Source organism: Streptomyces caniscabiei, assembly GCF_014930365.1.
Taxonomy (GTDB): Bacteria; Actinomycetota; Actinomycetes; order Streptomycetales; family Streptomycetaceae; genus Streptomyces; species Streptomyces caniscabiei.
Map to the genome: position 1 here is coordinate 173,015 of NZ_JABXWI010000003.1, position 115,343 is coordinate 288,357.

Below are 115,343 nucleotides of genomic sequence, written 5' to 3' on the forward strand. Positions count from 1 at the left end.
CAGGCCGTCCGTACGGGTCGACTGCAGAAGCCAGTTGGGCGGGCCGAGGGGACGCAGCTCGTCCTCCTGTTCCACCGGTCCCGGCTCCTCCGTCGCCGTCCACACCTCGTGGTCGGGCGGCAGGAGCAGGCCGAGGAAGCCCTTGCTGGCCCAGTACGGGGAGGCGGGGCCCGAATAGCCTTGCAGGACGTCGGGGTCCGGGCCGTGCCAGCCCAGCGACAGCAGGCCCCGGTCGTCGACCGCGCCCCGGTCGAGGAAGTACTTCAGCGCGCCCGAGGCCAGCCGCCGCGTCTGCCCCGGCGACAGCGGCGTACGGCCGGTGAGGGCGCCGAGCCAGAGCGGGACGGTCGTCGCGAAGCGGTAGGTGAGGGAGCGGCCCTGGTGGAGGGGGGCGCCGTCGCCGCCGAACAGGCGGGCGTAGTCGTCGAGATGGGTGGCGAGGCGGTCGCCGTAACGGGCGAGGAGGTGGTCGTCCTTCGCGAGCCAGGCGTGCAGCACCGGGTAGAGGTGCATGGCCCAGCCGTTGTAGTAGTCGAACTTGCGGCCGTCGCCGTCGGTGTACCAGCCGTCGCCGAGGTACCACTGCTCGATCCGGTCGAGGCGCTGCTCGACGACACGGCGGGACAGCTCCGGTTCGTACCCGATCTCTTCGAGGAAGCCGCCGACGGTCACCGGGAACAGCTCCCAGTTGCAGGGCCACGGTTCGGCGGTGAGCGCGTCGCCGAGCCAGGCCGCCGCGCGCTGTCGGACGCCGTCGTCGAGGCGGTCCCAGAGTTCCTTGCGGGTCACGCGCAGTGCGAAGGCGATGGAGGCGGCCTCGACGAGGGGCTGGCTACGGTCCTCGATGCGCGGCCAGACGCCGGACACGCCGGCGGCCAGGCCGTCGGCGTAGCGGGCCAGCGCGGTCTCGTCCCGGCGGAACGCGGCGAGCAGGAGGGTGCGGGCGTATCCCTCCAGACCGTCGGAGAGCCGGCCGGACCAGCTGGAGCGGTCGCCGGGCAGGTGGTAGAGGGCCCCGTCGGCCGTGGCGTACGGCTCCACGGCGGTCAGCAGGGAGTCGGCCGCGGACTCCCAGTGGGCGCGGGTGTAGCCGGTGTATGGGCTGAGGGTGCGGTCGTCCTGGGGCTGGGTGTGCATGGCGCTGCGCTTTCTGACCGGGGGGAGGAGAGAGGGAGAGGGCGGCTGGGGTGAGTTGTCGGGTGCGGGTCCGGTGGGGCTTCTCGCGCAGTTCCCCGCGCCCCTAAAAGACCAGGCCCCTGCGGGCCTGAAAGCCCACGGCCCTGCGGGCCTGAAGGGCGACGGGGCTGCGGGCCTGAAAGGCGACGGGGCTGCGGGGTGAAAAGCACGGGGCGCAGCCCCTGCTTTTCAGGGGCGCGGGGAACTGCGCGAGAAGCCCCACCGACCCGCACCCGACAACACACCTCCCGTTCCGGCAAAACCTGAGGCGCCCCGGTTCCGGTCGGGGCGCCCCAGGCGTCTATCCCACCCTGGTCTTCCCCTCCGGCACCAGCCCCAGGGCGACGAGTCCGTCACGGACGAGCCCGGCGTAGACCGTCGCCCCGTGCACGGACGTATGGGTGTTGTCGCGCTTCTCGTTGTACAGGTACAGCGCCTTGGACCCCTCCGTCCCCAGCGACTCCACCAGCGCCTTCGTCCCGGCGGTGAGGTCGATCAGCGGCACGTCCCCCGCCGCCGCGACCTCACGCGTGACCGCCGGGTGGTCCACGCCCAGCCCGTTCACCAGCAGGGCCGTGCCGTTGTTGAGCGTGCCGTCGGAGTTGAACCAGCGGCGGACGATCGGGGTGACCAGGACGGGCCGGCCGCCCTTCTCGCGGACACCCGCGACCAGCGTCTCCAGGTTGGCCCGGTACGTGGCCTCGTCGGTCTGCTTGTCGTTGTGGGCCAGCTGGATCAGCACCAGGTCGCCCCGGCGGATCTGCGGCTGGACGGTGGCCCACAGCCGGGAGTCGGCCAGGTAGGACACCGTGCTCTCGCCGGAGTCGGCGTAGTTGGCGACCGAGACGCCCTTGCGGAGGTACTGCGGGAGCTGCTGGCCCCAGCCGGAGTAGGGGTCGCCGGGCTGGTCGCAGACCGTGGAGTCACCGACGAGGAAGATCTGGCGGGCCCGCTTCGCGGGGGTCACCCGGATGTCGGCCAGCGCGGGCGCGGAACCGCCGACGGCCAGGTCGAGGCCGGGGGTGCCGGCCGGGCCGGTCGGCTCGCCCTCGGGGGTGCGGACGTTCACGGTGAAGCTGCGGAGGACGGTGTCCCCGGCCTCCGTGGCCGTCTCGGCGAGCAGCGTGCGGCGCGTCTCGCCGGTGATCTTCGTGCTCGCCGCGTCCTGCCCGCCGAGGCGGACCGTGACGTCGTACGTGCCGTCCGGGACGTCGAAGTGGCAGGCGTTCGCGGCGCAGTTCTCCAGGCCCAGCGCGGGGCGGCCCCGGTGCGCCTCGGCCGGCGCGGCCGCCAGGACGGTGCCCAGGGTCGCGGCCGCCGTCAGTGCGGCGACGGTGAAACGTCTCATTGCGGCTCCTCACAGGGGTGACATGACCCGGCGGCTGGACGGTACATCGTTTGGCAAGCGCTTTCTAGATGTCGGCCCACTTTCACAAGATTGTCAACTTCCTCCTCGCGAAAGCCCTTTCGCGAAAACGATTCAACTGTCACTCTTCCGAATCACCCGCACTCCCCCCACGCACCTCCGAGGAGGCACCCCCATGTCCGGATCCCCCGACCGCCCGACGCTCGGCCGACGCGGCTTCGTCGTCGGCACCGCCGCCACCGCCACCGCCGCCGCGCTCGCCGGGCCGCTGGCCGGCACCGCCCGCGCCGCGACCTTCGGCTACACCGACGACGGCACCAACTACGTGATCGACACCGGCGCGAACCTGGTGTTCAAGGTCAGGAAGAGCAACGGCGACCTGTCGTCGCTGGTCTACCGGGGCGTGGAGTACCAGGGTTACGGCGGCATGAACTCGCACATCGAGTCCGGCCTCGGCACCTCCACCGTCACCATCAGGCAGTCCGGCTCGACGATCCTCGTCTCCGTCGCCTACGGCACGATCAGGCACTACTACGCGGCCCGCAGCGGCGAGAACAACGTCTACCTGTGGACCAACAAGGCCGACACCTCGGTCTCCGCGACCCGCTTCATCGTGCGGGTGAAGGCGGGCCTGTTCCTCAACGACCAGCCCGACTCCTACACCTACGCGCCCACGACCATCGAAGCCTCGGACGTGTTCAGCAAGTCCGACGGCCAGACCCGCTCGAAGCACTTCTCCAGACTCCGCGTCATGGACTACGACTACGTGGGCTGGTCGGCGAACGGCGTCGGTCTGTGGGTGGTCCGCAGCAACCACGAGAAGGCCTCCGGCGGCCCCTTCTACCGCTCCCTGCTGCGCCACCAGAGCGCGGACGGCGGCGGCCTCTACGAGATCCTGTACTACGGCCAGAACCAGACCGAGGAGCAGCGGTTCGGCCTCCAGGGCCCGTACGTCATCGCCTTCACGGACGGCGGGGCGCCCTCCTCCTCGCTGTTCCCGGGCACCCTGACCACCCCGTGGGCGGACTCGCTGGGCCTGTCCGGGTACGTCTCCGCGAGCGGCCGGGGCCGGGTGGCGGGTGTCGGCATCACCGGGCGGAACACGGCGTACGCGTACACGGTGGGGCTCGCCAACTCGGCAGCGCAGTACTGGGGTTCGGCACGGGCGTCGGACGGCTTCTTCTCCGTCTCCGGGGTGCTCCCGGGGACGTACACCCTCACGGTCTTCAAGGGCGAGCTGGCGGTGTACACGACCTCGGTGACGGTCTCGGCGGGCGGGGCGACGACGCTGAACTCGATCGCGATCCCGTCCACCAACGACCCGTCGAACGCGTCCACGATCTGGCGGATCAACGACTGGAACGGCACGCCGAGCGGGTTCAAGAACGCCGACCTGATGACGTACGCGCATCCGTCGGACACCCGGGCGGCCGCCTGGACCGGCAACGTGGTGATCGGCAGCGGGACCGAGACCTCGGCCTTCCCCTGCTACCTCTGGAAGGACGTGAACAGCGGTCTCCTCGTCTACTTCCGGCTGACCGCCGCGCAGGCCGCAGCCGCCCACACCCTGCGCATCGGGGTGACGACGGCCTACGCCAACGGCCGGCCGCAGGTCGTCGTGAACGACACCTGGACCTCGGCCATCCCCTCCCCGCCCACCCAGCCGAACACGCGGTCCCTGACCAACGGGTCCTACCGGGGCAACAACCACACGTTCACCTACAGCGTCCCGGCGTCCGCCTGGCTGGCGGACACGAGTCAGTACAACGTGCTGAAGATCAACGTGGTGAGCGGTTCGGGGACGACCTCCTACCTCAGTGCGGGGACGGCGATCGACGCGATCGACCTGCTGAGCTGATTGACCGTCATGTTCCGCGCGTCCACTGCTGGTTGGTGCCGCTGTTGCACGTGTACGTGATGATCGCGGCACCGTCGGCGGTGGACGCGCCGTTGACGTCCAGGCATTCGCCGGACGCGCGGGACTTGACGTTCACGTAGGAGCCGGTGGTGGTGAGCGAGAACTGCTGGGCGGTGTTGGAGGAGTTGCAGTTCTCCTGGGTGACCGTGTTGGCGTTCTCCTGGACGCACAGGGAGCTGTGCCGGGTCATCAGCTGGTAGTAGCCGCTGCCGACGGACTTGAACCAGTACTTCTGGTTGTTGCCGCCGTTGCAGGCGTACTGCTTGATCTGGGCTCCCGCCCACTGCGACTGGCTGGTGACGTCGGCGCACTTGGACGAGTGGCGGGCGATCAGCGTGTTGTACGTGGCGCCGGCGCCGCTGATCGTGCCGGTGGCCGTGTCGATCGTGACCTCCGGGGTCCAGGACATGGACATCGTGGTGGAGGTCGGGAAGGTCAGCGGCAGCCAGACGTAGCGGGAGTCGTTGACCGTGCCGCCGATGGAGTTGCCCCAGCGGTCGCCCATGTACAGGTAGGAGGTCGTCGACGTGCCCTGCACCGGCAGGACGTAGGCGGTCTGCGAACCGAAGGTCGTGGAGTCGCCGACGTTGGCCATGGCGGTCCAGGGGCCCGCGATGTTGGTGGCGGTGGCGTACTGCTGCTGGTTGGGGTTCCAGCCCGTGGCGCCCGAGGTCAGCATGAAGTAGACGTTGCCCCGCTTGAACAGGGCCGGGGCCTCGCGGTGGCCGCCGTGCCAGGGGTCGGCGACGAGGGCGGCGACGCCCGTGTAGTCGGCGGTGAGGCGGTAGATCTGGAGGTCGTAGTTCTCGCGGGCCGCCGAGATCATGTAGCCGGTTCCGTCGCTGTCCACGAACGTGGTGATGTCACGGGACATGTGCTGGCCCAGCGGGCGGAAGCTGCCCCGCCAGGTGTAGTTCCCGTCGACGGTGTCGGAGACGGCGACGGCCGCGCGGGCCTCGCTGTAGTCGACGCCGTTCTCCTTGTGCATCCACATCACGAACTTGCCGGTGGCCGCGTTGTACATGACCTTCGGGCGCTCGATGTTGGCGGTCGCCAGCTCCGGGTCGGTGGCCTCGGTCAGGACGTGGTTGCGGAACTCCCAGTTCTTCAGGTCCGTGGAGCGGTAGGCCGAGACGTACCGGAAGGTGTTGTCGGCGTTGCGGTTCTCGCCGAACCAGTAGTAGTAGGTGCCGACCTTGATGACGCCGCCGCCGTGGGCGTGCAGGGGGTTGCCGCCGCTGTCGGTGAACTGGGTGCCGTTGGTGATGGTCTGCGGCGCCGCCTGCGCGGGGCCGGCCGTGACGAGGGCGCCTGCCAGCGCCAGACAGAGCGCGAGGAGTGTCGCGTACGCACGTCTCATCTCAGCTCTCCTTACCGGGCGTTCGGGGTGGGCGAGTCGGCGACGGGGACGCCGAAGTCGGGGGTGCCGTCTGGCTTCCAGCCCAGGCGCTGGATCCGGGTGTGACGGTTGGGGTCGTTGAGCGGGTCGCCGACGATGTCCTTGTACTGCCGGGCGTGGTAGACGAGGACGTCGGTGCAACCGTCCTCGGCGACGGTGAAGCTGTTGTGGCCCGGCCCGTACTGCTTGGTGGTGTCGTTGCTGGTGAAGACCGGTGTCGGGGACTTCGACCAGTTGGCCGGGTCCATGAGGTCCGCGTCCGCGTCGATCGTCAGCAGACCCATGCAGTAGTTGAAGTCGGTGGCGCTCGCCGAGTACGTCATGAAGAGGCGGCCATTGCGTTTGATGACCGACGGGCCCTCGTTGACCTTGAAGCCGATGACCTCCCAGTCCAACTCCGGTGTGGTGAGCCGCACCTGAGGTCCCGTCAGGGTCAGCGGGTCGGCCATCCTCGAGAGCCAGACCGCGGTGTTGTTGTTCATCCCGGGCTCGTGCTGCGCCCACGCGAGATAGCGGGAGCCCCGGTGGGTGAAGGTGGTGGCGTCCAGGGAGAAGGTCTCCCAGGCCGTCTTCAGCTGCCCGCGCTCGACCCAGGTGCCCTTGAACGGGTCCCGGTGGGAGTTCTCCAGGACCCAGATGCGGATCGCCCAGATGTCCTCGGCGGGCGCGGAGGCGAAGTAGATGTACCACTTGCCGTCGATGCGGTGGATCTCGGGCGCCCAGATGTGCGCGCCCATCGCGCCCGTGGCGTGCTTGCGCCAGATCACGGACTCGGCGGCCGTCGACAGCCCGCGCAGCGTGCGGGACCTGCGCAGGATGATCCGGTCGTACTCGGGCGCGGTCGCCGTGAAGTAGTAGAAGCCGTCGGTGTGCCGGTTGATGTGCGGGTCGGCGCGGTTGCGGACCAGCGGGTTGACGAAGGGCGGCCGGGAACCGGCCGCGTGGGCGGCGGTCGCGGGCATCGCCGTGAGGGCGCCGGCGGCCAGGGCGCCCTTCAGGAGCAGTCGGCGGTTCGGGGGTTCGGGAACGGTGTGGTCGCGGCCCATGTGGCTGTGGCTTCCTCTCGGAGGGGGGAACAAAAGGAAACAGAAATGTTCGACATATCGCACAAGATCTTTCATTCCGAACGCCGAAAAGGTAAAGGCGTGTTACGGGGAGGTCAACGGGTTGGGCGAGACGAACACGGGCTCACAGGAACGGAACCGGGGTCCGGATCGGAGGTCGGCACGAGATTTCTGTTATCGGCGCGCACCCGGACCGTCTCCCATGACGTGCGCACCCCCCTCCACAAGACAGCGTCGGCCGCCGGAGCCCTGGCGGTCACCGCCCTGATGCTCGGCGCCCCGACCGCGACCGCCGCCGGCCCCCGCGATGTCACCGCCGACGTCCTCGCCGGACGGAACGTCATCCTCACCGGGGACACGGTGGTGACCGTGCCGTCCGGAAAGACCACGTACGACGGTGTGTTCAGCGGCACCGGCACCCTCACCGTGCGCGGCACCGGCACGCTGGTCCTCACCAAGGACAGCGACTTCACCCTGCCCAAGTCCCGGCAGCGGCAGAGCGTGCGGATCCTCGGCGGGAACCACCCCTACGTCACCGTCACCCGCCCGGACCCGCCCGCCGTGACCGTCGCCGAGGGCGCCACCCTCCAGTACGGCGACAGCGGCTCGACCGGGGTGATCGGCCACTACCCGTACGGCACCCCGGCGTTCCGGCTCAACCAGAACAACATCCGGGTCGACGGCACCCTGCGGCTCGCGCTGAAGAACGTCCAGTACAACCTGGGCACCATCAGCGGCTCCGGCCTGGTCACCCAGCCGAGGTTCCTGTGGGCCACCTGGGACCTGTCGGGCACCCACCCCTTCAGCGGCGTCATCGACAACGGCACCCAGGTCAACGCCGGGCGCCCGGAGTTCGCGACCTCGCTGCCGAACGCGCGCAAGGTCCTCAACCAGGGCACCTGGACCGTGGACACCCCGCTGGGCCAGACCGTCACCCAGGGCATGGACTTCTACCAGCGCGAGTACGGCAGCGACATCAACGTCCAGTCGCGGCCGGGCAGCAAGGTGATCCTCACCGGCCAGTACAGCTGGTCCGACCGGGGCGGCGACACCAACCCCTCGCTGAGCGACCCCGCCCTGAACTGGACGCCCGCGCACAAGAACGTCAACAAGCGCGGCACCAACATCAAGGGCGCGAACGTCCAGTGGGGCGACGGGACGACGAACAAGATCTTCATGCCGGGCACGGCCGAGACGGTCTATATCAACCTGCTGGCGGCCCGCTCCCGTTCCCTGCTCACCTTCGACTACAACGGGCCCGTCACCCTGGGCGCCCCCATCGGCGGCGGCCGCTTCCACGACACGCTCTCCGCGCCCGGCGCCGGGGACGTCGTCATCGCGGGGACCAAGGGCAACGACGTCACCTTCGCCGCCGTGCAGTACTACGACGGCTCGACGACGGTCGAGAAGGGCGCGGTGCTGCGGCTGGGCAGCGGCAGGGCCGGGGGCGACGGCGGGCTCTACACCAAGGGCGACCTGTCCAAGGTGGTCAACGACGGTTCGCTCATCGTGCGCAACGTCTCGAAGCCGGTGACGCTGGCGCGGATCGGCGGCAGCGGCTCGCTCACGCAGTCGGGCAGGGCCACCACGACCCTGACGGGCACGGCGGTGACCTACACCGGGGCGACCAACGTCACCAAGGGCACGCTGGCACTGCGCTCGGGGGCGACCCTCGCCCACAGCAGGACCGTCCGGCTCACCACCCCCGGCGCGAAGCTCGACGTGGGCGCCGCCGGGCTGAAGGTGACCAGGTCGCTGTCCGGCAGGGGCACGGTCCGGGGCGCGGTGACCAACGCGGGTGTGGTCGTCGCCGGCCTCACCGTGACCGGCGGCTACACCCAGACAGCCCGGGGTCAACTGGTGCTGCGGGAGCGGCCGTTGAAGGTCAGCGGGGCGGTGCGGCTGGCCGGTGGGCTGGACTTCGCGGCCCTGGCCGACGTCGGCGGACCCGGCGAGACGATCACCGTGATCGACCATCGCGGCAAGGGCGCGACCACCGGGAGGTTCACCGGGCTCCGGGAGGGCGCCAGGGTGAAGCTGGCCGACACCACGTACCGGATCGGGTACAAGGGCGGCGACGGCAACGACGTCGTCCTCACCCGGGCGAAGGGCGGCCCGTCGCCGTCCGTGAAGGCCGCCGCGGGCCCCGCCTCCGGTCCCGGCGCGCAGGACCCCCGTACCCAGAACGCGAGCGCCTCCGCCGACAGCGGCCTCGGCTGGTGGCCGTACGCACTCGCCCTCGGCGGCCTCACCGGGCTGCTGGTGCCGGTCACCAGACGCCGCAGGAACCGCCGCCGCGGCGGCGGCCGGCACGCGGCCACGGGCTGAGCCGGGCGTCGCGCGGGGTGGAACACCGGCGGGCGGGCGGTCGCTGTACGGGGGTCAGCGGCCGTCCGCCCGCCGGGCGGCGAGCCTAGGCCGTGGCGCCGTCCGCCTCGACCTCGGGCTCCTCCTGCCGTCCCCGCAGCCACACGTACACCGGGATGCCCGCGAAGAGGAACAGTGCGCCCTGGTAGACGGCCGCGTAGCCGGCGCCGGCGATCAGCCAGAAGGAGAAGGCGAAGGAGAGGGCGGCGACGATCAGGTCGCGGACCAGGCCGGCGGGGCGGACCCGCTCCCGGGTGCCGCGGGCCAGCCAGTACAGCTGGGCGGCGGCGGACAGCAGGTAGGGGACGCAGCCGGTGAACGTGGTGATGAGGACGAGGACACGGAACGCGGTGTCCGGGTCGTCCGCGTAGTTGACGGCGATGAGGAGCGTGCCGAGGACGGCGGTGGCGAGGACACCGAAGGAGGGGACGCCGCCCTTGCCGATCCGGGCGAACGGCTTCGGGAAGAGGCCGTCGCGGGCGGCGGCGTACGGCATCTGGGCGCTGAGCAGGACCCAGCCGTTGAGGCAGCCGACGATCGAGGCCACCGCGACCAGCGCGATCACCGTGCCGCCCCAGCTGCCGCCGGCCATCGAGTTCACCGCGTCGGCGAAGGGGGCCCCGGACTCGACGAGTTGCTTGTGCGGGACGAGGCCGAACACGGCGACCGTGCCGAGGATGTAGACCACTGCGGAGGCGAGGGTGCCGAGGACGCTGGCGCGGCCCACGTTCCGCTCGGGGTCCTTGACCTCGCCCGCGCTGACGGCGGCCGACTCGACGCCCAGGAAGCTGTAGAGCAGGAGCGCAGCCGCGGCGGCGACCGCGCCCGGGGCGCTCTCGCCGGAGGCGTTGAACGGGCCGAAGTTGTCCGTGTCGATGAAGAACAGGCCGACGGTCGCGACCAGCAGCAGGGGCACGAACTTCAGCACGGTGGAGACGATCTGGACGGCGCCCACGTAGCGGGTGCCCGCGAAGTTCGCTGCGGCGGGCAGCCACAGCGCGGCCAGGGCCACCAGCGCCAGGGCGACCTTGCTGTCGCCCAGGGGTATCAGCACGTCGACATAGCCGACGACACCGACGGCGAGCGCGGCGATGCTGACCCAGCACATCGTCCAGTACGACCAGGCCGACAGAAAGCCCGCGAAGGGCCCGAAGGCGTCGCGCGGGTAGACGTAGAGGCCACCGGTGACCGGGCTGCGCCGGGCCAGCTTGCCGAAGAGCAGGGCGAGCAGGACGGCGGCCACGGAGAGGATGACGAAGGCGAGCAGGCTGACCGTGCCGTAGGGGGCGACGGCAGCGGGGAGGGTGAAGATGCCACCGCCGATGATGTTGCCCATGACGAGGGCGGTGGCCGCGGCGAGCCCGAACTTGCGACCCGGGGCGGCCCTGCCGGCGGGCGAGGTCGGTTCGGGCTCGGTGGCCTCGGGGGTGCTGATCGTGGTCATGGCGGTTCCCGGGGGATGGGGCGGGGTGGGGACGGGGAGGGCGTGATCGTACCGCCGAGGTCCACATGGTGGTCAATCTGTTCATGTACTGGACACACTCGGGTGGGCACGCCCCTCGCTCGACTACCGTCGTCGGCATGACCAGCAACGCACCCGGCAGCCTTCCCCACGTCCCCGGCCCCCGCGTCGGCCCCTTCGCGGCGGCCCTCGCCGCCGATGTCCTCGTCCTCGACGGCGGCATGTCCAACCAGTTGGAGTCGGCCGGGCACGACCTGAGCGACGAGCTGTGGTCGGCGCGGCTGCTCGCGGAGCAGCCGGAGGCGATCACCGAGGCCCATCTCGCCTACTACGAGGCGGGCGCGAGCGTGGCGATCACCTCCAGCTACCAGGCCACCTTCGAGGGCTTCGCGAAGCGTGGCATCGGGCGCGAGCGGGCGGCCGAACTCATGTCGCTGAGCGTCGGGTTGGCCGTGGACGCGGCGGTCGAGGCCACGGCGCGGGGCGTCACGCGCCCGCTGCTGAGCGCCGCCTCGGTAGGCCCGTACGGGGCGATGCTGGCGGACGGCTCCGAGTACCGGGGCCGGTACGGGCTGAGCGGGGCCGAGCTGGAGCGGTTCCACCGGCCGCGCCTGGAGGCACTGGCCGCCGCCCGCCCCGATGTCCTCGCGCTGGAGACGATCCCCGACACCGACGAGGCCGAGGCGCTGCTGCGGGCGGTCCGGGGCCTGGAGGTGCCCGCCTGGCTGTCGTACACGATCGCCTGTGACCGCACCCGCGCCGGGCAGCCGCTGGAGGAGGCCTTCGCGCTCGCCGCCGACGCCGAGGAGGTCGTCGCGGTGGGCGTGAACTGCTGCTCCCCCGACGACGTGGACGGCGCGATCGAGACGGCCGTCCGGGTCACCGGCAAGCCCGTCGTGGTGTACCCGAACAGCGGGGAGACCTGGGACGCGTCGGCGCGGGCCTGGACCGGGCGGTCGACGTTCACCACCGAGCAGGTCGAGGGGTGGCGGGCGGCCGGGGCCCGGCTGATCGGCGGGTGCTGCCGGGTGGGCCCGGAGGCGATCGCGGCCATCGCCAAGTCCCTGGCCTGACGGACCCGGGGCGCCGGCCGGCCGCCCGCTGCTAGCCTCCCTCCGGGGAAACCGGTTACCGAGGGGGTGCCGTGTGGCTGGGTGGGGTGCAGCATGACGAGGAAGAACGCGGACGACGGCCGCAGCACGATCCGGGACGTCGCCGCGCGGGCCGGTGTCTCGGCGGCCACGGTGTCGCGGGTGCTCGGCGGGGTCTACCCCGTGAGCGCGGCGACCCGCACCCAGGTGCTGCGTGCCGTCCGCGAACTGGACTACGTCGCCGACGCCCGCGCCAAGGCGATCGCCGGGGCCGGCACCCCCACCCTCGGCTTCGTCCTGGACGACATCACCGGCCCCTCGTTCGCGCTGATGGCGCACGGTGTGGAGCGCGAGGCGACCCGGCTCGGCCATCTCTGTCTGGTGTGCAGCACCGACGGGGACGCGGGCCACGAGGCGGACTTCATCGAGACGATGCGGGCGCAGCGGGCCGCCGCCGTCATCCTGGTCGGCGGCGGCGCGGACACCGCCGAGTACCGGTCGCGCACCGCGCGGATCGCCGACGGGCTGGCGGCCGCCGGGTCCCGGCTCGTGCTCTGCGGACGGCCGCCGCTGGACCCGGGAGCGCCGGTCACTGTCATCGAGTACGACAACGAGGGTGGCGCGTACGCCCTGTGCGCGCACGTCCTGTCCCAGGGGCACCGGCGGATCCTGTTCCTCGGAGGGAAGCCGGAGCACACGACCGCGCAGGGGCGTGAGCGTGGCTATCTGGCGGCCCATCGGGCGCGGGGTGTGGAGACGGATCCCGCGCTGCGGCTGACCGGGGACTTCACCCGGGACTCCGGGTACCGGTCGATGCGGCGGGCGCTGGAGGAGGGGCTCGACTTCACGGCGGTGATGGCGTCGACCGACATGGTCGCGGCGGGCGCGCTGACCGCACTGCGCGAGGCGGGGGTGTCGGTGCCCGGGGACGTGTCCCTCGTCGGCTACGACGACATCCCGTTCGCGCGTGATCTGTGTCCGCCGCTCACGACGGTGCGGGTGCCGTACGAGGAGCTGGGGCGGCTGGCGGTGCGGACGGCGTTGGAGCGGGGGCGCTCCGCTGGGGACGAGCACCTGTTGCTGGGGACGCATGTGGTGGTGCGTGCATCGGTGGGGGTGGTGGGCGGGGTCGTGTCTCCCGGGTGAGGTGGTTTGCCGGGTGCGGGTGCGTGGGGGCTGATCGCGCAGTTCCCCGCGCCCCTGGAGGGGCGCGGGGTGCGGGGACTTGGTGTCTACTTCGCGTCGTTGTCGTACTTCGCGGTGGCCCAGAAGTAGCCGAGGGCCGTGAGGCCCACGCACCAGGCGACGGCGAGCCAGCCGTTGTGGCCGATCTCGGTGCCGAGGAGGAGGCCGCGCAGGGTCTCGATCGCGGGGGTGAAGGGCTGGTACTCGGCGATGGGCCGGAACCAGCCCGGCATGGTGTCGGCCGGGATGAAGGCGCTGGAGATGAGGGGCAGGAGGATCAGCGGCTGGGCGCTGTTGGCGGCGGCCTCGGCGTTCGGGCTGACCAGGCCCATGCCGACCGCGATCCAGGTGAGCGCCAGGGAGAACAGGGCGAGCAGGCCGAGCGCAGCCAGCCACTCCAGGGCGGTGGCGTCGACGGAGCGGAACCCGATGGCGACGCCCACGGCGCCGACGAGCACCACGCTGGCGACGCAGCTCAGCACGCTGCCGGCGACATGCCCGACGAGGACGGAGCTGCGGTGGATCGCCATCGTGCGGAAGCGGGCGATGATGCCCTCGTTCATGTCGGTGGCGACCGAGACCGCGGTCCCGACGACGGTGCCGCCGATGGTCATCATCAGGATGCCCGGGACGATGTAGGCGATGTAGTCGGAGCGGTCGCTGCCGCCGATGCCCGCGCTCATCACGTCGCCGAAGATGTAGACGAAGAGCAGCAGCAGCATGATCGGGGTCAGCAGCAGGTTGAGGGTGAGGGAGGGATAGCGGCGCGCGTGCAGGAGGTTGCGGCGCAGCATCGTGGAGGAGTCGCGGACGGCGAGGGCGAGGGAGCTCGGGCGGGCGGTGGCCTGGGGGGCGCTCATCGGACGGTCTCCTCGGACTGGTTCGGCTGGGCGGGGACGTCGGTGCCGGTCAGGGCGAAGAACACGTCGTCGAGGTCGGGGGTGTGCACGGTGAGTTCGTCGGCCTCGATGCCGGCGGTGTCCAACCGGTCGAGGACGGCGCGCAGTTCGCGCTGGGTGCCGCCGCTGGGAATCTGCAGGGCGAGGGCCTCGTCGTCCCGGGTGACCTCGCGCAGCGCGGAGGCGGCGGAGCGGTAGGCGCCCGGGTCGGTGAAGCGGAGGCGGACGTGCCCGCCGGGTATCTGCCGCTTCAGTTCGTCGGCGGTGCCCTCGGCGGCGATCTTTCCGTTGTTCAGGACCGCGATGCGGTCGGCGAGTTCGTCGGCCTCCTCCAGGTACTGGGTGGTGAGGAAGACGGTGACGCCGTCGGAGACCAGTTCACGGATGATCTGCCACATGTTGTGGCGGCTGCGCGGGTCGAGGCCGGTGGTCGGCTCGTCGAGGAAGATGATGCGCGGGTCGCCGACCAGGGTCATGGCGATGTCGAGCCGGCGCTTCATGCCGCCCGAGTAGGTGGAGGCGGGCTTCCCGGCGGCCTCGGTGAGGTCGAAGCGCTCCAGCAGTTCGGCGGCGACCCGCCGCCCCTCCCTCCTGGGCAGGTGGTGCAGGTCCGCCATGAGGAGCATGTTCTCCTCGCCCGTGATCAGCCCGTCGACGGCCGAGAACTGCCCGGTGACACCGATCGCGGCGCGGACCGCCTGCGGGTCGGCGGCGAGGTCGTGGCCGCCGACCCGGATCCCGCCGGACCCGGGGCCGGGCGGCACGAGAGTGGAGAGGATCTTGACGGCGGTGGTCTTGCCGGCCCCGTTCGGGCCGAGCAGGGAGAAGATCGTCCCCTCGGGGACGGTCAGGTCGATGCCGTCGAGCACGACCTTGTCTCCGTAGGACTTGCGCAGTCCGTTCGCCGCGATGGCCGGGCTGGTCATGGTGGGAGTGCTCCTTCGGGCTGCTGGGCGGAGGTCGTGGGTCAGAGGCTGCGGGCGGTGATGTCGCCGTAGCCGGTGGTGGCGTGGATGTCGAGCCGGGCGTCGGCGTCCCCGGTGTTCCTGAGCGAGTTGTGGATCCGGCCGTGGGAGGTGCCGGCGTCCAGGGAGGCCGAGGCGTCGGCGGCGGCGCCGACGGAGATCTCGCCGTACCCGGTGTGCAGGGTGACGGTGCCGCGGACGGCCTCGGTGATGCGCAGGTCGCCCTTGCCGCTGGTGATCTCGGCGGGGCCGCCCAGGCGTCCGACCAGCGCGTCGCCGGCCAGGAGGTTCAGCCGGGCGCCGGCCACCTCGTCGAGCTTGACCAGGCCGTGCGCGCCGTCGATGGCCACGTCGCCCAGCCGTCCGACGCCGCGGAACTCGGCGGCGGCCGCCTTGGCCTCGACATGGGAGCCGGCGGGCAGCTGGACGGTCACCTCCAGGCTGCCGGAGGGGCCGAGGATCTCGCTCTTCGCCACCGGGGCCTGGATCCGCAGGACGCCGTCGCTGTAGTCGACCGTGGTCCGCTCGGCGGCCCGGACGTCCCGGCCCTTGGCGGCGTCGGCGGGCCGGACCTCGACGGTGGTGTCGGCCCGGTCGGCGGCGATGAGCCGCACGCGCCCGGCGGGGATGTCCAGGACGGTGGAGATCGGGGCGGGGGTGTCGAACTTCTGCATGGTGTGTCTCCTTCGGCTCTTCGTTCGGCGTTTCGTTTCCGACAACGGAAAAGCTACGTTGCGTTCGAGGATCGAGCAACATAGTCGTTGCGAAGAAATGCAGAAAACGCAGGTGAGAGCAAGGAAATCATTGCAACAGGTAGAGAAGTAACGCAACAGCTTCAGTGCGTTGCGTTGCAATGGATTGGGTGCGAACGCTATGGTGGGCGCTCCACCGAGCACGAAGGAGAACAGCGATGCCGGGAGGCAGGCTCACTCAGCAGGAACGCCACCAGATCGCGCTGGGGCTGGCCGACGGCCTCGCCTACGCGGAGATCGCCCGACGCCTGGAACGCCCGACCTCGACGATCACGCGCGAGGTGATGCGCAACGGCGGCCCCACCTCCTACCGCGCCGACCTGGCCCACCGCGCCACCGAACGCCGCGCCCACCGGAGCCGCGGGACCACGCCCCGGGCGGCCCAGGCCCCCGAGCAGGCCCACGGCCGGGACGCCGAGGCCGTACGCGAGTACGAGGAGACGTTCACCAACGTCATGATCGCCTCGGGCATGCCCGCGATGATGGCCCGGGTGATGGCCTGCCTCACCCTCACCGACAGCGGCAGTCTCACCGCCTCCGAACTGGCCCAGCGGCTCCAGGTGAGCCCGGCGTCCGTCTCGAAGGCGATCACCTACCTCGACGGCCAGGGCATGGTCCGCCGGGAGCAGGGCGAACGCCGCCGGGAGCGCTACGTCGTCGACGACGACGTCTGGTACCGGTCGATGATCGCCAGCGCCCGGGCCATCGCCCAGGTCGTCGAGATCGCCCGCCAGGGCGTCGGCGTCCTCGGCACCGGCACCCCCGCCGCCGCCCGCCTGGAGAACGTCGCCCGCTTCCTGGACTTCGTCGGCGAGAACACCGCCCGCGCCGCCGAGCAGGCCCGCGCGGTCCTGCACACCAAGCCGCCGACGCCCGCGGACGGCACCGCCGGACCCGACGCGGACCAGGAGTAGGCAGGCACCGGCGGCCCGGCCTCACGGACTCCGGCGGAAGCGGCGCAGGGCCGGGAGCGGGCCTCCGCCCGAGGTGACGAAGGTGCCGGCGCCCTGGACCCGGCGCGGTCGCCGCGCGTCCGCCTCCCACAGGGCGAGTTCGGGGTCGTAGGGGCCGAGGACGACGCGCTCGGCGTCCGGGGAGTCGAAGACGCGGACCGGATGGGTGCGGTCCCAGGCCGGCCAGCCGGGCGTGCCCTCCGTCACGAAGCCGACCCAGGCGGTGTGCAGGGCGGTGGCCAGGTCGCGCGGGGCGTGCTCGCCGGCGAGCTTGGCGGAGGCGGGGGTGTGGCCGGTGTCGAAGACGAAGCCGAGTTCCAGGGCGTGGCAGGCGCCGAGGGCGGGGACGCCGGAGGACCAGGCGAACTCGTAGACGTAGGACCTGGCCTGGTCGAGGCGGGCGTCCGCCACCCGGTGCAGCGGGACCCGCAGGAGGTGGTCGGTGACGAGTCGACCGACCAGGTCGGCGGTGCCCTTGTCCGGGTGCAGGTCGCGGTAGGCGCGCGGGACCTCGGGGCCGCAGTGGCAGCGGGCCCGGGCACCGGCCAGCGCGACCGTGCCGAGGCGGTCGACGCGTTCCTGGAGGCCGCCGGGGACGAGCCAGAGCCGGTGCTCGTCGCGGGTCCAGCCCATCAGCAGGTCGGTCCCCGGGGCCGCGCCGTGCTCGGTGAGCGCCTGGAGCGGGTCGGTGGGCAGCAGGTCGCCGTCGACGACGATGCCGAAGGCGGGACCGCCGAGCACCGGGCTGCTGAGACGGCCGACCTCGGCCTGCGCCTCGGCGAGCGCGGAGCGGTCCACGGCGGCGAAGGCCGCGGCGGTCGCCGGTACCTTGAGCCGGTTCGCCATCCGGCGGACCATCCGGCGCACCTTGTCCCGGTCCAGGGCCTCCGGCGGCCCGCTCTGCAGCACGGCACGGCGGAACAGCCCCCGGGCGCGGGGCATCGCCAGCAGCGCGCCGACGCTGATGGCGCCGGCCGACTGACCGGCCAGGGTCACCCGGTCCGGATCACCGCCGAACGCCTCGATCGACTCCCGCACCCACTCCAGCGCGGCCAGCTGGTCACGCAGCCCCAGGTTGGCCGGGGCGTCCGGGAAGAGGCCGTAACCCTCCACGCCCAGGCGGTAGTTGAGGGAGACCAGCACCACCCCGTCCCGGGCGAAGGCGGCACCGTCGTAGACGGGGACCGCCGACGAGCCCCGGGTGAGGGCGCCGCCGTGGATCCAGACCAGGACCGGCAGCCGGGCCCCGTGACCCGGCTCCGGCGTCCACACGTTCAGGTTGAGGCAGTCGTCGCCCGGGACGACGGGGTCCGACAGGTAGCGGGCGAACGCCTCCGAGTACGGCGGCTTCGGAGACGTCGGACCGAAGGCGACGGCGTCCCGCACCCCCGGCCAGGGCTCGGGCGGGGCGGGCGGGCGGAACCGGCGGGGACCGAAGGGCGGGGCCGCGTACGGGACGCCCCGGAACACCGCGATCCGCGTCCCGTCGCCGTCCACGGCCTCGTAGCCGCCGCGTACGTCGCCGTACGGCGTCCTGACCACGGGACCTCGCCGGTCTGCCGTCATCGCGCACCAGCTCCTCACGCCGCCCGCTCGTGAACCGTCGTCCACCTCAGAGCACCACATCCCCGCGCGGTATTCCGGTCGTGCCGGGTCCCGAGCGGCCGTTCGGGCGACGACGGCCGCTCGGGGGCGGTGGCTACTTGGCGTACATCAGGGTGCCGAAGCCCAGCTGGTCGTAGCCGCCGCTGTTGGGGCCGTAGTCGCCGCCGCCTCCTTCAGGGCGGACGCTCTCCGCCATCCGCGTGATGTACGGGACGGACAGGCCCCGGCGCCGTGCGTAGTGGTAGTGCAGGAGGTCCCACACGGGGCGGACCTGGCCCCGGCCGCTGGAGGAGATCACGGTGTGGGTCTGCTGGGCGCAGTTCTGCCCGGTGCCCCAGGTGTAGGCGGTGAAGGGCACGTCCTCGCCCAGGTTGTACTTGGCGACGTACTGGGCGGCCTTCATGAACCGGTTGTTGTCGTAGCCGTAGAGGTCCTCGCCCTGGGACCAGGCCATCTCGCAGAAGGCACCCATCTGGCCCATGCCCATCATGGTGTGCCCCTGGTCGCGGCCGGACTCCTGCCACTGGGCGAGGCCCTGGCTGTCGTACAGGAACGGCACGGCCTTGCGGATCGCGCCGTTGCCCGCGCCGTTCTTGAAGTAGTTCACGGCCTGGTCGTACTTGGCGCCGTCGTCGCACAGGATCCCGATCGCGAGGATCGAGTTCATGGTGCACAGGTCCCAGTTGGACCAGTAGTTGGTGATGCAGGCGTCGTTGTGGTTGTTCAGGAACTGGTTGTTGAGCGGATAGAAGACGTTGAGCATCATCGTCTTGAACCGGTTCAGGTCGAACCCGGCGTAGCCGCGCATCAGTTCGGCGGCGTTCGCGAACTGGTAGCCGTAGATCCCGGCGGCCAGGAACCGGTCCGCGTTGCCGGTGACGGTGGTGAGCTTCGACGACCAGGCGTTGAGGATGCGGACGGCCGTGTCGCCGTGGGCGGTGGTGCCGGCGATCTTCCAGCGCAGCGCGTTCTGGTAGGCGGCGTGGATGTCGTTGTAGAGGATGCCGTAGTTCTCGCCCGTTCCACCACGGATGATCGTGGCCTGCGGGTTGGGCGTCCAGGTGCTCGCGGAGTGGGAGTTGGCGGTCAGCCGGTTCCAGCCGGACAGCCACGGGTCGTCGCCGGCGGCCACGCGCACCTTGGCGCGATTGAGTTCGCCGTAGACGTGCAGCATGCCGGGGTGGGTGAAGGTGGCCGGGGCCGCCTCCGCCGTCGTGGTGACGGAGGAGGCGGCACCCAGCGCGAGGGCGGCGGTGAGTCCGCCGGCGGTCCGCAGCAGACCTCTGCGGCTCAACTCGCCCTCGGGAGCGAGCCCTTCGGGGCTCGTGTGGGGGGAAGTGCGGCTCATTGCTTGTCTCCATTCCATGGAGGAGCCCCGCGGACCCCGAGGGCCCGCAGGGCTCTAGAGGGGGGTGATGCTCACCTCGCTGAATCGCGCGGTGACGTGGGCCAGCGGGTCGCGGGAGCAGACCACCAGGCCCACGTGGTAGGGGGCGTCACCGAAGCCGGGGATCTCTCCGTCGGCGAGGGGGGTGAAGGTGACACCTCCGTCTGTGGACACCGCCGCGGAGAACGCGGTCCCGACGCGTCTCAGCCGCAGCAGGCAGGGGGCGGTGACCGGGGCACCGCCCGTGAACGCCGACCGTCCGGCCACGGTCGTCCGGAGCATCAGCTGGGCACTCGTCCCGCCGCTGACGATCGCCCCGGCCGCCTGGTCGAACGGCGACAGCGACTTGGCCATCAACAGCCCGACCCGGTCGGCCGCCGCGCCGGTGCGGGAGACCAGCCGGGCGGTGATCTCGCAGTCGCCGGTGACCGGCCGCCGCGTGAACTGCCCCGTCATGCCCTGGTTGTTGACGGACAGGTCGACACCCGCGCCCCGTACGACGAAGGTCCCGTCCTCCTCGTACGCCGTACTGCCGGGGGTACGGACCGCGACCACGCCCAGGGTCCCGACGGCGCGCTCGTCGAGGACGACGTCGCCGAGATCGCCGTACGACCAGGGTGCCGGGGGCGGTGTGCCGACGGTCAGGATGAGGGTGCCGGACGCCTCGCCCGCCGCGTTGCCCGCGGTGGTGGTGACGGTGAACTCGCCGGTCCGGGTGGGGGTTCCGGAGATCAGACCCGTGCGTCCGTCGACGCGCAGGCCCGCGGGGAGTCCGCTCGCGCCGAAGCGCACGGGAGCGTGCGAGGCACGGATCAGGTACTGGAAGGGGGCACCCTGGTTGGCGAACGCCTGCGCGGCGGAGGTGAGTCGCGGCGTGGTGGGGGACGGCATGCGTGCGGCGACCGGCTCCGAGCGGGGGCCGTGTCCGCCCTCGTTGCTCTTCGTGACGACGTAGTGGTACGTCGTGCCGGGGGTGCCGGTGGCGTCCGTGTACCGGAGGCGGGCGCCGAAGCCGACCGGGGCGACGCCGGTCGCGATCGTCCGGTAGGTGCCGTCGGCGCGAGTGGCGCGCCGCACCCGGTAGCGGGCGGAGAGGTCGGGATCGGTCCAGGTCAGCTCGACCGCGTCGGCCCCGGCGCCGGCCCTGAGGTCGGTGGCCCGTCGGGCGGGGCGGGGCACCGACCAGACCTCTCCCCCGGTGGCGGACACCACGGTGACGTTGTCGAAGGCGCCGGTGCCGGTGTCGGCGTACTCCTCGTCGACGCCCAGACAGGACGTGAGGACCAGTCCGGCGTGCACGGTCCGCCCCAGGTCGACCTCGGAGCTGCCGACCTCGGTCCACCGGACGCCGTCCGGCGAGATCGCCCCGGTGCAGCGGCGGCCCTTACGGGTCACCCGCACCCAGTACGGCGCCCGTAGCCGGTAGCCGTCGCCCGCGCCCTCGACGTACGGGGCCTCCAGGGGGGGTCGCCGACTCCGGGAGCGCGCCCAGGCCGGAGATCGGGAACGCGGCGGCGGTGGTGATCGCCTGCTGCTGGGTGGGCGGCACGGGGGTGCTGCCGGTCGCCGAGACGGCGGCCCCGGCCGCCTTCCGGACGCTCCACACCCCGCTCCAGGTGTGCAGCGGCAGCCCCTGGACCAGCATCGAGGCGTGCGCGGCGTCCGGGTCGAGGGCGTCGCGGAGGGTGACGCCGATCTTGGAGTACTGGGAGCTGAGCGGCCACACGATCCGGGCGGTGACCGTGCCGTCGCCCCGCAGCGGCAGATGGGCCAGGTGGTACGTGTCCGCCGTGCCGCTCGCCCGGAGCACGAACCGCTCGCCGTCGAACAGGGCCGCACCCGCGATCCGCACCGTCCCCAGGTCCCGGGCGTCCCACGGCCCGGGCAGGCCCGCAGAAGCGATCACTTGGCTCGAACTTCCGCTGCTGCCCTGGGAGTTGGTGGCGGCGACGGTGTAGTGGTACGTCCGCCCCCGGCGCACCTCCCGGTCGGTGTACGCCGGCTCGTCGAGGCCGGTGGCGACCTCCTCGTACGGGCCCTCGGGGCGGGTGGACCGCCGGACGGTGTACCCGGTGGCCCAGGCCGACGGCAGCCACGCCACGGTCACGGACCCGGTTTCGCCCACCGCCGTGACCCCGGCCGGGGGCTCCGGTACGGGTGTCGACGCGGGAGCGGTGGCCCCGGCGTAGGCGAAGGTGCCGAAGCTCGGGAGGTCGTCGTTGGTGCCCTCGACGACGCGGGCGCCCCCGGTGCCCCGGAAGACCGCCGCCTTCGTCGCGGGGGCGTCGAGGCCGCGCACCCCGGCGTAGTGGGCGAGGTACATCTCGTAGACCGGCGGGAGGGTGCCGCGGCCGACGGCGGAGACGGTCTTCTTGATGTACTTGCCGGTGCGGTCCAGGTCCGGGGTGAAGGGGACGTCGCCGCCGAGGTTGTAGCGGGCGGCGTACTCGGCGTTCGCGAGGAGCCGGTCGCCGTCGAAGCCCCACAGGTCCACGCCCTGGTTCCAGGCCACCTGCGCCGCGTCGCCCATCAGGCCGACCGCGAGCTGCTCGTGCCCCTGGTCGCGGCCGGACTCCTGGCCCTGGCCGGTGGCCGTGACGATGCGGCCGGGGACGCTGCCGTTGCCGGCGCCCGCCGCGGCGAACCGCAGGGCGTCCTCGAAGAGGGCGGGCTCCTCGCAGAACACGCCGATGGCCAGGACGGTCTGAATGGCCGTCAGGTCCCAGTTGCCATTGGCGTAGAGCATGTAGCCGGAGACCGCCGGGTACCAGACGTCGAGGAACGACCGCTCGCAGCGGGCGATGTCCGCCTCCGCCCAGCCGTCGTACCCGGTGTGCCGCAGCAGTTCGGCGGCGTTGACGAACTTGAAGGCCTGAAGACCGGCGCCGAGCGGGCCGTCGGCGCCCGTGATCATGGTGAGGGAGGCGGACCAGGCGTCGAGGATGTCCCGCGCCTTGTCGGCGTGGGCCCGCTCGCCCGTCACGCACCACATCAGCGCGTTCTGGTAGGCGGCTGCGGAGTCGGCGACGGCCTGGCTCATGAAGTTGGTGGGGCCGCGCCCCCAGGAGGTGATCTGGCCCGTGTTCTGCGCGGTATACGTGGCCTTGGACCGGGCGTGGGCCGCGAGGACGGTGAAGCCGTCGTGGATCGGCGTCTCCTTCGCGGCGACCGCGCTCCGCAGCCGGTCCAGATCGGCCGCGCTGTGCAGGAGGCCGGGGTGGCTGAAGGTACGGGTCGCCCCGGTGGAGCGCGCCCACCCGGCGGAGGCCGGGGCGGCGGAGGCGGAGGCGGCGGCCGTCAGGATTCCGGTGCCGGCCGCGGCCGTGAGGCCGGCCGCGCCGAGGAACGACCGTCTGCTGAGGGGATGCACGGATGTCTCTCCTGGTCCTACGGGTGCCGCACGGTGAGCTGGAGGGACTGGGTTGCCGTACCGGCGCTGTTGGTGGCCGAGACGGTGACCGTGCAGGAGCCGGGGCGGGACGGCACACCGGAGATCAGGCCCGTCCGGGTGTCGAACGACAGGCCCCTCGGCAGGCCCTCGGCGGCGAAGGACGTGGGCAGCCCGCTCGCCGTGACGAGGTGGTTCAGGACCCGCTTGGCGGTGGCGGTGACCTCGCCCGCGCTGGTGATCTCCGGCGCGGTGGTGGCGGCCGGGGTGCCGGCGTCCAGGAAGCGGAGGTTCTGGACGTGCTCGTTGGCGAACATCGGCACCATGTCGGTGGTCAGGTACCAGCCGGGCTTCTTCATCTTGTCGTGGACGACCGTGCCGTTGACCGTCAGGTTCTGGAAGGTCAGGTTCTTGATCGGGCGGTCCGCGTCGTACCCGGTCAGGATCGCCATGGAGGCGTGGGTGCCGTCGTAGGTCAGGTCGCGCACGTACACGTCCTCGATGCCGCGTCCCGGGGAGGCGTTGTACCGGTTGGCCATCACCCGCATGTTGAGCAACTGGCCCCAGGTGAAGTCCTCCACACGGACGTCCTGGATGCGGACGTTCCGGATGAGGTTGCTGTCGCCGGGGTTGAGGGCGAAGCAGCCCTGGTAGAGGACCTGCGGCTCGCGGTGCTGGAGCACGTCGATGTCGCTGAAGACGATGTTCTCGATGGTCTCGGGCTTCTCGGGGTTGCCGTGGGTGCCGATGTTGACCGGGTGGGCGACATCGGCCCACAGGGTGGAGTTCCGGACGGTGATGTTGCGGCAGTCGCCGTAGTAGTCCCAGCGGTGGGCGTAGATGGCTATGCAGTCGTCGCTGTTGCGCATGAAGACGCCCTCGATCAGCACGTCCTCACTGCTGAACACGTCGATGCCGTCGCCCCACTGGCCGAAGCTGTAGGAGTGCAGGTTGCGGACGGTGACCTGCTGCGACTGGCCGATGGTGCAGGAGTAGCCGGTCTTCGGGTTGAGGGCGAGGATGCCGTCGATCTCGATGTTCCTGGAGAAGGCGACCAGTGTGGCGGCGTCGGAGTCGTAGATGATGCCCCGGCCGAGCAGCCGCGCGTTCTCCACGTGGCTGAACTCCACGCGGGCCTTGAGGACCGCGCCGCCCGCCAGGTACACGGTCTTGCCGCTGGGCACCTTGACGACGTTGTCGGGGACGGTGTGGATGCCGGGGCCGAAGTAGATGACGTCCGGGTCGTCCTCCTCGGGCCGCCACTTCTCGACCGGGTTGGCGTGCAGCTGGAGGTTGTCGTAGAGGTCGAAGACGGCTCCGTCGGCGTCGCCGAGTTCGACGGAGAGGTTGCGCGGCTCGGTGAGGCTGAAGGTGACCGTGTCCCCGCTCACCTCGTGGGCGATGTCGTACGACAGGGGGCGGATCCGTGCGGAGGGGATGGCGCCCTTCGAGGAGGTCACCTGGACCTCCACGGTGCCGCGGAAGTCGAGGCCGGCCACCGAGGAACTGCGGACGACGCCCGCGCCGGTCTTCTCGTTGATGGTCTTGGTGCGCGCCCGGACCACGGGCACCGGCTGCCAATCACCGCCCGGTGTACGGGCCTTGACGGAGAAGCTGGTGTTCAGAGGCAGACCGGTCGGGACGGGGTGCACCACCAGCTTGTCGGCTCTCTCCTCCTCGGCCGCGTTCGCGGTGCCCGGCGTGGCCGCGAGCAGGGTGTACGCGGCGGCCGCGGCGCCGGCGGTCTGGAGGAGGGTGCGCCGGGAGAGACCCGGGCCCTGGGTGTCGGTCATGAGCAACGTCCTTGTGTACGAGGGGAGTCAGGGGAATCGGTGGGCGACCGGCGTGGCGGGGGCGGGACTCACTTGAGTCCGGAGGTGGACATCCCGGCGACGAAGCCGCGTTGGGCGACGAGGAAGATCAGCAGGATCGGGACGACGTACATCACCGAGGCGGCGGCCTGGAGGTGGGTGACGGGGGTCCCGGCGGAGGTGACGTAGGTGGACATCACGGCGACCGCGAGGGTGGAACGGTCCGTGGACAGCAGGAGCTGGGGTGCGATGTAGTCGCCCCAGGTCCAGGTGAAGGCGATCACGAAGCTCGCGGAGAGCACCGGCCAGGACTGCGGCAGGAAGATCCGCCAGAAGATGGTGGCGTAGCCGCAGCCGTCGACGATCGCGGCCTCCTCCAGCTCTCGGGGCAGCCCGGCGAAGAACTGCCGGAAGAGGAAGACGAGATACGGCGCCGCCGCGAGGCCCCACAGCACCCAGGGCCAGTAGGTGTCGACCATGCCGAGCCTGGCGAAGATCAGATAGGTCGGCAGCAGGGTGATCATCTGGGGCAGCATCATCGAGCCGAGCAGCACGCCGAACAGCGTCTTCTTCCCGGGTGCGTCCAGCCGGGCGAAGCCGTAGCCGACCCAGGCCGAACTCAGGGTGACCAGGGTGGCGTAGAGGAAGGCGATGATCAGGGAGTTGCGGGCGTAGCCGAGGAAGTCGATCAGCTGGAACGCGTCGGCGAAGTTGTGCCACTGGAAGTCCCCGGGCAGCCAGTGCACCGGCGCCGCGGCCGTCTCGGCGGAGGTCTTCAGCCCGGTGAGCACCAGCCAGCCGAAGGGCCCGAGGAACAGGCCGGTGACGACGACGAGCACGGTGTAGACAACGAGCCGGCCGGTACGCAGCCGTACGCGGTTCGCGGGGGCGGCGACGGCGGTGTCGCTCGTGACGGTCACTTCTTCGCCTCCGGGTCGACGTTGTAGAACACCACGCCCGACGTGAACCGGAAGAGGAGACCGGTGACGACGAGGATCAGGACGAAGAGCACCCACAGCAGCGCGGAGGCGTAGCCGTAGCGGCCGAGCGCGAAGTACTCGGCGAACACATGCATCATGTACATGTAGTTGGACTGCGGGATCGCGGTGACGCCGCCCGTGGTGGGCTCGGCCGCCAGCAGCAGCGGCATCACGGTCTGGACCGAGGCGATCACCCCGGTCACCGTCTGGAACAGCAGCACCGGCGACAGCAGCGGCACCGTGACGCTGCGGAACGTCCGCCAGGCGCTCGCCCCGTCGATCCGGGCCGCCTCGTGCAGTTCGCGGGGCACGTCCTGGAGTCCGGCCAGCGAGATGATCATGACGTTGCCGGCGGTCCACAGCACCGTCATCAGCAGCACATAGCGGGCGTACGGATCCGCGAGCCAGCCGAGGGCGTCGATGCCGAAGACGTTCAGCACCCCGTTGGCGGCGCCGGAGTTCTGGTCGAACAGCGTCTTGAAGGCGAGCCCTGCGCCCACCGGCGGTACGACGGCCGGCAGATAGAGCAGGGTGCGGAACAGGCCCCGGGCCCGGAGCGGCCGGTTGATCAGCACGGCGAGCCCGAGTCCGGCGCCGATCGACAGCGGCACCGAGGTCAGCGCGAACAGCCCGGCGCGGCCGAGGGAGTCCCAGGTCACCGGATCGGCCAGCAGCTCACGGTAGTTGGCGAGCCCGACGAACCGCCAGTGCGGCGAGATCCCGTCGTAGGTGGTGAGGCTCAGCCACAGCGCGTACACCATCGGCACGATCGTGAGCAGCAGGAAGCCGATGATCCAGGGCGAGGCGAACAGGTAGAACGCCCAGTGCCTGCGGGTGGACATGGAGGTGGGCGGGCGGATCCCGGCCCGGCCGGCCGGCCGGGTGGCGGCGGGCGGTGCCGTCCGGACCCCGGTCGTCCCGCGCCGCACCGCGGCGGTCGTGCGCTCGGCCGTCATCCGACCTGCTCCTTCCCGCGGTCGAGCTGTTCGTTGATGGTGGAGTTGAGGCGCCCGGCGAGGGTGTCGACGGAGATCTCGCCCTTCATCGCCGCCGGGGCCACCTGGTTGAAGAGGGCCTTGAAGCCCTCCGCCGTGATGTAGGGGGTGAAGGAGATCACCGAGAAGTGCTCCAGCTCTGCCTCCTGGGCCGCCAGCACCCGTTGCTGGTACGCGTGTTGGGCCGGCATCAGCGGCCGCAGGGACTTCAGGCTCGGGATGCCCCAGCCGCCGCCCGCACGGGCCTCGGCCGGGGCCTCGCCGAAGAACCACTCGAAGACCCGCCATGCGGCGTCCTTGTTCCGCGCCTTCCTCGGCATCCAGAACCCGGTGCCGCCCTGGCAGGGGCTGACCCGGGCGCCGCCCGCGAAGACCGGGGCGGGGGCCAGCCGGGACGCCTTCGCCAGCTTCTCGTCGGTGTTGATCATTCCGCCGAGCCAGTAGCCGCTGTTGGTCATGGCCATGCGGCCCGCCTGATAGGTGGGCCCGTCCCAGGCGTTGGGGTCGGGCTGGATCGCGCTCGGGCCCACCCTGGTCCGGCAGTAGTCGATGTACCAGCCCAGCGCCTTGCGGGCCTCCGGGGTGGTGAAGTCGATCCGGGCGAGGTCGTCGTGGAAGAGACGGCCGCCGGCGGCCGCCGTCAGGGTCGCGAGGTTGGTGGCCTCGTACAGGCCGTTGTAGCTGCCGCCGAAGACCAGGGTCCGGCCGTTCCGCCGCCGGGTGAGCCGCTCGGCGCGCTCCAGCCACTCCTCGTACGTGACCGGCTCGGTCGCGTGCGGATACGCGATGCCCGCCTCGTCGAAGTGCCCGGTGTTGTACCAGTACATGGAGTCCTGGGAGAAGTCCTTCACCATGCCGTAGCGCGGGCCCTTCCCCTGGGTGCGGCCGTCGTAGCGCCACAGGTCGTTGACCGGGTCGAGGTCGTCGGCCCTCAGCACGGAGCTGCCGGCGAAGTACGGGTCCAGCTCCTCGGCCACGTCACGCGCCGCGTAGTACGGCGTGTCCACGGCGCCCACGCCACGCACCAGATCCGGCGGGTTTCCGCTGGTCAGCATCGCGATCAGCTTGGTGATGTCGTACTTCACCGTGACGATGCGGATGCCGAGGTCACGCCGCGCCTGCCGGATCAGCTCCGGGGAGATGTCCTCGGCCTTCACCATCAGCGTGACGGTCTCGCCCGAGCCGCCGGAACCGCCGGCCACGGGGAGCGCACAGCCGTTCAGGGCCGCCCCGCCGGCCGTGGCACCGGCCGCCGAGAGGGCGAGGAACCGACGGCGGCTCAGGGGGCCACCGGCACGGGTACGCATGGACACCTCACCTTCACGAGCGGGAACCATCTCTTGAGGACAACCGGTTTCTATCGGTCGACGGGGCAGAGCTTGTTCCTGACCGCAAACCGCGTCAAGAGGCTCGACCAGTTTTCGAAAACTCCGCGTAACCCCCGGGACATGGCCGAATGCCGCCCCGATCGACAGCGACCCCCGTGCGACCAGGGCGGATCCGCCGGACCGACGGTGGTTTCCTGTCGCCATGCGGGATCGGCCTCCTGTCGGCAGACCGTCGCCTTCCGGGAACCGGTTGCCCTGCCGCCCGGAGCTCTGATCCACTTCCGGAGCACGCTCCTCGCGGCCGGTTCAGCATCCGACCCGAAGGAGTAATCGATTACGCCGGAAGGGCACCTCGACGGCCACTTCCGGCACCACAGGCACCTCACGCCCGTCGAGAAACCGCCGAGATCATCCAGCGACCCACCCCGCACCCCACGCCGCACCCCCACGACCAGCACAGACGCAGCCGGTCTCAGGTGACCTCCGGAGCACGACACCCGATCAGGACGATTGACCGGCCGTCGGACCCGGATCTACGGTAGAAGACGTTTTCTGAAACTGTTTCCCGCAGCAGTCCCTGCGTCCACCCCCTGCTCTCCAGGAGAGTCATGCCCAGCGCCCACTCGACGCGAGCCGTGTTCGCCATGGATCCGGTGCATCTGCCCCTGCTCTTCCCGCCGCCGCTCATGGCACGGCTGCGGGAGGTGGTCGAGATCGATCCCGAGGTCGTGGTGCGGGACTTCACCGATCCGGCGGCCGCCTCCGCACTGGCCGGCGCCGAGGTGCTGATCACCGGCTGGGGCTGTCCGCACCTCGACGCGGAGGTGCTGGCGGCGGCGCCCCGGCTGCGCGGCGTCCTGCACGCCGCCGGCTCGGTCCGCGCGCTGGTCGGCGAAGCCCTCTGGCAGCACGGGGTCACCGTCTCCAGCGCGGTGGCCGGCAACGCGCTGCCGGTCGCCGAGTACACCCTGGCGATGATCCTGCTGGCCGGAAAGGACGCCTTCGACCAGCGTGAACGCTTCCGGCAGACCCACACCTACCCCTCCCCCGCCGAGACCGCCGCCATCGGCAACGTCGGCCGCCGGGTCGGGGTCATCGGGGCCTCGCGCGTCGGCCGCCGCCTCCTGGAACTGCTGAGGCCGTTCGACTTCGCCGTCTCGCTGTACGACCCGTACGTCGACACGGCCGGGGCCGCCGCGCTGGGTGCCCAGCCCATGGCCCTCGACGATCTGCTGCGGACCAGCGACATCGTCAGCCTGCACGCCCCCGACATCCCCGAGACCTACCGCATGCTCGACCGCGGCAGACTGGCGCTCATCCGGGACGGCGGTGTCCTCATCAACACCTCCCGGGGCGCCCTCGTCGACCCCGAGGCGCTCACCGACGAGCTGCTCTCCGGCCGGCTCAGCGCGATCCTGGACGTGACCGAACCCGAGCCGCTGCCGGTCGGCTCCCCGCTCTACCACCTCCCCAACGTCTTCCTCACCCCGCACATCGCCGGCTCCCTCGGCAACGAGCTGGAGCGGCTCGGCCGGACGGTCGTCGAGGAGCTGGAGCGCCTCGCCTCGGGACTGCCGCCGGCCCACGAGGTACACCACACGGACCTGGCCCGCGTCGCCTGACCGGGCCCCCGAGCACGGGGTCGTACGGCAGCCCGTGGGGCCGCCGGGGACGGGGAGCGACCGCCCCACGCCCCCTCCCGATGCGTAAACGTTTTCGCGTATCCGTCCCAGGTGATGCCCTCCCCCACCGCGGCCGAACGCCAGGTCGGTGCGTCCCTGACCTGCACACTCACCGTCACCCGACGGCCACCGGACGACAGCTTCCGGCAACCCCGCCGACCATTCGGCGTAATAATTTGCCGTCGCGGTCTTGCGTGAGCCGAGCAGGCGACCTACGTTTCACAGCAACCGTTTACTACACGTTCCGCAGGGGTCCCGAGACCCGAGCTGACGGTCCGCCTCGCTCGTAGTCGCCCCACCGAGCCGCCCCTCGCTCCCCCACTTCCGCGATCGTCTACGTCTCGAAGGATGACCGTTCGATGAACTCCAGCAGCCCCCGGAGAAGGTTCGCCCGCATCGCCGTCGCGAGTGTGGCGCTGACAGGCCTGCTCGCCGCGTGCGGCGGTTCGGACTCGGGCGACGACGGTTCCTCCGGCGCCACCGGCCCGGTCACGCTCCCCTTCTGGGGCTGGGCCAACGGCCAGGAGGCCCTCGTCAAGTCGTTCAACGCCGCCCACAAGGACGTCCAGCTCAAGTACACCAAGGTCACCGACCAGTTGACCATGCAGAAGCAGCTCAGCAACGCGGTCAAGGCGGGCAACGCCCCCTGTCTGGTGCAGAACACCGCCGAGTACGTGACGACCTGGGTGTCGCAGGGCGCGCTCGCCGACATCACCGAGTACGTCGGGTCGAGCGCGGACAAGTTCAACGCCGGCGCGTGGGCCGGTGTCCAGGTGCAGGGCAAGGTCTACGGCGTGCCCACCAGTTCGGCGCCGGCCTTCACGATCTACCGCACCGACGTGTTCAAGAAGTACGGGCTGAAGGCGCCTGCCACCTGGGACGACTTCATAGCGGCCGGCAAGGTCCTGAAGAAGCACGGCATCCACATCACCAACTACGCCGGTGAGGACCCGAGCACCCTGGAGGTGCTGGCCATGCAGGCCGGCGCCCACTGGTACGCGATCGACGGCGACTCCTGGAAGGTCAACTTCCAGGACGAGGGCAGCCTGAAGGCGGCCGACGTGATCCAGCAGATCATCGACGGCGGCCTCAACTCCAAGCTCTCGTTCGCCGACTACGCGGCCGTGCAGCGCAACTACGACAAGGGCGGCACGGTCACCCGGCAGATCTCCACCTGGCAGATGGCCGGCATGGTGCAGAACTTCACCGACTCCTTCGGCGAGTGGGCGCTCTCGCCGTGGCCGACGTATAAGGGGGAGGCCGCCAAGACTCCGGCCGGCACCAACCAGAGCGGTGGCATGAACCTGGTCACCGAGCAGTGCGAGCACAAGAAGCAGGCGGCCGAGGCGGCACTGTGGCTGTCCACGGACCCCGGCGCGGTGAAGTCGATGGCGAGCCCGGAGACCGGTAGCGGTGTGATGCCGGGTCTGGCCGACAGCGACTCGTTCGTGGCGGAGGCGATCTCCGAGAAGCTGCTCGGCGACAACTACGAACCGGCCGAGAAGATCGTCACGGACAGCCTGGGCACCGTGACCACCGACTGGGTCTACGGCCCCAACTGGACCGCCATGTTCACCGAGTTGCAGAGCGAGTGGGGCAAGGTCGTCAGCAAGGAGCAGAAGGTCACCGACCTGCTCGCCCACATGCAGGAGTGGACGGTCAAGGACCTGAAGTCACGCGGCATCAACGTCAAGGGCTGAGGCATCCTTCGATGATTCGCTCCCAGCGCTGGAAGGGTGCCGCGTTCACGGTGCCCTTCCAGCTCGGATTCGTCTTCCTCTATCTGCTGCCCATCGCGTACGCGGTCTACGAGTCGCTGTTCCAGGAGAAGCGGTCCGGGCTGGGCCTCGGTGGCGCGACCCGGGAGTTCACCGGGCTCGACAACTACCAACTGGGGCTGTCGGACTCGGCGTTCATGGGCTCGATCCTGCGCGTGGTGCTCTTCGCCTGTGTGCAGATCCCGTTCATGCTGCTGGTCAGCCTGGTCCTGGCGCTGTTCCTGGACGCGCTCACCGCGAAGGCCGCGAACCGGTTCCGGATCGTGCTGCTGGTGCCGTACATGATCCCCGGCGTGGTCGCGGCGATCGTGTGGATCAATCTGTACAGCCCCGCCGTGGGCCCGCTGACCCCGATGGGCGACTTCCTCGGGTTCGACTGGAACTTCTTCGCGCCCTCCATGGTGTGGCCGTCCATCGGCAATCTGCTCACCTGGCACGGCATCGGCTACAACATGGTGATCATCTACTCGGCGCTCCAGGGAGTGCCCCGCGAGCTGTTCGAGGCGGCCCGGCTCGACGGTGCCTCCGAGATCCGGATCGCGCTGAGCGTCAAGATCCCGTTCGTACGGGCCGCGTTGGTCCTGACCGGTCTGCTGTCGATCATCCAGATGCTCCAGCTCTTCAACGAGCCGGCGCTGTTCCGGAACATCACCCCCGAGACCGTCGACGGCAGCTTCACCCCCATCATGATCATCTACAACCAGGCGTTCAACGCGGGCAACTACCAGTACGCCGCCGCCCTGTCGGTGCTCCTCGCCCTGATCCTCGGCGCCGCCTCCCTCGTCTTCTACCGGCTGACCTCGAAGGAGGTCGACTGATGGCCACGACCACCACCGACTCCCCCAGCAGCACGCCGACGAAGTCGGCCGCGTCAGGGAAGTCCGGCGTGCCTCCCGTACGGCGGATCGCCGGCCCCGACCCCGCCGCACGCGGGCGCGGCGGCCAGCGTTTCATCCTGCTCGGCCTGATCCTCGCCAGCGTCTACAGCCTGTTCCCCGTGTGGTGGCTGATCGTCGCCGCCACGAAGGACCAGGTCGGGCTGTACCAGAGCAACGGCCTGTGGTTCTCCGGCATGCACCTCTGGGACAACCTGCACCAGCTGTTCACCTACGAGGACGGCATCTTCCTGCGCTGGACCGCCAACTCGTTCCTGTACGCCGGTGTCGGCTCCCTCGGCGGCACGCTCATCGCCCTGGCGACCGGTTACGGCCTGGCCCGCTTCGACTTCCCCGGCCGGGGCGTGGTCTTCGGGGCCGTGGTGGGGTCCTTCCTCATCCCCATCGCCCTGCTCACGCTCCCGCTGTATCTGATGTTCTCGAAGATCGGCCTGGTCGACACTCCCTGGGCGATGCTGATCCCCTGCCTCATCAACCCCTTCAGCGTGTATCTGGCGAAGGTCTACACCGAGGCGACGATCCCCTTCGAACTGCTGGAGGCGGCCCGGATCGACGGCGCCGGTGAGCTGCGGATCTTCTTCAGCATCGTCTTGCGCATGATGACCACGGGCGGTGCGACGGTCTTCCTGCTGGCCTTCGTCAACACCTGGAACGCCTTCTTCCTGCCCCTCACCGTCCTGCGCGGCGAGGAGAACTGGACCCTCAACCTCGGCCTCTACAACTGGTCGGGCAAGCGTGCCGAGTCCGGCATCGACGTGACCAGCCTCGTCCTGACGGGCGCGCTGCTGTCCATCGTCCCGCTGGCGATCATGATGACGGCGATGCGCCGCTACTGGCGCACGGGCGTCACCCTGGGAGCGCTCAAGTGACCGCCGACGCCGAGCGGGCCGTGACCGTGGCCCGCAATCCGGTCATCCGTGGCTTCGCGCCCGACCCCTCCCTGATCAGGGTCGGCGAGTGGTACTACGTGGCGACCAGTTCGTTCGAGTGGTTCCCGACGATCCCCCTGCACCGCTCCAGGGACCTGGCGCACTGGGAGTACGCCGGTCATGTGCGCGGCGCGGCCCCCGGCGGCTCGCTGCGCGGGGTCCCCGACTCGGCGGGCATCTGGGCGCCCTCGCTGAGCTGGGACGGCGAGCGCTTCTGGGTGGTCTACACGATCGTGCGGTCGGTCGGCACGCGCCACTTCGACCTGGACACGTACGTCAGCACGGCGGCGACGGTGGACGGTGAGTGGACCGCTCCGCGGCGGGTCGCCAGCCATGGCTTCGACCCCGCCCTGTTCCACCACGAGGGCCGGCTCTGGCTGCTCAACATGCAGAGCGACCACCGTCCCGGCGGCGAGCGGTTCGCCGGGATCGTCCTGACGGAGCTGGACCGCACCACGCTTCGGCCTGTCGGCGACACGCATCTGCTGCTCCAGCACGACCGGTTGATCGAGGGCCCGAAGCTCCTGATCCGCGACGGCTGGTTCTGTCTGGTCCTCGCCGAGGGCGGCACCGGGGTCGAGCACGGGGTCCGGGTGGCGCGCGGCCGCGCGCTCACCGGGCCGTACGAACTCGACGACGTGCCCCTGCTGACGACGCGGGACGACCCGAAGGTGCCGTTGCAGAAGGCCGGACACGCCGAACTGGTCCGGACACCGACGGGCGAGTGGTTCCTGAGCCATCTCACCGCCCGCCCCCTCCACACCGACCGGGGCATCCGCTGCACACTGGGCCGCGAGACCGCGATCCAGGCGGTGACGTGGGACCCGGAGGGCTGGCCCCGACTGCGGCAGGGGGGTTGGCATCCGGAGGTGGAGGTGGAGGTACCGGGTGTGGGTGTGGGTGCGCCCGCGGCGGCTCCGGCTTCGGCTTCGGCTTCGGGTGCGGCTGCTTCGGCCTCGGGTGCCGCTTCGGCTACAACTCCGGCTGCCGCCCCGGCTTCAGGTGCCGCTCCAACTCCAACCACGGCTGTGGCTGCCGCTTCGGTGTCGGACTCCGCCGGCATCGTCTGGCCCTGGAGCACTCTGCGGGCCGCGCCGGACGCCTCGTGGGTCGACACGGGTGCCCGTCCCGGCTGGATACGGCTGCGGGGGCGGCAGGGGCCCGAGTCGCTGTGGGACCAGAGCGTGTTGGCGCAGCGGCTCACCGAGCACCGGGCGGAGGTGGAGGTCACCGTGGAGGCCCGGCCGCGCACCTTCGGCGAGGCGGCGGGCCTGACCCTGCGGTACAACACCGCGTCCTACCTCAGTCTCGACCTGACCTGGGCCGAGCCCGAGGGCGAACGGCAGCGCGGCCAGCAGTGGCGGGGCGAGGGCCGTACGGTGCTCAGTCTCCTGGAGCGCGACGAGGACGGCGCCCGGCAGGTGGCCGTCGTCGAGGTCGAACCGGGCCGGCCGATCACCCTGGGGGCGAGCATCGACGGCGCGGAGGCCCGCTTCTGGTACCTCCGCGACGGCCTGCGCACCCCCGTAGGCCCGCCCCTCGACTTCACCCACCTCTCCGACGACTACGGCTCCAGGCTCCGCTTCACCGGGACCCTGGCCGGCATCCACGCCCAGGACCTGGTCGCGGCGGAGTTCACGGCGGACTTCAGCGGGTTCCGCTTGGTGTGCCGGGCGGAGTGACGGGCGGGGGCGCGGGTACGGGGGTTCCTCCTGGGTTCCTCGTGGGCGCTTCCGCTCGCGCCCACGAAGCGCAGGTGGACGCGACCGACCCCGCCTCCCCACCTCGGCCGTGATGCTCAGCCGCTTGTCATACAACTGCCGTAGGTGTGTTCGTCACAGATGCCCGAGAGGCGGACAACGCCTGGATATCGCCAGTAGTGTCCTTGGGGCGTCTCCGCAGCCCATCGGCGGGACGGAGCGGGAGGCACCGGCAGACATGGAACTGTTGCTCGTCCTGGTCCTCGCTGTCGGGGGCCTGCTTCTGCTGGGGCGCCTGCTGGGCTGGGGCCGGGACGGTCACCTCACCGACCAGCGGCGCGCGGAGCTGCTGGAGCGGCTCCAGGCCTCCGTGCGGCGCGACTGGGCGGCGGAGGCCGACAAACGAGGCCTCACTCCCGACCCGGGGCGGCCCAGGCTGCTGCACACCCAGTGGGCGCCCGCCCCGCCCCGGCTGTCGGACGGCCGGACTCGCGGACTCACCGGCAGCACGGCGGACATGGCCGGACTCGTCGAGTCCTTCACCGCGCTCGCGCCGCAGCGGCTGGTGGTCGTCGGGCCCGCCGGTTCGGGCAAGTCGACGTTGCTCCTGCTGTTCCTGCTGGAGCTGTGCCGCGTGCGCGAGCAGAACCCGAGCGCGGCGGGAGCCGTCGATCCCGTCCCCGTCCTGTTCTCGCTGAGTTCCTACGATCCAGGCCGGTACGAGCTGTTGGACTGGCTGGCCGGGCGGCTGGCGGCGGAGTACCCGGAGGTGGGTTCCGCGGGGTCCGCCCGCGATCTGCTGCGCACGGGTCATGTGCTGCCCTGCCTCGACGGGCTGGACGAGATTCCGCGGCAGCGGCTCGTGCGCGTGCTGGGCCGGATCCGCCGAGCGTTCTCCGGCGACCTGCCGGTGATCCTCGCCTGCCGCACCGAGGCCTACGAGCGTGCGCTGAGCGGCGGCCCGGTCCTGTACGGGGCATCGGTCACCGAGGCGCGCGAACTGGCCTTCCCCCATGTCATGGCGTATCTGCGGGACAGTCTGGGACGCGGTGGGCCGGGCCGCGAGCAATGGGCCGACCTCTTCGACCGGCTGGAGCACGGCTGGGGCGTGCTGGAGGACGAGGTGCGCGCGGCGCGAGCACGGGGCGCCCCGCTGAACGGGCCGACCTGGTCCCTGCTCACGCCCGGGGCCGCAGCCGAGCGGGCCGCCGCCGTCCAGGTGGGCAGGCGCTGGGCCGTGCAGGTGGAGGCGGCGGCTCTCACCGGCTGGGCCCGGGAGGCGAGCCCCCAGTTGCTGGCGGCACTCGGCGAGGCGTTGGCCTCGCCCCTGACGGCGACTCTCTTCACCGACTTGTACAGCCACGCGGACACGGACGAGGAGACACCGTTCGTCCGGCTGCTGCGGTCCGACCCGGCCGAGGTGCGCACCACGATCCTGGACAACGCGGTGCGGGTCCTCTTCGACCACCGTCTGGCGCCCGACGTATGGCCGGAGGCCCGGCGGCATCTGTCCTTCCTGGCCCACCATCTGGAGAGCCGCGACCGGACCGACCTGGCGTGGTGGGAGCTGAGCGGGGCGCTCCACCACGCCGTCTACGGCCTGCTTCTCGGGCTGCTGGCGGCGGTGGCCGGCGGGGTCGCCACCGCGTCCGCCGTGAACGCGAGCACCGGCGCGCTGGCGGCGCTCCAGCTGGGCGTGGCGGGTCTGGTCGGCGGGATGCTCCTGTCCTGGTGGGGTCCGGACCGGGTGGCCGCGTGGCTGGACCGCTCTCTCCACGCACTCGCCGCGTCGGCGAGGTCCGCTCCGGACGAGCCGGGAAGCGGCCCGGCGGAACCGCGCTTCGGGCGGACCTCCACGGCTCTCGCCGTCGGGGTACCGATGGGCGGAGCCATCGGATTTCTCGCCGCCCTCACGGAAGGGCCCGCTGTCGGGTTCCTCGTCGCCATCATCTTCGGGCTGATCGTCGGCGTTCCCGCCGGGCTGCTCGGTGCGGGCGGGCCGGTGCGCGGGCCGCGCTGGTTCCGCCGGGGTACCGGGTTCCTGCGCCGGATCGGAGGCGGAACGGCGATCGGTCTCGGTGCCGGGGCCGTCCTCGGGCTGCTGTACTGGGCGTCGATCAGGGCCACCAGTTCGCCGGCCTCGTCGAACTGGGAGCGGCTCAACCGGCCCACCTATGTGCTGGCCGCGATGCTCACCTTCGCGCTGCCGGGGCTGGTCCTGGGGGCCCTGTCGGGCTTCCTGAAGTGGCTCCAGGCACCGGCTCCCGCCGACGACGCCACGTCACCGAGAATCCTGTTGCGGGGGGACCGGAGGCTGGTGGCGGGGTGGGGGCTGGTGATCGCGGGACTGTTCGGCCTGGGCATGGCCTGGGTCATGGCGACCTTCCCGTACGCGCCCGGACAGGTCGTCGAGGGCACCGTGCTCTTCGTGGTCCTGACGCTGTGGGTGCCCATCGCCGTCCGTACCTGGCCCCGTTACCTCGTCGCACGGGCATGGCTGTGGCTGCGCGGCGACCTGCCCCGCGATCTCATGGGGTTCCTGGAACACGCCCACCGGGTGTCGGCGCTGCGGCAGGTGGGCGGTGTCTACCAGTTCCGGCACAAGGACGTGCAGGAACACCTCAGCCGGGTCTACGCCGACGCGAGGGCCCGGCCGTAGCCGACGGGGCGTCAGACGGTGTCGAGGAAGACCACCAGGGCCTTCGCCGCCGTCGCCAGGGCGAGATCCAGGATCTCGACGGCGTCCCGTGGGCCGTCCCCGTCCGGGCCCTCCCCATCGGGGCCGTCCCCGTCGGGGCCGTCCCCGTGCGGACGGACTCCGTCGAGGTCGTCCCCGTACGGACGGTCTCCGTCGAGGTCGGCGAACGGCCGCTCGCGGGCGAGTCGACCGGGATCGGGCTCGGCGCACAGCCGTTCGATCTCAACCGGGTCGATCCCGGCTCGTGACGCCAGCAGCCGGAACGGAGCGGCGAGCGCGGCCCGTACGACGTCCGTGCCGACCGACCCGGAATCGGACGGGAGCGCGGCGCGGACACAGAGCAGCGCGTGTCCGCCGCCGGGCACGGTGCCCGAGCGCAGCGCGGCCTGGGCCGCCCGGGCGGCCCGCTGCGCGGCGGCCGCACGCGGAGCCAGTTCCTCCGCCGTCTCCGCGCCGACGGCCAGGGTCACGGCGCGCGAGGTCAGCCAGGCGAGCTGTTCGTCCAGCGCCTCCCGTTCGTCGTCGGAGTCGGCCAGGGCGCGCCGCGCGGGAGCAGCGGCGATCCATCGGTCCAGGACCGCCGGGTCCCGGTGGCCGCCCACGAGTACCGTCTCCCGCGCGGAGACCAGCGCCAGGTCGATGCGGCCAAGGACGTCGAACCAGGCGGTTCCCGGGAGCACTTGGGAGTCCTCGGTGAGGGCGGTGGCTCCGGTCAGCAGAGCCAGCGCGCGCAGCCGGTGGTGGCGGTTCGCGACGGAGGCGACGCGGACGACCGTCGGCACGGGACCGTCCGCCGCATCGCCCAGCGCACGCAGCAGACCGGCTCGGGGATCAGAGGCGTCGGCGGTGGTCAGGATCAGCAGCGGACTGCCTTCGGCGGCGATCCGGCCGCGCAGCCTGGCGAACGCCTCCCCGTCGCCCGTCACACAGTCGAGCAGCAGGACGTACGGCCGTACGAGCTGGATCCGGCGTGTCCAGGGATCGGCTCCCGCGACGGTGGTGTACGGGAACGCGGGTCCGGCCGGCAACCGCAGGCCCTGGCGGACGACGGGCGTCTCGACCGTGCGGGTCACACCGGGCTCACAGACGAGGATGCCGTGCGGACCCGCCAGCGAAGCGGCGGCCGAGACGGCGTCGGCCAGGTGCCGGTCCGCGGTCGCCGCGCGGGTGACGGCGCCTGGCCGGGTGCAGGGTTCGACGAGGCCGGACAACGCGTCACGGGCCCGTGCCAGCGCCTCGACGGCACCGCGCGCGACCTCTCGTGGGTCGGCGCCCGCCGTACAGCGGTCGGCGGCCTCCCGGATCAGGGCCGCGGCCAGCACGGCCGCGGTGGCCGCCCCGTCCCCGGCCGTCGTGTCCATCGCCCGGGCGGCCTCGACGACCGGGTCGACGCCGAGGGCGCGTCGCGGGTCGGCCGTCCGGAAGTGCGCGGCCGTCTCCCGGGCGTCGGCCGCGCGCACGGGCTCTCCGTCGAGGCCGACCGCTGCCGAGCGCGCGGGCCAGGGGCCGAGCAGGGCACCCATGGCCCCGCCGACAGCCGTGGCACCGGCCGCGGCCGGGTACTGCGGCCGTGCGTGGTGCCGCAGCGCGTCGAGGGCGCGGCGCAGCAGCGCGGCATGCGGTCCGGCCAGGACGCGCTCGGCGATGAGACGGGTCGGGACGGCCTCGTTCTCGTTGCCCCGGTAGCCGTGGTGCAGGGCCACGAGGCGGCCGTCACCGGTGACTACGGGGCTGCCCGAGGAGCCTTCGAGCGTGTTGGCGCCCTGGTACCGGAGGCGTCGGCCGTCCGGGCTGAGACGTTCCCGCCTGCTGCGCCCGTGATCGGGGTCCGACCGCAGGGAGTGGTGGAACACGTTCAGGGTGCCGCTGCCGAAGGTGTACTCGTCCGGGGACAGCCCGTAGTAGCCCCTCGGCCGCCGGACACCGACCGGGTCCAGCACGTCGGGCGGGTGCCGCTCCAGCCGGACGAGGGCGAAGTCGAGGCCGTCCTCCTCGGTGGGCACGCCGTCCGGCACCGGGTCGTCCGTGGCGGGTGGGCTGGAGTCGAGCAGCGCGGCCAGCGGGATCCGCACACCGTGCCGCGCGAGGGGGTGCCCCGTGTCGGCGCCGTGGTCGAAGACGGCCACCATTCCGCTCACCGGTTCGGCGCCGCACGCCCCGAGGCCGAGCCGTACGGCGTGCCCCGCGGTGAGCAGCAGGCCGGGCCCGACCAGGAATCCGGTGGCCACCGGGACCCCGCGGTGCTCCAGCCGGGCGACCTGCTGCTCGGCCTCGGTGAGCATCGCCTTGGACTGCTGGACCGACTGCATTCCGGCGGTGGGCTCGGTGATGGCCTGGAGCCCGGCGTCCGGAGCGGGCCGCGCCCCGTTCACGAAGCGCGCTCGCGCACGAGCCGGGCCACGTCCCGGGCGCGCACCGCGTAGTTGCGCTTCTTCGGCAGACCCGCGAAGTGCAGGCCGAGGGCCCGGCCCGTGTCCAGGTCGACGACGACGGATCCGGAGTTGCCGCCGAGTGTCGTCGCGTCGTGGTGGATCCACCGCTCGCCCTGGAACGAGATGAGCTGCCCGGGTGCCATCCGCTTGCACTCGAAGATGCCGTCGAAGATGCGCAGCCGGTCCTCGGGGTCGTCGTGCCGGCCGGTGTCGGGGTAGCCGACGACTCCCACCCAACGCCCCAGGGTCAGGCCGTCGTCACCGCTCGTCAGGGGGATCGGTGCGGGCAGGGACTCGCCCTCCTCGCCCGTGGGGGCGACGCGCAGCAGGGCGGCGTCGCACGGCGACGAGTCCGGTTCGATCCAGACCACTTCGGTCACCTTGAACCGGGACTCCTGCTGCCGGCCGTGCTCGTGGTACCAGTCGACATAGGCGTGCACCCGCGCCATGGGGCTTGCCCGGAACGCGAAGCCGCCCCGGCTCGGCTCCGCGAACTCCCGCGCCACGTGGCGATTGGTGACGAGGAGCCCTTCCGCCACCATCCACGCGGTTCCCACCCAGTCCAGGCGGTGATTGCGCAGATCGACCCTCCCGACGCTGGGCAGGACGCCGTCCAGCCGGTCCCGGGCGGCGTTCACCCGGGCGGCGACCACCTGGCTCTCCGCACGGCCGTCGGGTGCGTCCGCGGTCGCCGCCACGGTGTCGCGCCGGACCAGATAGACGGGACGGCCGAACCGTCTGACGATCGCCTCCAAGCCGCTGTCGTCACGCTGCCACGTGCCCTCGATCATCCGCTGGACGCCGACGGCGGCCCGGTCCACGCTCAGGAGGCCCTCCAGCCCTCCCACGCTCTCCAGGCCCCCCGAGGCCGCGTACGCGTCCCTGACCTCCTCGAAGCGGTCGAGGAATTCGTCTCTCACCTCGGTGTCGGCGAAGATCTGCGTGTACAGCATGTGGGACTCCCCCTGGTGCCGGACCGGTCGGACAGACACGCTACTGGCCGACGGAGCGCGCTATGTCCCGTTCGCTCCCGACGGTCAGCGTGCGGCATGAACGCCCCGACGGGCCCCGGCTTGTTCGAGGTTTCGAAAGTTTTGGCTGAAGTGATCCTCTGAATTCCTGCTTCTTCCCGCCGTGTTGAGTTGGGCTTAACGTAGGAAGCGCTTGCTACGCGGCTCGGGATCCGGTCGCGTGCGGAGCGCTGTTCGAAAATTTCACCGGCCCTCGGGACGGGCCCTGAGAGGTGGAGTCGCGATGGTGCGTGGCGGGAGCGCGACGGCCGGGCCGACGCTGGCGGTGGTGGCACGCGAGGCCGGGGTGTCCGTGCCCACGGCCTCGAAGGTCGTCAACGGCCGGGAGGACGTGGCCCCCGAGACCAGGCGCCGGGTCACCGAGGCGTTGGACCGGCTCGGCTATGTCCGCAGACCCCGGTTCGAGGCGTCGAAGCCGCCGCGCATGGTCGACCTGGTGGTGCACTCCCTGGAGAGCTCCTGGTCGGGCGCCGTCCTGCACGGTGTCGAACAGGCCGCCCACGACGCCGGCCTGGAGGTCGTCGTCTCGGCCGGCCTCACCCGTACCCGGGGCGCCCGCCCCGAACGCGGCTGGTTCGACAAGCTGACCGCCCGCGGCTCGGCCGGCGTCCTGTTCAACCTGGCCGAACTCTCCCCCGCCCAGTACTCCTGGCTCACCCAGCACCGCATCCCGTTCGTGCTGATCGACCCGGTGCTGGAGCCCCCGCCCGGCGTGGTGTCCGTCGGCGCGGCCAACTGGCAGGGCGGGACGACCGCCACCGACCACCTGCTGTCCCTGGGGCACGAACGGATCGCCGTGATCGCCGGGTACCGGCGCAAGATGTGCAGCAGCGCCCGGGTCGCGGGCTACCGCTCGGCGCTGACGGCCGCGGGCATCCCGTACCGGCCGGAGTACGTCCGCTACGGCAACTTCATGGAGGCCGCCGCCCGGCACCGCATGCTCCAGCTGCTCGACCTCCCCGAACCGCCGACCGCCGTGTTCGTCTGCTCGGACAAGATGGCCCTCGGGGTCTACGAGGCGCTGGCCGAGCGGGGGCTGCGGGTGCCGGACGACATCAGCGTGGTCGGTTTCGACGACCTTCCCGAGGCCCGCTGGGCGACGCCCGGCCTGACCACGGTCCGCCAGCCGCTCTCGGAGATGGCCCAGACCGCGCTACGGCTGCTGGTGCGGATGATGGAGGGCGACCGGCCGGAGGGCACACGCACCGAGTTGTCGACGCGGCTGGTGGAGCGGGCCAGCACGGGGGCGCTGCGCTCGGCGTGAGCCGGTGGGGCCGGGTGCGCCGGGGTTCGGTGAAGTGGTTGCGGAGGACCTGAGTTCGGGTGAACGGTCGGCGGCGTGGGACCGTACGCATAGGGATGTCCCTTCGGGTGTCCCGGCGGTCCCGCGGCCCCCGGCCCACTCCGCACCACCAGCACTGAGCCCCACATGCTCCACAGGGAAGGACCTTCGGGTTGTCGCACATACGCTCTCCACAGCTTCCCGGACCGACTCCGACACCGGACGACGACAAGGCCCCGAAGGACGCCGCCCCTCCGAAACGGGACGCGGTCGTGGAGACCGAGCAGGAGGAACCGGGCGCGGCAACGCCCGAGGCCGCGACGAAGAGACCCGAACAGCGCAGGTCCGACGCCGGAGCCGAGGCCGAGGTGACGAAGCCGGAGGCGGAAACGGCGGAGACCGAGCCGGAGCCGGAGTCGAAGCCGGAGTCGAAGCCGAAGCCGGAGTCGGAGCCGGGAAAGTCCGACGGGTCCACCCCGGATCCCGAAGTGGCCGCTCCCGAACCCTCGTCGGGCCCGGAGCCCGATGCCGAGCCCGGTCCCGAGGCCAAGTCGGAGCCCGAGCCGCACTCCGAAACCGACGCCGAGCCCGAGCCGCATTCCGAAGCCGAGGCCGAGCCCGAGCCACGTGCTGAGGCCAAGGACGAGCCCGATGCCGAAGCGGAGCCCGAGCCGCGTCCTGAGCCCGAGCGCGACCCCGACCCCCAGCTCACCGCATCCGCCTCCTCCCCCTCCCCCGGCTGGCGTTCGCGGCACCCGCGGGCCGCTCGTGGTGTCGCCTGGGCCGGGACCGGGCTGGCTCTCCTGCTCGTGCTGTTGGCGCTCGTCGTGCCGAACGACATCACGGAGCTGGACCCCGGCCGGTTCCTGCGGATCCCGGCGGAGGGCATCCTCGTGGCGGGACTGCTGCTCGTGCTGCCCGCGAAGGCGCGGCGGATCGCGGTCGTGGTGGTCGGCGTGGTGCTCGGTCTGCTGACGATCGTCAAGGTGCTGGACATGGGGTCGTACTGGACCCTGGACCGCCCGTTCGACCTGGTGCTGGACTGGATCCTGCTGGACGACGCGCAGTCGTTCATGAAGGACTCGCTCGGTGGGGCGGTCGCCCAGGCCGCCACCGTCGGGGTGATCGTGCTCGCGCTGGCGCTGCCCGTGCTGATGACGCTCGCGGTCGTACGGCTGAGCCGGCTGATGGTGCGCAACCGGCACACGACGAGCCGTACGCTCCTCGTCCTCGGCACCGCGTGGATCACCTGCTCGACGCTGACGCTGGAGATATCCGACGTCCCCGTCGCCTCGCACAGCGCGGCCACCCTCGTGGAGAACCGGATCGAGGCGGTCAGCGAAGGCCTGAAGGACGGCGAGGCGTTCCGCAAGCAGGCCGCGGTGGACGCCTTCGCCGACGTGCCGCCGGACCAGCTGCTGACGGGCCTGCGCGGCAAGGACGTACTGATCACGTTCATCGAGAGCTACGGCCGTTCCGCGATCGACGACCCGCGGATGGGCGAACCGCTCGGTGACACCCTCGCGCAGAAGACGCAGGAACTGAAGGACGCCGGCTTCGCCTCGCGGAGCGGCTGGCTGCGCTCCCCCATCACGGGCGCCGGCAGCTGGCTGGGGCACTCCACGTTCCTGTCCGGTCTGTGGATCAAGAACCAGTCGCGGTACAACAACCTCGTCGCGAGCGACCGGCTCACCCTCACCGAGGCGTTCCGTCGCACGGGCGCCTGGCGCACCGTCGGTATCGTGCCCGGCACCCAGATGGCCTGGCCCGAGGGCAAGTACTTCGGCCTGGACCACATCTACGACTCCGACCAACTGGGCTATCAGGGGCCGAAGTTCAGCTGGTCCACCATGCCCGACCAGTACACGCTGAAGGCCTTCCGGGAGCTGGAGCACGGCCGGGAGGGCCGGGAGCCGATGATGGCGGAGATCATCCTGACCTCCAGCCACAACCCGTGGGCGCCGATCCCGAGCACGATCCCCGAGGAGGAGATCGGCGACGGCTCGGTCTACCACTCCCTCCAGAAGGCCGAGGGCAAGAACCCGACGGAGGTCTGGAAGGATCCGCTGGCCGTCCGGGACGAGTACCTCAAGTCCATCCAGTACTCGGTGACCAGCATCGTCGACTTCGTCGCGAAGTACGGCTCCGAGGACACCGTGCTGGTCTTCCTCGGCGACCACCAGCCCAACAAGACGGTCACCGGCGACAACCCGAGCCACGACGTGCCGGTGTCGATCGTCGCGAAGGACCCCGATGTGCTGGAGAAGATCGCCGACTGGGGCTGGACGGACGGGCTCAAGCCCGCCGACTCCACGCCGACATGGCGGATGGACAAGTTCCGCGACCGCTTCATGACGGCCTTCGGACCGCAGCAGCCGGGCGGCGCCACGCCCTGAGGACCGACCCGCCACGCCGACGGAGCCTCACGCCCCACGCCGGCGGAGCCTCACGCGCCGCGAGCGTCCCGGCGTGGGGCTCAGCCCGAGGCACCCACCTCGCCGCGCGGGGCCCCGTCGCCCTGCGGGGGCAGGTCGCCGCGTTCGACCGGCGTGCCGTGGGGCGGGGGCTTGTCGCGGTGGCGGTGCGGGAGGAGGAAGGCGAGTTCGGTGTCGGTGGGGCGGTGGGCGGCGAGGGCCGCGGCCCGCAGCGTGTCGCGGTCGACGGCGGTCTCGGCGGCGCTGACCCGGACGAGGTGGCCGTCCTCCGGTACGGCGTACTCGTGCTGTCCCGCCGCGGTGCGGTACCAGAGGTCCCCGTCGCGCGCGCAGCCGACCGCCCCGCCCGTGCCCTGGCCGACCGGCTGCTCGGGGCAGTTGTCGGCGGTGATGGTGCCGCGGTCGACGAGGAGCAGGAGCTGCGCGCTGTTCCGGCGGGACCAGTAGGCGGCGGAGAAGCCGTCGGCGCCGTACACGCCGACGGACTGCCGGGCCAGCGTGAAACCCGGGGACTCGGTGACGTACACGAGCGCCGGGGCGAGGCCCAGCGCCTCGGCGCGGGCGTCCAGCTCGGCCCGGTCGGGGGGCGGCCCCAGAGGCTCCCGGTCCGCGACCACGACCTTCTCGGCGCCGCAGGCGGTGAGCAGCGACGGCAGCAGCGCCAGGGGCAGCAGAACACGCGCGGCACGGAGCATGGACATGCCCACCATCCTGCCGCACAGATGTTCCACAGGTGAGCCAAAGAGTCCGTTCCGTGAGAGCGCTTTCTCCGCTGCCCGTGCCCATGCCCGCTGTCCGCTGTCCGTTGTCCGATTCCTTCAAGACCGGCCGCCGTCCGCCGCCCTACGGTGGCCGCATGACTCCACGACTCGACGCGATCGGGATGGTGGCCTCGGACATGGCCGCCTCCGTCACCTTCTACCGCCGGCTCGGCTTCGCATTCCCCGAGGGCTCCGAGAACCTGCCGCACGCCGAGGCCCGACTGCCGGGCGGGCTGCGGCTGTTGCTCGACACCGAGGAGACCGTCCGGTCCTTCCACCCGGAGTACCGCCGAGGGACGGGCGGCGGCGCCGGGCTGGCCCTGCTGTGCGACAGTCCGGCCGAAGTCGACGCGGTGTACGAGGAGTTGACCGCCGCCGGGTACCGCGGTGAACTCAAGCCGTGGGACGCGGCGTGGGGCCAGCGCTACGCCGTGATCCTCGACCCCGACGGCAACGGCGTCGACCTCTTCGCACCCCTGCCGACGCCCGCCGAGGGCTGACCACTACCGCCCACCGAGCAGTTCACCGAGCGGCAGTCCCGCCAACTCCCGTACCTCACGGGCGAGATGAGCCTGGTCGGCGTAACCGGTCCGGGCCGCCGTCTCGGCGAAGGGCACGCCGTCGCGGGCCAGGGCGAGCGCCCGTCGCAGTCGCAGCACCCGGGCCAGGGTCTTCGGACCGTACCCGAACGCGGCGAGTGAACGTCGGTGCAACTGCCGTGCGCCGAGCCCGAGTTCGTCGGCGGTCGCCGCGACGGGGCGGCCCGCGCCGAGGGCGTCGACGACCTGCCGCAGCACGGGGTCGGGCCGCCCCACCTCGGCCGCCCGCTCCAGGACCACCTCTTCGAGTCCGTTCGCCGGGTCGTCCGCCGCGTTCACCCGGGCGGTGAGCCGCCGCACGACCGCCGGCGACCACAACTCCGCCAGCTCCACCCGCCGGTCCCGCAACTCGTGCGCGGGCACCCCCAGGAAGTCGGGCGCCTGGCCGGGGAAGAACCGGAGCCCCGCCCAGGCGCCGGATGCCCCTTCGGTGACGTACGCGCGGGTGTCGGGTCCGGCGACCATCAGCCGCCCGTCGTTCCACAGCAGGTCCATGCACCCGTCGGGCAGCACCCGCCCCGCACCCGCCCGACTCGGGCCGTGGGTCCACACCACGGCCCCACCCAGCCGGGAGGCCCTTTCGACATACACACCAGGAAGGCTACGCCGATGGCCGCCGCGCCCTTGAGGGCCGCGGGGAACTGCGCGCCCCACCACGCCCCACCCGCGGACCGGGGACGACCCCGCCCCCGCCCCCGTCCCCGATGTCAGCCGCGCTCGTACGTGGTGCCGGAGTCGTTCCTGCGCAGCAGACCCTCGTCCACGAGGGCACGGCGCAGGGTCACCCAGTCGTCGAACCACTCGCCGCAGATCGCGTTGACCTTGGCCTCCGAGTAGGCCGTACCGGGCTCGAACGAGTCGCCCACGACGGCCAGGACACGGCTTCGTACCTCTGCCCTGCCCGGGATGGAGGTGAGCCGACCACGGCGGAAGTAGGAGCCCGCGCCGTCTCCGCCGCCCCGGCCGAAGACGCTGACCTCGGCCTGGACCGCGAGCCGGAACGTGTCGTCGAGCAGTGTGTACGTGCGTTTCTCGCGGTCGAAGGCGGCGATCCGGCCGTCCGTCAGCTTCCGCAGCGCCGAGGCGGCGGCCGGCGGGCGGAGCCCGGTCGCCTCGGCGACCTCGGCCACGGAGGTCGCGCCGAGGGCGAGAGCCGCGTACGCGGCCCGCCGGTCGGTCTGCGCGAGGATGCCGACCAGGTCGCGGCAGGAGGGTGCATAGGCCTCGGTGGGTGCCGTGTTCATGTGTCCGTTCCGGTCGTCGTTCCGGTCACCGATCGTCGTCGGCGCCTCGGGGCGCCTCCACAAGTACCGCGATCCCGGCCGGTTCTCGACAGGGTTTCGTGGCCGACGACTACGTTTCGGCCAGGGCAGAGGCACCGAGGAAGAAGGCCTCGACGGCGCGGGCCTCAGCCCGACCCCGTCTCCCCGGGCTGGCCGACCGGTGTGAGATCCCGAGCCGGTCCTCGACCGCCCGGGCCGCGCCCAGACACAGGCCCTCCCGGGGCGCGCGCCCGACGACCTGCACTCCGCAGGGGAGCCCGTCGACCGGCCGGCCGGTGCGGCCACACCGGGTACGCCCACGAAGCTGGTCACGGCGCACAGCCGCATTCCCGACGCGACCCGCTCCCGGCCCGGTCCGCCGGGAGCGCCCTGGGACACGCGGCCACCGAGATCTCGCTACTGCGGGAGGAGCACCGCGCCGAGGCCCGGGTCCGGCTCGTCTGCGGGGCGCCGGCGGCCGTCAGCGAGGCGCTCGCGACGACGCTGCGGGCGAACCACGCGGCCCTGGAGGAGGTCCCCCCGCCCTCGCGGACGGCCTCACCACACACACGTCCTCGTCGGCCACCTCACCCCGCAGCAGGCGCACGGCGTCCCCCACCCGCACCTGGCCGGTCTCCAGGAGTAGCCAACCGGCCCGTCTCGCTCCAATGAGAACCGGAGCACGTGAGGCGAGGAAAGCCGGCCTTCCTACTCCTCGCCCTTCTTCGCCGGAGACCGCAGCCGCGAGGTCACGTCCTCCGGGGGGAGGAAGCGGGACCAGCGTTCCGGGAACTCGGAGGGCATGTCGGGGTCCTCCGGGTCGTGGGAGCGGGCGGCGGCGGCGCGGGCGACGTACTCGGCGGCCTGCTCCTCGCGGAGGCGCTCGTTCGCGGCGCGGGCCGCGGCCGTGGCGGCGGCGGGCCAGACGCGGTCGATCGCGGCGTTGACCGCGGCGCCGACGAGGACCGCGAAGGCGCCCACACCGATCCACAGGAGGACGGCGACGGCTGCCGCCAGGGAGCCGTAGATCGTCGCGCCCTCGACCGTGTTCGTCAGGTAGATGCGGAGCAGGAAGCTGCCGAGCACCCACATACCGAGCGCGACCAGCGCGCCGGGCACGTCCTCGACCCAGGGGGAACGGACCGGCACCGACACGTGGTAGAGCGTCGTGAGGAAGACGATGGACAGGACGATGACCACGGGCCAGTAGAGGACCTGGACGACGGTCGCGGACCAGGGGACGATCCGGACGACGGCGTCGGGGCCGGCCACCATCAGCGGCAGGGCGATCGAGCCGATCAGCAGGGCCACGATGAAGAGCAGGAACGCCATGAGGCGGGTCTTGACGATGCCGCGCACGCCGTCGAGGCCGTACATGACGGTGATGGTGTCGATGAAGACGTTCACCGCACGGGAGCCGGACCACAGGGCGAACAGGAAGCCTATGGAGATGACGTCGGGGCGACCGCCCTTCATCACGTCGTCCAGGATGGGCTGCGCGATCTGCGCGACGCCCTTCTCGGACAGCACGGTGCGCGACGCCTCCAGGAGGTTGAGCTCCAGGCTGGCGATGGTGTCGGCGCCGGTCCAGTCGTCGACGTAGCCGAGCAGGCCGATCATGCTGAGCAGCAGCGGCGGCACGGAGAGCAGCGTGAAGAACGCCGCCTCGGCCGCGAGGCCCAGGATGCGGTACTCGATGCAGGAGTTGACGGTGTCCTTCAGGAGCAGCCAGGCGGTCCTGCGCTTGGAGACGTCCCGGTAGAGGGCGCGGGCGCGGTGGAGACGCCCATGGGGGCTCTCCGACGGTGGGAGTGACTGACTTGCTGGCTGCACGCCCTAACGGTATCCGCCTGCGCGTGCCGCCCTCACCTCCCGGTGCCGCCTGCCGCGCCACGCTCCGCGCGCGGCGCACGGCCCCCTCCGGTCGCGTCACGAGGCAGCAAACAAAGGGAAACCCAGGAGAAATCAAAGGTGATTCCGAATCGCCTTTTCTGTCATGAACGTGCTGGCTGAATCCTTGGGGGGCCTGAAGCGGAACGTGCGGGCGCGTTTGCACCGTCTTTGCGGGAAGTTCCCCGCTGGAGCGGTGCACGGGTGCATGTCCGACAGATCCGACGGGATCGGGAAAAGGGCGGGAAAGCGTCAATCACCCGGCCTCCCTTGACCTGTTCCCGAATGTACCGAAAGAATCCGGATTGCATTCCGCTGCGCCTCTCCGGACCGGATGCCGGCCCAGCGCACACCAGGGCATCAGCCCAGGCCTCGACCAGGCCCGATCGATTCCGTCACATACGTCACCGCTTTCCGCTCCCGTAACCCTCCCCCCTCCTTCTGTCATTCCGCGCGCCGTCCCGTTCACCCCCGGGCGCCTTCCATCGCAATACCTGTCGCGGAGAAATTCAATGACATTGCCAGCGCCACGACCCGTGGTGGAAAAACCGGGCGAGGTCCAGGGGGCCGAGCCGGACGCGGCGGAATCGTACACCGCCGTCGAGCGACTCCTCGCCGAAGTCCTGGCGGGCGTCACACACGTCGAACACGTGCCCGCAGAAAGCCATTTCTTCGACGACCTCGGTGCCAACTCGCTGACGATGGCGCATTTCTGTGCCCGCGTCAGGAAGCACCCCGAACTGCCGTCCGTATCCATCCGGGACGTCTACGCCCACCCGACGATCCGCGGCCTCGCCGCCGCACTGACCGAGGCACCCCGCCCCCCGGCCGCCCCGCCGGATCCCGCCGAGAGCGTCCGGCCGGTCAGCACGTTCCGCTATGTCCTGTGCGGGGTGCTGCAATTGCTCCTCTTCGCCGGGTACTGCCTGCTCGCCACCTCCGGATACGTACAGGGGTACGAGTGGGTGGCGGACGCCTCCGGCATGGCCGAGGTCTATCTGCGCTCGGCCGTCTTCGGCTCGCTCGCCTTCCTGGCCCTGTGCGCCCTCCCGGTCGCCGCCAAGTGGCTGCTGGTCGGGCGGTGGAAGCCGGTGGAGTTCCCCGTGTGGGGCCTCGCGTATCTGCGGTTCTGGCTCGTCAAGGCACTGCTGCGCACCAGCCCGATGGTCCTGTTCGTCGGCAACCCGCTGTACGTGCTGTACCTGCGGGCCCTCGGCGCCCGCATCGGACCGGGCGTCACGATCCTCAGCCGCACCGTCCCGGTCTGCACCGACCTGCTGACCATCGGCGCGGGCACGATCGTCCGCAGGGACTCCTACTTCCTCTGCTACCGGGCGCGCGCCGGGCGCATCCGCACCGGACCCGTCACCCTCGGCCGGGACGCCTTCGTCGGCGAGCACACCGTCCTCGACATCGGCACCGCCCTGGGCGACGGCTCCCAGCTAGGCCACTCCTCCGCGCTGCGCGACGGCGAGTCCGTCCCGGCGGGCGAGAGCTGGCACGGCTCACCCGCCCGCCCCACCGACGTGGACCACGTCCGGGTCCCCCCGCTCCCCGGCGGCACCCTGCGCCGGGCCGGATACGGCCTCGCGGCCCTGCTCCAGACCCTGCTGCTGTACGTGCCGCTGACCGTCGGCGGCGCCTATCTGCTGCTCACCGTCGCGCCCGAGCTGGACACCCTGCTCGACCCGACGTCGCGGCACACCACCTCCGCGCGCTTCTACGTCGAGGCGATGGCCCTGTCGCTCGCGCTGTTCGTGGGCTCGATCCTCGTCACGGCGGTCATGGTGTTCGTCGTACCGCGGCTGCTGCGCCCGCTGGTGAAACCCGACCGCGTCTATCCGCTGTACGGCTTCCACTACTCGGTGCACCGCACGATCAGCCGTCTGACCAACCTCAAGCTCTTCACCTGGCTGTGCGGCGACAGCTCGTACATCGTCCCCTGCCTCACGGCCCTCGGATACGACCTCTCGCGCGTCGAGCAGACCGGCTCCAACTTCGGCACCGAGGTGCGGCACGAGACGCCGTACCTGGTGACGGTCGGCAGCGGCACGATGGTCGCCGACGGCCTCTCGGTCATGAACGCGGACTACTCCGGCACGTCCTTCCGGGTCTCCCGGACCGCGATCGGCGGCCACAACTTCCTGGGCAACGCCATCGCCTACCCGGTCGGCGGCCGGACCGGCGAGAACTGTCTGCTGGCCACCAAGGTGCTGGTGCCCCTCGACGGCGAGATCCGCGAAGGCGTCGGGCTGCTCGGCTCACCGCCCTTCGAGATCCCCCGCTCCGTCGAGCGCGACAGCCGCTTCGACCATCTGCGCGAGGGCGCGGAGCTGCGCCGCAGGCTCGCCGCGAAGAACCGCTTCAACCTGCGCTCTATGGCCCTGTTCCTGTTCCTGCGCTGGCTGCACGCCTTCGCCCTCACCGTCCTCGGCTTCGCGGCCTACGACCTGTACGGCCACGGGGACGGCCCGGCCGCACCGCTCGCGCTCGCCGCGCTGCCCCTGGCGGCCCTGGTCCTCACCGTCCTCTACTACGCGCTGGTGGAGCGGTCCCTGACCGGCTTCCGTCCGCTGCGACCCCGGCTGTGCTCCATCTACGACCCCGTCTTCTGGCGGCAGGAGCGGCTGTGGAAGCTGCCGGACCAGCACTTGGAGGTGCTCAACGGCACCCCGTACAAGAACCTCGTCTGGCGGCTGCTGGGGGTCCGGATCGGGCGCCGGGTCTTCGACGACGGGGTCTACATCACCGAGCGGACGCTGACGGCGGTCGGGGACGACTGCACGCTCGCCGCCGGCAGCAAGATCCAGGCGCACTCGCAGGAGGACGGCACCTTCAAGTCCGACCACGTCACGATCGGCGCCGGCAGCACGCTGGAGGTCCAGGCGTTCGTCCACTACGGCGTGACGCTGGGCGAGGGGGCCGTGCTGGCGCCCGACTCCTTCCTGATGAAGGGCGAGCAGGTGCCGCCGCACGCGCGCTGGGGCGGGAACCCGGCGACGGAGACCACCGGAACACGGTGAATCGGGGGAAGAACATGGAACGGTCGAAGCCGGGCGACGCTGCCCGGACGTACTGGCACGAGGTGCTCACCGCCGGGGGGCGGACCGCGATACCGCGGTGGAGCGCCGCCCCGGCGAAAGGGGTCGCCACCCACGAAATACCGCTGCCGAAAGGCCTGTTGACGACAGCGGGCGGCACGGCTGAGCACAGCACGGCGGCGGACGGCACTGCGGCGGGCAGCGCGGCGGCGGACGGCGCGATCGCGTTGCTCGCCGCGCACGCCAGGGTGCTCGCCGCCCTGTCGGGCGAGTCCGAGGTCACCACCGGCCTGCCGGCGGACGGCCGGCTGTTGCCCTGCCGGCTCACCGCCGCGCCCCAGGACACCTGGCGCGCCCTGCGGGAGCACACCCGCCGGGCCACCGCCGGGCTGCTGACGCACGCCGGGTTCCCGGTGGCCGCGCTGCGGCACGAACTGGGCCTGGAGGAACCGCCGTTCGAGACCGTGCTCGACATGGACGGGGGCGAAGGCGACCTCGACGAGGGCGTGGTCCTGCGGGTCGGACCGGTGCACCGGGACGACGGTCCGGCGCTGCGGCTGCGGTACCGCACGGACGTGCTCGACGAGGACGCCGCCGCCCGGATCGCCGGGTACCACATCGCCGCGCTCACCCGGCTCGCCACCGAACCGGACGCCGAGCAGGGCCGGCGGAGCCTGGTGTCGGACAGCGAACTCCGCCTCCAGCTCGACGGGTTGGCCGGACCATGCCGCGAACTGCCCGACCGCCGGGTGCACGAGCTGTTCGAGCAGCGGGTGGTGGCGCACCCGGACGCGGTCGCCGCCGTCCACGGCGACCGGCACTGGACGTACCGCGAGCTCAACTCCCGCGCCAATCAGCTCGGTCGGGCCCTGCTGGTCCGGGGCCTCGGCCACGAGGGCGTCGTCGCCGTGGTGACCGAGCGCACCCTGGACTGGATGGCGGCCGTCCTCGCGGTGTTCAAGGCCGGCGGCGTCTATCTGCCCGTCGAGCCGCACTTCCCCGCCGAGCGGGTCGCCACCACCCTCGCCCGCGCCGGCTGCGAGCTGGTGCTCACCGAGCAGGGCAGCACCGCCACGCTGGACCGGGCCCTGGCCGGCCTGCCCGGGGTGCGGCGGCTGCTGGTCGAGGACGCGTACGACGAGGCCCACCCGGACGCCGACCTCGGCCTGGAGATCGGCCCGGACCGGCTGGCGTACATCTACTTCACGTCCGGTTCCACGGGCGAGCCCAAGGGCGCGATGTGCGAGCACGCGGGGATGGTCAACCACCTGCACGCCAAGCTCGACGACCTCGGCATCGGCGAGGGGGACGTGGTCGCGCAGACCGCGCCCCAGTGCTTCGACATCTCCCTGTGGCAGCTGCTGGCCGGGCCCCTGGCCGGCGGGCGGACCCTGCTCGTGGAACAGGAGGTGATCCTGGACGTCGAGCGGTTCGTCGACCGGATCGCGGACGGCCGGGCGAACGTGGTCCAGGTGGTGCCGTCGTACCTCGAAGCGGTCCTCTCCCATCTGGAGGCCCACCCCCGCGAACTGCCCGACCTGCGCCGGGTGTCGGTCACCGGGGAGGCGCTGAAGAAGGAGCTGGCGGAGCGCTGGTTCGCCACCGAGCCGGGGGTTCCGCTGGTCAACGCCTACGGGCTGACGGAGACCTCGGACGACACCAACCACGAGGTGATGGACCGCGCGCCGGAGGGGGACCGGGTGCCGCTCGGCCGTCCCGTCCGGAACGTCCGGGTGTACGTCGTCGACGAGCACCTCTCGCTCGTGCCGCTGGGCGCGCCGGGGGAGATCGTCTTCTCCGGGGTGTGCGTGGGGCGCGGGTACGTCAACGATCCGGAGCGCACGGCGCGGGCGTTCACCACCGATCCGTACCGGCCCGGTGAGCGGCTCTACCGCAGCGGGGACCACGGGCGCTGGCGGCCGGACGGCAAGCTGGAATTCCTGGGCCGCCGGGACACCCAGGTCAAGGTGCGCGGGTTCCGCATCGAGATCGGCGAGGTGGAGAACGCCCTGCTCAAGGTCGCGGGCGTACGGGACGGCGCGGTGGTGGTCGCCCGGGACGCGCACCTGGTGGCCTTCCACTCGGGCCGGCCGCTCGCGGCGGAGGCGCTGCGGGACCGGCTGGCGGCGTCGCTGCCGGCGTACATGGTGCCGTCGGTGTTCCACTGGCGGGAGAGCCTGCCGCTGACCGCCAACGGCAAGGTCGACCGGCGGGCGCTGACCGCGCTGACCGAGGAACTCGACGCGGTGCGGGGCGGGTCGGGGCAGCGCGCGGCCACCCCGACGGAGGAACGGCTGGCCGCCGTGTGGGCCGAGGTGCTCGGGGTGCCGAGGGTCCGGATCGGGCGGCACGACCACTTCTTCGACCGGGGCGGCACCTCGCTGTCGGCGGTGAAACTGGCGATCGCCCTGGACCGGGTGGTGTCGCCCAAGGACGTGACCGCGCATCCGACCCTGGCCGGGCTGGCCGGGCTGATCGACACGAGGGCGGGGGCGGCGACCGGCGACGGGACGCCGCGCTCCGCCGCCGACACCGTGGGGAGGCAGTCGTGAGCTTTCTGAGCCGTCGACGCGGCGGAGCGCGCCGCGGCCGCGGGGACACGGAGACGACGCCGGCATCGGCCCCGGCCGCCCCCGCGCAGCCGGACCTCGGCCTGTTCACCGACCTCCCCATCGAACTCTCCACCGACAGGCCGCCGTTCCTCGCCGTGTCGCCCGCCGAGCCCGCCGCCCGGTGGGTGGCCGGTCACCGGGGCGCCCTGCGGGCCGCCGTCGCCGAGCACGGCTCGCTGCTCGTGCGCGGCCTCGGACTGCGCGACGCGGCCGAGGCGGGCACCGTCTTCCACCAGGTGGCCGACACACTGACCACCGAGAGGGAGGCCTTCGCGCCGCGCCGGACGTACGCGGACGGCGTGCACTCCTCGACGGCCTGGCCGCCGAACCAGCCGATGTGCATGCACCACGAGTCGAGCTACGCGCTGGACGTCCCCGGCCTGCTGCTCTTCGCCTGCCTGGAGGCCGCCGAGCGGGGCGGCGCGACCGGGGTCGCCGATGCCGAGGCCGTACTCGCCGCACTGCCGCCGGAGTTGACCGGGCGCTTCGAGCAAGAGGGCTGGCTGCTCACCCGCTCGTACAACGACGAGATCGGCGCGTCGGTCGCCGAGGCGTTCGGCACCGCCGACCGGACGGTCGTCGAGGCGTACTGCCGGGCGCACGCGATCGAGTTCGCCTGGCGGCCCGACGGCTCGCTGCACACCCGGCAGCGGCGCCCCGCCGTGCTCCGGCATCCGGTGACCGGCCGCCGCTGCTGGTTCAACCAGATCGCGTTCCTCAACGAATGGACCATGGACCCCGAGGTCCGCGAGTACCTGGTGGACATGTACGGGGCCGACGGCCTGCCCTTCAACACCCGTTACGGCGACGGCGATCCGATCGGCGCCGAGGTCGTGGCGACGCTCAACGAGGTCTACGAGACGCACACCGTGCGCACGCCGTGGCGGCCGGGCGACCTGCTGCTCGTGGACAACATCCGCTGCGCCCACAGCCGTGAGCCGTTCGAGGGCCCGCGCGAGGTGCTGGTGGGGCTGGCGGACCCGGTCCGGCCGGCCGGCCACTCCCTGCGGCACTCCGAAACGAAGGACGAGGTGAGCTTCCGATGACCGAGGTTCCGGGTTTCGCCGTGATCTCCGGCGCCCAGGTGCAGCAGGCCCTGCGGGGCCGCGAACGGGAGATCGTCGAACTGGTCGAGTCCGTCTATCTGCTGCACGGCGACGGGGAGTCGGGCGACACGGTCAACCCGCCGTCGTACTTCCTCCGCTTCCCCGACCGCCCCTCCTCGCGGATCATCGCGCTGCCCGCCTCGCTGGGCGGGAGGTTCCAGGTGGACGGCCTGAAGTGGATCTCCAGCTTCCCGGAGAACACGGCGTCCGGGCTGCCGCGCGCGTCCGCCGTGCTGATCCTCAACGACCACGCCACCGGCTATCCGTTCGCGTGTCTGGAGGCCTCGGTCATCAGCGCGACCCGGACGGCGGCGTCGGCGGCGCTGGCGGCCGACCGGCTGAGCGACGCGCGCCGGGGGGCGCCGCGCCCGGTCCGGGTCGGTTTCCTCGGCACGGGTCTGATCGCCCGGTACATCCACACGTTCCTCGCGGCGACCGGCTTCGCGTTCGAGGAGGTGGGGGTGCACGACCTGGCCGCGGAGAGCGCGACCGGCTTCCGGGGCTACCTGGAGCGGTCCGGGGCGGACGGGCGGGTGACCGTGTACGACGACGCCGAGGACGTGATCCGGGCGAGCGACCTGGTGGTCCTCGCGACGATCGCGGGCGAACCGCACCTCCACGAGCCGAAGTGGTTCGCCCACAACCCCCTGGTGCTGCATGTGTCGCTGCGCGATCTCGCGCCCGAGGTGCTGCTCGCGTCGGCGAACTTCGTCGACGACGTCGAGCACTGCCTCAAGGCGAACACGTCACCGCACCTGACCGAACAGCTCACCGGAGCACGGGACTTCCTCGACGGAACGCTCCATGACGTCCTCACCGGCCGGGCGACCGTGCCGGCGGACCGTCCGGTGGTCTTCTCGCCCTTCGGCCTCGGGGTCCTGGACCTCGCGGTCGGCGCCCATGTCCACGAGGAAGTGGCCCGCTCCGGCGGACTGCGGGTCGTGGACGACTTCTTCCACGAGCTGCGCCGCCACGGCTGACCGCCGGACGCAGCGCGTACGACATCGCACAACCAGGGGGGCAGCGGTGCCAGTCATATCCGTTCCCACGGACTTCAACGAGGAGGAGCTGTACGTCGATCTGCGCCAGGTCGTCGGACACGGGCTCTTCCTGAAGTGCGAGGGGTTCAACTTCGCCGGCTCGATCAAGCTCAAGGCCGCGTCCGAGATGGTGCGGGCCGCCGAACGGGAGGGACGGCTCGGGCCCGGCTCGACGCTCGTGGAGTCCTCGTCCGGCAATCTGGGCGTCGCGCTGAGCATGATCGCGGCGAGCCGGGGCTACCGGTTCCTGTGCGTGACCGACTCCCGGTGCAATCCGCAGACCCGGCGCGTGATCGAGGCGCTGGGCAGCCGGGTGCACGTCATCTCCGAGCCGGACCCGCACGGCGGTTTCCTGGGGGCGCGGATCTCGTACGTCCGCGCGCTGTGCGCCACCGACCCGCGGTACGTGTGGCTGGACCAGTACACCAACGAGGCGAACTGGCAGGCGCACTACCGCACCACCGCGCCCGCCGTCGCCCGGCAGTTCCCGCGGCTGGACGTGCTGTTCGTGGGGGTCGGCACCTCGGGGACGCTGATGGGCTGCGCCCAGTGGTTCTGGGAGCGGCGGCGCCGGGTGCGGATCGTGGCCGTGGACAGCGTCGGCTCGGTCGCGTTCGGCGGGGCGCCGGGCCGCCGGATGATCCCGGGGCTCGGCACCAGCGTGACGCCGCCGCTCCTCGACGCGTCCTACGTCGACGACGTCGTCCGCGTGGAGGAGATCGACACCGTGCGCGCCTGTCACCGCATGGCCCGCCGGGGTTTCCTCTTCGGGGGCTCCACGGGCACGGTGGTCAGCGGTGCCGCCGAGTGGCTGGCCCGCAACGGCTCGCCCGACACCACGGCGGTGGCGATCTCCCCCGACCTCGGCGAACGCTACCTCGACACGATCTACCGGCCGGGCTGGCCGCTGGAACAGTACGGGGAGGGCGTGCTCGACCCGGAACTCGCCCCGGAACTCGACCCGGAGGAGGAGTTCGGCACGGGCGACCTGGGGACGGGCGAGCTGGCGGCGCCCGTCTGAACCGCTCCGCCCGATCCGGCGCCGGACGCTCCGCTCCGGCGCCGGACACCCGCGAGCGTCATCGTGACGACGCGATATCGAGGGGTACGTTCCGGATATGGCATCCAGCACCCACGAAGTGACCAATCAGGCTCCGCCCCTGGTGGACTATGACGTCTTCACCGCCGACAAGGTGCTCGCGGAGGCGGTCGAGCGGCATCTGGCGCCGGAGGTCCTGGCGGAGGCACGGGACGAACTCACCGGGTTCGGCCGTACGGCGGGCTCCCGGCAGGTGCAGGAGTGGGGGCGGCTCGCCGACGAGAACCCGCCGAAACTGCGGGCGTACGACCGGTACGGAAACCGGGTGGACGAGGTGGAGTTCCATCCGTCCTGGCACCGGCTGCTCGGCAAGGGGGTGTCGGCGGGGCTGACGGCGGCCTGGAACCGGCCCGGCGGTCATGTGCGGCGGGCGGCGGCGTTCGTCGTCTGGACCCAGGTCGAGGCCGGCAACGGCTGCCCGCTGTCCATGACCCACGCGGCGGTGCCGGCCCTGCGCACCGACCCCGCGCTGGCCGCCGAGTGGGAGCCCCGGCTGACGTCGCGGCTCTACGACTGGGACATGCGGCCCGCCGGCCAGAAGGCCGGCGCCCTGTTCGGGATGGGCATGACCGAGAAGCAGGGCGGCAGCGACGTACGGGCCAACACCAGCGTGGCGCGGCCGCTGGCCGAGGACGGGACGTACGAGCTGACGGGCCACAAGTGGTTCTGCTCGGCGCCGATGTCGGACGGGTTCCTGGTGCTGGCGCAGGCCCCGGGCGGGCTGACGTGTTTCCTGGTGCCCCGGGTGCTTGCGGACGGCTCGCGGAACGTGTTCCGCATCCAGCGGCTGAAGGAGAAGCTGGGCAACCGGTCCAACGCCTCCGCCGAGGTGGAGTTCGACGGGACGTGGGCGCGCCGGGTCGGGGACGAGGGGAGCGGGGTGCGCACCATCATCGGGATGGTGGCGGCCACCCGGCTGGACTGCGCCCTGGGCGCGGCCTCGTTGATGCGGCAGGCGGTGGCGCAGGCGGTGCATCACTGCTCCCACCGGGAGGCGTTCGGCGGGCGGCTGGTCGACAAGCCGCTGATGCGCAATGTGCTGGCCGATCTGGCGCTGGAGTCGGAGGCGGCGACGACGCTGGCGATGCGGCTGGCGGCGGCGTACGACGCGGCCGAGGCGGGCGACGGATACGAACGTTCGTTCTTGCGGCTCGCGGTGCCGGTCGCCAAGTACTGGGTCACCAAGCGCTGTGCCCCGCTGGTGGTGGAGGCCTCCGAGTGCCTGGGCGGGAACGGCTATGTCGAGGAGTCCGGCATGCCGCGCCTGGTGCGCGAGTCCCCGCTCAACTCCGTCTGGGAGGGCGCCGGGAACGTGCAGGCGCTCGATGTGCTGCGCGCCCTCCAGCGCGAACCGCAGGCCCTGGACGCCTACTTGCGGGAGGTGGGCCGGGCGCGGGGCGCCGACCACCGGCTCGACGGCGCGATCAAGGGCGTGCTGACCGAACTCGCGGATCTGGACGGCATCGAGGCCCGCGCGCGCCGGCTCGTGGAACGGCTGGCGCTCGTCCTCCAGGGCGCGCTCCTCACGCGGTTCGCGCCGCCGGCGGTCGCCGACGCCTTCTGCGCCTCCCGGCTCGGCGGCGACTGGGGCGCGGCGTTCGGCACGCTGCCGCACACCCTGGATCTGGCCTCGGTGGTGACCCGGGCGCGTCCGGTGAGCTGAGCCGCAGCCGTACGGGGGACCCCCCTGCGCGCGGCGGGCGCCCCCTCTTTCGAGTGGTGCGACCGGGCCGTCCGAGGCGGGGATGGTGCTGCGCCGACACGGCACCACCCCCGGTTCTGTGGCCCCTCGGAGCGGAGCGCGGACGCCGCACCGGGCGACGTTGAACAAGTTTCAAGGAGCACGGGCCGGTCCGCCAGGGTTGCAGGGGGTTGCAACCGATCCGCGCTCTGTGGCCGGAGGCCGCCCTTCCGTGGCCGAAGAGCGGCACACTGGGAGACCCGCAGTCGAACCCGCAGTCAACACCGTCGCGCGGATCCCGATGTCCACGGCCACCAGGGGCCGGGACGCGGACCGGCCCGCCGGGGAGGAACGTGTGCCGCACTCGCCGATGGAAGTCACGCGGCTGACCGCCACGGACGCCGCCCGGGCGGCCCGGGTCCTCGGCGAGATGCGCGCGTCCACTCTCGACGGACGGCCGTCGAAACCCGCCCCGCGCCCCGCGATCCGGGAGTCCTGGGGACGCATGGTGAGCGGCGGCGTCGACCCCGACCACGACTTCCGGTCCGACCTCCTCGGCCGCGACGAGGTCGAGCGCCGCCGCCGGACCTCACCGCTGCGTCATGTCCTGCCGGTGCTCCGCGAGGGGCTGTTGTCGCTGGCGGACACCACGCAGCACATCATGATGGTCGCGGACGCCGACGCCCGGGTGCTGTGGCGCGAGGGCAGTACGGCCGTGCTGCGCAAGGCCGACGGGCACGGGCTCGGGATCGGCTCGGACTGGCGCGAGGAGACCGTCGGCACCAACGGCGTCGGCACGCCCCTGGTCTCCCGCCGCGCCGTCCAGGTGTTCTCCGCCGAGCACTTCGTGCGCGCCCTGCACCCGTGGACCTGCACGGGCGCCCCCATCGTCGATCCCCGCGACGGCCGTCTCCTCGGCGCGGTCGACGTCAGCGGCCCCCTGGAGACGCTGCACCCGTCCACGCTCGCGCTCGTCGACTCGGTCGCCAAACTCGCCCAGGCGCATCTGCGGGAGCTGCACCTCGCCTCGCTCGAACATCTGCGGGCGGTGGCGGCCCCGGTGCTGGCCCGCATCGGGGGCCGCGCGATCGCCGTCGACCGGGACGGCTGGACGGCCGCGGTCACCGGCATGCCGTACACCAGCCGGGTGGCCCTGCCCAAGTCCCTCTCCCCCGGCCGCTGCCGGCTGCCGGCGCTCGGTCCGTGCACCGTCGAGCCGCTGCCCGCGGGCTGGTTGATACGGCCCGCGGCGGAGCCCGCGTCCGCCTCGACCGCGACGCACATCACCCTCGACGTCTCCCACCCGCGCAGTTGGACCGTCACCGTGGCCGGCTGCGCGGGCTCCTGGACCCATGAGCTGACCCCCCGCCACGCCGAACTGCTGTACCTGCTCGCCCTGCACCGGGGCGGGCGCAGCGCCTCCGCCCTCGCCGACGACATGTTCGGCGACCCCGCGCGCACGGTCACGGTCCGGGCGGAGATGTCCCGGGTGCGCCGTTATCTCGGTGCCTTCCTCGATCACCGGCCGTACCGTTTCACCGAGCGTGCCGAGGTCGAAGTCCTGTTCCCCGAGACGCCGTTGGACCTGCTGCCGCACTCGGTGGCGCCGGGGGTGGTGCGGTCGCGGGGCGGTGCGCCGGGTGGCCTCCCGCGGGCGGACGGGCCTTCGGGGCACGAGCGGGCCGGGCCGAACCTGTGAGCCCCCGCCGAACATGCCGTCCTCGTACCGGTGAACGGATCATGGCCCCGGGGTGAGGGATCTCCCTGTATTTCCCGGGACCTCGGCGTGACACGTGTCCCACTGACGTAGCATCGCTGCCAGGCCGCCCCACCTGCCTCTCCGTCAAGATCTTGTTCTCGGTGAGCAGTTGGCCGTCCCCGGGAGGTTTGATGAAGCACCGCGGCAGGCACCGACGACGCAGAAGGGGGCGTGCGCTGCGCGCGTCCCTGGCGGGGACCGCGCTGGCGCTCACGGCGGCCGCCACCCTGATCAGCACGTCGCAGGCGGCGGGCGGCGAGACGCCGGGCGCCCTCTCCTCGATCACCTCCTCCGGTGAGCTGCGCGCGCTCCAGCTGCGGGAGACCCTGACCGACGGCGCCGGGCTGCGCGCCCTCGCCGACGAGACGGGCGGCGGGGCCGGGCTCGACGAGGTGCTGGGCAGCGCGAACCACGCGATGCGCACCGAGGCCGACTGCTTCAGCACCGAGAAGGACAATCTGCCCGTGGAGCCGGCGGCGGTGCGGGCGTACTGCTGGGAGCCGGGTGACGCGGTCGACGACCGGTGGGTCCCCCGCTCGGTCACCACCTCGCGGGACAACCGGGTCATCGCGTCCGGCTGGACGCACAGCGGCGCCGAGGGCCGCGTCCGCGCCGACGGCTCGGTGGCCTCAGGCGCCGACGACGCGGGGCTCGCCAGGGTCGCGTTCGTCGACGCCCGCGATCCGTCGGACCTGAGGTACCGCTGGGTCCTGCTGGTCGTGCCGACGGCCGACCAGCGGGGCTTCGAGCGGCTGCGCGCCCGGCTCGGCGGTATGGCCTGGTACGAGGACAAGCTGATCGTCACCGCCCGGGGCCCGGGGAGCCGGGGCGAGCAGGACGACTCCCTGTACGTGTTCGACCTGGCCCGCTTCCTCCGCGCCGACGTGACCGACAGCGAGGCGATCGGCAGGTCGGGCGAGGGCTGGTCGGCCCACCACTACCGGTACGCGCTGCCGGCGGTCGCCTCCTACACCCCGGCGGCGGGCGGCGGCTGCGACACACGGAACGGCGACGGGGTGCCCTGTCTGGGCTCGCTCTCCCTGGACCGGACGTCGACCCCGCCGAGCGTCGTCGCGAGCGAGCGCTCCCGGCCGGGCGGCGAGCGGCCCGCCCGCGTCTGGCGCTACGCCCTCGACCTCACCGGCGACCGCACCGGCCTGCTCACCACCACGGGCCGCCGGAGCGAGGCGGTCGCCACCGAGGCGTACGAGACGGAGGCCTCCGGGGTCCGGGGTGTCCTCGCCCACCAGGGGAACTGGTACGTCGACCAGGCCGCCGAGGAGAGCGAGAGCCACGGCACGCTCTGGCGGCAGGACGAGGACGGCGCCGAGGCCGCGACATGCACGGCGGACCGCGCGGACGTGCGGTCGGACCTACGGTCGGACGCCTGCTGGGGACGCCACACCACCTCCCTCTCCTACTCACCGGAGACGGACGAGCTCTGGACCCTCACCACCCCCATCCCGGAACGCGTGCTGTACGCGGCGAAACTGTCGGACATCGACGACACGCTCGACTAGGACCCGGGCACCCCGGCCCGGCCTTGGAGGCGGGGCGGGGTGCGTGATTCCCTGGGCCCATGAGCAGCAGTACCGTCACCACCTGGTCCCTGGAGCAGACCTCGCCGAGCGATCTGCTTCCCGCCGCGGCGCCCGAGGGCGACGACGTCCGTGTCGTGCGCGCCGAGGTCCCCTCCCCCGAGTTCAGCCGCTTCCTGTACGCCTCGGTCGGCGGGGACGTCCTGTGGATCGACCGGCTGTCGTGGTCGTACGAGCGGTGGCGGGAGCACCTGGAGCGGCCGGGCGTGGAGACCTGGGTCGCCTACGACCGGGGCACGCCCGCCGGTTATGTGGAGATGGAGCCGCAGGACGGCGGGGTCGTGGAGATCGTCTACTTCGGGCTGATCCCGGGGTTCCGGGGGCGGCGCATCGGCGGACATCTGCTGTCGTACGGGACCGCCCGCGCCTGGGACCTCGCCGAACGGTGGCCGGGGCTGCCGCCGACCAAGCGGGTCTGGCTGCACACCTGCTCCCGGGACGGGGAGCACGCGATGGCGAACTACTTGCGGCGGGGTTTCGCCCTGTTCGACACGAAGGTGACGGAGGAGCCCGACGCGACGGCGCCGGGGCCCTGGCCCGGCGCGGCCCCGTCCACACCATGACCCACATCACATCGTCTCACGATGCGAGACATCCTTGTCCGGAATGTGGATGACGGTGGACTCGGTCTAAAGAGGCGTGCCACGCTTCCGTCATGTCTGGAACTGGAATTGCCTTGGTGAGTCGGCGGCACGTCGACCTCGGCCGCATGTCCAGCGCCATCTGTCCGGTGAGCTGAGCCCGACCGCGAGGGGTTGGACGACCCCGGGCGACAGCGCCGCACCCTCCTCTGTTTCAGCCCGCGCAAGGACGCGCAGGCGTCGCACACGCTGCCCGCGTGTGCCCGCATGCGCGCGCAAGCGCGGGTCAGAGCCGATTCCAACGCCTTTCCCGAAGGACATACACACCATGGCCGCCACCCCGCAGAACCCCGCCACGCCCCGCCGCAAGGTGAGCCGTCACCGTGGCGAGGGCCAGTGGGCCGCGGGTCACTTCACCCCGCTGAACGGCAACGAGCAGTTCAAGAAGGACGACGACGGTCTCAATGTGCGGACACGCATTGAGACGATCTACTCCAAGCGCGGTTTCGACTCCATCGACCCCAACGACCTGCGCGGCCGTATGCGCTGGTGGGGCCTGTACACCCAGCGCAAGCCCGGCATCGACGGCGGCAAGACCGCGATCCTGGAGCCGGAGGAGCTGGACGACAAGTACTTCATGCTGCGGGTGCGCATCGACGGCGGTCGGCTGACCACCCGGCAGCTGCGGGTGATCGGCGAGATCTCGCAGGAGTTCGCGCGCGGCACGGCCGACATCACCGACCGGCAGAACGTGCAGTACCACTGGATCCGCGTCGAGGACGTGCCGGAGATCTGGGAGCGGCTGGAGGCCGTCGGTCTGTCCACCACCGAGGCCTGCGGTGACACCCCCCGTGTGATCATCGGCTCACCCGTCGCCGGGATCGCCGCCGACGAGATCATCGACGGCACACCCGCGATGGAGGAGATCAGCCGGCGGATCATCGGCAACCCCGCCTTCTCGAACCTGCCCCGCAAGTTCAAGTCCGCGATCTCCGGTTCGCCGCTGCTCGACGTGGCGCACGAGATCAACGACATCGCCTTCGTCGGGGTCCGCCACCCCGAGCACGGCCCCGGCTTCGACCTCTGGGTCGGCGGCGGTCTCTCCACCAACCCCAAGATCGGGCAGCGGCTCGGCGCCTGGGTCCCGCTGGACGAGGTCGCCGACGTCTACGAGGGCGTCATCTCGATCTTCCGTGACTACGGCTACCGGCGGCTGCGCACCCGCGCCCGGCTGAAGTTCCTGCTCGCCGACTGGGGCACGGAGAAGTTCCGCCAGGTCCTGGAGGACGAGTACCTGAAGCGGAAGCTGGTCGACGGCCCCGCCCCCGACCAGCCGGTGGCCCGCTGGCGTGACCACGTGGGCGTCCACCAGCAGAACGACGGCCGCTACTACGTCGGGTTCGCCCCGCGCGTCGGCCGGGTGGACGGCACCACGCTGACGAAGATCGCCGACCTCGCCGAGGCGCACGGCTCCGGGCGGGTCCGCACCACCGTCGAGCAGAAGATGATCGTGCTCGACGTCACCGAGGAGCAGGTCGACTCGCTCGTCGCCGGCCTGGAGGCACTGGACCTCACCGTCAACCCGTCGCCGTTCCGGCGCGGCACGATGGCCTGCACCGGCATCGAGTACTGCAAGCTCGCCATCGTCGAGACCAAGGCGCGCGGCTCCCAGCTGATCGACGAACTGGAGCGCCGGATCCCGGACTTCGACGAGCCGATCACCATCAACATCAACGGCTGCCCGAACGCCTGCGCGCGTATCCAGGTGGCGGACATCGGCCTCAAGGGCCAGCTCATGCTCGACGACCAGGGCGAGCAGGTGGAGGGCTACCAGGTGCACCTGGGCGGCGCGCTCGGCCTGGAGGCCGGCTTCGGCCGCAAGGTGCGCGGTCTGAAGGTCACCGCCGACGACCTCCCCGACTACGTCGAGCGCGTGCTCAAGCGCTTCCAGGAGGAGCGCGAGGACGGCGAGCGCTTCGCCGCCTGGGTCACCCGCGCTTCCGAGGAGGCGCTGTCGTGAGCTTCTTCATGACCGCGGTCATGAGCGTCCTCATGTGCGCCGGCGCCGGCGCGGTGATCGGCGCCGTCGTCACCCGCGTGCGCACGGACGGGGGGCGGGACCGATGAGCGAGCGAGCCGCGCCGTTCTACTGCCCCTACTGCGGTGACGAGGACCTGCGCCCCAGCGAAGAAGGTCACGGGGCGTGGGAATGCGGGGCGTGCAATCGAGCCTTCCAGTTGAAGTTCCTGGGGTTGTTGTCCCGGGGGCTGCAACGAGCCGACAGCGGAGGGGATCAGATATGACTGCCGTTCAGGCGGATTCCGATACATCCGCGTCCCAGACGGACGCGGCCGATCAGGAGGCGACCGACCCGGACGCGGCGAAGCGCGCCGAACTCAAGGCGCTCGCCGAGCAGGCCGGCCGTGACCTGGAGGACGCCTCGGCCCTGGAGATCCTCCAGTGGGCCGTGGACACCTTCGGCAAGCGTTTCTGCGTGACCTCCTCCATGGAGGACGCGGTCGTCGCGCACCTCGCCTCCCGGGCCAGGCCCGGCGTCGACGTCGTGTTCCTGGACACCGGCTACCACTTCCCGGAGACCATCGGCACCCGGGACGCCGTCGAGGCCGTGATGGACGTCAACGTCATCACGATCACCCCGCGGCAGACGGTCGCCGAGCAGGACGCCGAGTACGGGCCCGAGCTGCACGACCGCGACCCCGACCTGTGCTGCTTCCTGCGGAAGGTCAAGCCGCTGGAGGAGGGCCTGACCCGCTTCGACGCGTGGGCCACCGGACTGCGCCGCGACGAGTCCGCGTCCCGGGCGAACACCCCGGTCGTCGGCTGGGACGAGAAGCGCGGCAAGGTCAAGATCTCCCCGATCGCCCGCTGGACGCAGGACGACGTGGACGCGTACGTGGCCGAGCACGGCGTGCTCACCAACCCCCTGCTCATGGACGGCTACACCTCCGTGGGCTGCGCCCCCTGCACCCGGCGGGTGGCCCCCGGCGAGGACGCGCGGGCGGGCCGCTGGGCGGGCAACACCAAGACCGAGTGCGGGCTGCACCTGTGACCGAGACAGCCGAGACCGTCGGGAACACCGGCCCCGGGACGGGCCGTGCTCCCGCGACGAACCAGGAGAACCCAGTGACGACCGGAGCCACCGGAGCCACCGTCTGGCTCACGGGTCTGCCGAGCGCCGGCAAGACCACCATCGCCCACGAACTCGCGGGCCGCCTGCGCGCGGAGGGCCACCTCGTGGAGGTCCTCGACGGCGACGAGATCCGTGAGTTCCTCACCGCGGACCTCGGCTTCAGCCGCGCCGACCGGCACACCAACGTGCAGCGCATCGGCTTCCTCGCCGACCTGCTCGCCCGCAACGGCGTCAAGGCGCTCGTGCCGGTCATCGCGCCGTACGCCGACAGCCGCGAGGCGGTCCGCAAGCGCCACGCGGCGAGCGGTGCCGCGTATGTCGAGGTGCATGTGGCGACGCCGGTCGAGGTCTGCTCCGTACGCGATGTGAAGGGTCTGTACGCCAAGCAGGCCGCAGGTGAGATCTCCGGGCTGACCGGGGTCGACGACCCGTACGAGGCCCCCGAGACCCCGGACCTGCGCATCGAGTCGCAGGACCAGACGGTCCAGGAGTCCGCGGCGCTGGTCCACCAGCTGCTCACCGAGAGGGGTCTGGCATGACGACGACCGTCGCCGCCGTCTCCGGGGAGACCGGCACCCCGTACACGCTGTCGCACCTGGACGCGCTGGAGTCCGAGGCCGTCCACATCTTCCGCGAGGTCGCGGGCGAGTTCGAGCGGCCGGTGATCCTCTTCTCCGGCGGCAAGGACTCCATCGTCATGCTGCACCTGGCGCTGAAGGCCTTCGCGCCCGCCGCGGTCCCCTTCTCCCTGCTGCACGTGGACACCGGACACAACTTCCCCGAGGTCCTCGAATACCGCGACCGCACGGTCGCCGAGCACGGACTGCGGCTGCACGTGGCCTCCGTCCAGGACTACATCGACCGCGGGGTCCTCAAGGAGCGCCCGGACGGCACCCGCAACCCCCTTCAGACCGTGCCGCTCACCGAGAAGATCCAGGCGGAGAAGTTCGACGCCGTCTTCGGCGGTGGCCGACGCGACGAGGAGAAGGCGCGCGCCAAGGAGCGGGTGTTCTCGCTGCGGGACGAGTTCTCCCAGTGGGACCCGCGCCGCCAGCGCCCCGAACTGTGGAACCTCTACAACGGCCGCCACGCGCCCGGCGAGCACGTCCGGGTCTTCCCGCTCTCCAACTGGACCGAGCTGGACGTCTGGCAGTACATCGCCCGCGAGGGCATCGAGCTGCCGGAGATCTACTTCGCGCACGAGCGCGAGGTGTTCCGGCGGGCCGGGATGTGGCTGACCGCCGGCGAGTGGGGCGGCCCCAAGGACGGCGAGAGCGTCGAGAAGCGCCTCGTCCGCTACCGGACCGTGGGTGACATGTCCTGCACGGGCGCCGTCGACTCCGACGCGACCACGCTGGACGCCGTGATCACCGAGATCGCCGCCTCCCGGCTCACCGAACGGGGCGCGACCCGCGCCGACGACAAGATGTCCGAGGCCGCGATGGAAGACCGTAAGCGCGAGGGGTACTTCTAGGCATGAGCACCATCACCGCCGAGGAGCTCTCGGCCACCACGCTGCTGCGGTTCGCCACCGCGGGTTCCGTCGACGACGGCAAGTCCACCCTGGTCGGACGGCTGCTGCACGACTCCAAGTCGGTCCTCACCGACCAACTGGAGGCCGTGGAACGGGTGTCCGCCAGCCGTGGCCAGGAAGGCCCCGACCTCGCCCTGCTCACCGACGGCCTGCGCGCCGAGCGCGAACAGGGCATCACCATCGACGTGGCCTACCGCTACTTCGCCACGCCCCGCCGCCGCTTCATCCTCGCCGACACCCCCGGCCATGTGCAGTACACCCGCAACATGGTCACCGGCGCCTCCACCGCCGAGCTGACGGTGATCCTGGTCGACGCGCGCAACGGCGTCGTCGAGCAGACCCGTCGGCACGCCGCGATCGCCGCGCTGCTGCGGGTGCCGCACGTGGTCCTCGCGGTGAACAAGATGGACCTCGTCGCCTACCAGGAGCAGGTCTTCGCGGGCATCGCCGAGGAGTTCACGGCGTACGCCTCCGAGCTGGGCGTCCCGGAGATCACCGCGATCCCGATCTCGGCGCTGGCCGGTGACAACGTGGTGGAGCCGTCCGCGAACATGGACTGGTACGGCGGCCCGACCGTCCTGGAGCACCTGGAGACGGTGCCGGTCGCACACGACCTGAGCCACTGCCACGCCCGGCTGCCCGTGCAGTACGTGATCCGGCCGCAGACCTCCGAGCACCCCGACTACCGTGGTTACGCGGGGCAGATCGCCGCCGGTTCGTTCCGCGTCGGTGAGTCGGTGACCGTGCTGCCGTCGGGCCGGACGTCGAAGATCTCCGGCATCGACCTGCTGGGCGAGCCCGTCGACGTCGCCTGGACCACCCAGTCGGTGACCGTCCTGCTGGAGGACGACATCGACATCTCGCGCGGCGACCTCATCGTGCCCACCAAGGACGCCCCGGCGACCACGCAGGACATCGAGGCGACCGTCTGCCATGTGGCGGACCAGCCGCTCACGGTGGGCCACCGGGTGCTGCTCAAGCACGGCACCCGCACGGTCAAGGCGATCGTCAAGGACATCCCGTCCCGGCTGACGCTCGACGACCTGTCCCTGCACCCGCACCCGGGACAGCTCGTCGCCAACGACATCGGCCGGGTGAAGGTCCGCACGGCCGAGGCGCTGCCGGTCGACTCCTACGCCGACTCCCGCCGCACCGGTTCCTTCATCCTGATCGACCCGTCCGACGGCACGACGCTGACGGCCGGCATGGTCGGCGAGTCGTTCGCCTCCCCGGAGCCCGTCAAGGACGAGTCCGAGGACGACGGGTGGGACTTCTGACATGAACTCCCAGGACTTCTACGCGACGTTCGCGAAGGAGGGCGGCCGTGTGGGCAGCGGCGCCCTCGGCAGCGGGCAGGGCGGAGTGGCGCGATGTGTGCGATGACGTACGCGCACCGCTTGCGCGCCCTCACCCCCCACCGCCGTAGACGAAAACCCGACCTCCCGGCCACGACCTGAGAGACCGTGACCGCCGGGCCTCCGAGAGGAACACCTCCCGTGCCTGCACACCGCTCTGCCGCCTTCCGGCGCACTTTCGCGGCCCTCACGACCCTTCCCCTTCTCGCTCTCGCCGCCTGCGGTTACGGCTCCCAGGCGAAGGACGACGACACCGCCAAGGTGGCCGCCGGGGCGAAGAAGATCGAGGGCCTCGACACCGTCAAGATCGGCTACTTCGGCAACCTGACGCACGCCACCGCGCTGGTCGGCCGCCAGGAGGGCATCCTCCAGAAGGAGCTCGGCGCCACCAAGGCCGAGTACGCGATCTTCAACGCCGGCCCCTCCGAGATCGAGGCGCTGAACTCGAAGTCGATCGACATCGGCTGGATCGGCCCCTCCCCGGCGATCAACGGCTACACCAAGTCCGCGGGCAAGGGCCTGCGCATCATCAGCGGTTCGGCCTCCGGCGGTGTGAAGCTCGTCGTCAACCCGGACAAGATCAAGTCCTTGAAGGACGTCAAGGGCAAGAACATCGCGACGCCGCAGCTCGGCAACACGCAGGACGTGGCGTTCCTCAACTGGATCGCCGAGCAGGGCTGGAAGGTCGACGCCGAGAGCGGCAAGGGCGACGTCTCCGTCGTCCGTACGGACAACAAGATCGTCCCGGACGCCTACAAGTCGGGGTCCATCGACGGCGCCTGGGTACCCGAGCCGACCGCGTCCAAGCTGGTCGCCGAGGGCGCCAAGGTGCTGCTGGACGAGGCCGACCTGTGGCCGGACAAGAAGTTCGTGATCACGAACATCATCGTGCGGCAGGACTTCCTCAAGGAGCACCCCAAGGTCGTCGAGGCCGTGCTGCGGGGCGCGGTGAAGACGAACGCCTTCATCGGCTCCGACCCCCAGAAGGCGAAGGAAGCGGCCAACGCCCGGCTGAAGGAGGACTCCGGCAAGGCGCTGGACGCCAAGGTCCTCGACCCGGCGTGGACGTCCATCCAGTTCACCAACGACCCGCTGGCGTCCACCCTGCAGACCGAGGCGGACCACGCGGTCAAGGCCGGCCTGCTGAAGGACCCGCTGCTCGACGGCATCTACGACCTGTCGATCCTCAACAAGGTCCTGAAGTCCGAGGGCGAGCCCGAGGTCGACGACGCCGGTCTCGGCGTCAAGTAACCGCGTAGTCCGCCACGTTCCCAGGAGGTGACGACCATGGCCACCACTCTCGCCAAGGCCGCCGACGGCATCGGCGCCGCCGAGCACGCAGCCCGTATCGAGCACGTATCGAAGTCCTTCGCCGGTCCGGCCGGGCAGCAGCTCGTGCTCGACGACATCACCCTCGATGTCGCTCCGGGCGAGTTCGTCACCCTCCTGGGGGCCTCGGGCTGTGGCAAGTCCACCCTGCTGAACCTGGTGGCGGGGCTCGACGCCCCGTCCCAGGGCAGCATCACGACCGACGGGCGCCCCGCTCTGATGTTCCAGGAGCACGCCCTGTTCCCGTGGCTGACCGCGGGCAAGAACATCGAACTCGCCCTGAAGCTCAGGGGAGTTCCGAAGAACGAACGGCGCGAGCGCGCCGAGGACCTGCTCTCCCTGGTCCGGCTGCAGGGCGCGTACGGCAAGCGGGTGCACGAGCTGTCCGGCGGTATGCGTCAGCGGGTGGCGCTGGCGCGGGCCCTCGGCCAGGAGAGCAAGCTCCTGCTGATGGACGAGCCGTTCGCGGCGCTCGACGCGATCACCCGGGACCTGCTGCACGACGAGCTGGCCCGGATCTGGGAGGAGACGCAGCTCTCCGTCCTGTTCGTCACGCACAACGTGCGCGAGGCGGTGCGGCTGGCGCAGCGCGTGGTGCTGCTGTCCTCGCGCCCGGGCCGGATCGCCCGGGAGTGGCGGGTCGACATCCCGCAGCCCCGCCGTATCGAGGACGCTCCGGTGGCGGAGCTGTCCCTGCAGATCACCGATGTCCTTCGTGAGGAGATCCGCCGTCATGGCCAGCAGTGAGACGAAGGCGACGGACACGATCGACGCCCCGGTCGCCGACAAGGACCGGCTCGGGGCGGTGGAGGCGGGCCTCGACGCCCTGGAGACGCCCGGCGCCGGCCGGACCCCCTTCAGCCAGACGTTCCGGCAGAAGATCGTCCCGCCGATCACCGCGATCGTGCTGGTGCTCGCGGTGTGGCAGGGACTGGTGTCGTTCGGCATCGTCACCGACCCGGGCAAGCTGCCCCCGCCGTCCGAAGTGTGGGACCGGACGGAGCAGGCCTGGCTGGAAGGCAAGCTGCTCGGCTTCGTCTGGACGAGTGTCTCGCGGGGTCTGTTCGGCTTCCTGATCGCGCTGGCGATCGGCACCCCGCTCGGCATCCTGGTCGCCCGGGTGCGGTTCGTGCGGGCGGCGATCGGCCCGATCCTCTCGGGTCTGCAGTCGCTGCCGTCGGTGGCGTGGGTGCCGCCGGCCGTCGTCTGGCTGGGCCTGACCGACCAGATGATGTACACGGTGATCCTGCTCGGCGCGGTCCCGTCGATCGCCAACGGTCTGGTCTCCGGCATCGACCAGGTGCCCCCGCTGTATCTGCGGGCGGGCCGCACCATGGGCGCCACCGGGCTCCAGGGCGCCTGGCACATCGTGATGCCGGCCGCGCTGCCCGGTTATCTGGCCGGTCTGAAGCAGGGCTGGGCGTTCTCGTGGCGTTCGCTGATGGCGGCGGAGATCATCGCCAGCCACCCCGATCTCGGTGTCGGTCTCGGCCAGTTGCTGGAGAACGGCCGCACCAACATCGACATGGCCACGGTGTTCCTCGCCATCTTCCTGATCCTGCTGGTCGGTATCGCCATCGACCTGCTGATCTTCAGCCCGCTGGAGCGGCGCGTCCTGCGCGGCCGCGGCCTGCTGGTGAAGAGCTGATCCACATGGTCAGGAAGCCGGTCCTCCTCGTCGTCGCCCACGGCAGCCGCGACCCGCGGCACGCCGCGACCGTGCACGCCCTGGTGGGGCGGGTACGGGCGATGCGCCCCGGGCTGCGCGTGGAGACCGGCTTCCTGGAGTTCAACCTCCCCTCGGTCCAGGGGGTGCTGGAGTCGCTGGCGGCGGAGGGCGTACGGGACGTGGTGGCCCTGCCGCTGGTGCTGACCCGCGCCTTCCACGCCAAGGCCGACATCCCGGCGGTCCTGCGCGCGGCACCGCCGGGTCTGCGCGTCCGTCAGGCGGAGGTGCTCGGCCCGTCGCCCCTGCTGCTGTCGGCCCTCGAACGCCGGCTGCAGGAGGCGGGGCTGAGCCCCGCCGACAAGTCCTCGACCGGGGTCGTGCTGGCCGCGGCGGGGTCCACCGACCCGGAGGCGATCGCGGTGATCGCAGAAATCGCGCGGGAGTGGCGGCACACCGGTTGGTGCGCCGTGCGACCCGCGTTCGCCTCCGCGTCCTTCCCGCGCACGGAGGACGCCGTACGGGAGCTGCGGGCGCTCGGCTGCGCGCGGGTGGCCGTGGCGCCGTACGTCATCGCGCCCGGCCGGCTGCCGGACCGGATCGTCGCCGGGGCCGAGGCGGCGGGCGCGGACGTCCTGGCCGAGGTACTCGGCCCCGCCCCCGAACTGGCCGCGCTGCTGCTGCGCCGGTACGCCGGCGCGCTCCGGCAGGGTCAGCTCACCGCGGCCTGAGTCGCGGTCGGCACCCTGCTGTCCCGCCCTCTCGGACACCGCCCTTCCGGACACTGCCCCTTGGGCCACTTTCGCCTCAGCTGCACCTCAACTCCCTTGTAGCGCACACCCGTCGGGCGACAGCCTGGGTGAGCGCCATCAAACGGGAGGAACTCACGTGCGACTCAAGACCACCGCGGCCACGGCCGTCGCCCCCCGGCTGACGGTCACCAACCAGAAGACCTGGCACAACGACAAGTACCCGAAGGTCAAGCGGGACGACTACGTCGAGGTCACCAAGAAGACGAAGAAGAACGGCCACGCCTGCGCGGCCCTCTACCTCGGCCCGTCGTCCCATTACCCGGCGTGGATGGCCTGCATCAACTAGCCGTCCCTCGGCAGCCGTCAGCGGGACGTGGTCAGCCGCGGGTCCCGTCCGCTCGACGCCAGCGCACGGTCGAAGGCCGGTGCGTCGGGCGGGACCGGGACCGGGTCCGCGAAGCCGTCGTACTGGCGGTAGAGGTCGCCGTGGGTCTCCACGACCGTGAGGACGAACCGGGCGGCGTCGTCCGAGATCCGCAGGCGCTGCCCGGTGGCCGCCGCAATGTCCCAGCCGTGGACGGCCATCTCCTTGATGACCATGCCGGCGATACCGGCGGCGGGGAACGGGCCCATGCCGAGGTCGATGTCCCCCTCCCACACGGACGGGTCGGCCCAGGCCGCGACCGCGCGGTCCAGCTGGGCGGCGTAGGCCTCGGCCCAGTCGGGGTCGGCGGTGAAGTCCCGCCCGGTCGTCTCCTCGGGCAGGGGCGTGCGCAGGGCCCGGTGTTCCAGGCCGTAGGCGGTGTAGAGCACCCAGTGGTTGACCAGCGCCCGGACGTCCCAGTCACCGCAGTGGCTGGGACGGTCGAGCTGGTCCGCCGTGACGCCCCGGGCGATCCGGGCCGCCTCGGCGGCGCATTCGGCCATGTACGGGTGGTGCGGGTGCGTGCTGTCGTCGTGGCTCATACGGACCACGCTAGGGACGGCACGCCCGGACCTCTTGAACAAACGCGACGCACGGGCGTCCGGTCAGCCGGTCCGTGTCAGCTCCGCCAGCTTCACCACCGTGTTCCAGTTGCGGGTGGTGGCGACCAGGCCCTTCAGGAGGCGGGGCCTCGACAGGGTCTCCGCGAGCTTGGAGCGGCCGAGGCCCTCGGGGGCGTACAGATACAGCACCCGGTCGCCGATCCTGAACTCCTCGGGCAGGAAAGCCGGTTGGTCGATCCCCTCGAAGCGGGTGGCGTCCACCGTCTCCGACAGATACGTCACGTGCAGCTGCTTGCCCTCCAGCTCCGCCGCCGGGAACGGGCACGCCTCCCGGACGGCCTCCAGGTACGTGTGGTCGCGCACCAGGACGTCCACGGTGAAGCCGAAGTGTTTCTCGATGGCGGCCGTGATCTCGGCGGCGTGCGAGTTCTCGTCGCCGTGGTCGCTGGTGAAGACCGCGTTGCCGCTCTGGAGGTAGGTGGCCACACCGTCGTGGCCGAGGCCGGTCAGGAGGGCGCGGAGGTCGGCCATCGGGACCTTCTTGCTGCCACCCACGTTGATCCCGCGCAGGAGCGCCGCGTACGTCGTCATGGGCTCACGATAGGCACCGCACGGCCGGTCCACCCTGAGGTGGGGCCCCGAGAACCCGAGATGGGTGTAAGGGGCCGCTGTCCTCCCTGGTGGGGAGGGAGCGGGGTCCGCGCGGAGGACCCGGGGGCGGTGGGGTTCACCGGACAGCACGACGAGATGCCCTTATCCGGCTCATACCTTCGAAACGAAAGGTGGCGGCAGGGGGTCGCCATCACATACGAGGGGGCTGGCCCGTCATGGGGAACGGAGAGATACGGGTGCGGGGGATCGCCGCCCGGGCGGGCGGCTGGAGCGCCCGGCACCGCTGGGCGGCCGTCGGGGTCTGGTTGCTGTTCGTCGTGCTGGCGATGGGCATCGGCTCGGCGATGGGCTCGGTCGCGGTCAAGGACAGCGACCAGCTCAAGGGGGAGACGAGCGCGGCCGCGCACATCGTGGAGGAGGCCGGGATCGAGGAGCCGGCCGGTGAGACGGTCCTGGTCCAGGCGAAGGACGACGCCACCCGGGCCACGGATCCCGCGTTCCGGGCCGCCGTGGCGGAGGTGATGAAGGCCGTCGAGCGGACCGGGAAGGTCGCGGACGTGACCTCGCCGTACGACACGGGGACGATCTCGAAGGACGGCCGCAGCGCCCTGGTGCAGTTCGACGTGCGGGGCGCCTCGGACACCGCGGGCGAGCGGATCGAGCCGGTGCTGGACGCCGTCGCGGACGTCCAGAAGGAGCACGGGACGCTGCGGATCGAGGAGATCGGCGGCGCCTCCATGATGAAGACGTTCGACGACGCCTTCGGGGACGACTTCCGGCAGGCCGAGTACTCGGCCGTGCCGGTGGCGCTCGGCATCCTGCTGATCGCGTTCGGCGCGGTCGTCGCGGCGCTGCTGCCGGTGGCGCTGGCGATGACCGCGATCATCGCGACGATGGGTCTGATGGCCATCGTCAGCCACGCGATCCCGATGAGCGACACCGCCAGTTCCGTGATGCTGCTGGTGGGTCTGGCCGTCGGCGTGGACTACTGCCTGTTCTATCTGCGCCGTGAGCGCGAGGAGCGGGCGGCGGGCCGGGACGCGCAGGCCGCGCTGCGGGTGGCCGCAGCGACCAGTGGCCGCGCCATCGTCGTCTCCGGTGTCACGGTGTGCGTGGCGATGGCGGGCATGCTGTTCACCGGGCTCGCCGAGTTCGAGGCGATGGGCCTGGCGTCCCTGATGGTCGTCGCCGTCGCGATGGTCGGTTCGGTCACGGTGCTGCCCGCGCTGCTGTCGCTGCTGGGCGAGCGGGTGGAGAAGGGGCGCATCCCGTTCCTGCACCCGGACAAGCGGCGGAGGAACGGCCGTTCGGGAGGCGGCGGTTCGGAGAGCCGTTTCTGGAACGCCGTCCTCAGGGTCGTGCTCGCCAAGCCGGCGCTGTCGCTGGTCGTGGCGACCGGCGCGCTGCTCGCCGTGGCGGCGCCCGCGATCGAAATGAAGACGCAGAACCTGACGCTGGACCAGGAGTTCGGCGACTCGCTGCCGATCGTGCAGACCTACAACCGGGTCAACGAGGCCTTCCCCGGCGGTTCCGAACCGGCCGAGGTGGTCGTGAAGGCGAAGGACATCGACGCCCCCGAGGTGCGGGCGGCGCTGGCCGACTTCAAGAAGGAGGCCGTCGCCTCCGGTGCCTCACGGGGCCCGGTGGAGATCAAGGTGCACGACGAGCGCAACGTGGCCTTCGTGTACGTGCCGCTGGTGGGCGGCTCCGACCAGGACAAGGCGGGGGCCAGCCTGGACAAGCTGCGCGACGAGGTACGGCCCGCCACGCTCGGGAAGGTCGAGGGCGTCGAGGCGCCGATCACCGGGCAGGTCGCGGGCAACAAGGACTTCAACGACCAGCTGACCGGAGCCGTCGTCCCGGTCTTCGCCTTCGTCGTGCTCTTCGCCTTCCTGCTGATGCTGCTGTCGTTCCGCTCGCTGACGATCGCGGCGACGTCGATCGTGCTGAACCTGCTGTCGGTGGGCGCCGCGTACGGCATCCTCGTCGCGGTCTTCCAACACGGCTGGGGTGCCTCGCTGGTGGGCGCGGAGGGTGTGGGCGCCATCATCACCTGGCTGCCGCTGTTCCTGTTCGTGATCCTGTTCGGGCTGTCGATGGACTACCACGTGTTCGTGGTCTCGCGGATCCGTGAGGCGCGGCTGCGGGGCCGTACGACGAAGGAGGCGATCCGGCACGGGGTGGTCACCACGGCAGGGGTCGTGACCAGCGCCGCCGTCATCATGGTCGCCGTCTTCGCGATCTTCGGGACGCTGTCCATGCAGTCGATGAAGCAGATGGGTGTGGGCCTCGCGGCCGCCGTCCTCATCGACGCGACGATCATCCGGGGTGTGCTGCTCCCGGCGGTGATGGCGCTGCTCGGCGAGCGCAACTGGTATCTGCCGAAGTGGCTGCACCGACTGCCGGACCTCACCCACGACGAGTCGCCGGAGCCGGAGCCGGTGTCGCCGGCCGGCCGGGACGCGCGGGACGAGCGGGTACGGGTCTGATCGGGACGCGAGCGCGGAGGTGGGCCGGGGCGACGTCGCCCCGGCCCACCTCGATGTCCGTACCCGCCGGTTCAGGCCGCCGCGGCGACGTCCCCCCGGTCGAAGGAGTCGAGGGTGCGGGTGAAGTCGCGGGTGGAGAGCAGCAGCTTGTAGACGATGGCCAGTTCGAAGACGAGCAGCAGGGCGCCGGAGACGATGGTCGCCGTCATCACCGAGTCGACGATCGGGCCGATCATGAAGACGCCCATCTGGAACTCGATGCCGCTGATCAGGTGGGGGCGGACCCGGTGGCGCAGCAGGAAGGACCGGACGCGCAGGTAGAGGGGGAAGCGGCGGCGGAACTCCTGGTGCAGGTCGACGACCTGGGCCTGCGGCGCGGCCTGGGTGACCTCGGCGGTGGCCGTGCGCAGGTCCTGTTCGATGTCGGCCTCGGGGTTCTCGCGCAGCAGGTCCTCCATGAAGGCGAGTTCCCGCTCGTTCTCGGCGCGGCGGGCCTCGCGCAGCCGGGCCTTGATCTGCTTGCGCATGGTGTGGCGGACCTTGAAGGTCTCCAGGGAGTTGATGTAGCGGAGCGCGTCGCAGCCGATGACGGCGGCGGCGAGCCAGATGTAGAAGGTCTCGCCCGTGCGCTGGTACTGCCCGGCCATCAGGGCGACCGAGCACGCCGCGACCCGGACGCGGTCGAAGACGAAGTCGAGCCAGGCCCCGAACACCGAGCCCTGGCCGGTGAGTCGGGCGACCTTGCCGTCCATGCAGTCGAGGATGAAGCTGAGGTGGTAGACGACGGCGCCGGCGATCAGCCAGCGCCAGTCACCCAGCGCGAAGAACGCGGCCGAGACCAGACCCAGCAGGAAGGCGCCCCAGGTCAGCTGGTTGGGGGTGATCCTCGTGTACTTCGCGGTCAGCCGTACCAGGGGGGTGGCGACCGGGTCGACGAGGAGCACGGTCCACCAGGCGTCCCGCTTCTTCTGGGTGACGCGGCGCACTTCCGCGAGGTCGGGTATGTCTCGGCGCATGGGTCAACTTCCTGGCGTTCGAAATGAATTCATCCTCAGCTTGGAAGTCGTTCACGTGAGGTACAAGAACCGCCGGACACAACCTTTCGGAGGGGGTAACGGTCGAACCCGGTAACTGAGTCAGTGCGCGTTCCGCGCGGAGCGGGCGTTACCTGAGCGTTATTGAGTGACCCGATCGTTACCGGAAAAGTGCCGTGATTTCACGACCCGCGCGGAACCAACCGGCTTGCCCGGCTATCAGGGGGTTGCGAGTTCCGCCTCGATGAGGTCGGCGGCCCGCCGGGTGCCGCCCTCGGCCGCCATCCCCTGCTGGATCTCCTTGAGCCGGTGCGCCACTTCGGGGTCGTCGACGAGGGCGAGGACCGCCTCGCGCAGGGTCTCGGCGGTCACCTCCTCCTTGGGCAGATGGCGGGCGACCCCCAGCGACCGGAGCATCTCGGCGTTGCCGAACTGGTCGACGGCCTGCGGGACGGCGACCATCGGGGTGGCGGTGGCGAGTCCCTCCTGGCTGCCGCCCGCGCCTGCGTGGGTGATGAACGCGTCGGCCTGGCGCAGGACCGCCAACTGCGGCACCCAGTCCCGCACCTCCACCCCCTCCGGGATCTCCCCCAGTTCCGCCGGGTCGACGTGCCGGCCGACCTGGAGCACCAGGTGCCAGCCGGGCAGCTCGCCGAAGGCCTCGACGCAGGCGCGGTAGAAGTCGGGCTGCTTGGTGAAGGCCGACCCGAGCGAGACGAGGAGCACCTTCTCCGCGCCGGCCGGCCGCTGCCAGTCGCCCTGCGCCGCACGGTCGCCCTGGCAGGCGCCGACGAAGGTGTAGCGGCTCTCGTCGACGCGGTCGGCGTGCGGCTGGAGGGCCTTGGGGATGAGGACGAGGGAGCGGGCGGGCCCGCCGACGAAGGGGTCGGGGTGCTCGGCGATCCCGTTCTCCTCCAGCCAGGCCCGGAAGCGCGCGTAGTACGCCTTGCCGCGCTCCGTCTTCTTCGGTTCGGCCCACATGGGCTCGGCGACCTCCTCCTCGTAGCCGGTCCAGGCGACCAGGTTCGGGGAGAGGGAGATCGCCTTGACGCCCCAGCGGCGGGCGAGGACGGCCGCCGGGTAGGAGGTGATGTCGTGCAGCACGAGGTCGGGCTCGTCGCCCGCGTAGGCCTCGGCGAGCTGCGGTAGTGCCTGGATCGCGTCCTCCAGGAAGGGTTCGACGTTGTCGAGGAGCGTGCTCCCCCATGCCTCGGGGTCGGCGTCGGGGCCGGGCAGCGTCGAGTGCCAGAGCTTGGGCTCGGCCCCGGTCTCGGCCACCTTCTCCGCGAAGGCCGGCGGAATCGCGTACGTGACCCGGTGACCGCGTGTCACCAGCTCGCGGATCACTTCGAGGCTCGGGTTCACATGGCCGTGGGCGGCGATGGAGAACATGGCGATGTGGGAGGTCATGAGCCGACCGTACACGAGACGATACGTCTCGTCCAACTCCATTCCGCTCCGGCACCGACACCCCGCACGCCGTCCCGCACGCCGTCCCGCATCCCAGTGGCATCCCACGGGCTCCCTGTCCGCCCAGGTCAACAGGGGTGGAGAGTCCCACTGTCCCGGGCGGGCCGGCAGCCGTTGTCCCGGGGAGCCACGCCCTGGAATCTGTGGAGGCACGAACATCAACGCCACCCCCCAGAAGGAATCACCTGTGAAGAAACTCCGTACGAGCCGCGCCGTCGCGGCCTCGGCCGTACTGATCAGCACCAGCGCCCTGCTCCTCGTCCCCGCGTCGGCGGCCTCGGCCACCGAGGACGACTGCGACGGCATCGGCGTCATCGGCGTCTTCCGGGCCGTCGAGTCCGGCGCCTCGTTCGACTTCCGGGGCCGCCGCGTCGAGCTGCAGAACGAGTCGGCGCTCGACCGCTACAGCCGCGCGGAGATCAAGTCCGGCCGCAAGGCCGGCGACCGGCTGTGGGTCGACCGCAGCCACCGCTCGTTCCCCGACTTCAAGGGCACCGTCACCGACCAGCAGGCCAAGCGCGACGGCTGGAAGATGTGCGGCCCCTACACCGGCAGCCGCACGCAGTCCGTCTACAACGCCAACTACGCCGCACGCGCCTGCGGCGAGTTCGACGGCATCACCAAGTGCGGCAAGTGGTGGGTGGACTGACCGGACCGACGGGTTCCGGCGGCGGGGGCGTCACGGTGATGCCCCTGCCGTACGGCTGTCCGGGCCCTCAGCGCTGATAGCGCGCCAGCACCAGGTTGCCGTCGTCCTCCAGCCGTTCACGGAGTTCGCCGAGGTCGATGGCGCCGCTGTAGTACTCCTGGTAGGCCGGGGTGGCGACCTTGTCCTTCCACTCCGGGTAACCGCGCACGGACTGCGCGGGGGCCGGCCGGAGGTGGGCTGCGAGGGCGGTGCCGGTGGCCCAGTCGTGCTCGGTGGTGCGCAGGGCGGGGTCCCGCAGCGCCTCGGTGCCGGTCGGGAGCATCCAGTCGCCGAGGGCGAGACGGACCATGTTCCCGGGACGCAGCAGGAAGTCGATGAACGCGGCGGCCTGCTCCTTGTGCGGGCTGTCCTCGGCGACGGAGAGGGTCTGCGGGCTGACGCCCTGGGTGAGCCCGCCCGCACCGGCCGGGGCCGGCAGCACCTGCCAGTCGAAGCCCTCCGGGGCCTGCTGGACGATCTGCTGACGGTACGAGAAGCCGAGCGGGACCATCGCGTATCTGCCGCCGAAGAAGCCGGGCAGGGTGTCGGAGCCGCTCATGCCGAGGGTGGTGGCGGGCGCGCTGCCGTCGGCGTTCACCTCGTCGCGCACGGTCCTCGGGACGACGGCGTCGGCCCCCTCGAAACGGACCTCGGCCTTGCCGTCCGTGCCCCGGTGGAACAGCTGTCCGCCCGCCGAGAGGGAGAGGTTCAGCGTGGCCGACACCGGTTCCTTCAACGGCCAGGCCACCCCGTACTTCCCGCCGCCGCTCAGCTCCTTCGCCACCTCGCGGAACTCCGTCCAGGTCCACGGATCCTCCGGCGTCGGCACCCGCACCCCGGACTCACGCAGCCAGGTGGCGTTGGCGATCAACACCCTCGGTTCCTGGAGGAACGGCACCCCGTAGACGCCCTCGCCGAAGGTCGTCGTCTCCCAGCTGTGCCGCGGGATGTCCGCCCTCAGCCGCTCGGGCAGCAGGTCGCGCAGATCGGCGAGGTAGCCGCCGTACGCGAAGTCCGCGAGGTCGTCGGAGGCGTCGTGGATGATGTCCGGCGCCTCACCGCCCTCGAAGGAGGTCAGCAGTTGGTCGTGGACGCTGTCCCAACTGCCCTGCACGTACTCCACCCGGACGCCGGGATGCGTGGCGTTCCACTCCTCCACCAGCTCCTTGTTGACGGCGACGGACTCCTCCTGCCAGGCCAGGGACTGGAAGCGGAGGATGATCCGGCCGTCGTCGGAGGTTCCCTCGCCGCTGGTGCAGCCGGCCACGAGGAGGCACAGCAGCAGGGCGGTGACAAGCCGTCGTGCGCGCATCAGTTCTTCACCGCCCCGGCGAGCATGCCGCCCGTGATCCGTTTCTGGATGACCGCGAAGACGACCAGCGAGGGCAGCGTCGCGAGGAACGCGGCGGCGGCCAGCGGCCCGAGGTCGGCCACACCCTCCGCCCCGATGAAGTGGGTGAGGACGACCGGCAGGGTCTGCTTCTCCGGCGTCTTGAGCAGGACCAGCGCGAAGAAGAACTCGTTCCACGCGGTGACGAACGCGAACAGCGCCGTCGCCACGATGCCCGGCGCCAGCAGCGGCGCCGTCACCGACACCAGGGTGCGCAGCCGCCCGGCCCCGTCGACCGCCGCCGCCTCCTCCAGCTCGGCGGGCACCGCCCGGACATAGCCGACGAGCATCCACAGCGCGAACGGCAGGGCCCACACCACGTACACCAGGACCAGTCCGGGCACGGAGTCGATCAGCCGGAGGTTCTTCAGCACCAGGAAGAGCGGGATGATCACCAGCACGAACGGGAACGCCTGACTGACCACCACCCACCCGGTCGCCATCCGCGACAGCGTCGTACGGTGCCGGGCCATGACGTACGCCATCGGCGTCGCGACGAGTACGGCGACGACGGCCGCGCAGACCGCCGCGACCAGCGAGTTGAGCGCGGCCTGGAGCAGCGGCTGCTCCTCGAAGGCCTGCCGGAAGTTGGCGAGGGTCGGGTCCCTCGGGATCCAGGTCGGGTGGAGACTGCCCAGCTCGCGGGCCGGTTTGAAGGCGGTGGAGACCAGCCAGAGGAACGGGAACGCGAGGAAGACGAGATACGCGAGCAGGGCCAGGTACTGACCGGTGCGCGCGGTCCTGCTGGTCCTCACGCCTCACCACCCCGCCTCAGCCGGCCGACCAGCACGAACGCCAGGACGGTCGAGATCACCGCGACCATCACACAGCCCATCGCCGCCGCGTACCCGAACTGGCCGTAGCGGAAGGCCTCCTCGTAGGCGAAGAGCATCGGCAGGCGGGTACGGCCGCCCGGTCCGCCGCCCGTCAGCACGTACACCAGGGCGAAGGAGTTGAAGTTCCAGATGAGGTTGAGCGCCGAGACGGCGAGGGCGATGGGTCTGATCGCGGGCCAGGTGACCGTCCGGAAGCGGCGCCAGGCGCCCGCGCCGTCCATCGCGGCGGCCTCGTGCAGTTCGCGCGGGGTGTTCTGCAGCCCTGCGAGCAGGGCGACGGTGGTCTGGGGCATGCCCGCCCAGACGCCGACCAGTATGACGGCGGGCAGCGCGGTGGCCAGTCCGCTCAGCCAGTCGCGGCCGTCGCCCAGGCCCAGGTCGCGAACGGTCTCGTTGAGGATGCCCGCGTCGGGGTTGTAGACGAGCCGCCACATGATGCCGACGACGACCTCGGGCATCGCCCAGGGGACGATCGCGAGCGCCCTCGCCAGCCAGCGCAGCCGCAACGGCTCGTTGAGCAGGAGGGCGAGGCCGAGGGCGAGCACGAACTGCGGGACGGTGACCCCGACGGCCCACAGCAGACCGATACGGAACGACTCCCAGAAGAGGGTGTCGTGCAGCAGGTCCTGGAAGTTGAGGGTGCCGATCCACCGGGTGGGTTCGGTCCGGCCGGACTGGGCGTCGGTGAACGCCAGCGCGATCCCGTACAGCAGCGGGCCGACGCTCAGCACCAGGATGGGGATCAGCGCGGGCAGCACCAGGAACCAGGCGCCGTGGTCGATCGGTCGCCGGTCCCGGTCGTCCGCCGGGGTGCGCCGCTTGGCCGGTCGCGTGCGTTTCGGCTTCGCGGTCGCCAAGGTCATGTCCGTCATGGTGCTGAGGGCATGACAGGGCGTCAAGGCAGCGCGCACAGGCTCCGACCTGTGCGAATGCGAGACTGACCCCGAATGGCGTGAACCTGACGTCCCTGAGGGGAGCGTCGGCCGTACGGACACGGAGGCGAAGAATGGACGAGGCTCGGGCGCGGGACGTACTGGACGCGGCCGGTGTGCTGCCCGGTACGGCCGGGGACGCACGGCTGCTCGCGCTGGGCGAGAACGCGGTGTTCGCCGCAGGTGACCTGGTGGTCAAGGTGGGCCGTGACGCCGAACTCCTCGACCGGGCCCGCCGCGAACTCGATGTCGCCGCCTGGCTCGCCGAGGCGGGCGTCCCCGCGGTGCGGCCCGCCGGTGCGGAGGCACTGCTCGTCGAGGGACACCCGGTGACCGTGTGGCACCGCCTGCCCGATCCCGTACGCCCCGCCGAGCCGCGCGATTTGGCCGAACTCCTACGGCTGGTCCACGCCCTGCCCACCCCGCCCTTCGCCCTGCCCCGCCGTGAACTGCTCGGCGGTGTGGAGCGCTGGCTGCGCCTGGCCGGTGACGCGATCGACCCGGCCGACGCGGCGTACCTCCGTGAGCGCCGCGACGGGTTCGCGGCGGCCGCGGCCGCCCTCGTCCCGCGCCTGCCCCGGGGGCCGATCCACGGCGACGCGCTCCCCCGCAACGTCCACATCGGCCCCGACGGCCCGGTCCTCGTGGACCTGGAGACCTTCTCCGGCGACCTCCGTGAGCACGACCTCGTCGTCATGGCCCTCTCCCACGACCGCTACGGCCTGCCGACGGGGGACTACGACGCCTTCACGGCGGCCTACGGCTGGGACGTGCGGGAGTGGGACGGCTGCTCGGTGCTGCGGGGCGCCCGGGAGACGGCGAGCTGCGCGTGGGTGGCGCAGCACGCGCCGAGCAATCCGGCGGCCGCGGCCGAGTTCACCCGCCGCGTGGCCTCGCTGCGCGAGGGGGACGAGACGGTCCGGTGGTACCCGTTCTGAGCGGCGCCGGGCGCGGACGGGCCGGAGCCGGACGGCCCGGAGTGCCCGAGCGAGTGGCGGGAGCCGGACGGCCCGGAGTTCGCGTGCCCGGAGTCAGACGGCCCGGAGTATGAGCGCCACCTCGTCGATCTCGGCGTCACGGGCCAGGGCGAAGCCCCGGTCGTGGCCGGTGACGACGAAGCCGCACTTCTCCAGGACGCGGATCGAGCCGGTGTTGTCGGCGGCCGCGTGGGCGTACAGGGGCCGGGTGGGGACGAGGCCGAGCAGGGCGGTGAGGGCGGCGGTGGCGACGCCCCGGCCCCAATGGGCGCGGTCGATCCAGTAGGTGACCTCGCGTTCGTCCGGTGGCCCGTAGACCGCGACGGTGCCGACGACCTCGCCGTCGGCGACCACCGTGCGGTTCAGCACCCCGGGATCGGCACGGATCTTCGCCCAGTGGGCGTCGAAGAGGGCGCGGTCGCGGTGGTACGCCCCGGTGAACGCGGCGATCCGCTGTGCCTCGGGGTCGGACGCGTGCCGCCAGAGGAACGGCGGGTCGCCGTCACGGACTTCGCGGAGGGAGACCACGGCGGCCGTCATACCGTCTCACCCGCCGGCTCGCGCAGCGGCCAGGTCGCGTCCACGACCGCTTCCGGGTTGCCCTTGCGGCGGAGGAACTCCTGGAAGTCGGTGGCCCACTCCGCGTACCACTCGATCTGGCGGCGGTGCAGCTCCGCCGGGCCGAGGGCGGCGACCTTCGGGTGGCGCTGGGCTATCGCACGGGCGAGCCGGGCGGCGGCCAGGGCGTCGGCGGAGGCGTCGTGCGCGGCGTCCAGCGGAACTCCGTACTCCCCGCAGACCGCTTCGAGGTTGCGTTTGCCCCGGCGGTAGCGGTCGACGGAGCGGTCGATCGTGTACGGGTCGATGACGGGCGCCGGGTCGAGGCCGCCGAGCCGGTCCCGCAGGGACGGCAGGGCGTGCCGGCGCAGCTCTGCGGAGAGCAGGGACAGATCGAAGGCCGCGTTGTACGCCACGACCGGGACGCCCGTCTTCCAGTAGGAGACGAGGACGTCGGCGATGGCGTCGGCGACCTGGTCGGCGGGTCTGCCCTCGGCCGTCGCACGGGCGTTGGTGATGCCGTGCACCGCCACCGCCTCCTCCGGGATCTCCATGCCCGGGTCGGCGAGCCATTCCCGGTGTCCGACCGGCTCCCCGTCCCTGACCTCGATCACCGCGCCCGTGACGATGCGCGCCTCGCCCGGGTCCGTCCCGGTGGTCTCCAGGTCGAAGCCGATCAGCAGCTGCCGGTGCCAACCCATGCTGGCCCCCCTTCTTGGTGGTGCTTTCCCCCAGTGACCACCACCATCGCACGGGCCACTGACAATCCGAGGGCCGCGTTCCGCTTGGGCGCGCGACGGGCCCGCCGGCACGGCGCCGGGGCCCGCTTCACGACACCGGTCGGGAGTCCGCCCACGCCACTTCGAACTCCTCGCGGTATGTATCGAAAAGGCCGACTTCGCCGTTCTCGTCCGCCTTGAGGACCCGGTTGCCGCCGCGCAGGACGAGCACCGGCGCCTCCATGCCCCGGGTGCGCCGCAGATAGGTCTGGACGACCGCGACCCCGTCCGAGCCGTCGCCGTCGACGAGGTACGCCGTGAAGCGCGGGGTCTCGTCGAAGACCTGGATCTCGAAGGCGCCCGGGTCGCGCAGCCGGGAGCGGACCCGGCGCATATGGAGGATGTTCATCTCCACCGCACGGCTCAACTCACCCCGCTTTATGCCCAGTTCACGCTCCCGCCGCTTCACCGCGCTGGAGGCGGGGTTGAGGAAGAGCAGCCGCACCCGGCAGCCGGACTCGGCGAGCCGCACCAGCCGTCGCCCGGAGAAGTTCTGCACGAGGAGGTTCAGGCCTATCCCGATGGCGTCGAGGCGCCGGGCTCCGCCGAAGAGGTCCTCGGCGGGGAACTGCCGCAGCAGCCGCACCCGGTCGGGATGGACACCGACGACGTCCGCGTACCGGTCCCCCACCAGGTCCTCGACCGCGTCGACGGGCAGCCGGCGCGCGGAGGGCACGTCGCTGCCGGCGCCCAGGATCTCCAGCAGCTTCGCGGCGGCGCGCTCGGCCTGGGCGAGGACGGCCTCGGACAGGGCCCGGTTGCGGGAGACGACGTTGCGGGTGACCTCCAGCTCGTCCAGCGCCAGTTCCACGTCGCGCCGCTCGTCGAGGTACGGCTCGAAGCAGGGCCAGTGCTGCACCATCAGCTCGCGGAGCTGGGGCAGGGTGAGAAAGCTCAGGGTGTTGTCGTCGGCGGGGTCGAGCAGATAGCCCTTGCGGCGACTGACCTCGCGGACCGCGACGGCCCGCTGCACCCACTCCTGTCCGGCGGGCCCGGCGGCGGCGACCACCCAGTCGTCGCCGTGGACGGGCTCGTAGATGGGCCGCAGCACGGCGGCCACCACGGCGCGCAGCCGCTGTTCGACGAGGTTCAGCCAGATGTAGGCGCGGCCGGCCCGCTGGGCGCGCGTACGCACTTCGAGCCAGGCGTCGGCGTTCCAGTCCAGCTCCGGACCTATGGAGCCCCGCTCCATGGGCCGCGCCAGGGACACCGCGCCGGGTGGGACATCCGTGGGGTCCCCCTCGTGACCCGCGTCGCCCGCGTCACCAGGAGGCAACTCCAGCCCTCCCGAGCCCACCCACGCACCGCCTTCCGCTCCCCCGAGCCGACCCCTACGCAACGATCAAGGAAGGGTACTCCGGTCGCGGGTGACGATACAGCCGGATGGACAGGTCGTTTCTCAACTACCGCACGTGACTTGCCCGTTCCGGGGCGCCACCGTGCGGGGAGTGAGCCGATTCATAACGATCGGGCCGCCGCCGGGCCACAACGGTGGCCCTCGGGGCGTCACGAAGTGTCCATCACTGGGCAGGAGGGACGTATGTCCTAGGAGGTTCCATCAGATTGAGGGAGACTCCCCCCGGAGTCGCCCCCAGCGGCGCGCGACAACTGGAAGAGTCGTATCCATGCAGGTCTGGCCTGGACAGGCGTATCCGCTCGGCGCCACGTACGACGGCGCCGGTACCAACTTCGCGGTCTTCTCGGAGGCCGCGCACCGAGTAGAGCTGTGTCTGCTCGACGACGACGGCTCCGAGACGGCGGTGGAACTGCGCGAGACGGACGCGTTCGTGCGGCACGCGTACCTGCCCGGCGTGATGCCGGGGCAACGGTACGGCTTCCGTGTGCACGGCCCGTACGCGCCGGAGCGGGGGCTGCGCTGCAACTCCGCGAAGCTGCTGCTCGACCCGTACGCACGTGCCATCAGCGGCTCGGTCACCTGGGGGGAGGAGGTGTACGGCTACCACTTCGAGTCGCCGGAGGAGCGCAACGACCTCGACTCGGCCCCGCACATGATGACCTCCGTCGTGGTCAACCCGTACTTCGACTGGGGCGACGACCGGCGGCCCCGCACCGAGTACCACCACACGGTGATCTACGAGGCCCACGTCAAGGGCCTCACCATGCGGCACCCGGGGCTGCCCGAGGAGCTGCGCGGCACCTACGCGGCGCTCGCCCATCCGGCGATCATCGAACACCTGACCGGACTGGGTGTCACGGCACTGGAGCTGATGCCCGTACACCAGTTCGTGAACGACCACCGGCTGGCCGACATGGGCCTCAGCAACTACTGGGGCTACAACACCATCGGGTTCTTCGCCCCGCACAACGCCTACGCCTCCTGGGGCGACCGCGGTCAGCAGGTGCTGGAGTTCAAGTCGGCGGTCCGGGCGCTGCACGAGGCCGGGATCGAGGTCATCCTCGACGTCGTCTACAACCACACCGCCGAGGGCAACCACCTGGGCCCCACGCTCTCCTTCAAGGGGCTCGACAACCCGTCGTACTACCGGCTCACCGACGACCCGCGCTACTACATGGACACCACGGGCACGGGCAACTCCCTGCTCATGCGGTCCCCGCACGTGCTTCAGCTGATCATGGACTCGCTGCGGTACTGGGTCACCGAGATGCATGTCGACGGGTTCCGCTTCGACCTCGCCGCGACCCTGGCCCGGCAGTTCCACGAGGTGGACCGGCTGTCGTCGTTCTTCGACCTGGTCCAGCAGGACCCGGTGGTCTCCCAGGTGAAGCTGATCGCCGAGCCCTGGGACGTCGGCGAAGGGGGCTACCAGGTGGGGAACTTCCCGCCGCTGTGGACCGAGTGGAACGGCAAGTACCGGGACACCGTGCGGGACCTGTGGCGGGGCGAGCCGCGCACGCTCGCGGAGTTCGCCTCCCGGCTGACCGGCTCCTCCGACCTCTACCAGGACGACGGGCGGCGCCCGCTGGCCTCCATCAACTTCGTGACCTGCCACGACGGCTTCACGATGCGGGACCTCGTCTCCTACAACGAGAAGCACAACGCGGCCAACGGCGAGGACAACCGGGACGGCGAGAGCCACAACCGGTCCTGGAACTGCGGGGCCGAGGGCGAGACCGACGACCCCGGGGTGACCGCGCTGCGGGTCCGGCAGATGCGCAACCTCATCGCGACGCTGATGCTGTCGCAGGGCGTGCCGATGCTCAGCCACGGCGACGAGTTCGCGCGGACCCAGGGCGGCAACAACAACGCGTACTGCCAGGACAACGAGGTGTCCTGGGTGCCGTGGCCCTCCGGTGAGGACGGGGACGAGGGCGCGCCGTTCGGAGATCTGCTGGAGTTCACCCGGGCCATGGTGTGGCTCCGCAAGGATCACCCCGTCTTCCGCCGGCGCCGCTTCTTCCACGGCCGGCCGGTGGAGGGGACGCACGACGAGCTGTCGGACATCGCGTGGTTCACCCCCCAGGGGCAGGAGATGGGACAGCCGGACTGGGACTCCTCGCAGGCGGGGGCGCTGAGCGTCTTCCTGAACGGCAACGCGATCTCCGAGCCGGGTTCCCGAGGCGAGCGGATCAGCGACGACTCGTTCCTGCTGATGGTGAACGCGTCGGCGCTGCCGCTGGAGTTCGTGGTGCCGGTGAACCACGGTCCGCAGTGGCAGATGGTGGTGGACACGGGGCGGGAGGACGCGGTGCCGGTGGACGGGCCGAAGGTGGCGGCCGGGGAGCGGGTGGAGTTGGTGGACCGGAGTCTGGTGGTGTTCCGGAGGCCGACGTAGGTCGCGGGATTCGCCGTACGGGGTCGCTGTGTGTTGCGGGGTGCGGGTCGTGGGTGGCTTGTCGCGCAGTTCCCCGCGCCCCTAAAAACTCCGCGCCCTTGCGTGTCAGGGCGCTCCAAGTCTTGTGTGGCGGGTACGTAGGACTTCATGACCTCTGTCGTGCCTGCCGCCACCTACCGCGTCCAGCTTCAGCCCGACTTTCCTTTCTCCGCCGCCTCGGCCGCCGTGCCCTACATCGCCTCGCTCGGTGTCTCCCACCTGCATCTGTCCCCCGTCCTCGAGGCCGTGCCGGGGTCGTCGCACGGGTACGACGTGGTCGATCACGGCCGGGTGCGGGGGGAACTCGGCGGTGAGGAGGGGCTGCGGGAGCTGGCCCGGACCGCGCGCGCCCATGGGCTCGGCCTCGTCCTGGACATCGTCCCCAACCACATGGCCATGGCGCCCCGGCACAACCGGGCGCTGTGGGAGGTGCTGCGGGAGGGGCCGGGATCGGCGTACGCGCGCTGGTTCGACATCGACTGGGAGGCGCAGGGCGGCCGGGTGCTGCTGCCGGTGCTCGGCGGGCCGCTGGGCGCGGAGATCGAGCAGTTCGTCGTGGACGGGCGGGAGCTGCGGTACTACGACCACGCGTTCCCGCTGCGGGAGGGCACCGAGAAGCTGCCGTTGCCGCAGCTGCTGGACGCGCAGTGGTACCGGCCCGTGTGGTGGCGGCTGGCCCGTACGGAGTTGAACTACCGGCGGTTCTTCAGCATCTCGGAGCTGATCGGGGTGCGGGTCGAGGAGCCCGAGGTGTTCGAGGCGACCCATGCGAAGGTCCTCCAACTGCTGGACGAGGGGGTCGTCGACGGGCTGCGGATCGACCACCCCGACGGGCTCGCCGACCCCGACGCCTATCTGCGGCGGCTGCACGAAGCGACCGGGGGGCGGTGGACCGTCGTCGAGAAGATCCTGGCCGACGGCGAGAAGCTGCCCGGGGCGTGGCCGGTCGCGGGGACCACCGGCTACGACGCGCTGCGGCACGTCGACGGGCTGTTCACCGATCCGGCGGGAGCAGGTGAACTGCTGGAGAGGTACCGGGGGTTCACGGCCGCGCAGCCGGACCGGGGCGGGGAGTGGGACGCGACCGTGCGGCGGGCCGCGTACCGGGTCCTCACGCACGAGCTGGTCGCGGAGGTGGAACGGCTCACCCGGGTGGCGCACCGCTTGTGCGAGCGCTCCCCCGATCTCTCTCTGCGCGACCAGGCGCCGTGGGCGCTGCGCACCGCGCTGTGCGAGCTGCTCGCCCGGATGGAGGTCTACCGGCCGTACGCCTCCGAGGACGCCTCCCTCGTCGTCACCGAGGAGGCCGCGGCCGAGGCGCGCGCGCTGTTCGTGGTGCCCGAGGAGGCCCGGTCGGTGGACGCCGTACGGGATCTGGTGCTGGGCCGGAGCGACGAGCCGGACCAGGTGGAGTTCCGGGCGCGGTTCGCGCAGACCTCCTCGGCGCTGCGGGCGAAGTCGGTGGAGGACACGGCGTTCTACCGCTATGTGCCGCTGCTGTCGGCGAACGAGGTGGGCGGCGATCCGGGAAGTCCGGCCGTGTCGCCGGAGGACTTCCACGCCTACTGTGCGCGCGTCCAGCGCGACTGGCCGGCCACGGGGACGGTGCTGTCGACCCATGACACCAAGCGCAGCGCGGACGTACGGGCGGCGATCGCGGTGCTCGCGCAGTGCCCTGAGCGCTGGGCCGACCTGCTGGCGGAGGTGACGCGGGACGGCGCGGGCTCACCGGATCCGCACCTGGCGTGGGCGGCCTGGCAGACGGCGTTCGGACTCGGCCCGGCGGCCGAGGAGCGCCTTCAGGGTGCCCTGCTGAAGCATGTGCGGGAGGCCGGACTGCACACCTCCTGGACCGAGCAGGACCCGGCGTACGAGCGGGAGGTGGCGGACTTCGTCGCGCGGGGGCCGGCCGTGGACGCGCGGGTCGCCGCGCTGCGCGAGGAGCTGGCGCCCCATGTGCGGGCGAACGCTCTCGGCGCGGCCCTGGTGCAGCTGACGATGCCGGGGGTGCCGGACGTGTACCAGGGGACGGAGGCGGAGTACCGGGCCCTGGTGGACCCGGACAACCGCCGGGCGTTCGCCCCGCACGAGGAGGGTGCGGAGAAGTTCCGGCTCACCGAGGCGGCGCTGCGGCTGCGCGGGCGGCGGCCGGAGGTCTTCGGGAGCGCGGCGACGTACGCGCCGCTGGCGGCCGAGGGGGTGGGCGCCGCGCACTGTGTGGCCTTCACCCGCTCCGGCGAGGTGGTCACCGCGGTGACCCGGCTGTCGCTGCGGCTGGCGCGGGCGGGGGGCTGGGGCGACACCCGGCTGCCGCTGCCCGAGGGGCGTTGGGCCGAAGTGCTGGGCGGGGAGCGGGAGTTCACGGGCGAGGTGCGGCTGGCCGACCTCTTCGGGACCCTGCCGGTCGCGCTCCTGGAGCGGGTCGGCGCGTGACGGCGCGCCCCCGGACCGGGAGCGCGGTGGGGAGCGACCGGTGTCGTGGCGAATGACGGTGAGTGCGACCGGGCGCCCCTGGGAGCCGCCCCTTCGGCGCGAGGACACTGGGTACGTCCCCCGCTCGGCCCCGGCCGGGCGTGCGGACCGACGGTGCCAGGCGGACGGGACGGGGGTGGGTCTGCTGTCGGAGCTCGGATATCCCACGGTGGCCGAACTGGAGTCGGCCGCGAGAACCCTGACGGCCCGCCGGCCGGGGCTCTGCGCGCTGCGGAACATCGGCTTCTCCCGCGCCGGCCGCCCGCTGCGGCTGCTGTCGGTGGGGCACGCGAGACACGCCGTCCTGGTCGTCGCGGGCGCCCACGCCAATGAGCCCACCGGCGGCTCCACGGTGCTCGCCCTGGCCGAACGGGTCGCACGGGAGCGGCGGTTGCGGTCCGACGTGTCCTGGCACTTCGTGCTCTGCGCGGACCCGGACGGGGCGAGTCTGCACACCACTCCCCTGCCGCGCACGCTCCTCGACTACCACCTCGGGTTCTTCCGGCCGGCCGGCCCCGAGCAGCCGGAGTGGTCGCCGTCCGTGCTGCCGCCGGACCGGCTGCCGCCCGAGACGCGCGCCCTGCTGGGGGTGCTGGACGAGCTGCGGCCCTATCTCCAGGTGACCCTGCACGGCACCGATCTGGGCGGCAGCTGGGTGCAGTTGACGAAGGACGTGCCGGGGCTCGCCGAGCCGTTCGCCAAGTCCGCGGCCGAGCTGGGCATACCGGTGGAGCGAGGCGCGTCCGACGCCGCGGGCTGGCCCGTCTCCGGGCCCGGGGTGTTCGTGATGCCGCGCCCGGGCGGTGTCCCGGCGTACCCGAGCCTGCCGGACGACGCCCGGCACAGCACCTGGTACCACGCCCACCGGTACGGCGGTCTGACGGCGGTCGTCGAGGTGCCGATGTGGGCGAGCGACCTGGTGGACGACACCGCCCCGCACCCGGCCCCGGCGGCGGCGCTGCGGCACCTGGCCCGGCGGCTCGTGACGGACGCGGGCCGGGTGGAGCGGGTCCTCGCCGAGGCGCTGCCCCGGCTGCCGGGCCCCGAGGGACCGCTGCTGCGGGCGGCCCGGTGGGCGCTGGCGCTGGTGCCGGGGCTGGCCCGGGACTGGCGGGACGGGCCGCCACCGGATCTGTCGACGGCGTACGTGGGGAGTGTGGACGCCTTCGGGCGGCGGCTGCCGCTGCGGGCGGCGGCGATGCTGCTGCGGGTGCTGAGGGAGGCCGACGACCCGGGGGCGCCCCTCCTGGAGGAGTGGGTCACGGAGTGGTGCGAGTCCTTCGCCGACCGGTTCCGCGCACGGTGGGTGCCGGTGGGCGACCAGGTCGAGCACCAGGCTCGTACGGTGTTGGCGACGGCGGCGTACGCGCGGGGGAACGCGGGGACCTGAGGGCGCCGGGTGTGACCGTCAGTCCGTCATGGCGAACACCGCCCCCGTGCGGGCCGCCATCACGCACGCGTTGGCGAAGGTCTGTTCGTAGGCGACCTGGCGGCCACCCCACTGGCCCTCCGCCGTGGCCCGTACGGGGGCGTAGATCTCGGTGCAGATGGCGTTCCGGTGGGGGATGCGGGCGATGTCGCCGTCGCTCCGGCGGAGCTCCGCGCAGGCCTGGGTGGCACGGCCGTGGCCCTGGGGCGGATCGCACAGGAGGAGGGTGCCGCGGGTGTCGGAGGAGCGGGCGTCGCCCCGGGTGAGGGTGACGTAGAGCCAGTCGCTCTGGACGGCGGTCGTCCGGTCGGGGGCCGAGGCGCCGAGGGTGAGGAGGGCGAGGGCGGCGAGCAGGCAGCCGCGTACGGCATGGGTGGGGTTCGTCATTCCCGGTGCATCGGCACGGCGGGCTCGGAACTCCATCCCTGCTCACCCGAATGGGAGTCCGCACGGCTGTCCGGACGGGTGTCCGCACGGCTGTCCGGACAGGGCGCCTGCGGGGCGGGGCCCGGCCGCTGCCCGCGCCCGGCCGCCAGTTCGAACGCGGCGAGGACGACGCGGGCCTGGTACTCGGCCTGGCGGGCGACGGGGATCCAGCGGGCCCCGTAGCCGTCGCGGTAGTCGGCGCACCACTCGTCGATCAGCCGGTCCAGCTCGGGCAAAGCGCCCGCCGGGTCGTGCCCGGCACGGGTCACCAGCTGGCGCAGCAGTCCGGCGGTGCGCAGGGCGACCCGGCGGCCGGAGATGGCGAGGGTGGTGAGCCGGGCGGTGTCGAGCGGGGGCAGCGGCCGAGCGGCCCCGTCGTGGACGTCGGGGTCCCAGGAGTCGGCGAGGCCCGGCCCGACCAGGACGTAGTCGTCGACCGGGGCGAGGAGCCGGGCCGCGTCCGGGGCGCCGCCGACCGAGGGCCGGACGCGGGCGAGAAGGTCCTCCAGGAGCCGGGTGTCATGGCGCAGGGCACGGCTGACGGTGCGCAGCACGGCGTCGGCGTCGGGTGCCGGGGAGGCGTCCTCGACGGCGGTCACGCCCCACATGGGCGCCTCGACGACGGCGGTGACCGTGCCGTGGCGGTGCGGGTGGAACCAGGTGGACTCGACGGCCGCCTCGGTGATGGCGGCGGCCAGGTCGCCCCGGCGCGGCGGCGGGATGCGGTAGACGGCGGGGCCGAGGCAGGGCCAGTACAGCGTGTCGTACGGCTTCAGCTCGCGCGGGATGCCGAGGCGGGCGGCGATACGGGCGACGCGCTCGGCGAGGCCCGGCAGGTCCCGGGTCAGTTCGACGAAGCCGCCGCCGACGTCGACGCCGTGCAGCGAGCACTGGAAGAAGGGCCGCAGTTCGTCCTGGAGGTCGAGCAGGGCGCGGGTCTCCGGCAGCACGGCGCCGGCCGCGCCGTCGGGCAGCCACTCGGGCTGTTCCAGGAACCCGGGGCGGAAGAAGTGCCGGAAGTGGTGGCCGAGGGTGTACGGGCCGCGCAGCCAGCCCTCGTTGCGGCGGGAGCCGTCGGGGTCGAGGCTCAGCAGCAGGTTCCAGGTGGTGTCGGCGGCCTCGCTCAACCGGGGGTCGGCCAGGGCCCGTTCGGCGAGCCTGAGGACGGTGGCGCCGCCCACGGGCTCGTTGGCGTGCGGGCCGGCGACGATCAGGGTGTGGCGGCTGCCGTGTCCGACGGAGAGCAACCACATCGGTGTGCCCGCCCGTGAGGTGCCCACGCGGCGCAGTCGGGCGCGGTGCGGATGGCGGGCGACGAGGGCGGCCGCGCGGGCGGACAACTCGTCCACGGTCGGGTAGCGGAGGAGTGGCGGCAGGGCACACCTCCACGAATGTGGTGCCGTCGGTTCACCTGGTGTGCATGGTGTAAGCACAGTCAGTCATGGCCGAGAACCTACGTCAACACCCCGGAACGGAAGGAAAGTTGACAAACTCGCAGGGTAAATCCCAGGCCAGAGCTTTGCCGCGGGGTCGGTCACAAGGTCACTGCGAGGAGAGACGGAACACCATGCGGCCGAAACTCACCTGATCGCCGTCGCGGACGACTGCCGCGCCGATCACCCGACGGCCGTTGACGGTGGTGCCGTTGGTGGAGCCGAGGTCACGCAGGATCCACAGGCCGCCCTGCCGGCTCAGCTCGGCGTGCACCCGGGAGACCGTCTCGTGGCTGAGCCGGAGCCCGTTCGCCGGGTCGCGGCCTATGCGCAGGGCGTGGCCGCCCGCCGGGTGCGGCAGCTGGAGCTTGGGGAGCCGCTCGGCCTGCCAGGCCCGGCGCAGCTTCACACCGAAACCGGAGACCGCCCCGACGGTGCCGAGCACCAGCCGGGACCAGCGGTTCTCGACGGGCAGGTCGGCGGTGAGCGCGGCGAGTTCGTCGGAGCGGCGGGCGGTGAGCGCCAGCTCCATCCGCCGGATGAACGTGTCGTGCGACAGGCGGCCCAGCGCGACGCCGTCACGGAGCACCCTCAGCGCGCGGTCGCGCTCCGCGTCCGACAGCCGCGCGGGGTACGTGTGGAACTCGAAGGACGACGTCACGCTGGTGATTGTCGGTCAGCGAGGTGGGAGGTGTCCAGACAACCCGTGAACGGTGACCATCCGCGGACATGCGGGCGGACCTGCGGGAGACATGCGGGAGGGCGCCACGACTCGCGCGGTGAAAAGCACCGATCCGAGCGCGCGCCGATCTCGTTTGCCGCACGATGGACGAGTAACCCCCTGACTACCCAGGACCACGACCGGCAGCCGAGGGAGAACCGTTCCGTGCAGTTCGAGGTGTGGGCACCGCAGGCCGACCGACTGACCCTCCACCGAGCGGGCGCCACGCACGCCATGGAACGCGACCCGGAGCGGCCGGGCTGGTGGACCACCGAGGCGGAGGCCGAGGACGGCACCCGGTACGGCTTCGCCGTCGACGACGGCCCGGTGCGCCCCGACCCGCGCTCGCGCCGCCAGCCGGACGGCCCCGACGGACTGAGCGCGGTCGTCGACCACGGGCGGTACACCTGGCGTGCGGAGTGGGCCGGACGCGGACTGCCGGGCGCGGTCCTCTACGAGCTGCACATCGGCACGTACACCCCCGAGGGCACCCTGGACGCGGCGGCCGCCCGCCTCGGTCACCTCGTCGAACTGGGCGTCACCCACGTCGAGTTGATGCCGCTGTGCCCCTTCCCCGGGACGCACGGCTGGGGTTACGAGGGCGTCTCGCTGTGGGCCGTCCACGAACCGTACGGCGGTCCCGAGGCCCTGAAGCGCTTCGTGGACGCGGCACACGGGCTGGGCCTCGGGGTGGTCCTCGACGTCGTGCACAACCATCTGGGCCCCTCCGGCAACTATCTGCCCGTCTTCGGGCCGTACTTCACCGAGCGGCACCACACGCCGTGGGGCGCGGCGGTCAATCTGGACGCGCCCGGCTCGGACGACGTGCGGGCGTACTTCCTGCAGAGCGCGCTCGCCTGGCTGCGCGACTACCGGCTGGACGGGCTGCGGCTGGACGCGGTCCACGCGCTCAGGGACACCCGCGCCCTGCACTTCCTGGAGGAGCTGTCGGCGGCGGTGGACGCGTTCGCCGAGGAGGTGCGCCGGCCGCTGTTCCTGATCGCCGAGTCGGACCTCAACGACCCGCGCCTCGTCACCCCCCGCGCGCAGGGCGGACTGGGCCTGCACGCCCAGTGGAACGACGACTTCCACCACGCCCTGCACACCACGCTGACCGGTGAGTCCCAGGGCTACTACGCGGACTTCGCGCAGGCCGGTCCGGCGGGCCTGGCGAAGACCCTGACCGGCGGCTTCTTCCACGACGGCACGTACTCGTCCTTCCGGGAGCGCCGCCACGGCCGCCCCCTGGACCGTACGAGCGTCTCCGCGCACCGGCTGCTGGGCTACACCCAGACCCACGACCAGATCGGCAACCGCGCCCAGGGTGACCGTCTCGCGGCGACCCTCTCCCCCGGTCTGCTGGCCTGCGCGGCGGCGCTCGCGCTCACCGGGCCGTTCACGCCCATGCTCTTCATGGGCGAGGAATGGGCCGCGTCCACACCCTGGCAGTTCTTCACCGACCACACCGATCCGGAACTCGCGGAGGCCGTACGGCGGGGCCGGCGCCGGGAGTTCGCGGAGCACGGCTGGGCCGAGGAGGACGTCCCCGACCCGCAGGACCCGGCGACCCGCGACCGCTCCTGCCTCGACTGGTCCGAACCCGAACGCGAGCCCCACGCCCGCGTCCTGTCGTGGTACCGCGCCCTCATCGCCCTGCGCCACTCCCTCCCCGACCTCTCCGACCCCGACCTCTCCGACGTCAAGGTCGCCTTCGACGAGGAGACCCGCTGGTTCGGCTTCCGCCGGGGCGACGTCCTCGTGGCCCTGAACCTGGGCACGAAGACAGCGACCGTCCCCCTGGGCGTGCCGCACGCCCGCGTACTGGCGTCCTGGGATCCGGTACAGCCACCGGAAGCCGACGGAGTCCTCACCCTCCCCGCGGAGTCGTGCACGGTCCTGACAGACGCGTGACAGCCCGCGCGCCAGGGGACGGGCCGCAGGCCCAAAAGGGGCGCGGGGAACCGCGCGATCAGCCCCGTGCGGCCCGCGGTCGCCGCACGACGGTCACCCCCGACCCGTCGGGCGCCCCACACCGGTCCGCGCCCCTCCTCGAATCCTCAATCCTCACCCCGCAGATCCGTCACCCGCTCCAGCAGAATCGGCTCCCAGGTCCGCCGCAGACGGTCACGCAGAACCGGCAGCGGCACGGCCGCGCGCCCCCGCAAACCCTCGGCGAGGCGGACGACCGTGTCGCACCGGGCCAACCACAGACCCCGCAGACAGGGACGGGCCCCGTACCCGGCCAGCGTCGCGGCGCGGACCGCGGCCGGTGACCCGACGGCCGCGGCGAGCCCGGCGATGTCCTCGGCCGGATCACCGACGGCCGCGTCGCCCCACCCGAGCACCCCCCGGACCCGACCGTCGGCGCTGACGACGAGGTGGTCCCCGGTCAGCCCACCGTGAACCAGCACGGCCGCCGGCGCCATCAACTGCGCCGCCGTCGCCGACGTCAACTGCCCGAGCCGCGCCGCGTCGAACTCGTCGGCCGCCGCGAGGTCCCGCGCGGCCCGCGCCGCCGCCCCGCGCAGCGCCTCCAGCGGGCGCGGCGCCAGCCGCGGCACCCCGAGCGGTTCGGCCTGCCGCGGCGGCACCTCACGCAGCCCCGTGAGGAGCGCCGCCAGGTCGGCCTCGCCCACGGCGGACACCTCGTGCTCCTCGGCCGTACCCCCGACCAGCCGTGTGTCGAGCGTGTACGTGAGCCCGCCGGACCACTCCCCGTGCGCGACGCTCACCGGGACGGCGACGCCGATGTGCGGGCGGACCAGGTCCCGCAGCCGCAGTTCGCGTCGTTGCCGTCCGACGCCGTGCCGGTCGGTCGCGAGGCGCAGCACATGGCGGGTGCCGACCCACCAGGTGCCGTGCGTGTCGTCCCCGGCGACGGGCCGCACATCGGGGCCGCCGCCGCCCTTGCCGCCGGGCTTGCCCTCCCCGTTCTTCAGCAGGGAACGGACCAGCCGGCGGACGCTGTCCGCGGTGGGTGTCGGTGCCTGGGTCATGGTCGCGCCGTCGTCCGGTTCGGGAGATCTGGGGAGCGGGAGAGCGAGAGATCGCGGTCGGTCTTTCGGTCTTTCGTTCAGTCAGTCAGTCAGTCAGTCGACCATGGCCATCTCCCGTGGGGTGTTGTTGAGCCGCCGGCCACCGTCCTCCGTCACCGTCACGATGTCCTCGATGCGGACCCCGAAACGGCCCGGCAGATAGACGCCGGGCTCGACCGAGAAGCACATGCCGGGCACCAGGGGCCGCTCCTCCCCCTCGACCATGTACGGCGGCTCGTGGGTGGTGACGCCGATACCGTGCCCGGTGCGGTGGATGAACCGGTCGCCGTACCCGGCCTCGGTGATGACCGCGCGGGCGGCCCGGTCGACGTCCTGGCAGGCCGCGCCGGGCCGTACGGCGCGGAACCCCGCCTCCTGCGCGGCCCGTACGAGGTCGTGCACCTCCCGCTCCTCGGCGGCCGGTTCGCCGACGTGGACCGTACGCGAGGTGTCGGAGCCGTAGCCGTCCTTGAGTCCGCCGAAGTCGAGGACGACCATGTCGCCGTGCCCGATGACCCGGTCGCCCGCCTCGTGGTGCGGGTTGGCGCCGTTCGGGCCCGAGGCGACGATCGTGAAGTCCACCTGGGAGTGCCCGAACCGCCGCAGCAGATCGGCGAGATCGGCGGCGACGTCGGTCTCGCGGCGCCCGGCGAAGGGCATCTGCCGGATCTCCTCGTACGCCCGGTCGGCCGCCGCGCCCGCCGCCGCCATCCGCTCCAGCTCGGCCGCGTCCTTCACGGCCCGGAGCATGGGGAGCGCCTCGGAGAGCGCCACGTACGTGCTGTCCGGCAGCCGACGCCGCAGGCCCAGCAGGTGCAGCGCCCAGGTGTTGTCGCTGACGCCGAAGCGGCCGCGGGGGCCGAGGACGGAGACGGCCGCCTCGTAGGGGTCCTTGCCGTCGGTCCAGTCGCGCAGGGTCAGCGCGGGCCCGCCGGGCGCCTCGGCGGCGTCGGGGGCCTCCAGGGCGGGCACCACCAGCACCGGGTCCGCGTCGTCGCGCAGCACCAGCATCGTCAGCCGCTCGGTCTCGGGCGGCCGGTGCCCCGTCAGCCACACCAGGTCCGGGCCGGGCGCGACCAGCAGCCCGTCGAGCCCGGCGTCCGCCGCGGCCCGCGCCGCGCGCCGCATCCGGGCCCGGTAGTCGTCGGTGGTGAAGGCGGCGGGCGTGCCGGTCATCCATGCCTCCGTGCGCTCGGGACTCCCTGGGGCTACGGGCAGCATCCTGCCCCTCCGCCGCAGCGCACGCGAGCCGATTGGCACGTGGCGTCGACTGTCGTACGGCCCGCACCCACCCGCACCGCCCACACTCGCCCGAACTAATGCTTGTGGGTTGCTTATCCATTAGAGCTAATGCTTGGATTCGAGTGTTCCATTAAGGCACCGCCCCCCAAGGAGGCGTACGACGATGCTCGTACTCGCGCACATCAGTGATCTGCATCTGGACGGCAGCGACCGGGCCACCCGGCGGGCCGAGCGCGTACGGGACCTGCTGTGGGGCCTGCCGGGACCGGTGGACGCGCTGCTGGTGACCGGGGACATCGCGGACCACGGCACGGAGGCCGAGTACGAGGAGGCGGCCCGGCTGCTGGGGCTGCGCGGGGGCGGGGCCCCCTTCCCGGTGCTGACCTGCCCGGGCAACCACGACAGCCGGGCGTCCTACCGCAAGGCGCTCCTCGGGGAGCCGCCCGCCGACGGACCGGTCAACAGCGTGCACGTCTTCGCGGACGCGGCCGTGCTGATGTGCGACTCCAGCATCCCGGAGCAGGACGAGGGCGACCTGGACGCGCAGACGTACGCCTGGATCGAGGAGACCCTGGACGGGATCGACGGCGACCGGCCCGTCCTGCTCGCCTTCCACCACCCGCCGGTGACGCTGCACCATCCGCTGCCGGACGCGTACCGGCTGGGCCACCCCGCGAAGCTCGGCCGGCTGCTGGAGCGCCGGCCGGAGATCGCGGGCATCATCACCGGACACGCCCACACCCCGGCCGCGACCACCTTCGCCGGGCGTCCGCTGGTCGTCGGCCCCGGGGTCACCTGGACGCTGCGGCTGCCCTGGGAGGGCGACGCGGTCGCGGACCGCGAGGCCCCGCCCGGGCTCGCGTTCCACGTCCTGGACGACGAGGGGCGGCTGACCAGCCATTTCAGGGTGGCCGTATAGGGGTTCGGTGAAGGGGCGACGAAGGGCGGCGAGAGTTCGTCAGGTGGCGTCAGGTGACGACGCCCGGTACGGCGACCAGGTACTGCCGGGCGCCGTTCGCGTGCCGCACGAGGAGTTTCAGGGCCACCCCGGGGCGGGCGGCGGTGACGGCCCGCGCGAGGTCGGAGGCCGAGCCGGTGCGGGTACCGCCCAGAGCGAGGACCGTGTCGCCCCGGACCAGACCCGCCGCGTGACCGGGGCCGGGGACATGGACACCGACGACGAGCGCGCCGCCGCCGTCACCCCCGCCGCCGGCTCCCGAGCCCGGAAGCGCGGGGGCGTCGACGGCCTCGACGCCGAGGGTGGGGCGGGTGGGCGCGCCGATGACCGAGGCCGCCGAACCACCTTCCCCCTGGCTCGACTTGGGGACGCCGTCCCGCGCCGCCCGGCCGTCGGCGTCGGGGCGTGCGAAGGAACCCGGCTGGGCGGAGGAACCCGGCCCGTCCGGCGCACCCTGCTCACCCTGCGCGCCGGGCGCATGCGACGCCCGCTCCCGCAGCTCCGCGAGCCTGCTCATGCCGATCACCGTGGCGCCCATCGTGGCCAACCCGACGCCCGACAGGACGAGGGCCACGCAGGTGGCCAGGGCGAGCAGCAGGGTGATCAGTCGCTGCCGGGCACGGCGCGGCGCGGCGTGCGGGCGCCGGGTGATGCCGGGCGGTCGGTCGCCGCCGGACTCCCCGCCCGGCATGGGTTTGGGCCGCAACGCGGTCTGTTCCATGGTGTCGCCACCTCCGGCCGGAGACCTACCCGGGGCACCACGGCCCGACGAGCCACGAAAGAGTGAGACTGACGCCCCGTCACATCGCCGGTTCAGAGCGGCTGCGGGTCGGTCAGCTCCCGCAGCAGCGCCGCCGCGGCCCCACCCGGCGTCCCGCCGTGGACGATCTCCGTACGGTGCACGAGGCGGGGCGCGACGAGGGGGACGGCGACCGCGCCGGGGACGTCCGCGGCGAAGCCGCGCGGCAGCACGGTCAGTCCGTGTCCGGCGGCGGCGAGGGTGGTGAGGGTACGCAGATCGGTGCCCTCGTAGCGCAGGGCGGTACGGACACCGCCGGTGCCGCTCGCGGTGCGGAGCCGGTCCAGCGGGAGGCCCGCGCCGGGGGCGTCGAGCCAGCGGGCGTCGACGAGGTCGGTGAGGCGGAGGCCGGGGCGGCGGGCGAAGGGGTGGTCGGCGGGGAGCAGGACGCAGACGGGTTCCTCGCCGAGGCCCCGGGTGGTCAGGGGCGCCACGTCGGGGAGCCGGAGGGGGTCGCTGGGGGCGGCGAGCCCGTCGACCAGGCCGAGGTCGGCGGCGCCGGTGGCGACGGCCGCCGGGATCTCGTCGCGGGCGAGGGTCCGCAGGGTCACCCCGGCCGCGGGCAGCGCGGCGACGACCCGGGGGACGAGTGCGGTCGGGGTCACCGCCAGCGTCAGGCCGTGCTCGGGCGCGGACGCGATCCTTACGACGTCGGCGCGGGCCGCCTCCAGACGCAGCAGCAGCGGCCCGGCGTGTTCGAGGAGCCGCTCGCCGGCCGCCGTGGGCAGGACAGGACGCCGGGTCAGCAACGGGGCGCCGAGGTCCTGTTCCAGCGCCGCGATGTGCTGGGACACCGCGGACTGGGTGTACCCCAGCTCGCGCGCGGCCTCGGAGAAGGAGGCGAGCCTGGCCACGGTGACGTACGTACGCAACAGATGCGGATCCATGGCGGACAGGATCGCCCACCGGTCCATCAGCAACGCTTATCGGGGGTGCAGGAATCATCGTTGGACGTGAAGTCGGGGCCGCGCCCAGGATGAGGGACATGACGAACAACGCGGCGCAGTCCGCCTCTTCCCGTACGACCCCGTACGACCCGTCCACCGCGTCCGCCCGGCCCGCGCGGCTGGCCGTCGTCGGCGACCGGTCACCCGACGTCGTCTCGCACAGCCGGATCCCGCTCCTCCTCGAAGCGCTCGCGGGACAAGACCGGCTGGTCCTGGACGCGTACTGGATCCCCTCCGAGGAGGCCGCGGCAGACGCGGCGGCCGTACGGGGGTTCGACGCGGTGTGGGTGGTGCCGGGCAGCCCGTACCGCAGCGAGGCGGGGGTGCTCTCCGCGATCCGGACCGCGCGGGAGGAGGGCATCCCGTTCCTGGGCACGTGCGGGGGCTTCCAGCACGCGCTGCTGGAGTACGCCCGGCACGTGTGCGGGCTCACCCGGGTCGCGCACGCCGAGAACGAGCCGGGCGCCGGGGACTTCCTGATCGAGCCGCTCGCGTGCTCCCTGGTCGGGCACGAGGGGACGGTCGTCATCGAACCCGGCTCGCTGGCGCAGTCCGTGATGAACGCCGAGCGGTCGGTCGAGCGGTACTTCTGCGCGTACGGTCCGACCCGTCACCTCGACACCCTGCGCGCACACGGTCTGCGGTTCTCCGGGCACGACGAGGACGGGCACGTCCGGATCGCCGAACTCCCGGGCCATCCGTTCTTCCTGGCGACGCTCTTCCAGCCGGAGCTGGCCGGTGACGGCAGCCGCCCGCACCCGATCGTCCGCGCGTTCGCCCGGGCCGCGGTGGAGCAGGCGACCCGGGCGACGACGCGTCAGCCGGCGTGAACCGGCTGTCGCCTCAGACGTGAACCGGCCGTCGCAGGGTCAGCCGGTACGAACCGGCCGTCCTCGGCTCAGCCCGTGTGCGCCGACGCGAAGGACAGCGCCGGTGGGCGGTCCGGGACGAAGCCGTGGGCCCGGCGGGCGAGGAACTCGGGCTTGTAGCGGTCGACCTGACGGTGCCAGTTGAGGATGCCGGACAGCCAGTTCTTCAGGTCGGCCACATAGCCGTCCATGACGGTGCGCGCCTCCCGCGACAGCGCGAAGTCGTCGTAGACGACGGGGAGTTCGTGGGCGACGACATGCTCGAACTGCTGCATCCGCTGGGTCATCAGGTCATGGATCACCCCGAGCGCGGTCGGGTAGTCGCAGCCGAAGAAGTTCTGCACGACGAGGATCGCGTTGTGCACCTCGCCCTCGTACTCGATCTCCTTCTGGTAGGAGAAGACGTCGTTGATGAGGCACCCGTAGTCGATGGCCGCGTTCTCCAGGGAGCGGACGGGGCCGCTCGCGTAGACCTCGGGCGGGATCCGCGCGCCGTGGCCCCGCCGGCACATGCTCAGGGTGAGGTCGGAGCCGAACGTGGCGCGGCGCATCTCCAGGTAGTCGACGGGGTCGGGGACCCGGTGCTGGATCTGGTTGAACACCTCCCACACCCAGCTCTCCGTCATCTTGTCGACGGACGCCTTCAGACCGCGCCGCTCGTCGGGGGTCATCCCGGCCGTCGTCCGTACCCAGAGGTCGATGAGGCCCCGTTCCATGCCGTTGACCGGGACGGGGACCGGCTCGCCCTCGACGGGCATGCAGTCGGAGAGCCTGGCCGTGGTCAGGCGGGCGGCGGCGAGGTCGCGGCGGTGGCCGAAGACGAGGGGGTAGTAGTCGTCGCCGTAGGTGCCCCAGGCCAACCACTGGGAGCTGAGGTCGAGTTGCTCGGGGGTCGCGTCCGGGTCGAGGCCGGCCGAGCAGAGCGGCAGGTCGGCGGCGGCGAGCCGCTCCTCGTCCCAGACGCCCTCGCCCAGCATGCCCATGGCGTGCATCCAGGGGACGAGGCGGGCGCGGGCGCCGTCCAGATGGGGGCACAGTTCCACCGCGAACGGCATGTGGAAGTCGGGCAGGAGGGACGGTCCGACCTTCTCGTACGGCACATGCGCGTGGGCCCGCAGGCGCTCCGCGGCGGCGGTCGCGAGCAGCGCCCCCACATCGGCGGCGGAGGTGCCGAAGCCGGCGCGGCCGACCAGGGCGGGGCCGGAGAGGACCGCGCCGCCGAGGTCGAGCGGGCCGCGTGCGGAGGCGGCGCCCTCGTTCATGTACCGGCTGGACCGCATGTGCCACTCGTGGCCGCCGGACTGCCAGTCCTGGAGACCTTTCGTGTACGCGGCGACGGCGGCGACCTCGGGCGGGGTGAGGCCCTTCTCCAGGGCCAGCGCGGGGACTTCGGTGAGGGCGGTGTTCTCGAACTGGTGGAGCCGGGAGGTCAGGATGTCGTTGACGATGTCGGCGGCCTGCTGGGTGCCGCAGCCGAAGAAGGTCTCCAGGACGAGGACGCCGTTGCTGTTCTCGCCCTCGTCCTCGACCTCCCGCTGGTACGAGAACAGGTCGTTGCGCAGATGGACGGCGTCGGAGAACGTCTCCATCAGGACCCTGAGCGGCCTCGACCCCGCGACGGCGGCCGGGACCTCGGCGGTCGCGTACTCGACGAGACCGGCCGACCAGGGCGCGCCGCCGACCTTGCGGCGCATCTCGATGTACTCGACCGGGTTGGCGATCCGGCCCTCGTTGATGTTGGACAGCTCCCACATCGACTCGTTGAGCAGGTGCTCGGTGGCGACGGCGAAGCGGCGGCGCCAGTCCATCGACATCGACGGCACCGTCCGCGCCCAGAGGTCGGCGAGGCCCGCCTCCACGGGGTTGCGCGGCTCCGGTACGGGGGCCGCGAGGTCCAGCGGCATGAAGAGCGGGAGCCGGTCGAGGTGGGCCTTGCCGCCGGGGCGGTCCTGGGTGCGCTTGTAGAGCTCCAGGAAGTGGTCGTCGAAGAAGAAGACCCACACGTACCAGTCGGTGATGAGCGAGAGCGCCGGACCGTCGCAGTCGGGGTGGGTGTACGCGCACAGCAGACCGTAGTCGTGCGCGTCCAGATCCGCCTGCTCCCACACCCCGGACCCCTCCAGCATGCCCATCTCCCGGGCCCACGTGGAGGAATGGGCGCGGGCCTCTTCGAGGTGGGGGTTCAGCCGCGCGGGATACGGCAGGTAGAAGTGCGGGAGTTCGAACGGCTGCGTCATGGGCGTGGCCCTACCCGTGGCCTCCGGCCCGCATCCGGATGGGCGCACATGATCACACCATCGCGTGAATGTGGGTGGTTCCGGGGGTGGGCGGCGGGCGGCTCGGCCTTACGGCGTCGGCCGTGTCAGGACAGTGCCGTGGTCATCGCCTCGGTGACGCGCACGGCGGCGTCGGGATCCGAGGTCGCCACGCGCACGGCCAGCGCCACGGTGGAGCCCGCCTCGCCGGGGGCGTATGCCAGGGACCATGAGGAGGCGGTGCCGTGGCCGTCGTCGGTCGGGGCCCATTCCTCCTTCGCGCGCACTGCGGGGAGCAGGAGACCGGCCGTGACGGCCGAGACGCTCTGCTCGACCCCCCTCTCCTCTCTCCGCCGTCTCGTGGAGACCGTGGTCCAGCGCCGCCGCGGCGACCACGATGTCGAAGGTCTCGCCCGGCGCGGTCGTCTCGCGCAGCGCACGGTTGAGCATCGGCTCGTCCGTGTCCGCGTTCGCGTCGCGCCAGGCCTTCCCGTCCGCGGTCGTGCAGCCGCTGAACGCCGACGGGTCGTACGACGGTGTGCTCACGACAGCCAGGAGCTCTCCGGTCTCCGCATCGAGCGCGACCGCCGCCCCGCGACGGTCACCGAGCGCGTCGAAGGCGGCCTTCCGTTCTTCTTGTTGCCACTCGGCTTCGATCCCGTGACGGGGACGCCGCCTGCCAGGAGGTCGCCGTACCCGCCCCCGGAGGTGATCGAACCCGGTTCTGCCTTCCCCTTGTCGGCCGAGTCAGTGGCACCGGTGCAACCGGCCGGCAGCGCAAGGATCCCGGACACGACGGGGGTACGTTCTACGGTCGATCACATGATCATACTCTAGGGATCGCCCCACACCGTCAGTCACGGAGCTGGATCAGGGCCCTCGTTCCGCTGGTGCGCCAGCGCTGGCCCTCCGCTGTCGTGAGGGTGGTTTCCGTCTCTGCCGTCAGGCCTGTGACGACGTCCGACTTGAGGGTGCGTAGGGCTGCCACGGGGGCCGGGAAGTAGGAGGTGGCCTCTGCGAAGGGGGTGGTGGGGGGCCAGTGGCGGTCGCCCACCAGGCGGCGGTAGTTGAGGTCGCCCTTCATCAGGGTCAGGTCGGCGGAGGCGAAGTCCGCGTGGAGGTCGACGGGCATGTCCGCGTAGGGCAGCGGGGCGCAGGAGAAGGGGTGGGCGCGCAGGATCAGGCGGCCTTCGGAGAGCGCGGTGTGGAGGCGGGGGCCCGCGTCGGTCTTCGCCGCGACCAGATGGCGTACCGCGTCGAGGGTGTCGGCCGTCGTGGCGTCGGAGACGAAGTACGGGTACGGCTTGAGGTGCAGGATCGCGCGGTCGAAGTGGCCGTGGGCGAGGAGGTGGTCGACGAGGAGCAGGTCGGGGATGAGTTCGCGGCCCGCGTTGTCGGCCACCAGGCAGAGCGTGCGGCCGGTGGCGCCGTCCGCCCGGCCGGGTGCCGGGCCAGTCAGCAGGGTGAGCAGCGCCTCGCTGTCGTCGGCGACCAGCGGGGAGTCGGCCGATGTCTCCTCGGTGCTCTGGAGGCGGAAACCGAGGTCCGCCCGGTTGCCCCAGAGGGAGCCGTGGAGGAGGGCGCTGAGCTGCTCGGGCAGCGGGCGCTCCGACAGCGGGCCGAGCGCGGTGAGTTCGGCGGCGGCCTCGGGGGTGTCCAGTTCGGCGAGCTTGAAGGGGCGGAACGGGTCGACTGCCTGCCAGGGGCCCGCGTCGAAGTAGCCGACGGCACGCAGGAGTTGGCGGTAGAAGCAGCTCTCGGCGGCCAGGAACGGGAGGGAGAACCAGGAGCGGCCGGCGTAGCGGCGGGCGTCCCAGGTGTCCCACCAGTCGTCGTCGGCCGGTGGCGCGACCGTGCCGTGAAGGGTCTCGTACAGCAACTCGTCGAGCGCACGGCGCTGTTCGGGACCGTACGGGGTGGCGTCCTGGACCTTGCGGACGAGGGCGGGGTGCCGTTCGGCGAGGACGCTGTGCGGGAAGGAGGCCGGGTCGTCACCGCGGATCACGGGGGCGTTGTCAGGCATGGCCGGAGGCTCCTCCCGGGGCGGCGGGACCGGTCGGCGGCGGGGCCGGGAGGTCCGTCTTCCGCAGCCGTTCGTCGAGTTGCTTGCCGAAGCCGGCCTCGGTCCAGACGAACTTCTTGAACTGGTCCGTCGTCAGCGGGCCCGGCCACGGGCTGCCGGTGGGGTAGAACACGGACTCGCAGGACGCGCAGAAGTGGGCGGGGTTCCAGAGGGCCTCGGCGCGGGGGCGGCCCGCCGTGACGGTGGCGCGCTCGCGGGCCTCGCCGCGGATCACCCAGAGAGTGCCGACGAAGAGGAGGACGGCGAGGACCCCGCCGCCGACCGTGAAGAGGGGTTTGTCGTTCTGGAGGCCGTGCTGGGCGAGGCCCGCGCAGACGAAGGCCATGACCATGCCTTCCAGGAAGTGCAGGAAGCTGTCGAACCGCGACTCCACGCCCGGGGCCTTCGCCAGCCGGTCGGAGAGGCCCGACCCCGGGGAGTCGGGCGCGGAGCATGCATCGGGCACCGTACGCACCGCCGGCCCCGAGGCCCCGCAGCGGGGGCACACCGCCATGAGCGGAGCCGCACCGAACTCCCCGGCGGACGCCTCGTACGGCCCCCCGGCCGGCGTCGCGGGGGATCCCACGGCCGACGTCTCGTACGGTCCCCCCGTCGGCGTCACACGTGGTTCGAACTTCTCTGTCGCCATGCGCATACGCTAACGCCCGGCGTGCATGGGCCGACGGCCGACCGATGCCCGCTCGCATCGGTCGGCCGCCGGCGGTGGGGGGTGGCGGTCAGTGGGCCCGGCCGGTCAGCCGGGGCCCCGGGCCTGGCGGCCCGGCTCTCAGAAGGTCAGCTTCCAGTTGTTGAGGCGGCCGGTGTCCGCGGCGGCGACGTCCTGGACGCGCAGCTTCCAGGTGCCGTTGGCGACCTCGCTGGAGGCGTTCACCGTGTAGGTGGTGACCAGGTTGTCCGCGGAGTCCGAGCTGGAGGCCTTGAGCGGGTAGGTCGAGCCGTCCGGGGCCACCAGGGTCAGGACCAGGTCACCGCGGTAGGTGTGGGTGATGTCCACGCCGACCTGGAGGGTCGAGGGCGCGTTGCCCGTGCGGCCGGTGACGGAGATCGAGGACTCGATCGCCGCGCCGTTGTCCGGGATGGAGACGGCCGTGGTGTTGGTGAAGGTGGTGCCCCCCGTGGTGCCACCACCGGTCACCGCCTGCACCGTCTTGGCCGCGTCGGCCAGGCCCGCGCCGCAGCCGCCCGAGCAGGCACCCGGCAGAGCACGCGAGTTGGTCTTGATCGCGGACTCGATCTGGGCCGGGGTCAGCGCGGAGCTCGCCGACTTCAGCAGCGCGGCGAGGCCCGCGATGTGCGGGGCGGCCATGCTGGTGCCCTGGTAGTAGTCGTAGGACTCGCTGCCCGGGCCGGCGGTGCCGGCGTTCAGCGTGGACAGGATGCCGCCGGTCTCGACCGTGCGGGTCTCGCCGCCGGGGGCCGCGATGTCGACGATCGAGCCGAAGTTGGAGTAGTACGAGCGGGCGCCGGCGCGGTTGGTGGCCGCCACCGAGATCACGTTGGAGCAGCTGGCGGGCGAGTAGTTGGCCGCGTTGGCGTTGCTGTTGCCGGCCGCGACGACGACCGTGGTGCCGCGGTTCACGGCGGCGTTGATCGCGGTCTGGGTCGCGGTGGTGCAGGCGCCGCTGCCGCCGAGGCTCATGTTGATGACCTTGGCGACGTTGGCGTTGGCGGGGACACCGGAGACGGTGCCGCCGGACGCCCAGGTGATGGCGTCGATGATGTCGGAGTCGTAGCCGCCGCACTTGCCGAGGACCCGCAGCGGGGAGACCTTGGCGCCGTAGGCGATACCGGCGACACCCTTGCTGTTGTTGGTGACGGCGGCGATGGTGCCGGCGACGTGGGTGCCGTGCCAGGAGGAGGTGGTGGCGGGTTCGCCCGCGACGCACTCGTTGGCGGCGGTCCAGTCGCCCGGGTCGGCCGGGTTGCTGTCACGGCCGTTGCCGTCGTTGGCGACGGCGGTGTCGGCGATGAAGTCGTAGCCGCCGACGATGTTCGCGGCGAGGTCCGAGTGGGCGACGTAACCGGTGTCGATGACGGCGACCGTCACACCGGTGCCGGTGGTCTTGTCCCAGGCACCCGGCAGGTTCATGCCGGCCGTGGACTCGTAGAGGTCCCACTGCTTGGTGTACTCGGTGTCGTTCGGGGTGGCCTGCGGCTTGTTCAGGCGGTCCGGGACGACATAGGCGACCTGCGGGTCGGCCCGGTACTCGGAGATGACGTCGGCGACGTCCGTCTTGGAGATGTCCTCGCCCAGGTCGACGAGGGCGGCGCCGCTGCCGAGCCGGCGCTGGAAGTCGAGGTCCTCGCCCGCCTCCTTGCCCTTGGCGGCGGCGTCCGCGTCGGCGGCCTTGTTCGAAGTGGCCTCGGCGGCGCCGGACTTGTAGCCGACGATCAGGCGCTCGGCGACGGTGCCGGGCGCGGCCTCGGTGGCACCGGCCACGGGGGCGGCGTCGGCCTTCGCGGACGGGGCCTGGGCGACGGCGACCGAGGAGGTCATGCCCGCCACCAGGGCGACGGAGACCGCGGCGACGGCTATGAGCTTCCGTCCTGCGGTACGGGTGGGGTAAGTACGCAAGGGCTTCGCCTTTCGTGGCCTGCTCATGTCAGGGGAGGAGCGGCGGTGAAACGCTTCTTCATCGAAGCGGCGGGGGGTCCAGAAAGGGTTGGCGCAGAGGCCGGCCAGGCGCGTGCCGCCCACCAGGGGTTACCTGTGGTTCGGCTGTGCGATGACATTAGGCAAAGCCCAGGTCATGCGGATACGGGGAAAACCCTCGACCCCTGGGGAACTCCCCTACGGCGCCCTGCAGTCGGGGTCCGATGTGCCGCTTCGCCGGGTTTGCCGACGCTTTGCCGTCGCACGGCACATGGCCGGATCCGACCGGTCGAACAAGGGCGGGCCGTTGAACGGGGCACCCATGGGTCCCGTACGACACGGTGGACCGTCAGCCCTCGACCCCCATGGATCGGACGTACCGGATGCACCGCTTGTCCGCCCGCCGCGCGACCGCCCGTCGCGCCGTCGTCACGACCGCGGCCGCCACCGTGGCGGCGCCCCTGCTCCTCACCGTGGGTGCCGCCGGGCCGGCCTCGGCGCACGGTGCGCCGACGGATCCGGTGAGCCGGGTCTCGGCGTGCTCGCCGGAGGGCGGCAGTCAGGACTCGGCGGCGTGCCGGGCCGCCGTCGCCGCGAACGGGGCGCCGTTCACCGCGTGGGACAACATGCGCATCGCCGGGGTGAACGGGCGGGACCGGCAGGTCGTGCCCGACGGGCGGTTGTGCAGCGGAGGGCTCGCGGCCTACAAGGGGCTCGACCTGGCCCGCGCCGACTGGCCCTCGACCCGCCTCTCCCCCGGCACCACACTGGATCTGACGTACCGGTCGACGATCCCGCACACCGGGACCTTCAAGCTGTTCCTGACGAAGCCGGGGTACGACCCCACGAAGCCGCTGACATGGTCCGATCTGCCCGAGAAGCCGTTCGCCTCGATCACCGACCCACCGCTGCGGGACGGCTCGTACCGGTTCTCGGCGAAGCTGCCGTCCGATCGCGCGGGACACCATGTGCTCTACACGATCTGGCAGAACACGAGCACGGTCGACACCTACTACTCCTGCTCGGACGTGGTGTTCCCGAAGGCGAAGCAGGCCGACTCCGGTACGGGCGGCGGGAGTTCGGAGGAGACACCGGCCGGGAGCGAGGGGACCGCGGCCGGGGACGCGACCGCCGGCAAGGAGGACGGGGACAAGCCGGACGGGGACAGGACGGGCGAGCAGGGTTCCGGGCCCGCCACGACGGCGCCGGCGCGGTCCGCCGAGGCGCCGCCCGCCGGGGACGGCGACGCGGAGGGCGACGCGCGGGCGGCCGATCCCGGCAGCCCCGTCGCCTCCACGACCGACGAGAGCGGCGCCTCCGTGCCGCTGTTGGTGGCGGGCGGCGCCACGGCACTGGTGCTCGCCGTGGGCGCCGCCCTCCACTTCCGCGGACGTGGACGCCGCTCTCGCGTCGACGGCTGATCGGGCAAGCGACCGGGCCGCCGAACGGGGCACGGATCGGACGGACCGATCAGTGCCCGGGGCCGGTCACCGACCGCCGGACCGGTGACCGACCTGCTTGCGCGGTCAGTTGGTGAAGACCGCCGCGCCGCCCTGGTTGGTGTCCGTGACGGGCGCGTACTTCGCCGTGAAGTAGCCGTTGGCGAAGCAGAGCGAGGAGCCGGAGGTCTTGGTGAAGGCCTGGGCGGCGAAGTTGATGCTGTTGTCGGTGTTGTCGGAGGTTCCGGTGATGCTGGGCGCCTGGTAGACGCAGTTGATGGTGCCCAGCAGCGTGCGCAGCACCACGGTGGTCTGGAGGACCGAGCCCGAGGCCGGGCTGACCGTGACGACACCGTCCGAGGTCACGGTGGTGGTGTACGGCAGGTTGTTGACCGTGACGCTGTTGACGCCGGTCACGCCGAAGACGTTGCTGGTGCAGCCGCCGAAGGTGTGCGCGTCCACGGTCTCGGTGGCGGTGCCGGGCGCCGCCGGGTTGTCGGTGACCGTGGCGGTGAAGGTCGACGCGGAACAGGAGACGCCGCTCGTGCCGGTCGCGCTGGAGTAGAAGGTGGCGGCGGTGCCGGAGGCCAGCGAGGCGCTGAGGACGTCGCCGACCGCGACCGCGTCACCGGCGGGGCCGCCGGTGGTGAGCACGGTGTCGGCGGCGGAGGCGGGGCTGATGGCCGACACCATCAGAGCGGCGGTGCCGGCGGCGAGGGCAAGGAGGGATCGCGTACGCATGGGGGTGCCTCTTCTCGGGAAGTGAGGGCCGGCGAGGCCCTCGGAAGGTGCGGGTGACAGCCCTCGACGGCGCGTGGGCTGTGGTGATCGCGCGCGAGGGGTCACCGTTCGCGCGGGGTGACGCGGCGATGCCGCACGGCGCTGTACGGCCGCTGCCGATCCGTGGCACGCCTTCTCCGTACGTGACGGATCGACAGCGACAGCCGGGGACCGGAGCACGGCCCAGTGGAGGGGAAGGCGACCGTGCCCGGCACCGCGGCGAGGGGTGGTGCTGCGTGGGCCGCGCAACGCGTTCGGAAGTGGTCACCCACGCCCCGTCGGCGACGGGGAGTTCGGGACGGTGACAGACGCTGCGCGTCGGATCCGGCGCCACGGATCCGTGGGGGAAACCCGGGAGAGTTGTAGACCTGAGGAACAGTCAACGTCAAGGCGTCGTAGGCAAGTTGATGACCGGATACCGCTTGCCGGCTGGCCGGATCCGGGGGCTTCCGGAGACAAAACCAAAGGTGAGAGATGTTCACCTTTCACAGGGACGGCACAACCAACATCCTTTTGCCACAAGCACCTTGACCCTTGAATGTAACCACCGGTAACTTCCGGAATGGCTACTGCGGCGTAGCAAGTAAGCCCTTGCACCACGGGAGGTGCTCTCAGGCGTGCGTCGCAACCGCTGTCCGCGCCAGGACAACGTGCCGTTGCCCCAACTGCAATGACTTGGAAGTCCAGGGAGCACACATGGCCTCGTCCTCGGACGCCACGGCGTCCACCAACGAAAGACCCGAGGGTCCCGCAGCGTCCGGAAGACGCGGGCGGGTCCGTCTGAAGCGCGCCGCGGTGATGGCGGTGCCGGCCACGGCGGTCGCCGCCGGTCTGATGATCATGACCGCCCAGGGCGCGCTGGGTGTCCAGTTCGCCATCTCCGGCATGCCGTTCGTGGTCACCGCCGACAAGCTCGACGGTGAGGGCTTCGCCCAGTTCGGCGCGCTGGACCACATGATCGAGAACAGCCCGAACGAGGGTGACACCGGCGGTCAGGTGCTGGTCGTGACCTCGGTCGTGAAGAACGGCAAGCTGACGAACCTCTGTCAGAGCGTCGACCTCGGCGGCATCCAGCTGGTCCTCACCGCCGGCAACAAGGGCACGCCGGTGAGCGTGAAGAACCTGGCGATCGACTCCGACGACATCACGGGCGACGCCTCGTTCAACAACATCGAGATCGGCCGTGACTCCAGCACGTTCGACAAGGTGGACCAGAAGGGCCAGCCCGGCGTCTACGGCCAGCAGGCCGACTCGGTCGTCATCACCGATCTGTACCAGCACAACTACGCCGCCACCGCGGCCGTCTTCAAGCTGCCCGACCTGCACATGAGGTTCCAGAGCGAGGGCTGCGACTAGTGAGCGACTTCCGGGAATGGAGAGGTCACCGGCCGTTCGCCGGTGGTCTGCTGCTGGCGTTGGGCGGCGCCGAGATCCTCGTGACCATGAAGGCGCCGCTCCCGGTCATCCTGAAGATCGGAATGCAGGGGCTGGCGGGCTACCTCCTGCCCGCGCTGATGATCGTGTGCGGGCTGCTGATCATCTTCAA

Annotated in this window: 90 protein-coding genes and 4 pseudogenes (2 of these 94 running past the window's edge); 48 read left to right on the top strand and 46 right to left on the bottom strand. The window is 71.9% G+C overall.

Annotated features, from left to right (window positions below; genetic code table 11):
- Both HW837_RS09170 and HW837_RS09175 read right to left on the bottom strand, forming a co-directional pair.
- A protein-coding gene (locus HW837_RS09170) for a DUF2264 domain-containing protein (RefSeq protein ID WP_193381009.1) crosses the window boundary here: on the bottom strand, positions 1-1,137 show its 5' portion. 621 nt of this gene lie to the left of the window's left edge; only the first 1,137 of its 1,758 coding nucleotides appear in the window; the start codon lies at positions 1,135-1,137; the stop codon falls past the left edge of the window.
- A gap of 340 nt (positions 1,138-1,477) precedes the next feature.
- The gene (locus HW837_RS09175; RefSeq protein WP_193381010.1) at positions 1,478-2,524 is read right to left on the bottom strand and encodes a rhamnogalacturonan acetylesterase; all 1,047 of its coding nucleotides are present in this window, start codon (positions 2,522-2,524) and stop codon (positions 1,478-1,480) included.
- Positions 2,525-2,717: 193 nt separating this feature from the next.
- On the opposite strand from HW837_RS09175, the gene HW837_RS09180 reads away from it, so the two are divergent.
- Positions 2,718-4,400: a rhamnogalacturonan lyase B N-terminal domain-containing protein gene (locus HW837_RS09180; protein WP_193381011.1), complete on the top strand. Its 1,683-nt coding sequence runs from the start codon at positions 2,718-2,720 to the stop codon at positions 4,398-4,400.
- A 7-nt stretch (positions 4,401-4,407) separates the two neighbouring features.
- On the opposite strand, the gene HW837_RS09185 is transcribed toward HW837_RS09180, so the two are convergent.
- Positions 4,408-5,820: an RICIN domain-containing protein gene (locus HW837_RS09185; protein ID WP_045559740.1), complete on the bottom strand. Its 1,413-nt coding sequence runs from the start codon at positions 5,818-5,820 to the stop codon at positions 4,408-4,410.
- Positions 5,821-5,831: 11 nt separating this feature from the next.
- Entirely contained in the window at positions 5,832-6,905 is a 1,074-nt protein-coding gene (locus tag HW837_RS09190) for a glycoside hydrolase family 43 protein (protein WP_045559741.1), read from the bottom strand.
- Positions 6,906-7,190: 285 nt separating this feature from the next.
- On the opposite strand from HW837_RS09190, the gene HW837_RS09195 reads away from it, so the two are divergent.
- The gene (locus tag HW837_RS09195; protein WP_196789030.1) at positions 7,191-9,251 is read left to right on the top strand and encodes an autotransporter; all 2,061 of its coding nucleotides are present in this window, start codon (positions 7,191-7,193) and stop codon (positions 9,249-9,251) included.
- Positions 9,252-9,336: 85 nt separating this feature from the next.
- Here HW837_RS09195 and HW837_RS09200 read toward each other — a convergent pair whose 3' ends face one another.
- Positions 9,337-10,734, bottom strand: coding sequence for an amino acid permease (locus HW837_RS09200; RefSeq protein ID WP_193381013.1), 1,398 nt, complete (start codon positions 10,732-10,734; stop codon positions 9,337-9,339).
- 137 nt (positions 10,735-10,871) lie between these two features.
- On the opposite strand from HW837_RS09200, the gene mmuM reads away from it, so the two are divergent.
- Together mmuM and HW837_RS09210 are read left to right on the top strand one after the other, a co-directional pair.
- On the top strand, positions 10,872-11,825 hold the full coding sequence (mmuM, locus tag HW837_RS09205; RefSeq protein WP_193381014.1) for a homocysteine S-methyltransferase: 954 nt from the start codon (positions 10,872-10,874) through the stop codon (positions 11,823-11,825).
- A 93-nt stretch (positions 11,826-11,918) separates the two neighbouring features.
- Positions 11,919-12,989 carry a LacI family DNA-binding transcriptional regulator gene (locus tag HW837_RS09210; protein ID WP_193381015.1) on the top strand — a complete coding sequence of 357 codons (1,071 nt, stop codon included), beginning with the start codon at positions 11,919-11,921 and terminating at the stop codon, positions 12,987-12,989.
- 86 nt (positions 12,990-13,075) lie between these two features.
- Here the strand turns inward: HW837_RS09210 and HW837_RS09215 are convergent, their stop codons facing one another.
- Genes HW837_RS09215 through HW837_RS09225 form a run of 3 tightly spaced genes read right to left on the bottom strand, consistent with a single transcriptional unit; the run spans position 13,076 to position 15,566 of the window.
- A complete protein-coding gene (locus tag HW837_RS09215) occupies positions 13,076-13,888 on the bottom strand; it encodes an ABC transporter permease (RefSeq protein WP_045559745.1) in 813 nt (270 codons plus the stop codon).
- Positions 13,885-14,853 carry an ATP-binding cassette domain-containing protein gene (locus tag HW837_RS09220; protein WP_093791460.1) on the bottom strand — a complete coding sequence of 323 codons (969 nt, stop codon included), beginning with the start codon at positions 14,851-14,853 and terminating at the stop codon, positions 13,885-13,887. Before HW837_RS09220 ends, HW837_RS09215 begins: the two co-directional genes overlap by 4 nt.
- A 41-nt stretch (positions 14,854-14,894) precedes the next feature.
- Positions 14,895-15,566 (bottom strand): DUF4097 family beta strand repeat-containing protein, encoded by a 672-nt coding sequence (locus HW837_RS09225; protein WP_045559747.1) that lies wholly within the window; start codon positions 15,564-15,566, stop codon positions 14,895-14,897.
- A 236-nt stretch (positions 15,567-15,802) separates the two neighbouring features.
- On the opposite strand from HW837_RS09225, the gene HW837_RS09230 reads away from it, so the two are divergent.
- Positions 15,803-16,558, top strand: a complete 756-nt coding sequence (locus HW837_RS09230; RefSeq protein ID WP_045559748.1) for a GbsR/MarR family transcriptional regulator — start codon at positions 15,803-15,805, stop codon at positions 16,556-16,558.
- 21 nt (positions 16,559-16,579) lie between these two features.
- Here HW837_RS09230 and HW837_RS09235 read toward each other — a convergent pair whose 3' ends face one another.
- The 7 genes and pseudogenes from HW837_RS09235 to HW837_RS09265 all read right to left on the bottom strand — a co-directional run bounded on the left by HW837_RS09235 (position 16,580) and on the right by HW837_RS09265 (position 28,070).
- Entirely contained in the window at positions 16,580-18,163 is a 1,584-nt protein-coding gene (locus HW837_RS09235; RefSeq protein WP_045559749.1) for a carboxylesterase/lipase family protein, read from the bottom strand.
- Positions 18,164-18,296: 133 nt separating this feature from the next.
- Positions 18,297-19,550: an alginate lyase family protein gene (locus HW837_RS09240; protein ID WP_193381016.1), complete on the bottom strand. Its 1,254-nt coding sequence runs from the start codon at positions 19,548-19,550 to the stop codon at positions 18,297-18,299.
- Between the two features lie 54 nt (positions 19,551-19,604).
- Positions 19,605-22,959, bottom strand: a pseudogene (locus HW837_RS09245) (alginate lyase family protein).
- 17 nt (positions 22,960-22,976) lie between these two features.
- The gene (locus HW837_RS09250; protein ID WP_045559752.1) at positions 22,977-24,770 is read right to left on the bottom strand and encodes an Ig domain-containing protein; all 1,794 of its coding nucleotides are present in this window, start codon (positions 24,768-24,770) and stop codon (positions 22,977-22,979) included.
- A 68-nt stretch (positions 24,771-24,838) separates the two neighbouring features.
- Positions 24,839-25,708: a carbohydrate ABC transporter permease gene (locus tag HW837_RS09255; RefSeq protein ID WP_045559753.1), complete on the bottom strand. Its 870-nt coding sequence runs from the start codon at positions 25,706-25,708 to the stop codon at positions 24,839-24,841.
- Entirely contained in the window at positions 25,705-26,724 is a 1,020-nt protein-coding gene (locus HW837_RS09260; RefSeq protein WP_193381018.1) for a carbohydrate ABC transporter permease, read from the bottom strand. The genes HW837_RS09255 and HW837_RS09260 overlap by 4 nt, the downstream gene beginning before the upstream one ends.
- Positions 26,721-28,070 (bottom strand): extracellular solute-binding protein, encoded by a 1,350-nt coding sequence (locus tag HW837_RS09265; RefSeq protein ID WP_045559755.1) that lies wholly within the window; start codon positions 28,068-28,070, stop codon positions 26,721-26,723. The genes HW837_RS09260 and HW837_RS09265 overlap by 4 nt, the downstream gene beginning before the upstream one ends.
- Before the next feature lie 629 nt (positions 28,071-28,699).
- Here HW837_RS09265 and HW837_RS09270 point away from each other — a divergent pair.
- From HW837_RS09270 to HW837_RS09295, 6 genes are all read left to right on the top strand, one after another.
- Positions 28,700-29,713 (top strand): hydroxyacid dehydrogenase, encoded by a 1,014-nt coding sequence (locus HW837_RS09270; RefSeq protein ID WP_193381019.1) that lies wholly within the window; start codon positions 28,700-28,702, stop codon positions 29,711-29,713.
- A gap of 419 nt (positions 29,714-30,132) precedes the next feature.
- Positions 30,133-31,473, top strand: coding sequence for an ABC transporter substrate-binding protein (locus HW837_RS09275; protein ID WP_193381020.1), 1,341 nt, complete (start codon positions 30,133-30,135; stop codon positions 31,471-31,473).
- Between the two features lie 11 nt (positions 31,474-31,484).
- A complete protein-coding gene (locus tag HW837_RS09280; protein WP_045559757.1) occupies positions 31,485-32,369 on the top strand; it encodes a carbohydrate ABC transporter permease in 885 nt (294 codons plus the stop codon).
- On the top strand, positions 32,369-33,316 hold the full coding sequence (locus tag HW837_RS09285) for a carbohydrate ABC transporter permease (protein ID WP_196788991.1): 948 nt from the start codon (positions 32,369-32,371) through the stop codon (positions 33,314-33,316). The genes HW837_RS09280 and HW837_RS09285 overlap by 1 nt, the downstream gene beginning before the upstream one ends.
- A gap of 20 nt (positions 33,317-33,336) precedes the next feature.
- A complete protein-coding gene (locus HW837_RS09290) occupies positions 33,337-35,058 on the top strand; it encodes a glycoside hydrolase family 43 protein (protein ID WP_193381038.1) in 1,722 nt (573 codons plus the stop codon).
- Between the two features lie 256 nt (positions 35,059-35,314).
- Positions 35,315-37,735 carry an NACHT domain-containing protein gene (locus tag HW837_RS09295; RefSeq protein WP_193381021.1) on the top strand — a complete coding sequence of 807 codons (2,421 nt, stop codon included), beginning with the start codon at positions 35,315-35,317 and terminating at the stop codon, positions 37,733-37,735.
- 11 nt (positions 37,736-37,746) lie between these two features.
- Here the strand turns inward: HW837_RS09295 and HW837_RS09300 are convergent, their stop codons facing one another.
- Positions 37,747-40,146 (bottom strand): TCP-1/cpn60 chaperonin family protein, encoded by a 2,400-nt coding sequence (locus HW837_RS09300; RefSeq protein WP_193381022.1) that lies wholly within the window; start codon positions 40,144-40,146, stop codon positions 37,747-37,749.
- Positions 40,143-41,159: a trypsin-like serine peptidase gene (locus tag HW837_RS09305; RefSeq protein ID WP_052682968.1), complete on the bottom strand. Its 1,017-nt coding sequence runs from the start codon at positions 41,157-41,159 to the stop codon at positions 40,143-40,145. The genes HW837_RS09300 and HW837_RS09305 overlap by 4 nt, the downstream gene beginning before the upstream one ends.
- A 301-nt stretch (positions 41,160-41,460) precedes the next feature.
- On the opposite strand from HW837_RS09305, the gene HW837_RS09310 reads away from it, so the two are divergent.
- Together HW837_RS09310 and HW837_RS09315 are read left to right on the top strand one after the other, a co-directional pair.
- Positions 41,461-42,501 (top strand): LacI family DNA-binding transcriptional regulator, encoded by a 1,041-nt coding sequence (locus HW837_RS09310; protein ID WP_045559761.1) that lies wholly within the window; start codon positions 41,461-41,463, stop codon positions 42,499-42,501.
- 191 nt (positions 42,502-42,692) lie between these two features.
- Positions 42,693-44,915, top strand: coding sequence for a sulfatase (locus HW837_RS09315; protein WP_193381024.1), 2,223 nt, complete (start codon positions 42,693-42,695; stop codon positions 44,913-44,915).
- An 80-nt stretch (positions 44,916-44,995) separates the two neighbouring features.
- On the opposite strand, the gene HW837_RS09320 is transcribed toward HW837_RS09315, so the two are convergent.
- Entirely contained in the window at positions 44,996-45,649 is a 654-nt protein-coding gene (locus tag HW837_RS09320) for a hypothetical protein (RefSeq protein WP_177262064.1), read from the bottom strand.
- A gap of 161 nt (positions 45,650-45,810) precedes the next feature.
- Here HW837_RS09320 and HW837_RS09325 point away from each other — a divergent pair, with 161 nt between their 5' ends.
- Positions 45,811-46,215: a VOC family protein gene (locus HW837_RS09325; protein ID WP_193381025.1), complete on the top strand. Its 405-nt coding sequence runs from the start codon at positions 45,811-45,813 to the stop codon at positions 46,213-46,215.
- A 3-nt stretch (positions 46,216-46,218) separates the two neighbouring features.
- Here the strand turns inward: HW837_RS09325 and HW837_RS09330 are convergent, their stop codons facing one another.
- The 3 genes and pseudogenes from HW837_RS09330 to HW837_RS48490 all read right to left on the bottom strand — a co-directional run.
- Positions 46,219-46,905, bottom strand: a complete 687-nt coding sequence (locus HW837_RS09330; RefSeq protein ID WP_107073765.1) for a helix-turn-helix domain-containing protein — start codon at positions 46,903-46,905, stop codon at positions 46,219-46,221.
- Between the two features lie 116 nt (positions 46,906-47,021).
- A complete protein-coding gene (locus HW837_RS09335; RefSeq protein ID WP_045559938.1) occupies positions 47,022-47,558 on the bottom strand; it encodes a DUF2087 domain-containing protein in 537 nt (178 codons plus the stop codon).
- A 109-nt stretch (positions 47,559-47,667) separates the two neighbouring features.
- Positions 47,668-47,948, bottom strand: a pseudogene (locus tag HW837_RS48490) (hypothetical protein); the annotation flags it as partial.
- On the opposite strand from HW837_RS48490, the pseudogene HW837_RS50310 reads away from it, so the two are divergent.
- Positions 47,943-48,222 (top strand): annotated as a pseudogene (locus HW837_RS50310) (TetR family transcriptional regulator); the annotation flags it as partial. The pseudogenes HW837_RS48490 and HW837_RS50310 overlap by 6 nt on opposite strands.
- Positions 48,223-48,284: 62 nt before the next feature.
- Here the strand turns inward: HW837_RS50310 and HW837_RS09340 are convergent.
- Positions 48,285-49,409 (bottom strand): YihY/virulence factor BrkB family protein, encoded by a 1,125-nt coding sequence (locus HW837_RS09340; RefSeq protein ID WP_177262061.1) that lies wholly within the window; start codon positions 49,407-49,409, stop codon positions 48,285-48,287.
- Positions 49,410-49,978: 569 nt separating this feature from the next.
- On the opposite strand from HW837_RS09340, the gene HW837_RS09345 reads away from it, so the two are divergent.
- The 21 genes from HW837_RS09345 (at position 49,979) to HW837_RS09440 (ending at position 74,116) form a co-directional block, all read left to right on the top strand.
- Complete coding sequence (locus HW837_RS09345) at positions 49,979-52,489, top strand: Pls/PosA family non-ribosomal peptide synthetase (protein WP_177262062.1); 2,511 nt, start codon at positions 49,979-49,981, stop codon at positions 52,487-52,489.
- Between the two features lie 14 nt (positions 52,490-52,503).
- Entirely contained in the window at positions 52,504-55,059 is a 2,556-nt protein-coding gene (locus HW837_RS09350) for a non-ribosomal peptide synthetase (protein WP_045559767.1), read from the top strand.
- Positions 55,056-56,165, top strand: coding sequence for a TauD/TfdA family dioxygenase (locus HW837_RS09355; protein ID WP_390623536.1), 1,110 nt, complete (start codon positions 55,056-55,058; stop codon positions 56,163-56,165). Before HW837_RS09350 ends, HW837_RS09355 begins: the two co-directional genes overlap by 4 nt.
- Positions 56,162-57,205: a 2,3-diaminopropionate biosynthesis protein SbnB gene (sbnB, locus tag HW837_RS09360; protein ID WP_045559769.1), complete on the top strand. Its 1,044-nt coding sequence runs from the start codon at positions 56,162-56,164 to the stop codon at positions 57,203-57,205. The genes HW837_RS09355 and sbnB overlap by 4 nt, the downstream gene beginning before the upstream one ends.
- Before the next feature lie 46 nt (positions 57,206-57,251).
- Entirely contained in the window at positions 57,252-58,286 is a 1,035-nt protein-coding gene (gene sbnA, locus HW837_RS09365; protein WP_045559770.1) for a 2,3-diaminopropionate biosynthesis protein SbnA, read from the top strand.
- 97 nt (positions 58,287-58,383) lie between these two features.
- The gene (locus tag HW837_RS09370; RefSeq protein WP_159040927.1) at positions 58,384-60,027 is read left to right on the top strand and encodes an acyl-CoA dehydrogenase family protein; all 1,644 of its coding nucleotides are present in this window, start codon (positions 58,384-58,386) and stop codon (positions 60,025-60,027) included.
- Positions 60,028-60,415: 388 nt separating this feature from the next.
- On the top strand, positions 60,416-61,744 hold the full coding sequence (locus HW837_RS09375; protein ID WP_045559940.1) for a helix-turn-helix domain-containing protein: 1,329 nt from the start codon (positions 60,416-60,418) through the stop codon (positions 61,742-61,744).
- 191 nt (positions 61,745-61,935) lie between these two features.
- Positions 61,936-63,324, top strand: coding sequence for a hypothetical protein (locus tag HW837_RS09380; protein WP_193381026.1), 1,389 nt, complete (start codon positions 61,936-61,938; stop codon positions 63,322-63,324).
- Between the two features lie 59 nt (positions 63,325-63,383).
- Positions 63,384-63,965 carry a GNAT family N-acetyltransferase gene (locus tag HW837_RS09385; RefSeq protein ID WP_093791490.1) on the top strand — a complete coding sequence of 194 codons (582 nt, stop codon included), beginning with the start codon at positions 63,384-63,386 and terminating at the stop codon, positions 63,963-63,965.
- A gap of 92 nt (positions 63,966-64,057) precedes the next feature.
- A complete protein-coding gene (locus tag HW837_RS49950) occupies positions 64,058-64,141 on the top strand; it encodes a putative leader peptide (RefSeq protein ID WP_309474722.1) in 84 nt (27 codons plus the stop codon).
- Between the two features lie 170 nt (positions 64,142-64,311).
- A complete protein-coding gene (locus HW837_RS09390) occupies positions 64,312-66,003 on the top strand; it encodes a nitrite/sulfite reductase (protein ID WP_045559774.1) in 1,692 nt (563 codons plus the stop codon).
- A 103-nt stretch (positions 66,004-66,106) separates the two neighbouring features.
- The gene (locus HW837_RS48495) at positions 66,107-66,286 is read left to right on the top strand and encodes a hypothetical protein (protein ID WP_078853656.1); all 180 of its coding nucleotides are present in this window, start codon (positions 66,107-66,109) and stop codon (positions 66,284-66,286) included.
- Positions 66,283-67,053: a phosphoadenylyl-sulfate reductase gene (locus HW837_RS09395; RefSeq protein WP_045559775.1), complete on the top strand. Its 771-nt coding sequence runs from the start codon at positions 66,283-66,285 to the stop codon at positions 67,051-67,053. The genes HW837_RS48495 and HW837_RS09395 overlap by 4 nt, the downstream gene beginning before the upstream one ends.
- A 74-nt stretch (positions 67,054-67,127) precedes the next feature.
- A complete protein-coding gene (cysC, locus tag HW837_RS09400) occupies positions 67,128-67,673 on the top strand; it encodes an adenylyl-sulfate kinase (protein ID WP_045559776.1) in 546 nt (181 codons plus the stop codon).
- A complete protein-coding gene (gene cysD, locus HW837_RS09405; protein WP_193381027.1) occupies positions 67,670-68,608 on the top strand; it encodes a sulfate adenylyltransferase subunit CysD in 939 nt (312 codons plus the stop codon). Before cysC ends, cysD begins: the two co-directional genes overlap by 4 nt.
- A gap of 2 nt (positions 68,609-68,610) precedes the next feature.
- Positions 68,611-69,945, top strand: coding sequence for a sulfate adenylyltransferase subunit 1 (locus HW837_RS09410; protein WP_093789635.1), 1,335 nt, complete (start codon positions 68,611-68,613; stop codon positions 69,943-69,945).
- Positions 69,946-70,164: 219 nt separating this feature from the next.
- Positions 70,165-71,274 (top strand): aliphatic sulfonate ABC transporter substrate-binding protein, encoded by a 1,110-nt coding sequence (locus HW837_RS09420; RefSeq protein ID WP_093789634.1) that lies wholly within the window; start codon positions 70,165-70,167, stop codon positions 71,272-71,274.
- Positions 71,275-71,310: 36 nt separating this feature from the next.
- Entirely contained in the window at positions 71,311-72,099 is a 789-nt protein-coding gene (locus tag HW837_RS09425) for an ABC transporter ATP-binding protein (RefSeq protein ID WP_045559780.1), read from the top strand.
- Positions 72,086-73,000, top strand: coding sequence for an ABC transporter permease (locus tag HW837_RS09430; protein ID WP_045559781.1), 915 nt, complete (start codon positions 72,086-72,088; stop codon positions 72,998-73,000). The genes HW837_RS09425 and HW837_RS09430 overlap by 14 nt, the downstream gene beginning before the upstream one ends.
- Before the next feature lie 5 nt (positions 73,001-73,005).
- Positions 73,006-73,749 (top strand): sirohydrochlorin chelatase, encoded by a 744-nt coding sequence (locus tag HW837_RS09435; RefSeq protein ID WP_193381028.1) that lies wholly within the window; start codon positions 73,006-73,008, stop codon positions 73,747-73,749.
- Between the two features lie 157 nt (positions 73,750-73,906).
- On the top strand, positions 73,907-74,116 hold the full coding sequence (locus tag HW837_RS09440) for a hypothetical protein (RefSeq protein ID WP_045559783.1): 210 nt from the start codon (positions 73,907-73,909) through the stop codon (positions 74,114-74,116).
- A 17-nt stretch (positions 74,117-74,133) separates the two neighbouring features.
- On the opposite strand, the gene HW837_RS09445 is transcribed toward HW837_RS09440, so the two are convergent.
- Both HW837_RS09445 and HW837_RS09450 read right to left on the bottom strand, forming a co-directional pair.
- Positions 74,134-74,736 (bottom strand): TIGR03086 family metal-binding protein, encoded by a 603-nt coding sequence (locus HW837_RS09445; protein ID WP_193381029.1) that lies wholly within the window; start codon positions 74,734-74,736, stop codon positions 74,134-74,136.
- Between the two features lie 63 nt (positions 74,737-74,799).
- Complete coding sequence (locus tag HW837_RS09450) at positions 74,800-75,348, bottom strand: DUF1697 domain-containing protein (RefSeq protein ID WP_045559785.1); 549 nt, start codon at positions 75,346-75,348, stop codon at positions 74,800-74,802.
- Between the two features lie 236 nt (positions 75,349-75,584).
- Here HW837_RS09450 and HW837_RS09455 point away from each other — a divergent pair, with 236 nt between their 5' ends.
- Positions 75,585-77,858, top strand: coding sequence for an MMPL family transporter (locus HW837_RS09455; RefSeq protein WP_193381030.1), 2,274 nt, complete (start codon positions 75,585-75,587; stop codon positions 77,856-77,858).
- 71 nt (positions 77,859-77,929) lie between these two features.
- On the opposite strand, the gene HW837_RS09460 is transcribed toward HW837_RS09455, so the two are convergent.
- Together HW837_RS09460 and mgt are read right to left on the bottom strand one after the other, a co-directional pair.
- Entirely contained in the window at positions 77,930-78,874 is a 945-nt protein-coding gene (locus HW837_RS09460; protein WP_045559787.1) for a CDP-alcohol phosphatidyltransferase family protein, read from the bottom strand.
- A gap of 237 nt (positions 78,875-79,111) precedes the next feature.
- Positions 79,112-80,344 carry a macrolide-inactivating glycosyltransferase gene (gene mgt / locus HW837_RS09465; RefSeq protein ID WP_193381031.1) on the bottom strand — a complete coding sequence of 411 codons (1,233 nt, stop codon included), beginning with the start codon at positions 80,342-80,344 and terminating at the stop codon, positions 79,112-79,114.
- Between the two features lie 205 nt (positions 80,345-80,549).
- Between mgt and HW837_RS09470 the strand changes: the two genes are divergently transcribed.
- On the top strand, positions 80,550-81,011 hold the full coding sequence (locus HW837_RS09470; protein ID WP_045559788.1) for a hypothetical protein: 462 nt from the start codon (positions 80,550-80,552) through the stop codon (positions 81,009-81,011).
- Positions 81,012-81,078: 67 nt separating this feature from the next.
- On the opposite strand, the gene HW837_RS09475 is transcribed toward HW837_RS09470, so the two are convergent.
- Genes HW837_RS09475 through HW837_RS09485 form a run of 3 tightly spaced genes read right to left on the bottom strand, consistent with a single transcriptional unit; the run spans position 81,079 to position 84,139 of the window.
- On the bottom strand, positions 81,079-82,362 hold the full coding sequence (locus HW837_RS09475) for an ABC transporter substrate-binding protein (RefSeq protein ID WP_045559789.1): 1,284 nt from the start codon (positions 82,360-82,362) through the stop codon (positions 81,079-81,081).
- Positions 82,362-83,195 carry a carbohydrate ABC transporter permease gene (locus tag HW837_RS09480; protein ID WP_045559790.1) on the bottom strand — a complete coding sequence of 278 codons (834 nt, stop codon included), beginning with the start codon at positions 83,193-83,195 and terminating at the stop codon, positions 82,362-82,364. The genes HW837_RS09475 and HW837_RS09480 overlap by 1 nt, the downstream gene beginning before the upstream one ends.
- Entirely contained in the window at positions 83,192-84,139 is a 948-nt protein-coding gene (locus tag HW837_RS09485; protein WP_045559791.1) for a carbohydrate ABC transporter permease, read from the bottom strand. The genes HW837_RS09480 and HW837_RS09485 overlap by 4 nt, the downstream gene beginning before the upstream one ends.
- 143 nt (positions 84,140-84,282) lie before the next feature.
- Between HW837_RS09485 and HW837_RS09490 the strand changes: the two genes are divergently transcribed.
- On the top strand, positions 84,283-85,146 hold the full coding sequence (locus HW837_RS09490) for a phosphotransferase enzyme family protein (RefSeq protein ID WP_045559792.1): 864 nt from the start codon (positions 84,283-84,285) through the stop codon (positions 85,144-85,146).
- A gap of 93 nt (positions 85,147-85,239) precedes the next feature.
- Here the strand turns inward: HW837_RS09490 and HW837_RS09495 are convergent, their stop codons facing one another.
- From HW837_RS09495 to HW837_RS09505, 3 genes are all read right to left on the bottom strand, one after another.
- On the bottom strand, positions 85,240-85,725 hold the full coding sequence (locus tag HW837_RS09495) for a GNAT family N-acetyltransferase (RefSeq protein WP_045559793.1): 486 nt from the start codon (positions 85,723-85,725) through the stop codon (positions 85,240-85,242).
- A complete protein-coding gene (locus tag HW837_RS09500) occupies positions 85,722-86,444 on the bottom strand; it encodes a 3'-5' exonuclease (RefSeq protein ID WP_045559794.1) in 723 nt (240 codons plus the stop codon). The genes HW837_RS09495 and HW837_RS09500 overlap by 4 nt, the downstream gene beginning before the upstream one ends.
- Positions 86,445-86,571: 127 nt before the next feature.
- A complete protein-coding gene (locus tag HW837_RS09505; RefSeq protein WP_045559795.1) occupies positions 86,572-87,819 on the bottom strand; it encodes an SAV2148 family HEPN domain-containing protein in 1,248 nt (415 codons plus the stop codon).
- A 328-nt stretch (positions 87,820-88,147) separates the two neighbouring features.
- On the opposite strand from HW837_RS09505, the gene glgX reads away from it, so the two are divergent.
- The 3 genes from glgX to HW837_RS09520 all read left to right on the top strand — a co-directional run bounded on the left by glgX (position 88,148) and on the right by HW837_RS09520 (position 94,178).
- Positions 88,148-90,277: a glycogen debranching protein GlgX gene (gene glgX, locus HW837_RS09510; protein ID WP_045559796.1), complete on the top strand. Its 2,130-nt coding sequence runs from the start codon at positions 88,148-88,150 to the stop codon at positions 90,275-90,277.
- A 147-nt stretch (positions 90,278-90,424) separates the two neighbouring features.
- Positions 90,425-92,749, top strand: a complete 2,325-nt coding sequence (treY, locus tag HW837_RS09515; protein ID WP_193381032.1) for a malto-oligosyltrehalose synthase — start codon at positions 90,425-90,427, stop codon at positions 92,747-92,749.
- A gap of 175 nt (positions 92,750-92,924) precedes the next feature.
- Positions 92,925-94,178 (top strand): M14 family zinc carboxypeptidase, encoded by a 1,254-nt coding sequence (locus HW837_RS09520; RefSeq protein ID WP_193381033.1) that lies wholly within the window; start codon positions 92,925-92,927, stop codon positions 94,176-94,178.
- Positions 94,179-94,196: 18 nt separating this feature from the next.
- Here the strand turns inward: HW837_RS09520 and HW837_RS09525 are convergent, their stop codons facing one another.
- The 3 genes from HW837_RS09525 to HW837_RS09535 all read right to left on the bottom strand — a co-directional run bounded on the left by HW837_RS09525 (position 94,197) and on the right by HW837_RS09535 (position 96,737).
- Entirely contained in the window at positions 94,197-94,604 is a 408-nt protein-coding gene (locus HW837_RS09525; protein ID WP_045559799.1) for an SSI family serine proteinase inhibitor, read from the bottom strand.
- The gene (locus tag HW837_RS09530; protein WP_234442655.1) at positions 94,601-95,992 is read right to left on the bottom strand and encodes a M14 family zinc carboxypeptidase; all 1,392 of its coding nucleotides are present in this window, start codon (positions 95,990-95,992) and stop codon (positions 94,601-94,603) included. The genes HW837_RS09525 and HW837_RS09530 overlap by 4 nt, the downstream gene beginning before the upstream one ends.
- A gap of 193 nt (positions 95,993-96,185) precedes the next feature.
- Complete coding sequence (locus HW837_RS09535; protein ID WP_045559801.1) at positions 96,186-96,737, bottom strand: DUF1707 and FHA domain-containing protein; 552 nt, start codon at positions 96,735-96,737, stop codon at positions 96,186-96,188.
- A 225-nt stretch (positions 96,738-96,962) separates the two neighbouring features.
- Between HW837_RS09535 and treZ the strand changes: the two genes are divergently transcribed.
- Positions 96,963-98,708: a malto-oligosyltrehalose trehalohydrolase gene (treZ, locus tag HW837_RS09540; RefSeq protein WP_045559802.1), complete on the top strand. Its 1,746-nt coding sequence runs from the start codon at positions 96,963-96,965 to the stop codon at positions 98,706-98,708.
- A 146-nt stretch (positions 98,709-98,854) separates the two neighbouring features.
- Here the strand turns inward: treZ and HW837_RS09545 are convergent, their stop codons facing one another.
- Together HW837_RS09545 and HW837_RS09550 are read right to left on the bottom strand one after the other, a co-directional pair.
- Positions 98,855-99,793, bottom strand: a complete 939-nt coding sequence (locus HW837_RS09545; RefSeq protein ID WP_093789627.1) for an aminoglycoside phosphotransferase family protein — start codon at positions 99,791-99,793, stop codon at positions 98,855-98,857.
- Positions 99,794-99,886: 93 nt separating this feature from the next.
- Positions 99,887-101,008, bottom strand: coding sequence for a M24 family metallopeptidase (locus HW837_RS09550; protein WP_093789626.1), 1,122 nt, complete (start codon positions 101,006-101,008; stop codon positions 99,887-99,889).
- A 229-nt stretch (positions 101,009-101,237) separates the two neighbouring features.
- On the opposite strand from HW837_RS09550, the gene HW837_RS09555 reads away from it, so the two are divergent.
- Positions 101,238-101,993: a phosphodiesterase gene (locus tag HW837_RS09555; RefSeq protein WP_078853658.1), complete on the top strand. Its 756-nt coding sequence runs from the start codon at positions 101,238-101,240 to the stop codon at positions 101,991-101,993.
- Positions 101,994-102,042: 49 nt separating this feature from the next.
- Here the strand turns inward: HW837_RS09555 and HW837_RS09560 are convergent, their stop codons facing one another.
- Both HW837_RS09560 and HW837_RS09565 read right to left on the bottom strand, forming a co-directional pair.
- Positions 102,043-102,753 carry a PDZ domain-containing protein gene (locus tag HW837_RS09560; RefSeq protein ID WP_093789625.1) on the bottom strand — a complete coding sequence of 237 codons (711 nt, stop codon included), beginning with the start codon at positions 102,751-102,753 and terminating at the stop codon, positions 102,043-102,045.
- 92 nt (positions 102,754-102,845) lie between these two features.
- Positions 102,846-103,718 carry a LysR family transcriptional regulator gene (locus HW837_RS09565; RefSeq protein ID WP_193381034.1) on the bottom strand — a complete coding sequence of 291 codons (873 nt, stop codon included), beginning with the start codon at positions 103,716-103,718 and terminating at the stop codon, positions 102,846-102,848.
- Positions 103,719-103,816: 98 nt separating this feature from the next.
- Between HW837_RS09565 and HW837_RS09570 the strand changes: the two genes are divergently transcribed.
- The gene (locus tag HW837_RS09570; protein WP_078853659.1) at positions 103,817-104,608 is read left to right on the top strand and encodes a CTP synthase C-terminal region-related (seleno)protein; all 792 of its coding nucleotides are present in this window, start codon (positions 103,817-103,819) and stop codon (positions 104,606-104,608) included.
- A 68-nt stretch (positions 104,609-104,676) separates the two neighbouring features.
- Here HW837_RS09570 and cyc2 read toward each other — a convergent pair whose 3' ends face one another.
- From cyc2 to HW837_RS09595, 6 genes and pseudogenes are all read right to left on the bottom strand, one after another.
- Positions 104,677-106,884 carry a germacradienol/geosmin synthase Cyc2 gene (gene cyc2, locus HW837_RS09575; protein WP_045559807.1) on the bottom strand — a complete coding sequence of 736 codons (2,208 nt, stop codon included), beginning with the start codon at positions 106,882-106,884 and terminating at the stop codon, positions 104,677-104,679.
- Between the two features lie 125 nt (positions 106,885-107,009).
- Complete coding sequence (locus tag HW837_RS48500) at positions 107,010-107,189, bottom strand: hypothetical protein (protein ID WP_045559808.1); 180 nt, start codon at positions 107,187-107,189, stop codon at positions 107,010-107,012.
- Between the two features lie 127 nt (positions 107,190-107,316).
- Positions 107,317-107,448 (bottom strand): annotated as a pseudogene (locus HW837_RS49955) (hypothetical protein); the annotation flags it as partial.
- Positions 107,449-107,755: 307 nt separating this feature from the next.
- Positions 107,756-108,925, bottom strand: coding sequence for a damage-control phosphatase ARMT1 family protein (locus tag HW837_RS09585; RefSeq protein ID WP_093789622.1), 1,170 nt, complete (start codon positions 108,923-108,925; stop codon positions 107,756-107,758).
- Positions 108,918-109,613, bottom strand: a complete 696-nt coding sequence (locus HW837_RS09590; RefSeq protein WP_313895506.1) for a hypothetical protein — start codon at positions 109,611-109,613, stop codon at positions 108,918-108,920. The genes HW837_RS09585 and HW837_RS09590 overlap by 8 nt, the downstream gene beginning before the upstream one ends.
- 138 nt (positions 109,614-109,751) lie before the next feature.
- Entirely contained in the window at positions 109,752-111,587 is a 1,836-nt protein-coding gene (locus tag HW837_RS09595; RefSeq protein WP_390623529.1) for a S8 family peptidase, read from the bottom strand.
- Positions 111,588-111,961: 374 nt separating this feature from the next.
- On the opposite strand from HW837_RS09595, the gene HW837_RS09600 reads away from it, so the two are divergent.
- Positions 111,962-112,999, top strand: a complete 1,038-nt coding sequence (locus HW837_RS09600; RefSeq protein ID WP_045559812.1) for a lytic polysaccharide monooxygenase auxiliary activity family 9 protein — start codon at positions 111,962-111,964, stop codon at positions 112,997-112,999.
- Between the two features lie 105 nt (positions 113,000-113,104).
- Here the strand turns inward: HW837_RS09600 and HW837_RS09605 are convergent, their stop codons facing one another.
- The gene (locus HW837_RS09605) at positions 113,105-113,758 is read right to left on the bottom strand and encodes a hypothetical protein (protein ID WP_045559813.1); all 654 of its coding nucleotides are present in this window, start codon (positions 113,756-113,758) and stop codon (positions 113,105-113,107) included.
- A gap of 735 nt (positions 113,759-114,493) precedes the next feature.
- Between HW837_RS09605 and HW837_RS09610 the strand changes: the two genes are divergently transcribed.
- Both HW837_RS09610 and HW837_RS09615 read left to right on the top strand, forming a co-directional pair.
- On the top strand, positions 114,494-115,153 hold the full coding sequence (locus HW837_RS09610) for a DUF6230 family protein (RefSeq protein ID WP_045559814.1): 660 nt from the start codon (positions 114,494-114,496) through the stop codon (positions 115,151-115,153).
- A protein-coding gene (locus HW837_RS09615; protein WP_177261829.1) for a DUF6114 domain-containing protein crosses the window boundary here: on the top strand, positions 115,153-115,343 show its beginning. The gene runs 235 nt beyond the window's last position; the window shows 191 of its 426 coding nt (coding positions 1-191); the start codon lies at positions 115,153-115,155; its stop codon lies off the right edge, out of view. The genes HW837_RS09610 and HW837_RS09615 overlap by 1 nt, the downstream gene beginning before the upstream one ends.

What these genes read in the sequence shown, in the direction of transcription:
- HW837_RS09265 (WP_045559755.1), bottom strand. Translation starts at nt 28,070, where the DNA reads ATGCGTACCCGTGCCGGTGGCCCCCTGAGCCGCCGTCGGTTCCTCGCC.
- glgX (WP_045559796.1), top strand. Translation starts at nt 88,148, where the DNA reads ATGCAGGTCTGGCCTGGACAGGCGTATCCGCTCGGCGCCACGTACGAC.
- HW837_RS09545 (WP_093789627.1), bottom strand. Translation starts at nt 99,793, where the DNA reads ATGACCCAGGCACCGACACCCACCGCGGACAGCGTCCGCCGGCTGGTC.
- HW837_RS09175 (WP_193381010.1), bottom strand. Translation starts at nt 2,524, where the DNA reads ATGAGACGTTTCACCGTCGCCGCACTGACGGCGGCCGCGACCCTGGGC.
- HW837_RS09605 (WP_045559813.1), bottom strand. Translation starts at nt 113,758, where the DNA reads ATGCGTACGCGATCCCTCCTTGCCCTCGCCGCCGGCACCGCCGCTCTG.
- HW837_RS09210 (WP_193381015.1), top strand. Translation starts at nt 11,919, where the DNA reads ATGACGAGGAAGAACGCGGACGACGGCCGCAGCACGATCCGGGACGTC.
- HW837_RS09585 (WP_093789622.1), bottom strand. Translation starts at nt 108,925, where the DNA reads ATGCCTGACAACGCCCCCGTGATCCGCGGTGACGACCCGGCCTCCTTC.
- cyc2 (WP_045559807.1), bottom strand. Translation starts at nt 106,884, where the DNA reads ATGACGCAGCCGTTCGAACTCCCGCACTTCTACCTGCCGTATCCCGCG.
- sbnB (WP_045559769.1), top strand. Translation starts at nt 56,162, where the DNA reads ATGACCGAGGTTCCGGGTTTCGCCGTGATCTCCGGCGCCCAGGTGCAG.
- HW837_RS09560 (WP_093789625.1), bottom strand. Translation starts at nt 102,753, where the DNA reads ATGGAACAGACCGCGTTGCGGCCCAAACCCATGCCGGGCGGGGAGTCC.
- HW837_RS09445 (WP_193381029.1), bottom strand. Translation starts at nt 74,736, where the DNA reads ATGAGCCACGACGACAGCACGCACCCGCACCACCCGTACATGGCCGAA.
- HW837_RS09295 (WP_193381021.1), top strand. Translation starts at nt 35,315, where the DNA reads ATGGAACTGTTGCTCGTCCTGGTCCTCGCTGTCGGGGGCCTGCTTCTG.
- HW837_RS09425 (WP_045559780.1), top strand. Translation starts at nt 71,311, where the DNA reads ATGGCCACCACTCTCGCCAAGGCCGCCGACGGCATCGGCGCCGCCGAG.
- HW837_RS09195 (WP_196789030.1), top strand. Translation starts at nt 7,191, where the DNA reads ATGCTCGGCGCCCCGACCGCGACCGCCGCCGGCCCCCGCGATGTCACC.
- HW837_RS09475 (WP_045559789.1), bottom strand. Translation starts at nt 82,362, where the DNA reads ATGCGCGCACGACGGCTTGTCACCGCCCTGCTGCTGTGCCTCCTCGTG.
- HW837_RS09325 (WP_193381025.1), top strand. Translation starts at nt 45,811, where the DNA reads ATGACTCCACGACTCGACGCGATCGGGATGGTGGCCTCGGACATGGCC.
- HW837_RS48495 (WP_078853656.1), top strand. Translation starts at nt 66,107, where the DNA reads ATGAGCGAGCGAGCCGCGCCGTTCTACTGCCCCTACTGCGGTGACGAG.
- HW837_RS09335 (WP_045559938.1), bottom strand. Translation starts at nt 47,558, where the DNA reads ATGAACACGGCACCCACCGAGGCCTATGCACCCTCCTGCCGCGACCTG.
- HW837_RS09180 (WP_193381011.1), top strand. Translation starts at nt 2,718, where the DNA reads ATGTCCGGATCCCCCGACCGCCCGACGCTCGGCCGACGCGGCTTCGTC.
- HW837_RS09375 (WP_045559940.1), top strand. Translation starts at nt 60,416, where the DNA reads ATGGAAGTCACGCGGCTGACCGCCACGGACGCCGCCCGGGCGGCCCGG.
- HW837_RS09310 (WP_045559761.1), top strand. Translation starts at nt 41,461, where the DNA reads ATGGTGCGTGGCGGGAGCGCGACGGCCGGGCCGACGCTGGCGGTGGTG.
- HW837_RS09190 (WP_045559741.1), bottom strand. Translation starts at nt 6,905, where the DNA reads ATGGGCCGCGACCACACCGTTCCCGAACCCCCGAACCGCCGACTGCTC.
- HW837_RS09525 (WP_045559799.1), bottom strand. Translation starts at nt 94,604, where the DNA reads ATGACGAACCCCACCCATGCCGTACGCGGCTGCCTGCTCGCCGCCCTC.
- mgt (WP_193381031.1), bottom strand. Translation starts at nt 80,344, where the DNA reads ATGGAGTTGGACGAGACGTATCGTCTCGTGTACGGTCGGCTCATGACC.
- HW837_RS09230 (WP_045559748.1), top strand. Translation starts at nt 15,803, where the DNA reads ATGCCGGGAGGCAGGCTCACTCAGCAGGAACGCCACCAGATCGCGCTG.
- treY (WP_193381032.1), top strand. Translation starts at nt 90,425, where the DNA reads ATGACCTCTGTCGTGCCTGCCGCCACCTACCGCGTCCAGCTTCAGCCC.
- HW837_RS09320 (WP_177262064.1), bottom strand. Translation starts at nt 45,649, where the DNA reads ATGCTCCGTGCCGCGCGTGTTCTGCTGCCCCTGGCGCTGCTGCCGTCG.
- HW837_RS09590 (WP_313895506.1), bottom strand. Translation starts at nt 109,613, where the DNA reads ATGGCGACAGAGAAGTTCGAACCACGTGTGACGCCGACGGGGGGACCG.
- HW837_RS09270 (WP_193381019.1), top strand. Translation starts at nt 28,700, where the DNA reads ATGCCCAGCGCCCACTCGACGCGAGCCGTGTTCGCCATGGATCCGGTG.
- HW837_RS09240 (WP_193381016.1), bottom strand. Translation starts at nt 19,550, where the DNA reads ATGAGCCGCACTTCCCCCCACACGAGCCCCGAAGGGCTCGCTCCCGAG.
- HW837_RS09385 (WP_093791490.1), top strand. Translation starts at nt 63,384, where the DNA reads ATGAGCAGCAGTACCGTCACCACCTGGTCCCTGGAGCAGACCTCGCCG.
- HW837_RS09595 (WP_390623529.1), bottom strand. Translation starts at nt 111,587, where the DNA reads ATGAGCAGGCCACGAAAGGCGAAGCCCTTGCGTACTTACCCCACCCGT.
- HW837_RS09610 (WP_045559814.1), top strand. Translation starts at nt 114,494, where the DNA reads ATGGCCTCGTCCTCGGACGCCACGGCGTCCACCAACGAAAGACCCGAG.
- HW837_RS09550 (WP_093789626.1), bottom strand. Translation starts at nt 101,008, where the DNA reads ATGACCGGCACGCCCGCCGCCTTCACCACCGACGACTACCGGGCCCGG.
- HW837_RS09500 (WP_045559794.1), bottom strand. Translation starts at nt 86,444, where the DNA reads ATGGGTTGGCACCGGCAGCTGCTGATCGGCTTCGACCTGGAGACCACC.
- HW837_RS09600 (WP_045559812.1), top strand. Translation starts at nt 111,962, where the DNA reads ATGCACCGCTTGTCCGCCCGCCGCGCGACCGCCCGTCGCGCCGTCGTC.
- HW837_RS09485 (WP_045559791.1), bottom strand. Translation starts at nt 84,139, where the DNA reads ATGACCTTGGCGACCGCGAAGCCGAAACGCACGCGACCGGCCAAGCGG.
- HW837_RS09235 (WP_045559749.1), bottom strand. Translation starts at nt 18,163, where the DNA reads ATGACGGCAGACCGGCGAGGTCCCGTGGTCAGGACGCCGTACGGCGAC.
- cysD (WP_193381027.1), top strand. Translation starts at nt 67,670, where the DNA reads ATGACGACGACCGTCGCCGCCGTCTCCGGGGAGACCGGCACCCCGTAC.
- HW837_RS09395 (WP_045559775.1), top strand. Translation starts at nt 66,283, where the DNA reads ATGACTGCCGTTCAGGCGGATTCCGATACATCCGCGTCCCAGACGGAC.
- HW837_RS09305 (WP_052682968.1), bottom strand. Translation starts at nt 41,159, where the DNA reads ATGCTGTACACGCAGATCTTCGCCGACACCGAGGTGAGAGACGAATTC.
- mmuM (WP_193381014.1), top strand. Translation starts at nt 10,872, where the DNA reads ATGACCAGCAACGCACCCGGCAGCCTTCCCCACGTCCCCGGCCCCCGC.
- HW837_RS09570 (WP_078853659.1), top strand. Translation starts at nt 103,817, where the DNA reads ATGACGAACAACGCGGCGCAGTCCGCCTCTTCCCGTACGACCCCGTAC.
- HW837_RS09350 (WP_045559767.1), top strand. Translation starts at nt 52,504, where the DNA reads ATGGAACGGTCGAAGCCGGGCGACGCTGCCCGGACGTACTGGCACGAG.
- HW837_RS09370 (WP_159040927.1), top strand. Translation starts at nt 58,384, where the DNA reads ATGGCATCCAGCACCCACGAAGTGACCAATCAGGCTCCGCCCCTGGTG.
- HW837_RS09390 (WP_045559774.1), top strand. Translation starts at nt 64,312, where the DNA reads ATGGCCGCCACCCCGCAGAACCCCGCCACGCCCCGCCGCAAGGTGAGC.
- HW837_RS09345 (WP_177262062.1), top strand. Translation starts at nt 49,979, where the DNA reads ATGACATTGCCAGCGCCACGACCCGTGGTGGAAAAACCGGGCGAGGTC.
- HW837_RS09430 (WP_045559781.1), top strand. Translation starts at nt 72,086, where the DNA reads ATGGCCAGCAGTGAGACGAAGGCGACGGACACGATCGACGCCCCGGTC.
- HW837_RS09215 (WP_045559745.1), bottom strand. Translation starts at nt 13,888, where the DNA reads ATGAGCGCCCCCCAGGCCACCGCCCGCCCGAGCTCCCTCGCCCTCGCC.
- HW837_RS09435 (WP_193381028.1), top strand. Translation starts at nt 73,006, where the DNA reads ATGGTCAGGAAGCCGGTCCTCCTCGTCGTCGCCCACGGCAGCCGCGAC.
- HW837_RS09380 (WP_193381026.1), top strand. Translation starts at nt 61,936, where the DNA reads ATGAAGCACCGCGGCAGGCACCGACGACGCAGAAGGGGGCGTGCGCTG.
- HW837_RS09260 (WP_193381018.1), bottom strand. Translation starts at nt 26,724, where the DNA reads ATGACGGCCGAGCGCACGACCGCCGCGGTGCGGCGCGGGACGACCGGG.
- HW837_RS09185 (WP_045559740.1), bottom strand. Translation starts at nt 5,820, where the DNA reads ATGAGACGTGCGTACGCGACACTCCTCGCGCTCTGTCTGGCGCTGGCA.
- HW837_RS09220 (WP_093791460.1), bottom strand. Translation starts at nt 14,853, where the DNA reads ATGACCAGCCCGGCCATCGCGGCGAACGGACTGCGCAAGTCCTACGGA.
- HW837_RS09565 (WP_193381034.1), bottom strand. Translation starts at nt 103,718, where the DNA reads ATGGATCCGCATCTGTTGCGTACGTACGTCACCGTGGCCAGGCTCGCC.
- HW837_RS09250 (WP_045559752.1), bottom strand. Translation starts at nt 24,770, where the DNA reads ATGACCGACACCCAGGGCCCGGGTCTCTCCCGGCGCACCCTCCTCCAG.
- HW837_RS09455 (WP_193381030.1), top strand. Translation starts at nt 75,585, where the DNA reads ATGGGGAACGGAGAGATACGGGTGCGGGGGATCGCCGCCCGGGCGGGC.
- HW837_RS09275 (WP_193381020.1), top strand. Translation starts at nt 30,133, where the DNA reads ATGAACTCCAGCAGCCCCCGGAGAAGGTTCGCCCGCATCGCCGTCGCG.
- HW837_RS09225 (WP_045559747.1), bottom strand. Translation starts at nt 15,566, where the DNA reads ATGCAGAAGTTCGACACCCCCGCCCCGATCTCCACCGTCCTGGACATC.
- HW837_RS09490 (WP_045559792.1), top strand. Translation starts at nt 84,283, where the DNA reads ATGGACGAGGCTCGGGCGCGGGACGTACTGGACGCGGCCGGTGTGCTG.
- HW837_RS49950 (WP_309474722.1), top strand. Translation starts at nt 64,058, where the DNA reads ATGTCTGGAACTGGAATTGCCTTGGTGAGTCGGCGGCACGTCGACCTC.
- HW837_RS09410 (WP_093789635.1), top strand. Translation starts at nt 68,611, where the DNA reads ATGAGCACCATCACCGCCGAGGAGCTCTCGGCCACCACGCTGCTGCGG.
- HW837_RS09460 (WP_045559787.1), bottom strand. Translation starts at nt 78,874, where the DNA reads ATGCGCCGAGACATACCCGACCTCGCGGAAGTGCGCCGCGTCACCCAG.
- HW837_RS09555 (WP_078853658.1), top strand. Translation starts at nt 101,238, where the DNA reads ATGCTCGTACTCGCGCACATCAGTGATCTGCATCTGGACGGCAGCGAC.
- HW837_RS09495 (WP_045559793.1), bottom strand. Translation starts at nt 85,725, where the DNA reads ATGACGGCCGCCGTGGTCTCCCTCCGCGAAGTCCGTGACGGCGACCCG.
- HW837_RS09200 (WP_193381013.1), bottom strand. Translation starts at nt 10,734, where the DNA reads ATGACCACGATCAGCACCCCCGAGGCCACCGAGCCCGAACCGACCTCG.
- HW837_RS09280 (WP_045559757.1), top strand. Translation starts at nt 31,485, where the DNA reads ATGATTCGCTCCCAGCGCTGGAAGGGTGCCGCGTTCACGGTGCCCTTC.
- HW837_RS09450 (WP_045559785.1), bottom strand. Translation starts at nt 75,348, where the DNA reads ATGACGACGTACGCGGCGCTCCTGCGCGGGATCAACGTGGGTGGCAGC.
- HW837_RS09285 (WP_196788991.1), top strand. Translation starts at nt 32,369, where the DNA reads ATGGCCACGACCACCACCGACTCCCCCAGCAGCACGCCGACGAAGTCG.